The sequence below is a fragment of the Methanocalculus pumilus genome (genome assembly GCF_055382585.1).
Map to the genome: position 1 here is coordinate 678,558 of NZ_AP042393.1, position 112,071 is coordinate 790,628.

Consider the following 112,071-nt stretch of genomic DNA (forward strand, 5'->3'; position numbering starts at 1 on the left):
AAGATGGAAAGAGTACCTTTGCATTCATGGATGAGACGGATCTCACCACGTTTACACGGGAGAACAGGCAGCTCGGCATGAAGACTGCACTTGCAGGATCGATTGCATTTGAGGATCTCTCATCCCTGAAGCGGATCGACCCCGATATCATCGGTGTCAGGGGCATGGTCTGTGGCGGCGATCGCTCCTGCACGATCCAGCCTGAGCTTGTAGAGAAGGCACTGGCCATGATCAGGAGTTGATTGAAGTGTTTGTAGAGAAGTTGAATGTCCCCATATCGCTCACCTTTGATGATGTGCTGCTTGAGCCCGCGGAATCCTATGTTGAGCCGAGCCAGGCCGATGTCCGGTCGCGATTCTCGAAGAATATCCCCCTGACGATCCCGATCTGCAGTTCTGCAATGGATACGGTCACCGAGCATGAGATGGCGATCACGCTTGCCCGTGAAGGGGGAATCGGCGTCATCCACAGAAACCTCTGTGCTGAAGACGAGGCAGAGATGGTCAGGACTGTCAAGCGTGCAGACGATCTCATCGAACGGCAGGTCCTCTATGTCGATCCAAAAGCAACGATCATCTCTGTCGAGCGCCTGATGAATGAGCATGGGATCGGCGGAGCCCCGGTTGTCGAGGATGGCCAGTTGATCGGAATCGTCAGCAGGCGTGATATCCGGGCAATCGTCGGGAAGCGTGGTGAGGATCCTGTCGAACAGGTGATGACCCGCGATCCCTTTACGGTGGGTGAGGATGTCACCCCGGAACAGGCACTTGAGCTGATGTACATGAAGAAGGTTGAGCGGCTGCCGGTTTTGAGCAAAACGGGCTCCCTTCTTGGGATCATCACCATGCAGGATATCCTTCAGAAACGGCAGTTTCCACGGGCAAACCGGGATGAACATGGGAAACTGAGGGTGGCAGCAGCAGTCGGCCCCTTTGATTTTGAACGTGCAATGCTCCTTGACGAGGCAGGTGCGGATGCGCTTGTGATCGACTGTGCCCATGGCCATAATATGAATGTCGTCAAATCTGTCCGGGATATCAAGGAGAGCGCAAAAGCCGACTGTGTGGCAGGCAACATTGCCACCGGGAAGGCGGCATCAGAATTTGTTGATGTTGTGGACGGGATCAAGGTCGGAATCGGGCCCGGCTCCATCTGTACCACCCGCGTTGTGGCAGGCGTTGGTGTTCCCCAGATCTCTGCCATCGCCTCGGTTGCGGATGTGATGCACGAGGCAGATGTACCGATCATTGCAGATGGCGGTATCCGGTTCTCAGGCGATGTCGCAAAGGCGATTGCGGCTGGTGCCGACTGTATCATGGTCGGGAGCATGCTCGCAGGAACCGATGAGTCTCCCGGCAGAATCATTGTCATCAAAGGCAGGCGGTACAAACAGTACCGCGGCATGGGATCGCTTGGTGTCATGACCGGCGGCCAGTCAAGCGACCGGTATTTCCAGGCAAAAGGGATCGGCGCAACGAAGTTTGTTCCTGAGGGAGTTGAAGGAGCAATCCCCTATGTCGGCGAGGTCTCGGATGTGTTGTACCAGCTCGTTGGCGGCCTGAAGTCCGCAATGGGCTATACCGGTGCAAGGACACTCGAGGATCTGAAGAAGCGGTCACGCTTTGTCAGGATCACCGCAGCCGGGATGAAAGAGAGCCATCCACATGATATTGTCATTACAGATGAGGCCCCGAACTACCGGCTCTCATAATAACTATTTTATATCTAAAATCCTAACATTATGTTAGTATGCTTGATCAGATCGAGGTCTCCCGCCTCCTTGATATCCTCGGAAACCGCAACCGAAGGCGTATCATCGAACTGCTTCGCCAGAAGCCGTGCTTTGTAACCGAGATATCCGATCGGCTGATCCTCTCCCCGAAGGCGGTGATCGAGCACCTGAATATGATGGAGCGGGAAGCGCTCATCGGCTTTTTCCAGGATGAGAGGAGGAGGAAATACTACTATCTCCAGACAGAATTTGATATCGTCGTCTCGCTCAGGAATACAAAAGGAGAAAAGCGTACCGCAAGCCTGCCATCTGCCGATCTCCGGCTGATCGAATCCCTCTCGATGCTCAGGCGGATGGCATATGCACGGGAGCGTATCCTCGATACATTAGAGAACCTTGAGCGGGATATCGAGGCGACGATGAATGATATCATGAGGATGAATCAGGGTGAGAAAGGCCATGATATCGATCTCGATATTATTATCACCCTCTCTCACCAGGATCTCACCTTTGACGAGCTGGTTGAAGTGATGGGAACAGATGCATCTGCGGTACAGGCATCGCTTGCCGCCCTTGTCACGAGGGGTATTGTCACCCTGGATGGTGAACGGTACCGTATCGAGGGGATCTATGAAGCACCACAGTCCTGAAGGTGACGGCTCATACCGGAGGGGAAGCCTCCGTATCATCGGCTGTATACTCCGTCCCGAAGGAGGTTTTGGCGGTTACCTCCTCGTTCCGGTGGAGCATCAGCCTCCTGATCTCCCCTATGAGATGATCGAGACTGAGAACCGGATTTATATTACCGCAGATCTGCCTCCGGAGACGATGCTCACCTCGGCACCCTATGCACGGATTGAGCCGGAGCGGGTGGCGATTGTCGTGAACGAACACGAGACCTGGATTCCCCTGCCTTCCCGGATCAATGTCTTCCACTCAACCTATACCATCAGGCACGGAGTGATCGATATCTTCTGCAGGAAGCCCGTCTTCTTCACCCTCTGAGCCGGGCGATGCTCCCGGCTGCCATCTTCCGGACATAAGGGTTCTCATCCTCAAGAAGCGGCTCAAGATCAGATACCGCTTCCGGTATCCCAAGTCTGCCAAGTCCCTTTGCTGCCATATATCTGACATGATCCCTCTCATCCGATACCGCAGCACGAAGGTATGGGTATACATCGGGCTTCTCCATCAGTCCAAGCGCCTCACAGGCACGGTACCGAACAACCCACCACTCATCTCCAAGGAGGGCGGAAAGAGGCAGAATCGCCTCTTCTCCAAGAGAGCCGAGTATCTCTGCTGCATCTTTCCTGATAGTCTTGTCTTCATTCCTGAGGGCTTCGATCAGCTCAGGGATCGGTGTTCTGGAATTGAGCAGGGTTTCTGTGTTATTTTTTTCTCTCATCATCATACATATCTCGTCATTGGATCGTATCTGGTTTTTGGCAACCAACCTCTCTATTGGGAAAAACTATCTGTATCAAGCCCAATGGTACGAGTGATCTCCATGGAGACGGATCGCACTACACAACAGGGTGTTTCAGACTCTGTACTGCTCTATACTCCGAAAGTATTCTATAACCGCGAGCTCTCGTGGATACAGTTCAACCGGCGGGTCCTTGAAGAAGCACTGGATAAAAACCACCCTCTCCTTGAGCGGGTCAAATTCCTCTCGATATTTTCAAATAACCTGGACGAATTTGTGATGATCCGGTTATCAGGCCTCTGGCGGCAGGCAGCAGCCGGAGCACTCGAGCGCCCCCCTGACGGCCTCTCGGCAAAGGAGCAGATTGCCGGAATCCGATCCGAACTCCTTCCTCTTCTCAAAGAGGCGACCACCTGCTGGAAGGATCATCTCCTTCCCGAACTGAAAAGTGAAGGGATACGGATCCAGAGGATGGACGAACTCTCCCCGGAACTGAGGAGAGCGGCACGCGAGATCTTCATCAGGGAGATCTTCCCGATCATAACGCCGATGGCTTTTGACGTATCCCATCCCTTCCCCTTCATATCGAGCCTCTCATTGAACCTTGCGGTCATCATCAATGACGCAAAACGCGGCCGCCTCTTCTCACGGGTGAAGGTGCCCCGCACCCTCGGTAAGCGGTTTGTGAGGCTTCCCGGATCAGGCGATTGCGGCGGGCAGGAACACCAGTATGTTCTGCTGGAAGAATTAATCGCTGACAATCTTGATCTCCTCTATCCGGGCATGGATGTCGTTGCCTCCTACCCATTCAGGGTGACAAGGGATGCGGACTTTGAGATCGAGGAGGATGAAGCATCGGATCTCCTCAGCACCATTGAGGAGAGCGTGGAGCACCGGCGAATCGGGAGGCCTGTCCGGCTTGAGGTGGATAGCTCAATTCCGGAGTGGATCCGGGAGATGCTCGCATCCAAACTCAGGCTCAACCCCGAGCAGGTCGATACCAGCACCGGCCCGCTCGGCATGGCCGATCTGATGGAGCTTGCCGGAATCAACCTTCCCGAACTGAAAGATGCCCCGTTCCTCCCTTCGGTTCCGGAGGGGCTCAATTCCGAGAAGACGATCTTCCGCTCTATCAGGAAGCGTGACTATCTCCTCTATCACCCCTATGACAGCTTCATCCCGGTGGTGAGCTTCATCAGGCAGGCGGCACGCGACCCCGATGTCCTTGCGATCAAACAGACACTCTACCGTGTCGGGCAGAACTCTCCTATCGTAGAGGCACTGATGGAGGCACGCGAGCAGGGCAAGCAGGTGACGGTCTTAGTCGAGCTGAAGGCACGCTTTGATGAGGAGAATAATATCATCTGGGCACGGGCACTTGAACGGGCCGGTGTGCATGTGGTCTATGGGTTGATCGGCCTGAAGGTGCATGCCAAACTCTGCATGGTCGTCCGCCGGGAGTCGACCGGTCTTGTCACCTATACCCATCTTGGAACCGGCAACTACAATGCCCAGACAGCACGGGTCTATACCGATCTCGGCCTCTTCACTGCTGATCCGGAAGTTGCTGCGGATGCAGCCGATCTCTTCAATGCCCTCACAGGCTATTCCGCAAAGACGGAATACCGGACTCTGCTCGTCTCTCATGGGAAGATGGGTCGGATGCGCGAAGATCTCATCTCCCGGATAGAACGGGAGATTCATGCTCACCGGGCATATGGGAATGGCTACATTGCCTTCAAATGCAATTCACTCGTGGATCCGGATCTCATCGCTGCCCTCTACCGTGCATCGAGGGAAGGGGTCGTCATCCACCTCCAGGTGCGTGGCATCTGCTGCCTCCGGCCGGGTATTCCCGGTTTTTCAGACACTATCACCGTCTCCTCTATTGTCGGCCGGTTCCTTGAACATACCAGGATCTATTATTTCAGAAACGGGGGTGAAGAGGAGGTGCTGATCGGATCGGCCGACCTGATGCCCCGGAACCTCAATGGCAGGGTTGAGATCCTCTACCCGATACGTGATCCTGCGATCAGGGATGCAGTGATCAAAACGATCCTTCAGATCCACCTGAAGGATACAGTAAAGCTCCGTCTTATGAACAATGATGGCAGCTATTCCCGGGTGGAGCCGGGTGCAGAACCGATCGACTCACAGGCATGGATGATCCAGCACAGGGGGATATGGCATGGCAACTGAAGGGACATTCAATCCGGAAAAACCGGAGTACTATATCAACCGGGAACTCTCATGGCTCTCCTTTAACAGGAGGGTGCTGGCAGAGGCAAATGACACAACCCATCCGCTCCTTGAACAGGTGAAGTTCCTTGCGATCTGCGGTGCCAATCTCGATGAATTCTTTATGGTCCGGGTCTCCGGGCTCCGCCACCAGGTGAAAGACGGCATCTGGAAACTGCCCCCGGATGGTATTCCTCCGGCTGACCTCCTCTGGAAGATCCAGCTGGAGGTGGATGAACTCTACCGCCTCTATGAGGAGACATGGAGCGGCTCTCTCCTTCCTGCTCTCTCTGCAGCGGGTGTCTCAATCGTTTTGTTCTCTCAATTAACAGATGATGAAAAAGAGGCGATGCATAACTATTTTACCTCGACGATCTATCCGATCCTCACCCCGATGGCAATCGATGCAGCCCGCTCCTTCCCCTTCATCTCGAACCTCTCCCTGAATCTGGCTGTCGTCCTCGGCTCAGCCGACGGGCGGCGGTACCTCGCACGGATAAAGATCCCATCCCTCACCTTCGGCAGGTTCATCCCGGTCCGCCCCCACGGCGGGGGATCACCATCCCGCTTCATCCTCCTTGAAGATCTGATCGCCGAGCATCTCGGCTCCCTCTTCCCGGGAATGAGTGTGGAGGGTGCATACCGGTTCAGGGTGACGAGGGATGCAGAGATCAAAGTGGTCATTGACGATGCATCCGATCTCCTGACTGCGGTTGAGGATAGTATCGAATGCAGGCGAACCGGGGTCCCGGTCCGGCTTGAAGTTGACCCGGCCACCCCCCCGCGGCTGATCCTCCTCCTCTCGGAGCAGCTCGGGCTGAAAGAGAGCGATGTCTATGGTATCAGTGGTTTTATCGGCCATAATGATCTCTGGCAGCTGCATGATCTCTCCCGCCCCGATCTCCTCGATGAACCATTTGTCCCCTATATCATCGATGCGCTGGCGCATGAAGAGGATATCTTCGATCTGGTACGATCCCGTGATATCTTCTTCTACCACCCCTACGACAGCTTCATCCCGATCGTCCGGCTCTTCAGGCAGGCGGCAATCGATCCGGATGTCCTTGCGATCAAGATCACATTGTACCGGATCGACAAGAGATCCCCGATCGTCGATGCCCTGATGAAAGCCCGCCAGCATGGGAAACAGGTGACGGTGGTTCTGGAACTAAAGGCAAAATTCGATGAGCTGAACAATATCACCTGGGCGCGGGCTCTCGAACAGGAAGGGGTGCATGTCGTGTATGGGCATGAGCGGCTGAAGGTGCATGCGAAGGTGGCGATGATCGTCAGGCGTGAAGCAGATGGTATCTACCGCTATGTGCACTTAAGTTCAGGAAACTACAACACCGTCACCACCCGCATCTACGGGGATATCGGCTATCTCACAGCAGACCCGGATATCGGGGCTGATGCAACCGAGCTCTTCAACCACCTGACCGGCTATGTGGAGCAACAGGAGTACCGGAAGCTTCTCGTTGCCCCGATCAACCTCAGGCAGGGGATACTGGACCGGATTGAACGTGAGATCGAGTGCCAGAGAGCGAACCAGAATGGGTATATCGCACTGAAGCTGAACGGGCTCCTTGACCCTGAGATCATATCGGCGCTGTACCGTGCATCACATGAAGGTGTGAGAATGGATCTGAATGTCCGCGGGCTCTGTGCGCTTCGCCCCGGTATTGCAGGTGTATCCGAGACGATCAAAGTCACCTCAATAGTCGGGCGTTTCCTTGAACATGCCCGCATCTACCACTTCCATAACGGTGGTGATGACGAGGTGCTCCTTGGATCATCAGATATGATGCAGCGGAACCTCAGGCGGAGGGTTGAGGTGCTCTTTCCTGTGCGGGATGCCGCGATTCGATCCGCTCTCATCAGGATCATGAAGGTGCATCTGGCGGACAACGTAAAATCATGGCGGTTGAATACGGATGGCAGTTATGAGAAGCTTCATCCGGAGAGTCCAGAGAAATCCTGCAGTTCGCAGGACTGGCTGATTCAACACCGGGGTGACTGGCATGGGTGGAAAGAAAGAGAAGACTGACGAGGGGTTCTGTCTCTTTGGAGCAGAGATTCTCAGAAAGCTCACCGAGGATCTTCAGGCCGAGGCAGATGGTGTCCGGCATTCGGATGATATCGAGTATATCCATAGGATGCGGGTGGCATCGCGGCGTATCCGGGCAGCGCTCCCCCTCTTTGCACCCTGCTTCTCCAAAAAGATGTACAAAAAGATGTACAGGGGTGTCCGCTCCATCACCCGCTCGCTAGGGGCGGCGCGGGATCTCGATGTCCAGATCGATCTTCTCCAGTCTTACCTTGCTTCTCTCCCAAATGAGCGCCCTCCCGTTTGGTATGCAGGCTTCCTGCCACCGGCAGAGGATCGGACTGTCCTTGTGAGAACCGATGCTCCTTTAGCCGGGGTTCCTGCCCTGCCCCCGTCACCGGGCATCCGTATGAGGATGCGGGAGCTCCTCTGGAAGATACGGGTCTATATCGCCGGCAGGGTTGCTCTCCCTGCTCCGCGTGAAGATACGGCCTTCCAGCCGCTCATCAGGCCCGGTATCGAATGCCTGCTTCTCAGGTGGACCGGAAAGCGGGCCGCGCTTCACCCGGAGGTAATCTCATCTTTGGATGCCTTTGAATCGTCCGGTGTTGCAGACGATCTCCTGGACTGGTGCCGGGATCAGATCGTCTCAGGACGGCTTCATGAAACCGATATCCACAGCAGGTTTACCTATGAGGCTGCATACCGTGCGATCAGCAGGCGGATTGAGGAACTGATCTCATTTGAGCGATATATTCCTGATCCATCCAGGATCGCAGAGCATCATGAGATGCGGATCGCAGCAAAACGGCTTCGGTATACGATGGAGATCTTCTCTGATCTCTACCAGGACGGCCTGAAAAAACCGATTCAGGTTGTTAAAAAGCTCCAGGATCTCCTCGGGGATATGCATGACTGTGATGTCTGGCTGGATCTCCTTCCCGGCTTTATGGAAGAGGAGGAGGCACGTGTTGCGTCGTTCTTCGGACACACCGGATTTATGAGGTTCATCAGGCCCGGCCTGCTGCATCTCGCAGAGGATCGGAGGTCCCGGCGGAACGAGTTGTACGGACTCTTCTCCCTCCACTGGAAGGGGATGAAGGAGGATAACCTGATTGAGGATATCAGGCAGACGATCATTGAGCCCCTTGTCATGGGGGGAACAGGGATGACCCGGATGCCTGGTGGAACCCCGGTCCGGGTTGCATTGATTGGGGATATCCATGCAAATCTGCCGGCGCTCGAAGCGGTTATTGCTGATGCTGAACAGAGGGGTGCAACGCATATCCTGCATCTTGGGGATCTAATCGGTTTTGGACCGTATCCGGAAGAGACGATCAAATTGATTGAAAAAAAGAAGATCACCGGGATTACCGGCAATATCGATTCTGAGATCCTTTCACTGACAAAGAAGGACTGCAAAAAGAAGGCTCTCCGTGGTGATGAGAAGATGCAGTCGCTCTGCTGGACAAAAAAACAGCTCTCAAAAAAGAGCCGGAGCTATCTTCTCTCACTCCCACGGGAGATCAGAACACGTATCGGCGATATGACCGTTCTTCTCACTCATGGAACTCCGGGTTCCATGACAGGGCGGATCGACCCCCATACGCCTGATACAGAGCTTCTGGAGTATGCAAAGGCAACGGGTGTGGATGCAATCATCTCTGCCCACACGCATATCCCCTTCACCCGGACGGTTTCGGACTGCCTCTTCATCAATTGCGGATCGGTCGGCCGTCCTGCTGACGGAGATCCGAGGGCATGCTACTGCCTCCTTGAAGCAGATCCCTTCTCGGTCTGCCATATCAGGATCCCCTATGATATCGAGCTGGTGGCAGGTGCAATCCAAAAGGCCTGCCTTCCACCGATCTTCTGCACCATGCTCCGGCATGGGATCACGATCGAGGAAGCCAGGCTGATCGGCCCCGGTGGCGATGGCGGCATATCTGCTCAATGTACCGTTGATCGAACGCAGACATCTTTTGAGCCGAAATGACGGAACCGATGATTGAATCCGAAGAGATTGTCGCATTCATTGATATCGGCACAAACTCGATCCGCCTTTTGGTTGTCAGGCTGAACCAGAATGGATCGATGAGCATTCTGACGGAACAGAAGGAGGTTGCCCGTCTCGGCGAGGGATGTTTTGCCCGTGAAGAACTCTCTGAAGAGGCGATTGGCCGCGGGGTCACCATCTGCAAACTCTTCGTTGATCTCGGCCTTGCCTATGGCGTGAAGGAATTTGTTGCCGTTGCCACCTCAGCCACACGGGAGGCAGGGAATGCCGATCAGTTCCTTGAGATGCTCCTCCGGGAGGCGAATCTTGATGTCCGGGTCGTCTCGGGGAAGGAGGAGGCACGGCTGATCTACCGGGGTGTTGTATCCGGGATTGATATCGGCACAGATCGGGCCATCTTTATCGATATCGGGGGAGGCTCAACCGAGGTGATCATCGGCAGCCAGCATGACTACCTCACTCTCGAATCATTGAAGCTTGGGTCAATCCGGATGACAAATCAGTTCTTCCGCCCCGGCGAAGAGGGTCCGGTCTCATTAAAGAAATATGCCCGGATGCAGCAGTTTGTCAGAAATGTCATCGCCCAGCCATTGACCCGGATTCGGAAAGCTCCCTATTCAAGGGCGTTTGGGAGTTCAGGCACCATACAAAATCTTGCAGAGATCGCATCCCGCCTGTTCCCGGGAACCTCCACCTCACACATCCTCAGGTATGAGGATCTCAGGCAGACGATCGAGCGGCTCTGTTCCCTCTCACTTGAAGAGCGGCGGAAGGTGCCTGGGATCAATCCTGAGCGGGCGGATATCATCATCGGTGGTGCGGTGATCCTCGAAACAATGATGGAAGAGCTTGGGATTGTCGAGATCGAGGTATCGCCCCATGGGCTGCGTGAGGGTCTTCTCATGGAATATCTCTCCCGGATACCCGGTTTTCCTCATGCAGAGAAGATATCGTCCAGAAAGCGGAGTGTTGTCCAGTTGGGGCGATCCTGCCGGATTGATGAGGCTCACGCACTTACAATCGTCGGACTCTCTGCCAGTCTCTTCGACTCGGCAAAAAAAGCCGGTCTCCATTCTTATGGTTATTCTGAACGAACACTCCTCCTATATGCCGCATATCTCCATGATATCGGCAATTTCATCTCATTTGTGGATCACCATCTCCATTCGGCCTACATCATCAGAAACGCGGATCTGGTTGGCTTTGATGAGCATGAGGTTGGGATCATGGCAGAGATCGCCCGGTATCACCGGAAGAAAGCACCACGGAAGAAGGATCATCACTTCAGCCTCCTCGATCCGGTGGTGCAGGATCAGATCCGTATCCTCTCCCTCTTCCTCAGAATGGCCGAGCACCTTGATCGCACTCATGCCGGCCGCATCCGCGATGCCCGTCTGTCAAGGGATATTAACGGGCAGATCCTCCTTCATCTTGAGGCGAGGGGTGACTGCATGCTTGAAGTATGGGGTGTTCGATCTGAAAGCCAGACCCTCAGGAAGGTCTTTGGGGCGGGTCTTGAAGTGAACGTCAACGAAGGGGGAGGCGACCCCCTGCGCGGAGAGCTTCCGGATTGATGAAGTGGTCTTCATCCCACCCTCCCTGAAAAACCATTGTGCTTCAGATATCTGCTCATTATTGATTTTATCTCTTCATTATCTGTATTCGCTCATTCCTCTTTCAATCGGCGCGTATTTGCTGATTCGACATGTTTATATGTCATCTTAGCCTTTTTATTTAGTGCAGTTACCCGCCTTAACTCAGACTGGTAGAGTGCGCGGCTGTAGTAAGATCATCGCCTGCGGGCGAACTGCGCGGCTACCGCGATGTCCCCGGTTCGACTCCGGGAGGCGGGATCAACCCACAAAGTGCCCAGATAGTGTAGTGGCCTATCATGATGCCCTGTCACGGCATCGACTCGGATTCGAATTCCGATCTGGGCGTTCACTTTTTTTTAGACAATTCTGCAATAGAACTCTTTATCTTTTTATACCTCCAATATATGCGTATGCCTACGGCAAAAGCTTCTGTGGGGAATTGCTTTCTTTGTTGAAAGCAGGTCGCCCAAGAGAGTAACTGTTTTTGACACCACCCTGAGGGATGGTGAACAGACACCGGGTGTATCATTCACCCTTGAACAGAAACTGGATATCGCACGCATCCTCTCGGAGGTTGGTGTACACGCGATCGAAGCCGGTTTTCCCGCATCTTCAGAGCAGGAGAAGGAGACCGTATCCAGAATTGCAGCTGAAGGACATTCAGCGGCAATCTGCGGGCTCTCACGGTCACGGGTCGATGATGTCAACACCTGCCTTGACTGCGATGTCGATATGGTGCATGTCTTTATTCCGACATCGGATATCCAGCGTGAGAATACCATCAAAAAGACCCGTGAAGAGGTTCTGGCAATCACAGGAGAGATTGTGGGGTATGTCCGCGATCACCTCGGCCAGTGCATGTTCTCGGCGATGGATGCAACCCGGACTGATCTCCCGTACTTAATCGAGGTCTTCAAGGTGGCTGCCGATGCAGGAGCGACTGTTGTGAATGTCCCTGATACCGTTGGTGTCTATACGCCGACGAAGATGCGTGCACTGATATCGGCACTTGCAGAGGAGATAAAAATCCCAATCGATATTCACTGCCACAACGATTTTGGCCTCGCCGTTGCCAACACCACCACCGCAGTCGAGGCAGGCGCCTCCCAGGTGCAGGTGACGGTCAATGGGATCGGCGAGCGGGCAGGCAATGCGGACATCGCCCAGACGGTGATGATTCTGGAATCAATCAACGGGATTTCGACCGGGATCGAGACGACCCGTCTCGTCGAGATGTCGCGGCTCGTATCAAGGTACTCGGGTATCCCGATTCTGCCGGTCCAGCCGGTGGTCGGGGATAATGCATTTGCCCATGAATCCGGGATCCATTCCCATGGGATTATGGCAAACAGCCAGACCTTCGAGCCGGGGATCATGACCCCCGAGATGGTCGGCCACCGCCGCCGCCTCGCCCTCGGCAAGCATGTCGGCAGGCACGCGGTACGGCAGATGCTCTCGCTTGTCCATATCAACCCATCAGACACCGAGCTGGATCTGATCGTCGATCGGATCAAGACGATATCCGCACGCGGAAGAAGAGTTACCGATCACGATCTCTATGTGATCGCAGAAGATGTGATGGGAATCCAGGCGGTTGCAAAGACTGTCGAGCTCCGTGATATCGCTGTCATGAGCGGGAACCACTGTATACCGACTGCCAGTGTCCGTGCCTGTGTCCTCGGAACTGAGAAGGCCGGGAGTGCTATTGGGAACGGTCCGGTGGATGCTGCGGTGAAAGCAGTCCTGAGCGTGATGCCGATTGGTATCCAGATGAAAGACTTCAGGATCGAGGCGATCAGTGGCGGAACCGATGCGATCGGCCATGTGACGATCACAGTCGAGGATGCTGAGGGCAGAACCTATGATGCAAGCTCATCAGGTGACGATATCGTCCTGGCATCAGCTGAGGCGATGGTGAACGCAATCAACCTCATCCGGTACACGCAGACGTCACCCTGATCTTTTTATTCTCTCCCCCCTTCTTCTTCACATGGATGATCCACGACCATTCTGTGTAGGCGGAAGGTGGAAGAGCAGCCCTCTGATCTCAGATGTCATCTCTCCTTATACCGGTACAACGGTAGCGTCTGTCTGTCTCGGATCAGCAGATGATCTCCGGGACGGTGCACAGGCAGCAGCAAGAGCATTTGAGACGACCCGGAGTCTCCCCCTCTATACCCGGCGGCAGATTCTGCTATCCATTGCCGGTCTTCTTGAAGAGCAAAGGGAAGAGCTTGTGGCAACCCTGATCGCAGAAGGCGGCAAGGTGCGGAAGGTGGCAGATGGCGAGGTCACCCGGGCGATTGAGACGATCACGATCTCTGCCGAGGAGGCAGGACGGGTCGATGGCACAATCCTCCCCCTTGACCGCACCCCGGCAGGTGCCGGCCATACCGGGTATCTCACAAGGGTGCCGGCAGGCCCGGTACTCGCGATCACCCCCTTCAACTATCCACTCAATCTCGCCTGTCATAAGATCGGCCCGGCGATTGCGATCGGCGCCCCGTTCCTCCTGAAACCGGCAACTGCCACACCGCTCTCATCTTTGATCCTGGCTGAGATTATCCTTGCAGCAGGCTATCCCTCAGAAGCGGTCTCGGTGATCCCGGCACCCGGAGCGGTTGCTGATGAGATCATCGCAGACGACTCTTTTGGCTACCTCTCCTTCACCGGGAGTCCGGATGTCGGCTGGGCGATCAAGAACCGGGCCGGGAGAAAAGCAGTCGATCTTGAACTCGGGGGAAATGCAGCTGTGATCGTCTGCCAAGACTCTGATCCTGATTATGCCGCAATGCGGATCGTTGCCGGCGGGTTTGCAAATGCCGGACAGAACTGTGTCTCGGTACAGCGTGTTCTCATCCATCGGTCTATCTATTCCGGAATGGAAGAGAGGATCCTTTCGCATATCCGCCTGCTGAAGGTGGGAGATCCTGCCGATCCCACGACTGATATCGGCCCGATGATCTCCGCAGAGGCAGCATCACGGGCAGAGGCGCTGATTAGGTCGGCTGTTGATTCCGGCGCCCGCCTCGTCTGCGGAGGAAGGCGTGAGGGGGCGCTCCTCTACCCGACTATGCTTGCCGATCTCGGGCCATCCCAGGATCTCTCCTGCCGGGAACTCTTTGCCCCGGTCATCCTCCTGCATCCTTTTGATGAGGTCGATGAAGCAATCAAAATTGCAGACACCTCTGACTATGGGCTCCAGGCAGGCATCTTCACCGACTCCCTTGAGACTGTCAGGAAAGCCTTTGGGAGAATCGATGTCGGGGCGCTCCTTGTGAATGACATCCCGACATTCAGGGTCGATGAGATGCCCTATGGCGGTGTGAAGGGATCCGGTATCGGACGCGAAGGTCCTGCCTCTGCTATACGCGAGATGACAGTAGAAAAGATGTTGATTATAAATGAAAGGTGATTATGCCGCTTCCGGCATACGCCCTTCGAGTGAGCTTCTGACCTGCTGCTGGAGCTGCTCGAATTTTGCGGCGATCGCTTTTTCCTGTTTTTCAAGGGATTTGATCCGTAGCTCAAGGGTGTCGATCTTATCGGCGAGGGTTTTTGCGACATACTCTTTTGTCTGCTGCACCATCACTGAACCGATTGTCATGAAGACCTCGGCATCGTCAGCGGTCTCTTTCAGCTCTTCTTCCGCACGTTTTGCCTCACGCAGACTCATTTCGTACTGTGACTTCTGCTGAAGAATTGTCTGCATCTGCTGCTGCATCTGCTGAAGCTGTGCGATCTGCTGCTGGACTTTCTGGGGGATATTAGGGTTTTCCATGGTTTTCTATCTCCTGCATCTCTTCTGCGATGGTTATCAGGCGGAGCCACATATTCAACGCGGCCCGCAATGCCGGGATATCGCCGGCGGTGACTTTCAGGGTGAGACGATCGTTCTCAAGGCTGATGGTGGCACTTGATCGATCCCCGGTTTCGTCTGATGCTTCGGGGGCAAGTGCCTGGTAGAGTATGGGTGCATGAGGGGTGACAAAGGTGAACTCCGTATCATGCATCATGACGCTCTCGATCACACCTATATTCTCGTCTCTGCCTGCCGTCGAAGGTGATTGCCCCGTCCTGGTTCTGAACCATTGTGACAGGTACATATCGGTTCAGGAGATCATAAACCGATTGGTCGCTTGTGAAGATGCCTCTTCGCATCTCTCTCTCACGGATGCCGACTGACCAGCCGGATAGCATGATCTCCCCTTTCATCTCGCCCTCCACTTCGAGGCGGATAGCGATCTTCTGCTGTTGCTTCTCAATAAAAAGTATGACGGGATCCTGGGGGGAGAGATCACGAAGGCCGGTTTTTCCCCTGTTCATATGATCGCACCCGAGTGCAAAAGCGAGATCACGGGCAAAAGCCCGGATCTCAGGGGTCGGGCGGCGTGATGTCGTCAGGATCGTCATCTGGCCTTGAGGTCTTTTATAACTGCCCCACGCTCTTTGAAGAGGATACGGTGTCCGCAGTATGGGCAGCGGACATTCACGTCTATCTCAACCTTCCTCTTGCAGTGGGCACATTTGTATGACCCGGTCACGCCAGTCTACGCCTCCTTCTTGATGGATGCGTCGATGTTCCTGAGTGCAACCTTCAGACCGGGTGTCTGTGGCGCATATGCACCGCCTGCGAACTTGAAATTGCATTTTCTGCAGGTCCAGATACCTGTTCCTTCACGCTTCACAGAGATCGTATCACATCTGGGACAGAGGTGCTTTGCTCTCTGGATCTTTTCGATCTGATTGACGCTCTTCCTGATAAATCGACCGTAGCGCGGTCCAAAGCGTCCTGCACTTCCCGAAATACGTCCCTTTGCCTTGTGTTTTCCTTTTGCCATGATTCGAATCTCCGATAGATGTCTTATTGTATTTGCTATTGATTGCTATTAAGCTACTCTATGACCCTGACCTCGGCATCCCCTTTTGAGACCCGGTTGACGAGGGAGAAGAACTCCTCCTGCATGCCTGCCGGGATCTTTGCGATACAGATCCAGGATCCATCTGCCTGCCACTCCTCCCGCTCCATTGTGACCATTGCAGCACCGGCAATCTCGCCATATCCGCGTGCTGCATAGTCAGGCGGGATCTTCACGGCGAACCTCTTCTCGGCGAACTTGATCGGGAGAATCGGCCTGAGCGCCTTCACCGTCTCTTTCACCAGGGCATCAACAGATTTGAAGGGATCAAAATTGATCCTGACCTCTTCGAGTGCGAGTTCTATCCGCTGTGGGGGGTGCGGCAGATCTGTCTGGGGATTGATGGCATTTCTGGCGATATAGGTGATCACCTGCCGCTTCTTCTCCTCAGATCGCGCCTTCCTCTGTTCCGAGGTGAGATGGATCTCTCCTTTCCCGATAATTGCCCGCGCAATTGTCTCAAAGTCGGTGGTCCCGAATACTTTTGTCAGGGCTTCGTCTGAGACTCTCTCTGCATGGGCTGCATTCTCGTAGATATACTCTGTAGCAACAACGTTTTCAATCTCGATCTCCTCCCCTTCCCGGATCTTCTGGGCAAGGTCGGGATCGACAAGGATCTCAAACCGTTCGCCATGGGATTCAAGGCGCGCAACAACTGCGTTATCGAGGGAGATCATAGTACCATCTACTGCTCGAACTCCTCGACACAGACTGCAACTTCTTCAGGTTCCATCTTCCTGAATGTGCCCGCCTGAAGTGAGGCGATGCCGATCTCAACGGTGTTCACATCAAACTTGCCTTCGGTTGCTGCATGGAGTGCTCTGAGCCCTAGCAGAATCGCCTCTTTGCAGGAATGTTCGGGATTGTACTCCTCTTCAAAGACCTTCATCACTGCCGGCCTGCCGATCCCGATACCGGTTGCCTTGTACTCAAGCAGGGTGCCTGAGGGGTCGGTCTCAAAGAGGTGGCATCTGCCATCTGCAATACCTGCGATCAGGAGTGCTGTTCCATAGGGGCGGGCGCCGCCGAACTGTGTGTAGGTCTGCATATGGTCACAGAGCTTCTTTGCGAGCGTCTCGACATCGATCGCCTCGTCATAGGAGACGCGGTTGATCTGCGACTCGATTCTGGCGCGGTCCACGAGGGCGCGGGCATCGCCGACAAGGCCGGAGGATGCAACCCCGATATGTGCGTCAATCTGGAATATCTTCTCGATTGATGAGGGTTCGAGCAGCTTTGAGCTGACCCGCTTGTCGACGATCAGGATGACTCCCTCTTTGCATTTGATCCCAACAGCAGTTGTTCCCCGCTTCACTGCTTCACGTGCATACTCGACCTGGTAGAGGCGGCCGTCCGGACTGAAGACGGTGATCGCCCGGTCATATCCCATCTGGTTTGGTTGTGGTTGCATGAAACTTCTCCATATCGTCTTTCGTGAGATATACTAATTCCTGACCTTTCATATCTCTTCTGATAAGGTCAATCTTTCCATCGGCATACATGATGCCGCTCTGTTCCCCGGAATTGATGGTGCAGGTGATCAAATCGCCCTGCTTTTCCGGCCGTATCCTCTTTCTGAGAGCCGCAATTGTTCCCGATGTGGCGATGGTGGTGAGGCGGATCTGCGTTTTGTTGATGGATCTGATCGCGGCGATTGCGCAGCAGAGCTCCTTCTCCCGCCCCCTCCTGCATCTCACAATCAGGTACTCTCCCTCCCGCAGGATCGTGGCGGCATGCACCTCTGCGGCGATACAATCGCCATAGAGGGAGGTGACACTCTCTGAGATAGCATAATAGAGTTCCCGGATCTCGAGATTGGGATCAGATGGCATGATCCTGGTTAGGACATATCTCCGGTTTTCCCGGAGGGTGGGGGAGAGATGCTTCATGAAACCACCCGTGGACGGGATGTATCCTCAAATAGATCGGGGATTGTTCCAAGAGCAGTAACCGTCTCCTCCTCTGTCATCCCAAAGAGTGAGGTCAGGAGGATCATCTCCCCGACAGTCCGCTGGCCGAGGATTGATTTTGCCCCGCTCCCGATTGCAAAGGAGAATCCAAACTTCCTCTGGAGGAGAAGGAGCTCGGCGTACCTCGCAAGCACCTTCTGCCTGGAATGCCCGCGGCAGGAGATGATCTGGCTGATGTCGAGGTGCACCGCGATCCGTTTCTCTGCGGCAAGCTTTGCTGTCACCTGATCAAATGCATTCCTCTGTGTCCGGTGGAGTTCGGTGATCAGATGAACGCCGCGGGTCTTCAAAACGCTCCGGTTAAAGGTGGCGTCACCTGCGGCAACCCCGATGATCGCCTGCTTCTTCTGCCGGATTGTGTTTGTGACCGCCTTCATTGTGCCTTCGAATACGATCACTCCCTGCAGAATCCGGACACCATGATATTCGCATGGGTGGTGGTTGACTGCAATGAGCGTGTCAAAACCGCATTCGCGTGCGGTCATTGCCATGCGTTGAAGTGTCGAGTCACCCTCGGGAAAGGGATGGATGAAAGCATCCGTGACCGTCATAAAAGAAAAGTGGGGTTATTTCCCCTGGTTTTTGTGTGAGCGGATACTTGGTCGTGTCTTTTCGGTACCGGTACCCCTGCGGCGCATGCCACGGCCTTTCATTCCGGCCGAGGTCTTGCCACGGAATACACGGTTCTTCTGGTCGCAGATCCAGTTCAGCGTCTTGTCGCTTCTGATGCCGGGGTGGCTCCGATCGACCAGGATCACTTCATAGAATTTCCTGACCCCGTCTTCTCCAACCCAGTATGAGTTCAGAACTTCCATGTTCGGGTAGCGCCGTGCAGAACGCTCTTCTGCCATCCGCTGGATGCTCTTTCCGGCGGTGGTGCGGGCCATGCCCATCCGTGCGGTTCTTCGCCCGCGGACATATCTTGACTTTCTCCGGCCACCACGGCGTACCTGGGCGCGGACAACGATGATACCCTGCTTTGCCTTGTATCCAAGGGTGCGGGCGCGGTCAATCCGCGTGGGGTGTTCGATCCGGACAACGGATCCTTCACGCCGCCATTTCTGCATGCGGTGCCAGAGGAGTTTCTTTACCTCGGTCTCGTCAGGCTTTTTCCAGGCCTCACGGACATACGAATACATTGATCGTGACATTTGTCTACTCCAGGTTCGGCTTAACTCAGTTGAAGCCACATTCCTTGACGGGAGATATCCCGTGATCTTTATACTTCAACTCCTGCGAACATAAAGGATGCTGGTTATGCAGCACTCTTCTCTTTGGAGAGGACCCTGATCCCCTCGATCCGGGTTCCCGGATACTGCCCGGACTCATCCTTCTCAGCGGACTTTACCATATCCCAGATGGTTAGGAGTGCAACCGAGACACCGGTCAACGCCTCCATCTCGATGCCGGTCTTTCCATAGGTCTTTACGGTGACGGTTGCCTCGATATACTCCTCAGTCTCCAGAAAATCGACAGATACTCCGCCTATGGAGAGGGGATGACACATCGGAATGATCCGGAATGTATCCTTTATGGCAAGAATTGCGGCAATCTCGGCGGTTGCAAGGACGTTTCCTTTCCGTGTCGTCTTTTCAGAAATCGCCTTCAATGTCTCCCTGCTGAGATAGATCCTCCCCTGTGCGGTTGCTTTTCTGTGCACGTCGGGTTTCTCCGTGACATCGATCATCCGGACATGGTCGCCGTCGATATGAGTGAATTCAACCATACAATTTCAGTCTCCATAGAGTATCTGTGCAATGAACAGAAGAAGATCGCTTGCGATCAGCCCGTCACCAACTGACTGCGCCGCCTCCTCCCCGGCACGGCCGGTTGCATATGCGGCGACTGTTGCTGCCTCGAATGCCGGCATCCGGCAGAAGAGGGCGGCTGCCACTCCTGCCAGGATATCGCCTGTACCGCCGACCGTCATCGCCGCCACCCCTGTCCTGTTGAACCGGACCTGTCTGCCATCACTGATGATATCGGTCTCTCCTTTCAGGAGTATCGAAGCCGATTCCGGGCAGGTATCCCGGACAACTACCGCATCCTTTTTTGGATCTCCCGCAGGCTCTCCCTCAAACGCGCGGGCAAACTCGCCAGGATGCGGGGTATAGATCGTCTCCCCGCCCTTTGGCAGGGGGAGGCGGAGCGCATCGGCATCGATGACTGCGCGCCGGGATGCCGCTGCCACCCTGAGGATGACATCATGGCTTTCAGCCCCAAGCCCGGGGCCGATCACCACTACATCCGCATCCCGTGCAGTACGGATCAACTGCCCGCTCTCCTCTTCTCCGATGACTCTGCCTGAGAGGGGGATATGAATCAGGTCCGGGCAGTCAAGGGCGTTTGGGCTTGCCACAAAGACGATATCTGCCCCGGCACGGAGTGCGGCAAGTCCTGTGAGGTACGGCGCACCCTGGTACGGGCCGCCGCCCACCACGAGCACCTTCCCGCCATATCCCTTATGGGCATTCTCCGGCTTCTTTGGGATGGTGAGGAGATCTCCCGGTCCCGTGAAACACTCGGCTTCGATTGGGATTCCGATATCGGCGATGGCTGTGGCGATGCCTTTGCTTTTGTGGAATGCCAGGATCGCGTCTGCGGAGATACCGGGTGTCGGGAGATCTGCTGCAAGGATATATGCGGGGGATTTTGTTGCCAGCGCAACGCAGGATGCAATCGGTTCGCGAAGGCTCCCGCCCGCACCGGTGCCAAGCAGGCAGTCAAGGATCAGATCCGCAGATGCGAAGAGATGGGAGAGGGCATACACGTCCTCTCTGCAGGACACCTCATGGAGGGGGATGCCGCATGCACGAAGTGCCCGGAGATTTGCCATGGAATCGCCCTTCCGCTCACCCGATACATAGATACAGGAGCAGTCCGTATGGCGGGCGAGATACCGTGCCGCAACAAACCCGTCACCTCCGTTATTCCCCTTTCCGCAGAGGATGAGCACCTTTTGTGGCAATTGCTCAAGAACATGCTCCAAAAGCGCTCTTCCTGCACTCTCCATCATCTGAGCGGTGGAGACGCCGAGTGCTTCTGCATTCTTCTCGATCGCCTGCATCCGGAGGATGCTGATCGGTTCTTCTTCAGCCTCTGTGGTTATCCATGATGGCATGACACACCATTCTTCTATTGGGAGATCCAAAACATTAGTGTATGGCTTTTACTGACGATCTCCTGGAGGCTTCGGAGATCATCAGATCTGCTGATTCCGTCACGATCATCTCGCATATCGATGCTGACGGCATCGCAAGCGAGGCAATTTTAAAAGAGGCGATCGAGCGGGAGAAAACCCCCTGTGAATCCGTCTTCCTCAGGCAGCTTGAACCATTGATGATGAAATGGGTGCCAAAGGACGACTCATTAAAACTCTTTGTCGATCTGGGTGCCGGACAGCAGAACCTGATCGAAGAGCATGGGCTCTCCTATGATGAGGTGCTCATCCTCGATCACCATATCGGCCAGCCTGCAAAGATAGCATACCGTCAGGTGAACTGCCTTCCGTACGGGATCACAAAACTCTCAGCCGCAGGGATTGCATACCTTGTGGCACGGGAGATGAATGATGCCAACTGTGATCTCGCAAAGCTCGCGGTTGTCGGAAACGTCGGCGACATGATGGCGCGTGAGGGGTGCGGGCTCATCGGCCCTGCCCGTGAGATCGCGCTTGACGGTGTGGAGGCAGGCAATGTCATGGCAATCTCCCACGATCTCAACTGTTATGGCCTCTCCACGCGCCCGGTTCATATCTGTCTCAGTTACAGTGATGATCCCGTTCTGCCGGGGATCAGCAATAACCCCAATGGGGCGCAGATCTTCCTGGAACGGCTCGGTATCCGGCTCCGTGATCCCGAAGGGCAGTGGCGGGTCTGGGAGGATCTCTCACCTGATGAGAGGAGAACGATCGCATCCGCACTCGTCGAACAGCTGGTTGCCCATGGCGAGTCGGTCGACCGGCTCTTTGGTGAATCCTATATCTTCCCGGATGAAGCCCGGAAATCACCCCTCAGGAATGCATCTGAATATGCGACGCTCCTGAATGCCTGCGGCAGATGGGCCCGCCCTGCGATCGGGAGCGCGGTCTGCCGGGGTGACCGCGGCCTGATATACCAGCAGGCAGAGGAGATGCTCCGCCATCACCGGAGCGTGATCCGGGAGCTCTTCCAGTATATCATCAGGACCGGGGTCACCAGAACAGAGAATTTCCAGTGGATCCATACACAGGATCAGTTCCCCGATACCATAGTCGGGATAGGAGCTGGGATGGCACTCTCAAAACTGGATCGGCGGCTTCCGATCATGGTCTTCTGCACCCTGCCCGATGATCCGGATGTGGTGAAGGTCTCGATGAGAACAGTCGACCGGGTTGTCCGATCGGGAATCGATCTCCAGGCAGCACTCTGTGAAGCGTCCGCGCTTGTGGGTGGTGCCGGTGGAGGTCATGCAATAGCAGCAGGGGCATATATCCCTGCAGGAACGGAGGAGACATTTGTCAGAAGAATTGACGAGATCCTCGCATGCCAGTCTGCGCAGGGTACGAAAAATAGCTGAATTTCAGTTTGGGCGCGGTGCAGGAGATGCACTCTTCCCCGATGAATGTAATTTCCAGTACTCGACATCATCGAGGATACGGTATGTGATGCTGGGGAAGGTCAGGCTCGCGACGGTGCGGGCACAGGACGGCCGCCTCACCCTCAGTTATGACGGGGCGGCCCGCCTCCATGCATTCCTCGCGCCCCCGGCGGGCCGGGTTGTGGTGCATGAAGAGGCAGTCCCCTTTGTCTCAGCCGGAAAAACAGCGATGGCAAAACACGTGATCAGCGCAGATCCGAATATCCGCGCAGAGGATGAGGTGTTTGTTGTTTCTGAAGACGACTTGCTCCTTGCAACAGGAATGGCAAACCTCTCCGGATCGGAGATGCTGGAATTTAAGTACGGCGGTGCCGTAAAAGTACGACAGGGAAGGGATAAGAGATGATGCCCGGCGGAATGAATCCACGAAAGATGAAACAGATGATGAACAAACTCGGCATGTCGATGGATCCGATCGAGGGGGTCACCCGCGTCACAATCGAAGCAGCAGATGGCACCTACATCTTCGAAGATGCCGAGGTGGTCGCAATGACGATGCAGGGGCAGACCACCTACCAGCTGACCGGCACCCCGAGGTTTGAGGCTGCCGGGGTGATCGATTCTGCACCGGTTCCGGCCGAGATCACAGATGCTGATATCGAGCTCGTTGCCATGCAGGCGAATGTCTCTCCTGATGCCGCAAAAGCTGCCCTTGTCGAGACGAACGGGGATATTGCAGAAGCGATCATGAAACTTGGCGGCCAATGATCGAAGAGGGCGATCGCGTCATCCTGGTTGGGCAGAAGCGGGAGTATTACCTCAGGGCGGGTCCGGGGAAATTCGGATCCGATGCCGGTGAGATACAGCTTGCCGATCTTGTCGGGAAGATGCCCGGCGACCGGATAGAGACCCATCTTGGGAAGGCCTTCACAATCAGGGTGCCCCGCCCACCTGATCTCTTCACACATGGAAAGCGGAGCGGCGCCCCGATGCTCCCAAAGGATATTGGGATGGTGATCGCCTATACCGGCATGAACAGAAACGATTCTGTGCTGGATGCAGGCACAGGAAGCGGTGTTGCCGCCATCTACTTCGGCGGTATTGCAAGAAAGGTCGATTCCTATGAGGTACGGTCCGAGTTTGCCCGCCTTGCAGAGAAGAATATCGCAGATGCGCATCTTGAGAATGTCAACGTTCATGCAGCGGACGTCCTCATGGCAGAGGGATCCTATGATATCGTCCACCTGGATATGATGATCCAGAAGGAGCATGTCGCCCATGCCCATTCGCTCCTGGTTCCGGGTGGTTTCTTTGTGACGTATACCCCCTTCTTTGAACAGACATTCTCGGTGATAGATGCCTGCAATGAGCTCTTCTCAGGCGGTGTCAACTGTTATGAGTGTATGGAGCGGGAACTGACAAGGACTGCCCGTGGCACCCGTCCGTCAACCCGTGTGGCTCACAGCGGTTTCCTGACCATTGCCCGGAAGTGATCCCCTCGTTTTATCTGGATGGCGCATCAACAGACAGGTACAGGTCCCTTGCGGCGGAATCATTATGCGTCATATCATCTCGATAAACGAGGTTTCAACAGGGGAGATCGATGATATCCTTGATCGCGCATCTGCGATCGAAGAGGGTGATTTTGATCCCGATCTCCTCAATGGAAAGATACTCGCCAATCTCTTTTTTGAACCAAGCACCCGGACACAGATGTCTTTTGTATCGGCAATGCTCCGGCTTGGCGGAAAGGTGATCAATCTCGGATCCATTGAGGCGAGTTCAATTGCAAAAGGCGAAACTCTCGCAGATACGATCCGGGTTGTCTCGGGATATACCGATGCTATCGTCCTCAGGCATCCAAAGGAAGGCGCGGCACGCCTCGCATCGGAATTTTCCGATGTCCCGGTGATCAATGCCGGTGACGGTGCCGGACAGCATCCTTCACAGACCCTCCTTGATCTCTTTACCATCAGACAGTCGATGCCGCTTGATGGGATCAATGTCGGGTTCCTCGGCGATCTCCGGTACGGGCGGACTGCACATTCACTTGCAACGGCCCTCTCCAGATATGGTGTCACCATCCATACCATCACTCCGCAAGGCCTTGAGCTCCCTCCAAGCCTCGTTCATGATCTCATGGAAACCGGAACAAAGATCGTTGTCCATGAGCATCTGGAAGATATCATTGCTGACCTCGATGTCCTCTATGTGACCCGGATACAGAGGGAGAGGTTCCCTGATCCGGGATCCTATGCATCAGTTGCCTCGGGATACCGGGTGACACCCGAGATGCTTGCTGATGTGCCTGAGCGTTTTATCCTGATGCATCCGCTGCCACGCGTGGATGAGATTGACCCGGCAGTTGACAGAATGCCCTGCGCACAGTATTTCAGGCAGGCACGAAATGGGGTTCCTGTCCGGATGGCGATGCTCCAGAAGGTGTTGTTATGAAGAGAAAGCCGGAAGAGGGGCTTCTGATCAGCCCTATCCGGAATGGGACTGTGATCGATCATATCGATGGAGGCGAGGGTCTCTCTGTCCTCAGGATCCTCGGGATCACCGGGAGGACGACCGAAGAACTCTCTGTGGCAACCAATGTCGAAAGCCGTCAGATGGGGAAGAAAGATATCGTCAAGATCGAGAACCGGGAACTCTTAAAGGAAGAGGTCGACCGGATCTCCCTGATTGCGCCCAGGGCGAGTATCAATATCATCAGGGAGTATCAGGTCAAGGAGAAGATCGGCGTTGAGATCCCATCTGAGGTGATCGGGGTGATCAGATGCCCAAATCCCGGCTGCATCTCAAATGCGAATGAACCGATTCAGAGCTCTTTTGCCTGCCAGAAGAGGGGATACCGGTGCCGGTACTGCGACACCCTCATCACGCGTGATATTGCGTCATATATCATCTGAGAAGGTGGCCTTCCGGATCGATCTCTTTTCGGTAGATCCTGGTGCTTGAGACGATCTTCCCGTCATCTGCCATGATACAGCGGATCTTGTAGATATCCACCTTTTCTCTTCCCATCTCCTGCCGGAGGGAATTGATCTCCTCTGCAACAGGGAATGTCTCTTCAGAGACAACAAGCGCCTCAAAGTCCTCATTCAATGCCGATCCAAAGCGGTCGGCGAGGCACTCGACATGGTAGCCGGCAGGAAATGACATCGACTCAATCCATGCGATCAGCTCATCCTTTCTGATGCTGTATGGTCGGATCGGATGGCTCTTGCGTGATGCAAATTCGTCAGAAGTGAGTCCTATTGTCACAAAGCCTCCTTTTCCGGCGATCTCAAACGATCTTCTGAGAAGGACCTTGTGACCGATGTGGAGGGGATCAAAGGTGCCTCCTACCATAACGTTCATGCAACTATCCTTCTACATATATACTCTTATGTGTAATGGTGGGTCCACCGGCAGGTGCGCATTCATCGCCGATAACGCAACGGTTGTTGGTGATGCGGTGCTCGGCGAGGATGTGAGCGTCTGGTTTTCAGCGGTGATCCGGGCTGATCGTGTCCGTATCGTAGTGGGGGATCGATCAAATGTCCAGGATAATGCCGTCCTCCATGGCAGCCCCGGCAGCCCGACAATAATCGGTTCAGGGGTCTCGATCGGGCATGGCGCGATAATCCATGGCTGCACCATCGCAGATGATGTGCTGATTGGGATGGGTGCTATCGTGATGAATGGTGCGGTGATCGGCTCAGGCAGTATCATTGGCGCGGGTGCTGTTGTCACCGAAGGAAAAGTGATCCCGGAAAATTCCGTTGTCCTCGGGGTGCCGGGGAAGGTGGTCTCGGAGACGACTGACGAGCAGCGTGCATCCATTCAGAAGAATGCAATCGTTTATGTTGATCTTGCACGGGGGTATTTGGATGCGTAGAGTTGTTGTTATCGGAGGTGGTGTTGCCGGTATCCAGGCGGCGCTGGATGTTGCCAACCACGGAATACCTGTCACCCTCATCGAGCGCGAGCCGAGTATCGGCGGCCATATGGCACAGCTCGACAAGACATTCCCCACAAACGACTGTTCGATGTGCATCCTCTCTCCGAAGATGGTGGATGTTGAGCGGCACCCGCTCATCACCATCCGCACCCTTGCTGAAGTACAGGAGATCGAGGGGGATGTCGGTGCGTTCAGGGTGACGGTACTCCAGCATCCCCGGTATGTTGATTCGAGTCTCTGCAATGGGTGCGGAGACTGTGTCGATATCTGCCCGGTTGAGGTCTATAACCGGTTCGATGCCGGAATAGGTGTCAGAAAGGCGATCTACAAATCGCATCCCCAGGTGGTTCCAAATCTCGTTGTCCGTGATGCCGAACACTGCATCGAATGCGGACTCTGCTATGATATCTGCGGGAGAGAGGCGGTGCTCCACCAGGATAGCGAGAGGACTGAGGTTATAGAGGCGGCAAGTATCATCATCGCCACCGGCTACCAGCTCTTTGATCCCGAGAAGAAGAGGATATTTGGATATAACCGCTACCCTGATGTGATCACGAGCCTCGAATTCGAGCGGATGATCAATGCGAGCGGGCCGACAGGAGGGGAAGTCCGCCGCCTCTCTGATGGGAAGACCCCACAATCCGTTGTCTTTGTTCAGTGTGTCGGGTCCCGCGATATCCAGCTGAAACGGACCTACTGCTCTTCGGTCTGTTGTATGTATGCATTGAAGAATGCGATGCTGATCCTTGAGCATTATCCTGATATCGAGGTCTCGATCCTCTACAATGATATCCGCGCCTATGGGAAAGGGTATGAAGAGTATTGTGTCCGTGCCGAAGCAGCAGGCGTCCGCCTGATTCGTGGTTTCCCTGGTGAGGTGATCGAGGGGAAGGGCGATCTGATCCTGCCGCTTGAGAATACCGAGACCGGAGAGTTTGTGAACCTCCACGCCGATCTCGTCGTCCTCTCGGTCGGGTTTGAGCCGGTGCCGGATACGCAGGTGATTGCAGAGCGGCTCGGGATACCAATGGATCAGAATGGTTTCCTGAATACCTCTGATCTGAAGCTCGACCCGGTGGGAACGATCAGGCCGGGGATCTACTGTGCGGGAACGGTAACTGCCCCCCGCGATATCCCTGACTCGGTGATGACGGCGGGTGCTGCTGCGATGCGGGCGACCCGTGATCTCCTCCTTGCCGGTGAATGATGCGGGGCCGGACGATCTGGTGGGAAGAAGGCGGGGTCGGGCTGATCGAGCAGACCCTCCTTCCTGAAGAGTATCGTGAAGTGGTCTGCTCCGATGTTCCAAGGCTCGTGCAGGCAATCAAGCGGCTTGAGGTCAGGGGGGCGCCTGCGCTTGGTGTTGCCGGTGCATACGGGGTTGCCCTTGCCTGTAAAAATGCGCTTGGGGGTTTGGAATCTGCCTTCTCTGCCTCAGTGAACGAGGAGGCGGCAATGCTCCGCTCTGCGCGTCCGACTGCTGTAAACCTCGCCTGGGGCGTTGACCGGGTCCTCTCTGCTATCCGACCGGTGAGCGATCCGGCGGATGCAGCAGAACGAGCGCTCATCTGTGCAGAGCAGATAGCCGATGAGGATGAAGCGACCTGCCGGAGGATCGGATCCCATGGTGCGCCCCTCCTCCCCGATGACTGCACGGTGCTGACACACTGTAATGCAGGTGCACTTGCCTGTGCTGCATGGGGAACGGCGCTTGGAGTGATCCGATCTGCATCAGAAGAGGGGAAGAATATCCGTGTCATCTCCTGCGAGACCCGCCCCCTCCTCCAGGGCTCGCGGCTGACGGCATGGGAGCTCTCACGGGATGGGATTCCGGTGACAACGATCATCGATTCAGAGGCGGCATACCTGATGCAGAGAAAAGAGATCGACTGTGTGATCGTCGGCGCGGATCGGATCTGCACTGACGGCGTCTTCAACAAAATTGGAACCTACATGCATGCGGTCTCTGCCTCTTATCACCAGATCCCCTTCTATGTGGCAGCGCCACGGTCAACCTTTGATCCAGAGCACCGGATGGCGGATATCATTGTTGAAGAGCGTGGACGCGGGGAGGTTGCCTCTCTCTTCGGCAGGACGACGGTGCCGGATGCTGTGCCGGTTCTAAACTATGCCTTTGACAAAACACCATTCTCCCTGATAACAGCACTCATAACAGAAGAGGGTCTGATCCGGCATCCTTTTGATCACCCCTGGCTCATGCCATAAAGCAAGGTGCTAAGGTCTCCTGTGTCATATATAAATCTGCATATGTTCTTTGAGGATGAGATCTGGAACCGGCTGATGATCCTGCTTGGGGAGGTCACCCTCTTTGTCGCAGTCTTTCTGATTTTCATCTCTATTGTGATGGCGATCCTGATCGGAACCTCGATCCGTTCAGGACGTCTCTTCTTCCCTGCCCTTCTCCGCCCGTTTCTTGTCCTGATGGAAGGGTTTGTGAAGAGTATCTGTACCCTAATCGGGATCGAACCCGGAGAGCTTCTCAGGTTCTTAATACGCCTTGATAACCGGATGAATACCCAGGCGTTTGCTGCAATCCCTCCAGACGAGAGGGTGGTATTTCTGCCACAGTGCCTGAGGTCTGCGCAGTGCCCCGCCCATCTGACACCGGAAGGGCTTCGTTGTGTCGGGTGCGGAAGATGCGAACTTGGTGGCGGTATCCCGAAGATGAAGGCGCTTGGGTACCATGTCTTCATCATACCGGGATCGACTTTTATCAAGCGGATGGTGCAGAAGTATCATCCAAAGGGGATCATCGGTGTCGGCTGCCTGATGGAGGTCAAAGAGGGGCTTGATATGTGCAACCGGATCGGGCTTGTTGCAATGGGGGTTGTGACGGCAAAGGATGGATGTGTCGAGACGATCGTTGACTGGCACGATCTCTTTGATGTTGCGACGATTGGGATTGATCCCTCTTCAGTCGCCGATTATCCTGACGTTTCGCCCCACAAGAGTGCCTGATGTGATCTTTCCATAGATCAGGACTGAATTCTCAGCTTTCACATCTCCTACCGTCACACCGGGCCTGATGACCAAATCGCCGCCGGTTTCGATCGAATGGAGATGTGCCCGATCGCAGATTGTTGCATTCTCGTCCACGAGAAGTGGCCCTTTAATCCTGCTGTCTCTCCCGATGATGGCATTTTTACAGACGACTGCCCCTTTGACCGAACATTCAGGCCCCATCTCAAGGGTGCCGTTTACAACAAGCCTGCCCCAGAAATGCGTCCGTTGTGGCACAATAAAATCACCATGTATCTGGACATTCCCTTCAAAGAAGGATCCCGGTTCTGCGAGGTAGGTTGTCTTATCTTTGTATATCTTCATATCTCCCCTCCTTCCTTAACCAACTATTTCATTGGCATAAAGATATCAATTGCGCTTGCAATCAGAAAGATCAGGAGGGCGATATACATCATGTACTTCAGCTGTGTGGTGATTCCAAGCTCCCGGATACAGGCAGGTGTTCTGCACCTGACCGTCGGCCAGACCAATCTGAGGATGGCAAGATCCACAACTGCTATCCCGACAAGGTAGGGAAGCCCCCACCAGAGAAACGGGATGAAACTGATGATAACGGCGATAATAGCAGATCCAAAGGCGATCGTCCCGGATCTGCTGATCCCGATTGCCATCGGGAGGGTGGTTGTTCCGCCTGCTGCATCCCCGTCCACATCCTCTGCATCTTTTAAGATCTCACGTGCGAGTGTTCCAAAGAGGGTGATTCCGGCAAGCGGTAACGTGATTATCAGTCCGTCGACTCCGGCAAGCGCCCCGCCGAAGAGGAAGATGCTCCCCGAGAGATACGCAACAGAGATATTCCCAAAGAGAACGGTGCCTTTGAGGATACGGGCATAGAGGATAAGCAGAATACTGTTGATGATGGCGATTGCAAGGCAGATTGGGTTTGTAAAGAGAGCGGCTGAGAGCCCCAGCATGAAGAGGAGGGCGGCATAGAGGTATGCCGTCTTCTCACTCAGCTCGCCTGATGGGATTGGGCGGTCCGGCCGGTTGATCGCATCGATTACCGCATCACAGGCATCATTGATCGTATTTCCGGCGGCAGTTATGAGGAGTGCTGCTGCTGCTGCGAGGAGCACTTCGGGGATCAGTGTTCCGGTGGCGATAAAATATGCAAGGATTGCGGTTGCCCCTGAGATGGTGGCGTTTGCCGGCCGTATGATCCTGATTATGCCCGGAAGATGCATCTGGAAATGTATTGTTCCTCGATCTATTTCGTCATTGCTCTCTCTGAGAGGCGGGTATGGATCATCTTCACAAAGGGGTATCTGACATGTACTGTTCCTCAAGAAGAGAGACGCCTGATCAGCGGTGATCCACATTCCGGGCACGCCCCGGTATCTGACATGTACTGTTCCTCAAGAAGAGAGACGGGCATGGAGGGATTTGAACCCCCGACCATTAGCTTAGGAGGCTAACGCCCTATCCTGACTAGGCCACATGCCCACTGACCTATATACTTCGGGTGACGAAGGTATAAGTTTTCCGAAAAACCAGAATTATTGATGAATTATGTGCAGGTCGTCGAGGGTACAACGCAGTTTCTGATACCATGGCAGGATGATGCTGCGCAGTTCCCCCCCGGCTCAGCACCGGTCTTCTTTAACCGGCGGATGGAGCTGAACCGCGATGCCACCATCCTCCTGTTACAGGAGCTTCGTCCCGATCAATACCTTGATCTGATGGCGGCAACCGGGGTCAGGGCGGTCCGGGTGGCAAACGAGTGCGGAATCCCGGTGGTGGCAAATGACCGCGATTTTGATTCAATTCTACTTCTGAGAAAAAATGCACTCCGGCTCGGTTCTCCGATCAGGGTGGTGAACCGGGATGCAAACGCCCTCTTATCCACGGAGCGGTTCGATACGGTGGATCTCGATCCCTTCGGGAGCCCGGCACCGTTCCTTGATTCGGCGATCAGGTCTGCCCGGAAGTATCTCTTTGTGACGGCAACGGATACCGCCCCGCTCTGCGGCGCCCATCTGAAGGCGGGGATGCGGCGGTATGCAGCTCATCCGATGAATACCGATTATCATCCCGAGGTCGGGCTCAGGATCCTGATTGGGCATGTGGCGCGGGAGACGATGAAATATGACCGGGGTATTGAGCCGCTCCTCTCCTTCTCATTTGAACATTTTCACCGGACACATCTTCGAATGGTGCCGGGGGTCCGGGCAGCGGATCGGACGCTCGCATCGCTTGGGTTTATTCACCAGTGCCCGAAGTGTTCGTTCCGCTCGGTGGAAGCGGGTCTTCTGCCTTCCGGCCGCACCTGCTCCAGGTGTTCTGTTGCACTCCTGCCGATTGGACCGCTCTGGATCGGGGATATCGCCGACCGTGCGCTTGCCCTGCGGTTGCTTGAGAGGATGGATGGAATGGTCTTTGGGTCAAAGGCACGCCTCTCCCGGTTATTGAGGATACTTGCCGGAGAGCTTCCGAATCTTCCGCACTATGATTACCATAAAGAGGCGAAACGGCTTGGGGTGTCGCCCCCTGCAATGGAGACCCTGCTTGAGCGGCTTCTTCAGAAAGGATATGGGGCAAGCCGGGCGCACTACTCCGGCACCGCCGTCTTAACCGATGCCCCGCTTGAAGTGCTGGAAGCGGTTCTCTCTCTTTAAAAAAGGATTTAGAGTTTTGTTACAATTGTCAGGATATCGCCATCGGCGAGGACATGCGGAAGGCTGACCCGCTGGGCATCGTGTTTTACCGAGTTGCCCCAGACTTTTGCATACCTGAACCGCTCGACAAAGTCGCGGTGGAGGCGGTTGCAGACATCCTCAACGGTGCTCCCCTTCCTGACGATCAGCGGTTCTTCCATATCTGCCGGTTCTCCGAGCGGTTTCATGAATATCTGGATGAAGCCGAGATGTTCATAGATGGCATCTTTTAATGCATCTATATTATAACCGGAATGTGCCGAGATCATGATCGGAGCCTGTCCGAACTGATCTGTGAGGTGCTTTACAATCTCCTTCTTTGTCTGGTCATCGACAAGATCGACCTTGTTGATTGCAATGAAGGCAGGGATGTAGCGGCGGTTGCCGATCATCGCATCGATGAAGTCTTCCTGGGTGACATTGCCCCTGATCAGGACATCGGCGTTCATGATCTTGTTCTCGGCAAGAATTGACCGGATCTCTTCGAGATTAAGATCGACACTGCCAACAGTGTTCAGCCGGACACCACCCATGCCGGATTTCTTGATGGTGATATCCGGCTTTGGGGTGTTGATTCTGATCCCGGCATCGTACAGCTCTTTCACCAGCACATCGATATGCCGGTCATTGAAGACATCGCCTAAGATGATGATCAGGTCAGCCGTCCTGACAACGGCAATAACCTCCTTCCCGCGCCCTTTTCCCATCGCGGCACCGGCGATCAAACCGGGAATGTCCAGGATCTGGATCTTGGCTCCCCTGTGCTCCATCAGTCCGGGGACAACAGTAAGGGTTGTGAATGCATATTCGGCTGTCTCGCTCTTTGTGCCGGTCAGCTGGTTTAATAAGGTCGATTTACCAACAGACGGAAATCCTACAAGGACAACGGTTCCATCGCCGGATTTCTTGACCGAATAGCCTTCTCCTGTCCCGGACGATTTCATTGCACGGGAAACCGCCTCGTCCTTCAGCTTTGCTATCTTTGCTTTCAGCCGGCCGATATGGAGGGAGGTTGCCTTATTGTATTTTGTATTCCGGAGCTCATCCTCAATCTCACGGATCTGCTCTTCGAGGCTACTCATCCGTAATTAATGGCATCTCCGTGAACATGAATCTATGGAAGGTATGGGAGATGTGGGGAGGGCACGGGGTGTATAGAGGAGAGATGGTTGAGGTGTGGAGGATATGGGGATATGGGGGATGCGGAAGGCAGGGTGGACGGATGATATGATAATGGTTAAATATTCTTGTGTCTTACAGAATAGAGCACAAATTCTTGCTGATATAGTGTAGTCGGCCAATCATGTAGGACTCTCACTCCTACGACTGGGGTTCAAATCCCCATATCAGCATTCTATCTTTTGTATAGTCTTTTCTGCTCACTATCAGATCTTTTGAATAATAATATAGGGATGCTCCATCCTTCTCACTGCTTCGCTTCCCCCCTTCTCACCCTCAATTTCGGTATCACCCTCTCCTTCCTCTTCCTCCGGTAGATCGCTCCGCCAAAGAGCATCATGAAGATGATCCCGAAGATTGCGATCACGAGCACCATGAACATGATCTGGGGATCCTGGAAATTGGCGGTGACGACGACGAGTGCGGCTGAAACATTCCGGAACCCGGTGCCAAAGGAGAGGACTTCGCGCCTCTTCCGGTCTGCACCGCCCATCAGGTGGCCGATTGCAAATGATCCGAGGATGAAGAGAATGGCGACAAACACTCCCTGGAGCCCGAGGATGGCACCGGCGGCAACAGCGAAGTCGCTTGTGAAGAGGATGACGGTGTAGATGAGGAGAACGAGGATGATCGAGAGATCAGAACTCCGGCTGACGATTGGGTGGAGCCGTTTTGCCACCTCCGGCAGCCGTGCCCGCAGTGCCATCGTGAGGATAAGCGGGATGAGCATGAAGACGATGAGATAGAGTATCGTGTTGGTCTTGTCGATTGCAACGTCCCCGATCAGGAACGGCAGAACGAGCGGCATATAGAGGATGGTTGCCAGGATCAGAATCATCGTCAGCCCGACTGCATATGCGACATCCCCCTTCACAATCGAGATCGCCTTTGGGAGCGACGGTGCTCCGGCTGCAGCGGCGACGATTAAAAGGCCGGTTGCAAGGCCGGAATCAAGCGGGATGAGCTTCAGGATCAAAAAAGCAAAGAGCGGAACCGCGAGGAAATTTGCAACAAGGGAGATGGTGAGGAGCCCTTTCTTCTTCCAGGGGCTAAGGATCTCTCCTACCGTCAGGTTGAGCCCCATGGCGGCGATGCTGGTGACGACAAAGAACCAGATCGCATAATTGCCGATATCGGATACGAGCGGGTTTACAACCATCTTTCTCCCTCCTCCGGGTTCATAGATTCGTCCACGAAGTTAAAAAATGGTCGCAATTGTCCGTATTGTATCCTGATGGATGAGATGAGAGATCCACATTGAATACGGATATCCATCTTCTCGTGGTTCCTTGTGCAGGAGATACGAAACGATTATTGGCCGTCCTTCCTCTTTTTGTACTACCGCAAGGAAAAAGGGCGTCGTGATAGAACGAGAGTGTACGGGGAACTGTGCAATGGCACTATCGGTTGATTGGGCGCACATTTGCCTCTTCATCTCTACCCCCCTCATCTCCCCATGCATATTGATCAGATGTGTTGCACTCCCTGATGGGGGCATTCTTCTGATGGGAGGAAGGGCTGATGATGTGAGGTTTAATGATCTCTGGCATTCATCAGATTCCGGTGCCACCTGGACCGAGATCACTCCTGAGGCGGGGTGGCATGCACGTGATCGGCATGCCAGTGTGATCCTTCCTGATGGGAGCGTTCTTGTAACGGGTGGCTGGTCATATGAGGGGGATGACGAATTTATACCGACGCCTTCCTGAAGAGAAATGCCCCGATAACAATCATCACCACCGTGCTCAGGCCAAGTGCCGCCAGGCATACAAGCGGATGGATTGCCGAGGTGCCGAGGAGCCCATACCGGATCCCCTCGACGCCATGGGTGAGCGGGTTTAGGAGTGTCAGGGGTATCACCCATCCGGGCAGGCTTTCAATCGGGAAGAGTGCGCCTGAGAGGCCGAAGATCGGGAAGATCACAAAATTCATGATCAGCTGGAACCCGTGCATATCCTCCATCCTTGATGCAATGGCGATGCCGAGTGCTGCAAAGCAGATGCCGATCAGCGTCATAAAGAGGAAGGCGATGAGAAAACCCGGAAGGGAGGGAATGCTGATCCCGATAAAGAGCGATAAAACAAGGATGAACGCCCCCTGGATGACGGCTGTCGTAGCACCCCCGACGGTCTGGCCGAGCATAATCTCAAGCCGTGAGACCGGTGCAACCAGCGTCTCTTTCAGGAACCCAAACTGCTTGTCCCAGATGATCGTGATCCCCGAGAAGATCGAGGTGAAGAGTACTGCCATTGAGATGATCCCCGGAACCAGGAACTGGATGTAATTCTCTCCTGTTGTTCCCGGTACCTGCACCACCTCATTCAGCCCAAATCCAAGTGCCAGCAGGAAGAAGACCGGCATCCCGAGGCTTCCGATGATCCGGCTCTTTGAACGGATATAACGCTTCACACTCCGCAGCCAGAGTGTATAGATGATATCCATCGCTAGTTCCTCCTCGACATCTTCATCCGCATCCGATCTGCTGCACCTGCCTCTTCATGCCGCATCTCCCTGCCTGTGTAGTGGAGGAAGACATCCTCGAGGGTGGGTTTCCTGATCGAGATGGATGCAATCGTATAGCCGTCCCCACCGATCAACCCGATGAGTTCGAGGAGGTGATCTTCTGCTGAGTGGAGCCGGATGATCGCCTGCCCGTCATACTGTTCTGCACCGACAATCCATGGAGCCTTGATCTCGCCTGCAATCCTGCCGGCATCTGGGGATGTGATGTAGACGACATCCTCGCCAACTCTTGCTTTCAGGTTTGCAGGTGTATCCATCGCAACGATTCTGCCATGGTCGATGATCCCCACCCGGTCGCAGAGCCGGTCTGCCTCATCCATGTAGTGGGTGGTGAGGATGATGGTGATCCCTTTTGTCTGGTTTAAGTTCTGGATATACTCCCAGAGATGGTTTCTGGTCTGGGGATCAAGACCGAGTGTCGGCTCATCAAGAAAGAGAACCGAAGGCTCGTGCAGAAGGCCCCGTGCAATCTCAAGCCGCCGCCGCATGCCGCCTGAATACGTCTTTATAAGGCTGTCTTTCCTGTCTTCCAGTTCGACGAGCCGAAGCATCTCATCAATCCTTTTTTCCCTGATCGCCTTTGGGATGCGGTAGAGCCTGCCATGGAAATCCATATTCTCCCATGCCGTCAGCTCCTCATCCAGACTCTGATCCTGGAAGACGATCCCTATTGCCTTCCGGACGCCATCCTGATCCTTTTCGATATCGATCCCATTGAGAAATGCCCTGCCCGATGTCGGTTCAAGGAGTGTGGAGAGCATGGAGATGGAGGTTGTCTTCCCGGCACCATTTGGGCCGAGGAGGCCGAAGATCTCCCCTTGCGGTATCTCAAAGGAGATGGCATCAACTGCGGTAAAGTCTCCGAACCGTTTGGTGAGTGAATCCACGAGAATCGCAGTCATTTGGATCTCCCCTTCCCGCTGAGCTCCCCAAGTCTCTTTTTGCATGATCTGAGGATCTCCAGTGCTTCATCATGCTTCTCTGCTGGCAGGGTATGGATACACTCCCGTATCTCCCACATCATCTCCCTGAGAGACGCACGTTCCTCTCCAAAGATCCTGGTATGCAGGGTTTTGAGGAGGAGTAACTGTTCCCTGGATTGATCTCTGCATGCTTTGGTTGCTGCCAGAACCTCCTCTCCGGCATCGGTAAGGGTATAAATGGTCTTTGCACGTAATCCTGTATCTTCTTCTATAATGAGCCCTTCATCGGCGAGGCTGTGGAGTAATGGATAGAGCGTTCCCTTGCTTGGAACCCACAATCCGCCAGTCACTTCTTCTATCTCTTTCAGGAGATCATAACCGGTTTTTGGTTTACAGTGAAGAGAATGGAGGACATACAAGGAGATCAATGACCTTGTATGGCCTTCATCAGTGGTGTATTGCAGTATGCCTCTCATTGTATAATTCGACCTTTTGATGATAATAGTTCTATTTCGAACCGTATTGCAATGAACAGTTCGTAATCATACTATATCAGCATATTGAATGAGGCGGCAGTGCCTGATTCCATATGTCTGATGGATGGCCTGGTTCTGCTCATGATACCAGAGCCTATTTACCTTCCCCGGACAATTTTTCATCCAGAGGATTCTGGTATGCCCGATGAGTGGAAGGTAACAGTCACCGTGACCCTGAAGGTGGGTGGCGCATCAACGAGGAGAGAGGCGGAAGCTGCTGCGCTCGAACGACTGCTCGGCCTTATAAGGAGCGGTGGCGAGATCCCCTGGGAGACGGATGTCGTCCCGCTCAGGGCGCCGGGGGAACCGCGAAGCGATGAGCCGCTCTTTGGGGTGAAATGGGAATAGCCTGCCTGAATCTATCTCCCGAAACTGCTCTTCATCCACCTCCTGCATACAGACAGACACTCCTCTCTTATCTCTTCCAGAGATACATAAATCTGGTAACAAATGTATGATATCGTCGTCGTCGGGGGAGGGCCTGTCGGGGCAACTGCCGCGCGTCTGTCTGCCGAATCAGGCCTCTCGACACTCCTCATTGAAGAGCATGCCGCAGCCGGGCATCCGGTCCAGTGTGCCGGCCTCCTCAGCTCGTCTGCCTTTGCGGAATGCGAAGTGACAGATCGTTCTGTTCTGAATGCCGTACAGGGCGCCCGGATCGTCTCGGGAAAGGGGAGTGAACTCCTCTTTGATGCAGGGAAGACGAAGGCGTATGTTGTTGACCGTGCCGCACTTGACCGCGAGATGGTGCAGGCGGCAGCCGCAGCCGGTGCCGATATCCGGATGAAATGCTATGCGGATTGGAAAAAACCCGGTCTTATCATGACACGGGGTGTGGATGGACGTGAAGAGGTCCCGCACAGGATCTGCATTGCAGCAGACGGCCCCAGAAGCGGGATTGCCCGATCGGCCGGCCTGCCCCGGCCAAAACATCTCCTCACCGGCATCCAGGCAGATATCCTTCTTGACTGCGATCCCCGGTTCGTCGAACTCCACCCGGACGCCTCTCCTGACTTCTTCGGCTGGGTGATCCCGATATCTGGGACGAGAGCGCGGGTCGGCCTCTGCGGGATGAAGGATATCCCTGCACGGTTCTCGGCTTTCATCAGGAACCACTCTGACACATCCGTTCATTGCGTCACGGGCGCAATCCCCCTTGGCCCTCCTGAAAAGACCTATTCCGACCGCCTCATGGTCTGCGGGGATGCAGCCGGCCTTCCAAAGCCCACCTCGGGCGGTGGCGTCTATACCGGGATCCGATCGGCCCGGCATGCGGTAGCAACTGCCGTGCGGGCCTTTGAGGTGGAGAATACCGCTGCCGAGGCACTCTATACCTATCAAAGGCTCTGGAAGGCAGATATCGGGCGGGAGCTTGCCCTCGGACTGAAGCTCTTTGAGATGCGGGGGCGGTTGAGTTCAGATGATGTCGATGTAGCAATCAAAGCCCTCTCAGACCCTGAGATCGTAAAGATCATCGTGGAGGATGGGGATATGGATCGGCCGGGAAAGCTGATTCGCCGGCTCCTCTTCAAGCCCGAACTCCTCTCCCTCTTCGGACGGCTTGGATTGATGCAGCTGTTCAGGAGTGTTACGTGATTTCATATGTAGTTCAATTCGTAATACTTAAACCATATTAGGTGTTACAGTCATCTGGTGAACTATGCACATACCTGATGCATTCATGCCAATCTGGCAGGGCGGGATCTACTGGGTCATCGCCCTTATCTTTATTATTCTGGCCCTGAAGTGGGCAAGGAACGAGCTGACAGAAGATAAAATCCCGATGGTAGCGGTCCTCTCCGCCGGAATCTTCGCGATCCAGGCCTTCAACCTCCCGGTGGGTTTTGGGACGAGCGGACATCTGGTCGGAGGCGCACTGGTTGCCATCCTGCTCGGTTCCCCCTATGCCGCCGTCTTCGTCCTCACACTTGTCCTGATCATACAGGGCATCATCTTCGGTGATGGCGGGCTCACCACGATGGGTGCGAATATCCTCACTATGGGAGTGATCGGCGGTTTCATCGGATACTACTCTTACCAGGGGCTACACCGGGCAACGAAGACCGTCTATATATCCGCTGCCATTGCCGCCTGGCTTGCCTGTTTCATCGCAGCACTTGCCTGTGCCGTGATGATGTGGCTTGCCGGTACCTTCCCGCTTGTGCCGGGGCTTGCAGCAATGGGGCTCTACCATGCGATCATCGGTATTGTCGAAGGGGCAATCACAGCAGGTGCAATCTATCTGCTCCTTCAGGCACGCCCTGAATTCTCTGAGACGGTGACGGGGGTGAGCGGTGCATGAAGAATCAGCAGTTTATCATCATCGGCCTGGTTTTTGCAATCCTGATCGGAATCGTCGCCGTCTTTGTCGCGTCCGGCGATCCTGACGGTCTTGAGAGCAGCGCGCTTGTTGTGCAGGGTCAGAAGGTTCTCTTTGGCGATACACCTGAAGATGCAGAAATCCATGAAGAAGAGGAGGGGCGTTTCTCCTATGAGTCTCCATTCCCGGATTATACGATGGGAGAAGAGGGTGGTGCTGCCGGTGAGGCACTTGTGATAGTTCTTGGGACGATCATCGCCCTCATCCTCGCCCTTGCTATTGGAAAACTTGCAATGGCGAAGAAATCATAAACTTTATCTACTTATTTTTACTATTTTATCGTATTCCCCATGCATTTAATCGAAACGCGAAACCTCTGTTATCTGTATAGAAACAATGTCCGGGCACTTGACGGGATTGACTTTGTGGCACCCCGGAAAACGAGCATCGCTCTCCTCGGACCAAATGGGGCGGGAAAAAGCACCCTCTTCAAGCACTTCAACGGCATTTTAAAACCGACATCAGGCGAAGTGCTGATACGTGGCGAACCGATTACAAAGAAGAATATTGCGGATATCAGGAAGTTTGTCGGGATCGTCTTCCAGAACCCTGATGACCAGATCTTCTCCCCCACCGTCGAACAGGATATTGCATTTGGGCCGGTGAACCTCGGGCTCGATCCCGAGACGGTCGCGCACCGGGTGGACGGCGCTGTAGCAATGCTGGGGCTTGAGGATCTCCGCACCCGCGTTCCCCACCACCTCTCAGGTGGCGAGAAGAAGCGGGTCGCCATCGCAGGCGTAGTGGCGATGGAGCCACAGGTGCTGGTGCTCGATGAGCCGACAGCCGGTCTTGATCCCGGCGGAGTCGAAGATCTGCTTGCCTTTTTAAAGACCCTCCCTGACAAGTACGGGATGACTATCATCTTCTCGACTCACCAGGTCGATCTTGTGCCTGAGATCGCCGATCTCGTCTATGTGATGGATCGGGGCAGGATCACAGGCTCTGGAACAGTTGACGAGATCTTCTCCCATGAGGAACTTTTGAACTCAACACGTCTCCATGTTCCGCCACTGCCACGACTCATCCGGAGCCTCAGAAGAGACGGTGTCCAGATCGATATGGCATACCGGTACACCGATGCGGAAGCAGCATTCTTCAGGGCATTTGGCAGGCAACCATGATTGAGGAGCTCTATGCAATTGAGCAGGAGTCATACCGGGACAGCATTGTTCACCGGCTTGATGCACGGGTAAAGCTGATCATCACGATTGCAGCGATCATTGCCGTTGTATCATATCCATTTGAAGAGAATCTTTATCTTGTATCCTGTGGATTCCTCTTCCTCCTGCTCATCCTCTTTGCACTCTCACAGACATCTCTTAGGACCTACCTCATCCGTCTTGCCATGATTCTCCCGTTTGGATTCTTCATCATCGTTGCACAGATATTCTTTAAAAATCCCCGCTATACAGAATTCACCGTCCTCCTTGATCTCCCGTTTGGGATTGCCGTATATGAGGAATCACTCATGTTTGCCCTGATGCTCACTGCAAAATTCATCGTCTGCGTCTCCTTCATCATCCTCCTTTCAGGAACAACACCGATGCACGATCTCCTTGAGGGGGCGGCACGTCTTGGGCTGCCAGCAGAGTTTACCCTGGTCCTTGGAATGACGATCCGATATCTCTTCGTCTTTGCGGTAATGTATGGGTGTATCCAGGACGCCCTTGCCACCCGCTGCTTCAATGCCTATGATCGGGCGCTCTCCTACCGGTACCGGCTCTCGACGATAGCCTATACCATCGGCACCCTCTTCCTCCGCTCCTTCGAGCAGGGGGAGCGGACCTATATGAGCATGCTCTGCCGGGGATATGGTCGCTCCTCTCATATCTATATCACAAAGAAACCTCTCCCTGCTCCTGACAGGATTGCACTTGGGATAATCATGCCATTCATCATCATCTTCCCCCTCTCTGTCTACCTCCTATGACCGCATCATTCATCAGATCTCGCGGCAAGATGATCTTCTATGGAAAGTAAATTTGGCAGAGGATTTGTTGTGAACCTCGTCCTTCTGAGCAGGCATTTCGCCCTCCCCCCCGAACAGGCATTCTATGGAGCATCCGATCATGTCACGGAGATGACCGTGCCCCCGTCCCTGAAAGGGACAGAAGTCTCTGAACTGACCGAGCGGCTGAAGAAACTTATTCTCTGGCATAAGATCGGGACCGATGACAAATCGGATGCTGAGACGGCAAAAAAGATCATCGGGAAAATTATCCTTGCGGTTGACCGGGAACTGGGAATTGAGGATCCCGATCTGGGTTCATTCGACTGATTTTACTGCGACCTCCGGCAATAATCTGTCTGATAGGGAGAGCTATATCATCTTTAACAACCAATATATACTGGTAAAGCGGCTGGTATCCATCCAGTCTGCAAAAATATGGCAAGGAATTGTATCCGGGCATTTCCCTTTCATTTTGCCATAATCGGAGTCATATATGAGTACTACATATAACGCAGAACAGATCACCGTCCTTGAAGGTCTCAGTCCGGTCCGCGAGCGGCCGGCGATGTATATCGGGAGCACAGACGGCCGGGGTTTGCACCATCTCATCTATGAGGTGGTGGACAACTCAATCGATGAGGCTCTGGCAGGATATTGCAGCCATATCGATATCTCAATCAACGCAGACGGCTCCTGTACCATCGAGGATGACGGGCGTGGAATCCCGATCGATATCATGCCCAAGTATGGGAAGAGCGCCCTTGAAGTGGTCATGACGATCCTGCATGCCGGTGGGAAGTTCGATAAGAACTCCTACCAGGTATCGGGAGGACTTCATGGTGTGGGTGTTTCGGTTGTAAACGCCCTCTCCGAGTGGATGGTTGTGGAGGTCTTCCGTGGCAAAGTCATCTACTCGATGCGGTTTGAACGGGGTGTTGTAGTATCGCCCCTATCATCTGTGCCGGAATCGCCTGATGAGCTGAGGCAGCGGCTGAGAAAGCGGTTTGGATCCGGATATGAACCAAAGGATACTGATGATCTCTCCTCCTATACCGGAACACGGATCACCTTCAAGCCTGATTCAACCATCTTCGAAACCACACACTTCGACTTTGATATCATCAGCTCACGCCTCCGTGAACTCGCGTTCCTAAACAGCAGCGTGAGAATACGGGTTCTTGATAAACGGAGCGGGGATGGAGAGACTTTCTACTATGAAGGCGGGATCAGCGAATTTGTCAAATACTTAAATGAAGGCAAAGAGACGCTCTTTCCCGACGTTATCTCGATTTCAAGAAAGGATGAAGAGAATAAGATGGAGGTGGATGTTGCCATCCAGTACAACAGCGGGTACGGTGAAACTCTCTTCACCTTCGTCAACAGCGTCAATACCCGGGAAGGCGGCACCCATCTCGAAGGATTCCGCTCAGCCCTGACACGGGCGATCAACACGTCTGCAAAGAAGAACAACCTCCTGAAAGGCGACTTCTCCTTTAAAGGTGATGATGTCCGTGAGGGGCTCTGCGCCGTCATCAGCGTCAAGATCGCAAACCCCCAGTTCGAAGGGCAGACCAAGATGCGGCTTGGCAACTCCAATGTCCGTGGCATTGTTGACTCCCTCGTCTACAGCTGCCTCTCCGAATTCTTCGAAGAGAACCCGAAGATCATCGGGATTATTGCCGAGAAGGCAACCTCAGCGGCACGTGCCCGGGAAGCGGCACGCAATGCACGGGAACTTGCCCGGAGAAAGAGCACTCTTGAGTCATCCACCCTTCCCGGCAAGCTTGCCGACTGCTCAGAACGCGATCCCTCAAAGAGCGAACTGTATATCGTCGAGGGAGATTCGGCAGGTGGATCGGCAAAGCAGGGGAGAAACCGCAGATTCCAGGCGATCCTTCCCCTAAGAGGAAAGATCCTCAATGTCGAGAAGGCAACCGAACATAAAATCTTAAAGAATCTCGAGATCAACACGCTAATATCTGCGATAGGAACCGGTATCGGGACACATTTCAATCCCGATCGTGCCCGGTACCACTCAATCATCATCATGACCGATGCAGATGTCGATGGTGCTCATATCAGCACACTCCTCCTCACCTTCTTCTACCGGTACATGAAGGAGCTGATCGATCTCGGCTATATCTACCTCGCCCAACCTCCTCTCTACCGGATTGCACGGGGAAAGAAGGAAGTCTATGTCTTCCGTGAAGAAGAGATGCATAAGGCGGTCAGTGAGATGGGTGAGACCGGTGTCCATGTCCAGCGGTACAAGGGTCTTGGTGAGATGAATGCATCCCAGCTCTGGGAGACGACGATGGATCCCGAACGCAGGGTGTTAAAACAGGTCAGGATCGAGGATGCGATTCATGCAAATGATATCTTCGAGAAACTTATGGGCGAGAACGTCTCAGCCAGGAAAGATTTCATCAAACGCCATGCAGGGGAGGTGAAGAACCTTGACATCTGAAGAACCGGCAATGCCAGCGGCACGGGTCATCTCGGTTCCAATCGAAGAGGAGATGAAGAAGAGCTACATCGATTACGCGATGAGCGTCATCATCGGCCGTGCGATCCCCGATGTCCGCGACGGGCTGAAACCGGTTCACAGGCGTACCCTCTATGCGATGTGGGGATCAGGGAACACCTCTGATAAACCCTTCAGAAAGTCCGTAAAGGCGGTTGCCGCAACGATGGAGAACTACCATCCTCACGGTGATTCTGCCATCTACGATACGCTTGTCAAGATGGCCCAGCCCTTCAGCTACCGATACATGCTTGTTGAAGGGCAGGGAAACTTCGGCTCGATTGATGGCGATTCTGCTGCGGCGATGAGGTACACCGAAGCCCGGCTTACAAAAGCGGCTGAAGCGCTCCTGATCGATATCGAGAAGGAGACGGTCGATTTTATCCCGAACTTCGATGGTTCGACACAGGAGCCGACAGTTCTTCCTGCCCGCATCCCAAACCTTCTTGTCAACGGAACAAGCGGGATTGCTGTTGGAATGGCAACAAACATGCCGCCCCACAACCTGGGCGAGGTCTGCACTCTTCTTGAGCAGTTCATTGAGAATCCGGAGATCTCTCCTCAGGAGATCCTCTCCATCATGCCGGGTCCGGATTTCCCGACCGGTGGTATGATTATGGGATCTGCCGGCATCCTGAACGCCTATACCACCGGATACGGACGGATCATCGTCCGTGGCGTCTCAGAGATCGAGACCGGCAAGCGGGGTCTGGAACGGATCATCATCACCGAGATCCCCTACCAGGTGAATAAGGCACGGATGATCGAGAATATCGCCGAGCTCGTACGTGAGAAGAAGATCGAAGGGATCAGCGATCTCCGTGACGAATCTGATAAGGATGGTATTCGGATCGTCATTGAGCTGAAGAAAGGGATCAATGCCCAGGTGGTGTTGAATCTCCTGTATAAGCATACCCAGCTCCAGACGACTTTTGGCGTGATAAACCTCTCTATCGTCAACGGACAGCCGAAGGTGCTGCCGCTCACAGAGATCCTCAGGTACTTCCTTGCCCACCGGGTGGAGGTTGTCAGGCGGAGATCGGAATTTGAGCTCAGAAAGGCTCGTGACAGATTCCATATCCTCGTTGGCCTCTTAATTGCCCTCGACAGAATTGATGAGGTGATCGCAACCATCAGGGCATCCGCATCGGTGGAAGAGGCGGGTGTCGCCTTGATCTCCCGGTTCGGACTGGACGAGATCCAGGCAGATGCGATCCTGAAGATGCAGCTCCGGAGGCTTGCAGCACTTGAACGCCAGAAGATTGAGGATGAGAAGAATACCCTTGAAGCAGAGATTGCACGGCTCATGGAACTTCTTTCAAGTGAGGCAGCAATCCTCTCGGTTGTAAAGGAAGAGACACGGGAGATCCGTGAGAAGTTCAGCGATCCACGAAGGACCAGGATTGCACATTCGGCCGAGTTCCTTGATAAAGAGGCACTCATCGAAGAGAAGAAGGTCTTTGTCGCCCTCACCGAACACAACTACATCAAGCGGATGCCGCTTGATACCTACCGGCAGCAGCGGAGAGGAGGGCGTGGGATCATCGGTATGTCCACCAAGGAGGAGGACTGCATCAGCTCGGTCTTTGTTGCATCCACCCATGATTACCTCCTCTGCATCTCTGATCTGGGACGGGCATACTGGCTGAAGGTCTATGATATACCGGAAGGGACACGCACCTCCCGTGGCAAGGCAATTGTGAATCTTCTGAATATCAATAACGAGACGATACAGGCAGTTATTCCGGTTACCGAGTTCAGGGACGATCGGTTCCTCTTCTTTGCAACAAGGAATGGAACGGTTGTGAAGATCGCACTCGATCAGTTCTCCCACCCAAGGCAGACCGGCATCAATGCGATCAAACTCAGGGAAGGCGATCGTCTCGTCGATGTGAAATGGACTGACGGGGATCGCGAACTGATCCTCACAACCCGTCATGGGCAGAGCCTGAGATTCCATGAGGAGGCGGTCAGGCCGGTCGGCCGGGGTGCGATGGGTGTCCGTGGCATCTCGCTCCGTAATGGCGATCATCTCCAGGCGGTAACGGTCATCCATAACGATCATCTGCTGACCATAACCGAGAACGGCTATGGCAAACGGACCGATTTCGATGAGTTCCGCGGCCATGGCAGGGGAACGCTCGGTGTCCGGAACATCGTCACCGATATCAGGTCAGGGATGGTTGTCGCTTCCCGTTCTGTCTCGGATACCGATGAGATCATCGTCATGACGGCATCGGGGATTGTTATCAGGACCTGTGTGAACGAGGTAGCAATCCAGAAACGAAGCACCCGAGGGGTCCGGATCATCCGGCTCGATGATGGCGACCGGGTCACCGGGTTTGCGATCGTCACCCAGGAGATGCTCACTTCACAGGAAGAGGGCGGCTCTGAAGAAGAAGACCACAACGAATAGATACCGGGGGGGAAATAACCCCTCTCTATGTTTCAGACTACCATTCACCTGAAGACCTCAGGGGAAGGGGATGTCATCGATATCACCCCTTTTGTCTCGGATGCTGTTGTTAAGAGTGGAGCGGATACAGGGATTGTCCACCTCTTTGTGGTGGGATCAACCGCTGCCCTGACAACCATTGAATATGAGCCCGGTGCGATGAGCGATCTTCGGACTGCATTATCACGGATCGCTCCTGCTGATGCAACCTATGCACATGATGACCGGTGGGGGGATGGAAATGGCCGATCCCATGTACGGGCGGCGATAATCGGCCCCTCCCTCTCAATTCCGTTTGCTGAAAAGAGACTCCTCAATGGAACATGGCAGCAGATCGTGCTCTGCGAGCTGGATATCCGCCATGCCAGAGAAAGGAGCGTTCTGCTGACGATTCTTCCCTGAATCTCAGTCAAGTGGAATTGATTCGAGTTGTGAGACGAGTTCCCAGATCCGTGTGCGTGCGTGAACCGGCATATTCGGATCGGTGCTGACCTCGTCAATCTTTGAGATCGCCGTTGCCGCACGGAGACCGGGCTGCATCTTCTCATCAATGAGGATGCTCATGGTCTCGTCAGCCACTCGCCGGATATTCCTTGGAATTGTGTTATCATCCTTCATCATCTGTAAAATCTGTACACAACTTCGTATTGTATTGTTTGTTTCTGCCAATTGGAACCCTCCATCTTGCTCTTTAGTATTCCCCCTGTGGACTTATATAGTTTCATGGATGAAGGAGTATCTTTCATCATCATGTGCCGCCTATACAGATCTGGTGTTTATGGCAGAAATTGATGAGATAATGGCTGAATATCTTCTGAAGGGTGCGAAGATGCTGGCAAAGACCTGTCCGGTCTGCCACGCACCGCTCTTCGAATATAAGGGTGAGCGGTTCTGTGTGGTCTGTGACCAGGCTGGTGTTTCAGCTACTAACCAAACATCCGGGTTGCCGGTGGATACGCTCCCGGAACAGAATGAATCTCTGGAAGTTCCCGTTCAGACTCCTCCTCCCCCCCGGGTGGATGAAGTGCAGGAGATGCAGAGAGGACCCCTCTCCTCCCTGGAAGATTCTATATCAGATGCGATGGTACTGCTCTGTGGCAGGATTGCAAACGAGCCCGACCCTTCCCGCTGCCTCCTCTATATGCAGGCGATCAGGGAAGGGGCTCTTTCGATTGCGACTCTCCGGGGCAATGAGCCCCATCATCCTCGGAGAGAGTGATATAGTTCCCGATACTCGACTGTATCTCCTCTTTTATCTCTTCTTTTTCACTTCTCTCCTGAAGGCGCCTCACTCCGGTTGCCATCGCCTTCTCGCGCCGTGTTGAAACCCACCTGAATGTCTCATCACTTGTTCCCTTTGTGACGAGGACGATGATCCTGCCTGCTGCACTCCTGCCGGTCCGCCCTTTCCGCTGGATGCTCCGGATCTCAGATGGCACCGCCTCATAGAAGACGACGAGATCGGTGGATGGGATGTCAAGCCCCTCTTCTCCGACTGAAGTGGCGACGAGGACATGATACTCCCCTCCCCGGAATCTCTGGATCGCCTCGATCTGTTTCTTCTGTGAGAGCCCTTTCTCTTTCTGTTTTGATGCCTGACCGACGAACCGGCAGGCGGAAATACCCTCTTCTGTCAGGTAGTCGACCAGCATCGAAACCGTGTCCCGGTAGCTTGCAAAGACGATGATTCTGCTGTTAGGATCGTCGATCAGCTGATTCCTGATGATATCTGCGGTGATACCGGCTTTCGGATGGATCTCTCCTGATATGCCGGTGATGATCCGTATCATCTCGGTGAAGCGGTGATCTGCGACCATCCGCTGGCTTGCCCTGCTCCCCTTCTTCGAATGCCCTTCGGTGTTGAGTTTTTCGAGATAGAGGGAGAGGGCACGGGATCCCTGTGACTCTGCAAGGATCACGGCATGCCGGAGTTTCATGATCTCGCCATAGAGTGAGGCAGCCTGGTAGGCGCGTGCATCCCCTGCTGCGATCCGTTCCTGGATCGTCGCATAGAGTTGTGAGAGTGTCTTCATCGAGAGCCCCTCACGTTTTGGGAGCGAGTACTGGAGTGATGCAAGTGTACCGAGGCGGCTATCTATCATCGCTTCAGTAAGCTGTACGATCCGTTTCAGCGGCAGCGGCAACTCAACCGGGATCACTTCCAGTGTCCGCTCGTGGATATAGGGGATCACATCGGGATCGGTCTCATCCCGTGTCTCGACATGGGTGATCCCAAGATGAGTACAGACCTCGTCAACCCTGGCCTGATCGCTCCCGGGAGAGGCAGTCATCCCGAGGATCAGGGGTTTTTTTGCCTGTTCGAGATACTGTTCTGCAAGATGGGTATAGGCATAATTTCCGACGGCACGGTGGCATTCATCCACGATCAGAAGAGAGACATCTGAGAGGGTGTAGCGGCCGCATTCAACATCGTTCTGGATCACCTGCGGGGTGGCGCAGCAGACCCGGCACCCTTCCCAGAGCTGTGTCCTCTTTGGAGGCGGGGTATCGCCGGTGAAGCTGATGCAGTCCAAATCCTGTGGATTTGGCAGGTTCAGTGTGCTCTGAAAAAACCTGAGATGCTGATCGACGAGGGGTTTTGTGGGGGCGAGGATCAGAATCCTGCCCCCCTCATTCAGGAGCCGGGAGGCGGCAACAAGGAGTGCGATCACCGTCTTGCCAAGCCCGGTCGGGAGGACGACGAGTGTGTTCTCCTCAAGCGCCCTCATCGCGACTGCGAGCTGGTACTGGCGTTTTTCTACCGTATCTGGTCTGATGAAGGGGTGCTGGATCGTCTCCATCATCTAATCCCGTGAAAACGGTATCCCGCCCCTGATGAGCTTGCGGATGGTGGATGGGATCTCATCAATTCTGATCCTGATCTGCTGCATGCTGTCACGTTCCCTGAGCGTTACCGCATCATCGTCCTTTGATTCATAGTCGACGGTGATCGCATACGGTGTTCCGATCTCATCCTGCCTCCGGTAACGCCTTCCGATTGCACCGGAATCATCATATTCGGCCAGGATCCCCTCAGCCTTGATCGCGTCTGTGATCTGGTGTGCGATCTCATCGAGACCGTCACGGTTCATCAGAGGGAAGACTGCCACCTGCACCGGGGCAATTGCCGGGGGTAGGCGGAGCACGGTCCGAACCTCGCCATCGACCTCGTCCTGATAGAAGGAGTGTTCGAGGACGGCGTAACAGAGCCGGTCTATTCCATAACTGGGTTCGATGACATGAGGCATGATCTCTTCTCCACGCACCAGCACCTCTTCGTCCCTGATCTCAAAGAGGTCTGCTTCAATGAAGATTTTCTCCCCATCAAATTCGATTGTTGTACCGTCATCCTGCGGAACTGATGCTGCAATCTTCTCCCCGACCTCTTTTGCCCGGTTTTTGAACCGGGGACCGAGTTTGCCCATCTTCGGAACAATGGCATATCTTCTTTCGAGACGGGGTTCCTGGTACTGGATGAAGACGGTCATCTTCTCTCCCGAGACTGCTGCATGAGCCCGGAGATCATAGTCTGTCCGGTCGGCGATTCCAACCGCTTCCACCCAGCCAAACCGGGCTGAATGGTACTCTGCATCCCAGCAGTCTGCTGCATAATGTGCCCGCTCGTCTGGCAGGTGCTGGCGGAACCGGATCTTTGTGGGATCAACGCCGATTTTGATCATGAAGTCATGGGTAACAGCAAGGTAGTATGCGACATATTCGCTTGCGACAAGGCCTTTGTCAACTGCCTCACGCATGGTGAGGGTGATCGCCTCTGTATCTTCCTGTTGCTGCTCGATTCCAAAGAGCGGCATCCTGTACTCTGCATACCGGGAGAAGTTCGGGTGATCTTTTTCGTCCGGGTGGACGAAGATCTCGGCTTCTGCCTGGGTGAATTCACGGAGCCGGATCATGCCCTGCCGGGGCGAGATCTCGTTCCTGTAGGATCTCCCTATCTGGACTGTTCCAAAGGGGAGGGAGTCGCGATAGAACCTGAGCAGGCGTCCGAAGTCGGTGAAGATCCCCTGTGCGGTCTCAGGGCGGAGGTATCCTTTCCGCTGCCCTCCCGGCCCGATTGATGTCCCAAACATCAGGTTGAAATCAAAGACAGAGACATCCCCGAGAGGCTTGTTGCAGGAGGTGCAGGTCTTGCCTTTCAACTCTTCCGCAAGCCGCTCTTTTGAGAGTGCCTGGGCATTCTGGATCTCGTATTCTTCTGCGACATGATCTGCCCGGAAGAACTCATGGCAGTGCGGGCATTCAAACATCTTGTCAGAGAACCCTTTCAGGTGCCCGGAGGCGAGATAGATCGGCTCAATCCCGATTGTTGGGCATTCAATCTCGTAGTATCCCTCACGGATGACATAGAACTCCCGCCAGGTATCTTCGATCCGGCGTTTCATCATCGCGCCGAGGGGCCCATAATCAATAAAACCGGCTACAGACCCATAAATCTCTCCGGATGGCCAGACATAGCCACGGCGTCGGGAGAGATCGATCACTTTTTCATATATATCCACCATTGAGCAACACAACTCTTCCTTACTCTTTGGATGAGGCGGTATTTGATATGATTGCCATCTCGCGCCATTCCTCTTCCGGATAGGTAAATTGTTTATGGTATGAGCCCGATGAGATGTGAAGATCATAAGAGTAGGTCGATATACACATGGCTACCACCAATAAACAAAAAGATCTTCTCAAGCTCTTCGCCGATATCACCAGTAAGACAAAGATCGTCGAGCCGATGAAGAAGATCCACGGGACATTACGCGACCAGGATGCAGTTGAACGTGAAATAGCGCTTATCATGCGCGAAATCCTCGATGCAGGTCATTTCAAGACCAAACTCGAGCCGATACAGCTTGCGCGGCTGATCACCCTTTATCATGATGGAAAAAACGACACCGAGATCGCACGGAGCCTTGGCGATGAGAAACTCTCAAAAACAGTGGCCAGAGCACGGGTTCGGTTGAAGCTCTTCCGGGATCTCGACTTCAAGATGCCGTTTGATCCGGCAGTTCTTGATGATCTGCTTGCACAGAATCTCACCATGAAGGAGATCTCAGAGCATCTTGGGATCAGCCCTTCCACCCTCAGGGAGTATCGCCATGTCCTTGATGAGCAGAGGGATACCACCCTTGATCCCTACCTTGAACGCATCCGGGATGTGATGGAGGATCGTGATCTCACTGAACAGATGACTCTTGCCGTCACGAGGGACAGCCTTGGTGATGCAATTGATATAACCGAAGCTGAGATGATTGATCTCAGCTAACTTTTTTAACTCTCTCACCTGATCTTCTTCCTATGTATCTGTCATATTACGGACATTCCTGTATCCTTATCGAGGGATCGAAACGTGTCTTAATTGATCCCTTCATCCCGTCCGGCGATACTCCTCCGAATTGTGATATCGTCTGCGTAACGCATGGCCATGCCGATCACCTGGGAGAGACGGTTTCACTGAAACATAAGACGGTTGCCCCGAATGAACTGGCGAAGTACCTTGCCGACCTGGGAGTTCCCGCTGAAGCACTGAATATCGGGGGTGGGGTTACAATTGACGGTGTCAGGATTATCATGACGCAGGCCATTCATTCCTCCTGGATTGAGGATGCCGATGGCGGCTACTATGGGGGACCGGCTGCCGGGTATATCATCAAGATGGATGGTGTGACGTTCTATCATGCCGGGGATACCGCACTGTTTTCGGATATGAAGCTGATCCGGGATCTCTACCATCCCGATGTAGCACTGCTCCCGATCGGGGATCGGTTCACGATGGGGCCGGATGAGGCGATGATTGCAGCCCATTATATCGGGGCGCCTCTCGTCATCCCGATCCACTATAATACCTGGGAGAAGATCGCCCAGGATCCAGAGTCATTTAAGCATGCAATTGAGAAGACGACCGATATGCGGGTTGCCATCCCTGCTCCCGGAGAGAGGATGGAGATTTTGGATGCAAACGCCCATAAGTAATTGTGAGAAAGGTTATCTGATGAAACGATATCTGATCTGTATCTTGCTCCTCCTCCTCCTGACGGCAGGCTGTGTCAGTGAGGCGGAGCCGGTAGCATCGGGCAGTCCCCTTGCCGGGGTCTGGGTGCATGATTCCGGTCATCCGGTCTTCCTCTTCCAGTTCGATTCGAACGGAGATGCGAATATCGTCTTTCTGTCAATTGAAGATCCGGACCGGCCCGGCTATGCGGATGTTGTCGCCGGAAGATGGGAAGAGTCTCCCGATTCCCTTGCGATCACCTATTTAGCTCCGCTCTCCGGAAACGTGGTGACCCTCCACCTGGAGAAGTCCGGTACATTCCTTGTACTGACTGGTGCTACGACTGCGGATGGTTCGGTTCTGGATATACAGGAACTCGAAGGAATCAGGTTCATCAGGGGTGAGTCATATTCTGCCTCCCTGATGAGCAATTATCGCGTTGATATTCTTTAGACTGACCGGTGGTACTCTTCAAGGAGCGCCTCCAGGTATGCCTCTCTCTTTTTTGTTGGGATGTAATTGAACTGGGCAACCCTGAGCATGATCTCATCAGCAATCGCCTGCGTACTTGTGAGTTTCAGTTTCTTCACCTCTTCGATGATCCAGTCAAGCTTGTCGATGCCTGTCTCCTTGCCGTCAATGAGGATCTTTTTGATCAGTATCTTGTCCGGGGGGGTTCCCCCGCAGACTGTGCAGTAATCGCCTTCATCTGCCATGTGTGTTACTCCTTGATCATGGTGAGCGACATCTTGAACTTCGTTGTTGCCGAGAGGGCATGCGGGGCGTTTGCCGGGAAGATGATCGAGTCCCCCGTCTTCATCTCAAACGTCTTCCCTTCAAGCCAGATCTCGCATTCGCCATCCAGGATGGTGACAAGGGCATCAAAGGGTGCGGTATGCTCCGAGAGCCCCTCGTCTTCATCAAAAGAGAAGATGGTGATGTTGCCATGCTTCTGCTTGATCACCATCCTGCTTGCAACCGTTCCATCCTGATACTCAACGAGTTCATCCAGCCGGATCACTTTTCCCTTGATATCATCACTCATATTCCAAGCTCCTTTCTCTTTGCCTCGATATGTGCGGCGATCCCATCGACCGCTTTTACCGGGTCCGGCTCAGCCGGGAGGACTCCGCCATTTAATCCTTTGAGGTCTTCTGTTAAGAGCTTTACCAGATTGGGCGCTCCGGTTATGGTTGGGATCGGGTTTCCCCGATAATCCCGAAAATGTATTGGTCGCTAATAATGCTTTGCCATGTCCTGTGAGTGAATGGCGGAAGACCGGGATATACCCTGACCATTTATTTGATAGCATCTCAGGATGAAGGAATCACTATGGATAAGATCATTAACTGGAATGAACTCTGGAAGGCTATTCATGCCAGTTCACGCCATCGTGTCGATAAGGAGAATGATCCCGGCAAGGTCTGGGATAAGAAAGCGGGCGCATATAACCGTATTACAAAGGATGAGAAGGAATCGACGAAACAGGAGCTCTCGATGCTCGATCTTTCGCCGACCGACACCGTCCTCGATATGGGGGCAGGGAATGGACGGCTTTCTGTTCCGATTGCAGGCATGGTATCCCATGTCACCGCCCTGGATGCGTCTGCCGGGATGTTAACGCATCTGAAGGAGCGGATGGCAGCAGCAGGGAGAACAAATTATTCGGTTGTGGTGAAACGTTGGGAGGATGTTGTGATCGGCAGCGACATCCCGGTACATGATGTGGTGATCGCTGCCTTCTCTCTCGGCATCTATGATGTCGGGGCGGCTCTTCAAAAGCTGGATTCCGCTGCCCGCCGCTCCGTCCATCTCTTCTGGCATATGGGTGAATGGCGGGAGCCTGAGGAGATGGCGCTCTACATTGCTGTTCATGGCGAAGAGTCCACACGCCACAAAGGATACCCGGATGCCCTCTTTCTGGTGAATATCCTCCACGCCCTTGGCATCTATGCGGATATCAGGATCTACCGTGCCCTCTGGGAGACGGTGTATGATTCGCCTGAGGAGGCGGCAGAGCAGTGGATCACGATGCATGCACCGGATTTTGAGGACGTCGATCTTGTTACCCGGCACTTCCGTGAGCGGCTCCGGAAAGATGATGAAGGGAAGTTCCATGAACGGTCTGTCAGGACGACGGCGATGGTCTCGTGGAGAAAGGGGGAGTGAGGGGAAGGGGAGAAAGAACTGTATGGGTGTTCCCCTCGAAAAAGTGTTCCCTGAGTACACTTTTTGGATGATATGCTTATTTTGTATTCCCTAAAATCGGGATTAATCTCCGCATTATCTCCTCGGAAAGCTGTCTTCCCGGAAGAATGGACTCGTAGATTTCAATTTACACGATTAAATGATACTCAATCGGGTATGTGATTCCTTCATCATGGTAATGGCGAGGGGGAGTTTATTATGCCAGCAGATCAAATACAGGATCACCTGAGGAAGCTATGGCTGAGAGAAGTGCAGACTGGATGGAACAGGCAGATCGCGATCTCAAGATGGCACACCTGGCACGTGCCGAAGGGTTCTTCGAATGGGCTTGTTTCATCTCTCAGCAGGCTTCAGAAAAAGCGATTAAAGCCGTTTATCAGAAGGAAGGGGCTATTGCATGGGGTCATTCCAATACAGATCTTCTTCGTGGGCTTGAACAGAAACATCCTGTTCCAAAGGAAATCCTGATATCAGCAAGGAAACTGGATCGCTTTTATATCCCATCACGATATCCGGATGGATTTGGAGAGGGAAAACCGGCGGATTTCTTTGATGGAGGTGATGCAGATGATGCAATCAGCAGTGCGGGAAGAATCATTCAATTCTGTGCGGGTCTTCTGGCTTGACTATGATCTGATATGGGAACGATTACAGGCCAGGATAGGTGTCCTGGAATCACACCCTGAGATCAGGAAAGTGATCATATTCGGCTCATTCCCGGAGAAACGGGCGGTACCGGGGAGCGATCTTGATCTTCTGATCATCGTTGATCCAACAGATCTCCCAATACTGGACCGTATTGAATATTATCAGCCTTTTTTTGAGGGGATTGGTATCGGGGTCGATATCTTTCCGCTGACTGAAGACGAGCTCCATATACCGATTGCTCAAAAAGCACTCTCAGATGGGGCTCTTCTCTTTGAACGGTGATCGTTGGATCTGTTTCTGAAACAGTCTGAGTGATTAGTTTTGATATGAGTGAAAGATATATGATGGTATGAGGAGGATGGATATGTATGAGCGTTTCAATCCCTGTTTCACCGGAGATAAAAACCCGGTTGGATAAGATAAAGAGGTCAGGGGAGTCGTATGAGGAGGCTATTGAACTGTTGCTCGACGATCATGATGATCTGGATACGTCTCTCTGCTCAGGATGGGCAAAAAAGGGCAAAGGATGCTATTTCTGAATACCTAAGGGGTGAAACCCTGACTGAAGACGAGATTATAAAAAAATATGCCCTTAAATGACCTTTGAAATCCATTATTTTAAAGCAGCAGATTGAGGCTTTTTCTGGTCTGTTCGAGTGTATACACACGACCTGCTTTAATGTCCTCTTTTGCCTCAGCAATATCTTTCAAATCTTTTTTTGTTAGTACGCCATCGAGATTACATTTCCTCTTTGATCGCTTTGGCATATTCAATTATCAGATTTCCGGGATATAAAAATGAGACCCTGAGGATGAATGTTATCCCCTCTTCATCTCTTCCGGCAGCGGCTTGATCCGGGCCGGAGATCCAACTGCCATCATCCCCGCCGGTACATCATGCGTAACAACTGATCCCGCTGCAACGGCCGCCCCCGATCCGATCGTGACGCCGGGGAGGATGATGGCGGCCGCCCCGATTGCGGCATACTCCTCGATCACCGGCCCCTCGAGCCGGGGTTTGCCTGATGGCGGATAGCGGTCATTTGTGAGGGTTACATGGGGGCCGATGAAGACATGATCCCCGATTGTGGTGTGGGTTGGGATGAATGCCATGCTCTGGATGCTCACGTGGGATCCGATTGAACAGTTCCCCTCGATGATGGTGCCGGTGCCAACCGATGTCTCATCCCCGATTGTCGTCTTCTCTCGGATCAGGACATTGTGGCCGGTGTTGCAGCGATCCCCGAGGGTGACGTCGGCATAGAGGATGGTGCCGGATCTGAGCGTCACGCCTGTACCGATCACGGTGCCGGGATGGTCAGCTTTCCCGATATAGTCGCGGGATGGAAAGCCGATGGTGACCGGCTCAAAGACGGTGAGGGATTCGCCGATGGTATTGGTGCCGTATTCGATCATCTGAAAAAGAGATGGGCGGGGATGGGAGAAAAAGGGAGGGGGTAGAGTGGATGGATCCGCTCCTCTCAAATGGGCCTTTCTCATTACTGTGGGGTTGACATAAAGTATATATTACTAATATACAAAATAGATGTAAAATCAATATTGGTAATATGTATGTTAACCGATCGCACCCTTGAAGAGATCATCCTCGATCAACAGGAGGTATTCATCTAAAAGGGCGAGGAGACCCCGGCATTCATGCCGTGGAGGAATCGCCCATAATTGAACCATAACCCATATCCTGTAGTACAACCCATATGCATCAAATGGTAATTCGAACAGTGTCAAACTATCTGCGACTGTCACAACGACAGTATCATATTATTGACACACTCGCATACCATTCAAAGAATTTGTACAATGTTGCATTGTACAATACCCGGCAACATTACCAGGAGTATTGTGAAAACGCTGCGATCTTTCGAACGGTTCGACCGGATATTGCATCCAGCATCACTATCTGTATCGGTTCCTTTCTCCCCTATACCCGGAAGAAAGACTTTCCCTACAAAGATGTTTCAAATTATGTCCAATCACGCCAGAATGAGAACTATCCGCTGCTCCATAGTGATGTTGCGCAACAGACGATTAGGAGTGTTGAAGAAGCGTACACCTCGTATTTTGCACTCATACGGATGTACCACTGTGGCGAACTCAGCAGCCAACCACGACCTCCACGCTATTTGGAGAAGGATGGACGGTACAAACTGGCATTTCCTGCATCGCATATCACGATGCAAAACGGCTATGTCACTCTCGGCATGTCACGGATGTTTAAAAAAAAGCATGGATTAACCGGGAAAGAACTTACATTCAAAATTCCGCCACACATTCAACCAAACCAGATCCGTGAAGTGACTATTGTTCCACACCATAACGGGAAGGTATACACGATCGAATTTGCGTATATGGTTCCCCTTCAACCAACACGTCTTAATCCTGACCATTATCTTGCGATTGATCTCGGCGTTACCAATTTTGCAACAATCGTTGACACTGCTACCGGGACTGCCTCGATTATCGATGGTACGTATCTAAAATCAATCAACCGGTGGTACAACAAAGAAAACGCCCGATTACAATCGATTAAAGATAAACAGGGATTAACCGAGGAGTTTACGCACCGCCAGTCACGCCTCCTCATCAGACGAAATAACAAAATCGATGAGGCGATGAACCGGTTCGTCGCATATCTTATCAAATTTGCATGTGACCACAAAATCGGTACCATTATTGTGCCAACATGGGATGGGATCAAACAAGAGATCAATCATGGTGCGAGAAACAACCAGAATTTCGTCCAGATCCCCTATGCGAAATTTCGACGAAAATTACAGTCAAAATGCGAGCTGTTCGGGATACACTTTGACGATTCCCATGATGAACGGTACACATCTCAGGTTGATGCCCTGGCACTCGATCCGATCCAGAAACCATGGTATGGAAGATGCCGTCGTATCAGCCGGGGACTGTACCAGAGCAGTTCCGGTATCGTGATCAATGCGGATGTCAATGGTGCGTTAAACCATTTGAGAAATGTAGCTGGTGATTCGGTTATGACGCCGATAATCAGTAGCGGTCGCGTCAACCGACCGGTACGAATAAGGCTCAACTACGAGCAACCTTCGTGCAGATTAAATTGCAATGTCTGTGGTAACACCGCTATTGCAAGCCCCGCCGTTTAGGGCGGGGTAGTTGACCTACCGCGATATTGTCTCCCGGTTCGGTATACGGGAGGTGAGGGCATTCCAGCAGCTTGTGCAGTATGTATTTTCAAATGCGGGAAAGGAGGCCAGTTACAATTCACTCGCAAAAGCAGTTGAGATCAAGAGTCCTATGTCAGTTAGGGCATACATCGGTTATCTGGAAGAAGCATATCTTGTCTTTGAACTCTACAGATACAATGCTTCCCTGAAACGGCAGTATGCAGGGCAGAAGAAGCTGTACGTGATAGATAACGGGATGAGAAATGCCATTGCATTCCGCTTTTCACAGGATACCGGCCGCCTGTTGGAGAATCTGGTTTTCATTGAGCTGAGAAGGAGAGGTGCGGAGATATTCTTCTTCAAAGAATCTGGTGAATGTGATTTCATCATTCGTGAGAGAGATCACACAACAGCAGTGCTCCAGATCTCCTATGAACTGAATGCGATTGATCGTGACCGTGAGATTGCAGGGCTCTCCCAGGCTATGGCGGCTCATGCCCTCTCAGAGGGCACAATTCTCACCTATAACCAGGAGGAGGAGATTCTCACTCCCGATGGGATGAAGGTTCATGTCATGCCGGTCTGGCGGTGGCTGATAGAAGGATCGGAGGGTAGATCGGGCAATCGCAGCCTGTGATGATGCTTTCATCCACGGTGTCGTTGCACAATGCAGATGGTCCGGACTCGATCCTGTTTCTTTTCTTACAATGCAAAAAAATGGATGTATCATTTCTACCCAAAATCTGTTGGTTAAATGACTAATCCACATTTTATCGGCGATTTTCTCCAGTGCCCCTATGATCCATCTTCCCCAGAAGTTTTCCACTATCTCAATGCTTCTGACCCTCAATCAGGCGAGATCGAAGCGGTCAAGATTCATCACTTTTGCCCATGCCGCCACAAAGTCTAAGACAAACTTCTCTTTTCCATCTTCACTTGCATACACCTCGGCCAGTGCCCGGAGCTGGGCATTTGATCCGAAGATGAGATCGACCCTTGTGCCGGTCCATCTGAGTTCGCCGGTTCTGCGATCGCGGCCTTCAAAGACGTCTGCATCCTTTGAGATCGGTTTCCACCCGGTCTTCATATCAAGCAGATTGACAAAGAAATCATTTGTGAGCGCCTCTGGTTTGTTGGTGAAGACACCGTATTTGGTCTGTCCGTAGTTGGTGTTCAGCACACGCATACCGCCGATAAGCACCGTCATCTCAGGCGCAGTCAGGGTCAGCAGTTGCGCTTTGTCAACGAGCAGCTCCTCTGCGGATACAGAATAGCGGGTCTTCTGGTAGTTCCGGAAGCCATCTGCCTTCGGTTCAAGAACGCCAAAGGAGTCCACATCGGTCTGCTCCTGCGAGGCATCAGTTCGTCCCGGCGAGAAGGGGACTGTCACGGTATATCCGGCATTCTTCGCCGCTTTCTCGACACCGGCACATCCGGCAAGGACGATCAGATCTGCAAGTGATACTTTCTTCCCGCTCTTCTGTTCTTTGTTGAATGCTGCCTGTATCTCTGTTAACGTCTTCAGAACCTTTGCCAGACGGGCGGGCTGGTTGACTTCCCAGTCCTTCTGCGGCGAAAGGCGGATACGGGCACCATTGGCACCGCCCCGCTTATCAGAGCCGCGGAAGGTGGATGCAGATGCCCATGCGGTTGTAACCAGCTCTGAAACCGACAGGCCGGAAGAGAGGATCTTCTCCCTGAGGGAGGCGATATCCTTTGCATCAATCAGCTCATGATCGACAGCCGGGATCGGGTCCTGCCAGATCAGATCTTCCTTTGGTACCTCTGCGCCGAGATAACGTGAGCGGGGACCCATGTCCCTGTGTGTCAGCTTGAACCATGCACGGGAGAATGCCTCGGTGAGCTGATCGGGATTCTCCAGGAAGCGGCGTGAAATCTTCTCATACGCTGGATCGAAGCGGAGCGAGAGGTCTGTTGTCAGCATGGAGGGGGCATGCCGCTTCGATGGATCGTGGGCATCCGGCACGGTGCCGGCGCCTCCGTCGCCCTTTGGCTTCCACTGGTGAGCACCAGCCGGGCTCTTCGTCAGTTCCCATTCGTGAGTGAAGAGTATTCTGAGGAAGTTGTTGCTCCACTTCGTCGGTGTGTTCGTCCAGGTGACCTCAAGGCCGCTTGAGATGGTGTCCCCCCCTTTCCCGGTGCCGAAGCTGCTCTTCCAGCCAAGCCCCTGCTCCTCGATTGGGGCAGCTTCCGGCTCGGGTCCGACATGTGTTACAGGGCCGGCACCATGGCATTTTCCGAAGCTGTGTCCTCCGGCAATGAGGGCAACAGTCTCTTCATCATTCATCCCCATACGGGCGAAGGTCTCGCGGATATCCTTTGCAGCTGCAACCGGATCCGGGTTGCCGTTTGGGCCTTCCGGATTGACATAGATTAATCCCATCTGGACAGCTGCAAGCGGGTTTTCGAGGTTCCGGTCACCGGAATAGCGTTTGTCACCAAGCCATTCTTCTTCTGATCCCCAGTAGACCTCTTCTTCAGGCTCCCATACATCTTTTCGGCCGCCGCCAAAGCCGAATGTCTCAAAACCCATTGATTCCAGTGCAACGTTTCCGGCAAGGATCATGAGATCGGCCCATGAGATCTTCCTGCCGTACTTCTGTTTTATCGGCCAGAGGAGCCGGCGTGCCTTGTCAAGATTGACGTTGTCAGGCCAGCTGCTGAGGGGGGGAAACCGCTGCTGTGCTGAACCGGCGCCGCCCCGCCCATCCCCAATGCGGTAGGTGCCGGCACTGTGCCATGCCATGCGGATCATTAAGGGCCCGTAATGGCCAAAGTCCGCTGGCCACCACTCCTCTGAAGCGGTCATCAGTGACTTCAGATCTGCCTTGACAGCCTTTAAGTCGAGTGTTTTGAACTCTTCGGCGTAATTGAACTCTTCTCCCATCGGGTTTGCGAGGGGGGAGTGCTGGTGAAGAACCTTCAGGTTCAGCTGGTTTGGCCACCAGTCCTGTATCGTTCTTCCTTTCCCACTCACCATCGGATTTCCTTGGCCCATTGCCGGGCTCTTGTTTCTGTCTGTCATAGTGTTATCTCCTGAATATCTCTTGGATGGATACCCTTCAGAAAACGGCTTTTTTACATAATTGTTCATTTGGATTGTTCTCTTTGCGTTCGTCCGTTCTCAGTCTGTTACATTAAACTCTCATGTCATTAAATTGCCGGCGAATCCGGGTACCTGGCAGGAGAGAGAATGATTGCGTGAACCGATAGGGAATATGATTAGTGTCATCGTGACATGCTGTATCATACGCAGGATCCCGGTTAATCAGGATCCCAGCAGATTCAATCCATTTTAATTTACCTCTCTTGCCAGTTCCGATATCGTTTTTATCGTCGTATATCCCTTTTCAGTGATCATATAATCCCCCCGTTCGTGTCTCTGGAAGATCATGCCTGAATCGGTCAGCTTCTTGATATGGAAGAGAAGGTTTCCGCCACGAAGCCCGGTCATCTGGGATATCTCGGAGAATGTCCTCGTCTGTGTGATGAGTGATTTTAATATCTGGAATCTCTGAATATTTGCAAGCGGCTCGAGAATCTTCCTGACTGCTTTCTCTTCGTCGATCTCCTCTAAGGTGTCTTCGCCATCGATTTTATTGTAGATACCGAGGGACTCCATAAGGCTGACCTGCTTTTCGAAGAGCCGACTGACCTCGGAGAAGCATGTGTCGCATCTGTCGGAGGGACCTTTGCTCTGCATGCTCTTCAGATCTTCCCGATACGAGCGGATGATCTCATCGGAGACGTTCCCGTCCTGTATATGCCTCGCGGTATTCTGAAGGAACTCCATAAATAACGAAAAGCAGTTCTCCCGCATAGCGCAGTTTGCAACCATGTGTGAGGAAAGATCTCCCCGCGCTGATTCCACCTGCTGGTTCCTGAATAGATCTGCATAATTTTCTTTCAGCTCTTTGAGTACCACATTGATGTGCTGCTGGTTGGCATTCGCAATGAACCGTTTGAGTTCGTTCCTGAGTTCCAGAATCTCGGTTTTCAGCTCACCGATCTCGGTTTGATGATCCTGTTTCGCATCCACCATTATTCATCCTGTACGTATATCTCGTGTACTTTCTAATTACTCTTAAGGTTAGTATTCTGTACTGCTGCCTTCTTGTATATTTTAATGACGCTTAAGTATATAACTTTGCCCTTCCCAGATAGTATGGTGACAAAGATGTCGAAATGGAAGTACACAGGAAAAGAAGTAAACGCGGAAAAGATCGATGAATCCCTGAAGACAATCAAGAGTGCTTACTTTGGATGTGAGACTCATAGCTCCGACTGTTCTATCGCAAAAGCTGCCGGGGATGTTGCGGAGATGATCGACGAGAAGAGCATTCCGGTGAAGGATCAGATCCATGCACAGATCTCCGGTGCCCTTGCTGGTGCGGCATTTCCAATAGCAACTCCGGATGATCTTATAGCTGCATTTCCGGACGGAGCTAACACGACCTGTTGTGTCGGGGATCTGAAGATGACTGCAGGAGAGGCCGGAACACTGCTTAAGCCCTCTGATTTCCCATTCAAAAGTGCGAAGGATGTTGCTGACATCATCGTATCAAGAGCAGGGCTCTGAGTATCCACCCACTTTCCTTTTATATGAAAATGAATGGGAACACCCATCATTTTCATCTTGTATGCCTGTTGCCCTCGATGGCATCATGAATGTTTTTTTGAGCATAATCTTCGTCTGATCTCTTGCTTTTAGGGAATATGCATCAACAGGAACTGCCTCTCCAAAGACGATCACCGATTCTCCGGGAGAAAAAGAACTCCTTCACATATCCCCTATCCTTCACTGAAAGGGCGGGGAGGGCAGCCTCGCCTCACCGTCTTCACTTCAGTACCCGGCTTTCCCCAGGATCTCTTTAACCGAGAGATAGCCCGGCGTATCATCAGGGAGATCCAGAAGCGATCTGCCGGAGAGGACATACTCCTGCACCAGTGGGTCCTGCACCACCTTCCCGAGATACTCATGTGGGAGAGTTGTCTTTGCCCGTTCCTCCTCTGACTCCGGGAAGAGATATCCCCCTACTATCATGTCAATTCTAAAATGTCGTAACTTTATTATATGATGAACGTAGTATAATATGTAATGAGAAAATATGTTGTGACTCTCACCAAGGAAGAACGTGATACCCTTAAAGCCCTCTCCTCTAAAGGTAAACAATCATCTCAAGCAGTTCTGAATGCCCTCATCCTCCTTGCATGTGATGAGGGCGAGCACCAGACACAGCGTTCAACAAATGAAGAAATATCTCGCGTTCTGAATATCAGTATGAGAAAAATCGACCGTGTAAAAAGCAGATTTGTTCTGGAAGGTCTTGATGAGGCACTGACAAAGAAAAAACCTGATAGGATCTATGACAAAAAGACCGACGGTGATTTCGAAGCTCGATTAATTGCTTTGAGTTGCAGTGAACCGCCAGAGGGCTATTCCAGATGGTCACTTCGATTGCTGGCAGATAAAATGGTTGAACTTGAGTACGTTGACACAATATCTCATGAAGCCGTTCGTCAGGTTTTAAAAAAACGAACTCAAACCGTGGCGAAATCAGGCGTGGGTAATACCTCCTAACCAGAACGGTAATTTCGTTGCTCAAATGGAACGGGTTCTGGATGTGTATAAGCGACCCTTTGATTCACAACATCCAGTTGTTTGCATGGATGAATCCCCAAAACAACTCATTTCTGAAACTCGACAATCAATACCCTGTACACCAGGATATCCTGCCAGACATGATTATGAGTATCGCCGTTGTGGCACATGTAATATTTTCATCGCGTGTGAACCTCTTGCCGGGAAACGATTGGTAAAAATAACTCATCGAAGAACCAAGCAGGATTGGGCCGAATTCCTGCGGGATATTGCTGCCCAATATGAAGATGCAGATACAATTACCCTGGTTATGGATAATCTGAATACACATGGACCGGGATCACTCTATGAAACCTATCCTCCCGAAATAGCCAAGAGTCTCTGGGATCGGTTTGAGTTTGTCTATACGCCAAAACATGGAAGTTGGCTAAATATGGCAGAAATAGAGCTGAGCGTTCTCACCAGCCAGTGCCTTGATCGAAGGATAGACAGTATTGAGGTTGTCCAGAGAGAGGTTAAAGCATGGGAAGAATCCCGAAATAACAAAGATAGTCGGATAAATTGGCAGTTCACGACTGAGGATGCACGAGTGAAGCTATCTCGCCTTTACCCGACTTTTGAAGTTTGACATGACACTACGATGAAGAACCGGTTCATCCCGATCTTCACCTCCCTGATGATCCGGTGTGCCCTTTTCACATGCTCAAATGACTTATGCGAGGGGCCGATGATATCGAAGATATCGTCAACCTGGCTTGCCACCTTCCGGTTCAGGTGCTCTAGTCCCGCCGGTGAGTCGATCAGCACATACCGGTAGTTCTTCGTAATCGTTGCGAGTGCTCCCTTCAGTGCCGAGTCTGGCAGGCAGTAGCAGCCCTCCACCCACTTCGTCCCGACTGCGATGAGATCGAATGAACCGCCTTCATACAGGCCGTCCTCCCAGATCCGGCTCTCGATCCGTTCAGTGGGGGCAATCCCCGTCATGGTGCCGCCCCGCTTTATAAAAGTCTCTGAGATGAGATCTGCAATCGTCTTCACGCCCTCCTTCTCGAGATCGACCCCCACCATCTCGGCGAGGTTCTGGTCAGGATCGAGATCCACAAGAAGGATCGGTGTCTGATCCTTTGCAATGAAGTGCTTTGCCGCAAGTGCCGTAAAACTCGTCTTTCCTGTTCCTCCCCGTCCCATCGTCACCAGTGTCTTCATATCTGTTTCACCATCCTTTTCCATTCTGATTCATTCTGCTGTCTGCCCAAATTCTCTATTCTGCAACTCTGAAAGCTTCATCGGGAAAATATTCCTCCTTCCCCGGAATAAAGAGGGCGGCTGTATACTCCTCGATAAAGTCAACATCAACGAGGAGATCGATATAGACCATGGTACCGGCAATCTTCTCCGCCTCCCTCCGCTTGGTTTTCGATACCAGTGCCGCATATGCTCCTTTCAGTGAAGTGTTTCCGACCGGGTGCACCTCTGCATTGGGAAAGTATGGGATGATCCCAAATGTAACGGCATTGTGAATATCCACAAACGCCCCAAATGCTCCTGCAAGGAAGATATGCCTGATATCCGTTACTTTCATCCGGTACTTCTTCAGGAGCACACCGATCCCTCCGCAGAGGGCGGCTTTTGAGTCCATGAAATAGTCCATGTCCGCACTTGTGATGACAATATCTCCCTCGGTTGCAGCATCCTCTGCTTTTACAACCACGTATTCAGGGCCATTCTGCCCCTCCCTGACGAGAGGATGGGCGGTGAGGATGCCCTTGAAGTCGATGATACCTGCTCTAAACATCCCGGTGACACAATCGATCAGCCCTGAACCGCAGATGCCGCGTGGCTTCCCACCCCCGATCACCATGCAGTGTGCCTCGCCAGTCTCCGGATCGATCGCCACCTTCTCGATTGCACCGTGCATCGCCCGCATCCCGGAGCTGATCCCGGCCCCCTCGAATGCGGGGCCTGATGCACAGGAGATTGAGGCGATCCAGTCCTTGTTGCCCATCACGATCTCACCGTTTGTGCCGAGATCGATGAAGAGGGAGATCTCTGATCCGCAATGGAGTCCTGAGGAGAGCACCCCCGATACCGCATCGCCCCCCACAAAGCGGCTCACATTCGGGAGGCAGAAGCAGTAGGCTTCAGGATGGATATTGATCCCAAGTGATGCTGCCTTCCTGACAAACGGTTTCCGGGGAACATCGGCATCTGCCAGCTCGAGGTATCCCGGATCGGTGCCGGTGAGGAGGTGGTTCATCACGGTATTGCTCGAAACAGCAATCTCCATCAGATCGAGCGGGTCCACCTGGGCAGTCTCCACAACACGCTGAATAGCACTATTGATACTCTCAGCTGCCGCCTGCTGGAGGAGCCGGAGTCCGTCACCCTTCATGGCAAAGGCGATCCTGGTGATCACCTCTTCCCCATAGGTGATCTGTCTGTTCATGGTCGTCTCCTCAGCAATCACAAGCCCTGAATCCAGATCGACGAGTGCACAGGCGATCGTTGTCGTTCCAAGATCGAGGGCGATTCCGAGGGGCGGGCCTGCCTTCTCTTTCGGTATGGCATCGATCACCTCGGGATAGCCGTTTGTTTCGGTCAGAATGGCCACAAGCCCGGTATCCGATTCCTGTATCTTCCGGTACACAGAATCGCTGATGGCAGGTCTTTTCCCTGAATACTCTCTCAGGCGGATTGATGTCCCCGCGTGGGGAAGGAGTGGATTGGATCTGATATCAAGCGGATACATCCTGACAGACGGGTCCATCCCGCCGCAGTCGCATTCACCGGCGATCCCGCAGAGGATCTGCGGCCGCTCAATCCGGCTCTCAATTGGGATCGTCACCTCCATGTTCCCGGAGATGAAGATCTCACAGGCGAGGCGGTATCCCCGTTCCCGTTCTGCTACCGTCAGATGGTTCTTCTGGGTGAGCCTCTTCTCCCTGAAATCACCGGATTCGATGATCACCCTGCATTTTCCACACTCCCCTTTGCCACCGCAGATGCTCTCGATCTGGATGTGTGCATTCCTGAGTGCGGCAAGGAGGTTCGTCCCCTGAGGAACGGAGACGACCGTATTCAGGGGGTGGAAGATTACCCTGCACTCCTCTTTCATTCTTCGTCCTTCGGCGGCCAGTATTCCTCGATAAAACGTTTCAGGCCGGATGAGTCCTTCGGGCCAACCAGCACCCGCCATCCGCTCACCTCCTCAGTCTCGCCGGAGAGGCGTGCTGCGAGGCCGGGGATGATCAGGGTGTGGTGATCGACGATTCTATCAGCCTCGTTGATCTTCAGCGCCTCTGCCATTACGTCTGAGGTGAGGTACCTCCCGGCAACTGCACTCTCGACACTGATCCCGCTCGTATCAACGACAATCAAGTGGCAGTCAAGATGGGCGGACTTGATGTCAGCCTCCACTGTAAAGAAGGTAAGGGCATAGTTTGTGGTGATCAGGAGGGGAGAGTTTCTGTTCGGGTTCCCAAATGATCTGACCCCGGGTTCGACCGATACCGGTTTCCGGGGGTCGGTATAGATGTTGAACCGCCAGATCAGCTGGGGGAGGATGTTCCATGCCTCCATGCTGTGCATGATGAGGAGATCCGCATACCGGGAGATGAGCATCGCCGCCATGTACGTCTCCTTCCACTGCACCGCCTCCTTTGCGAGTTCTTCCCCCGCCCAGGCGGCAATCGGGGTGCCGAGGAGCGGGAAACCGGCGAGTTCGTCATGGGCGATTAATGCCGCCCTCCTGAGCTGCGTGAATGTGTAGATGGTCCCGGCAAACCCTTCATCTGGAAAGGTGCCGGGATCGAGGACAAGATCAGTAATGCCGCATGCTGTCAGGGTCTTGACAAGGCTCCTGAGAAGGGCGATATCGCCTGGTGCGGATGCAACAAGGGGGGCATCATACCGGAGGGCGAGGTCGGCCATCTCCTCCCAGTTCTCCTCAGTCGCCGCGTAAATGAGCGGTCGGCGATCACCCGCCACTGCAAGCCCCGCCTCCATCACCGCCGGATCGAGGGAGCAGAGGATCAAAGGATATGTGGTGGCACCAACCGCCGTATTCACCGCTTCCCTGAAGGCTTCAGGATCGCCGGATACAGACCGGATCGCGATCCCGTCCAGCCGGAGATCCCGCCCGATGTACTGGTAGCTGAACCCCTCGATTGCTTTGATGCGCTTCAGGATGTCTTCTTTCTGCATGCTGTCATCAATATCGATGATAACCGGGGTCGGGTTGTGGTAGGTGAAGTCATGCCGGTAGAGGACATGTTTTCCCCCGATGAGAATTGCATGATCGCCGGTTCCGATTGTTACCTCCTTTACGGGGGGAGCAAGAAGCCCGCCCAGATCATGCAGGAGGTCTGTATACTGTTCTGTTGTAAGCGGTGGGCAGTCCGGGATGGTATACTCGCCATTGACCAGTTTTGTTGCGAATGCCATGCAGTTTGCTTCGCCGCATTCGCCGCAGTTTGTCTTTGGAAGGAGCTTATAGACATCGATCGGGCTGATCTCCTTGATGCTCTTCTTTACATTTGTATTGGCCATATCTTTCACCTCCCTAGCACCTCGTTCTCACCCAGTCGGGTGCCTGCGGAACCGCGATATCCTGCTGCATCATCCATGATCTGACATCCTGCATCGTCCGGACGGCTGAGGGATGCATCATCATGAAGATATCCACTCCCGCAAGGAGGAGGGTGAGGGAATTGACTGTCTCCCATATCGGCCCCCGGATCTCTTTAGGGCTGTACTCCGGCTCCATCGTCATCCATGCCTCCCGTGCCGCCCAGGCATTGGTGGATGCTGAGATCGTCGGGTGCTGGAGTTCAGTATCCCCCATCAGTGCAGCATGGCGTGCACGTTCATGGATGGTGAAAGAGTACTCAAGCCCGTATCCGAGTGCAACAGTTGTCAGATCCATCACGATCTCTTCAGGAGGCAGGTATTCATAGAGCCGCCGGTTCAGTTCTTTCGCACTATTCAGCTCAAGTCCGGTGAAGGCAAGGAGCAGATGGCCGTTATCATGTGCGGCTTTTGCCACCCCTTCAAGGGTCTTTGCCTCGGCCATATCGAGGGTGACGGAGTTTAAGAGCAGCCGCTCGCCAGCGGTTCGTTCGGCAACCTCGGTGAAGACGACGGCATCCTTCTTCGGATCTCCGCATCCGCCAATAATAAGCGGAACATCCACTGCCTGGAGCACCTCTTCAACAGTGTTTGCCGCCTGCTGTGGCGATCGATCCTGGATGAGGGGATCGGTGCTCATCAGGTGCACCGTTACACAATCTGCACCGAAGGTGTTCACATTCATCCGTGCCCACTCTGCAGGATCGTCCATCACATCAAGAACAGCGGCCTTCAGGGTTTTCGGCAATGCGACATCCATGTCAAAGACATCCATTGAGATCGCAGTCCGGTTCTTCGGGGGAATAGAGGGATTTGAGAATGCGGGTGTAGTGGATCCGCCGATAGTGATGGTGCTCCCCCTGCTGCCCCCGTCTTTCTTCGTTGCACCGAGGGTCACCTCCCGGATCGAGCCGGGATAGCTCTCCGCCACCGGGCTGAAACCCTCCCGGAACAGTTCAGTCGGCCGCCTCGGATCTTCCGGTAGGGCGACTCCGGGGACCTCCCCGATACCAACCGGGATAAAGAGCTCAAGATCGCCTATCTCCATCTTGAAGTTCTCGAACTCGACCTGCTCCACCCCCGAGAGGAGCGAGAGCAGCCGCTCACCGAGCACGGAATCTGCATGAATCTGGTTCTTCTTCGTCATTGATTCTCCCCCCGTCCGGGTTTTTTGGGCTGCACAGGCTGGATGATCACCTTGTCGGCATAGATACGGGCATTCTTGAGGAGAATCCTGAACCCACCGGTGGTGATCGGGAGTTCGCCTGCGGTGACCACCGCCGCCTCTTCTCCCTCTTCGGCAACCTCAACCCATCGCGTGACAACCGGGTGATTCTGCCTACTCAGGAAGGCTTTCAGCTCATCAATGGTGGTGGCATCCTTCTCGGTTGCGATCGCACCAAAGACAGACTCGGGAATATACTCCTTCAACCGCTCCTTGATCTCTTCAGGTATCCAGACAACCGCCTCATATCCGCCATCTGCCTGGAGGAATTTCCGTGAACGCATGTATTCGATCGAGATTCCGTGGAAGCCGTCGATCTGACGCCCGCCAGCTGTTGAGTCTGCCATTGTCGAGAAGGGAAGGCCGTTTACGGCGAGATCGCGGAAGCCCCGGTGAACGATACCGTATCCTTCCACCTCAGGAATATAGAAGGCGATCGCCTCGAAGCATCCGCAGGAGGTATGGGGGTAGCCGAAACCCGAATAGAGCTGGATTCTCTCCACCTCGCCCATCGATCGCTTCTGGGCACTTTCATTTACTCCGGTGTACTCGCCTGCCTCAGGGTCGAGACACTCTCCTTTCTCGATCGGGAAGATCGGCCCCTTCGGATCGATCCTGGCAGCAGCCCGCCCATCGAACCAGCTGATCGCCCCGCAGTTTGCATACCGCTGTGGGGTGACGACACAGACATGGGTTGGTGCAAAGGACTGGCAGAGTGCACAGCCATAGAAGACATCCACATCCTCGTCAGAGAGTCCGCGTGCCCGTGCATCCCGTGCCTCATAGATGGCCAGTGCCTCGGTGTACAGAGCCCCTATCTTTTCGGGATCGGTGATGAAAGTGATCTGGATCTCCTGTATGATCGGCAGCTCGTTCCTGAAGAGCTCCTGCATCGCCATTCCGATGAACCGGAATGAATTGAGCCCTTTCTTAAAGGATTTTTTTGAGAGGCGGATCCAGATATCGTACCGCTGGTTGAGATGCATGAAGCCTTCGATATAGTTCGAGTATTCATGGATACGCCGCTCGATCACCCCTTCCAGGTTCTCCTCAAGCTCAGGTCCTGCGATCTCGATTAAGATCCCAAACGGATGGCTCTTCCCCTCTTCGAGGTCGGGGATATCAGGACCGATGATATGGATGGCCCCGGATTCGATCTCCTCTGCCGGTTTTAGCCTGACGAGCTCGAACTTCTCTGCGACTTTCGGGCCGCCGAGTTCAAACTGCATGTCGCTCTTTCTGATCCGCTCCCCCTCATGGACAAGCCCGACATCAACAGGAATATCTTCGAACATTGCTTAGTCCTCCCTGTTCCCGAGAATTGCCTCAAGGTTCATGATCCATGCTTTAATCGAGATATTCGAGAATGACCACCTGGCATTTGGCTGGTAGACATTGTCAAGGCTGATCGTCTTCAGGTTCGGGGCGAAATTCTTCAGCCCCGAGAGGATAGTCCAGCCCATCTGGTAGGGGAGGCCGACGAAGATGGCAAGGTCGTGCGGCCCTTTCCCATCAACCCCCTGCCATTCTGGATCGGTGAGCCGGTTTCCGATATCGACTGCGGGCATCACCGCATCCGGGGTGAAACCCCGTTTCAGGAACTCGTTGTTTGTATTGCCGGTTGCGACCACCTGAATTTCGTATCGTTTTGCCATTGCAATGACATAATCGATCAGCTTCTTCTCTTCAAGATCGATCTCAGCCGCAATGCTCCCAACGACGAATATCGGCCTTTTTGCCCGCCTGATCATCGCATCAGCAATCTCGGGCTTCGTGATCAGGGAGGCTTTCTTCGGGCCGGCCACCTCGGCGGTCAGCCATGCTTCCTGGCTCATTGGGCACCCTCCTTCGTTGGAATGAGGGTGGGATCGGGGATCACCGTCTCCTTCCACTCTTTCTCTTTGAGGATGGCGACGATATCCTCCTTCATGGTGATCGGGATATCCGCCTCCATCCTGACGAACCGATGGATGTCTGTTGGCATGGTTCCCAGGAGGCGGCGGTGGAGATCGATATAATGTGTCAGCTTCAGCGCCCGTCCGCGAGAGGTGTCATTTGGCCGCATCGAGAGCTTGGCGATCATCACCATCGCCTCCTCCTTCGTCTCAACCGAGATGAAGAGGTGTTCTGGAACCGGTCCCACATACACCTTCCCACCGGTCCGTGTATCATCGACATACCAGTCTTCATCATGATCTGCTCTTCCGAGGAGCATCCTCCGGTACTTCGTGCCATGGGGTCCGACGATCACCGGTATCCCGAGCCGCCAGAACCCGGCTGCAATCGATGCGGCCTTCTGTGACATCGCACCCCAGGCAACCCCGACGGCACCGACCCGGTTATAGACATAATCTGCGATCTCCTCGTAGTTGCCACGGAGGTTCCTGCGGGCGAAGATGCTCGCAATCTTGATTGCAGCACCGGCGATATGTGCATTCGCGACACAGGAGCCGACATTCACGATTGCCCCCGCCTCGAAGGTGCCCGGATACACTTCATATGGCGATCTCCCGTCCTCATCCCGGTGCATGCCGATCGTCATCGCGGCACAACCGGAGGTGCAGACGATGAAACGCCGGTTTGCAAATTCTATCGCCATCTCGGCAAGTTCATTACCGCCTTTTGGATAGTTCGCACACCCGACGAATGCGACGATCCCCGGGATCTCGCCGAGGACGATCGGCCCGCCGACCTGCCGGATCTCGATATCCTGGATCGCACCCCGCCCTGCCCGGAGCTTGAAGGATTCATTTCTGAGCGTATCTTCCCCTGCTGCTATGATTAGCGAGTGGATCGGGAGATCCTGGGGGCATGCCGATTCACACCTGATACACCCGACACATGATTCATAGATCCCGGTCAGCATTGCAGGTTCGCCGCGGCTGAAGGCCTTTATCGCATCGGGGATATGCATGTCATTTGGGCAGGCACGCCGGCATTCCCTGCACTGGGTGCATTCCTTTGCCATCTCCAGTGCTTCTCCTGGTGAGAGGAATATGCCTTTCTTGTTCTTCTTCCGCTTCGGTGCTATCTGCATCGCAGTCCTGACGGCAACAACCCCGACTTTTTCAGGGTTGAGGATTAAGGCGCCCTCGATCGTTCCGCTCACAAGGTCTTCGATGATCTCTTCAGGCGGATCTCCTGTTCTGTCAGCGAGTCCGAGGCAGTTCTTCTCGCTTGTTGCGATCACCGGGATCTTCAGGGCACGGGCCTCATCCAGTACATCGGTTCTGATACATTGCTCGTCAACGACGATGATATCGGGAATGCCACTCCTGATATACCGGATCTGCCAGGATATCGGGCCGATGATCTTTGCCTTCGGAGAGTACCGGGTCATATCGATCCCGGTGCAGCAGATCCCGGTCACCTCGATATCGCCTGTCAGATCGTTATCCTGCATATAGTCCATGATCTCAACAGATGGGGGGACATTATGGCCGATGACCAGGATCACCGGCTTTGTGGTGTCAACCGAGCCAAACCCAATGTCGACAAGGGGTGCATTCGGATCGGCTTTGGGGAGATTGTATGCGGAGACCTGGGCAATATCTGCAACCTCCATTGAGAGATGGTCGATCATGCCGGTGTGCATGACTTTTGATTCAAGGTCAAGGGGGTTGCCCTCCTGCCCGGTATGGGTGCAGGCGAGGAGCTGTGTGATCTGCTGCTCCGAGTAATCGAGCACCGTCTCCAGATCGCCAAGCGTCTCCGGCTTCATGCCGCAGACGAGGCGTGTGATCGGCGCCTCGACCTTGATGTTGAGGCCGCCGGGATCGAGGGGGGTATCTGCACCGAACTCCTCGATCAGGTGGGTGACCAGTTCACGCGCATGGCTTGTATGGGTTGCTGTTCCGATACATGCGGCAAGAAGGACGATTCTGGATTGCTGCCCCGGCATCGTGATGCCGCATGCACCTTTCTTGTCTCCGGTGAGGTCGCATTTGCCGAAGGTACAGAGGCAGCAGAGATCGCAGAATGGGAGGTAAAACGGTTTGTATCGATTCAGGAGGGTCAGATCCCAGTTCCTGAGGGTGGACATCGACGGAAACGGCGTCGGCCCCTGCGGTTCATCCCAGGTCTCCTGTGCGAGCCTGCCAACAGAAAACCTGAGATCTTTGATATTCCCTATCTCGGTTTCGATCTCCTTAATACTGATATTGATCTCTTTTGTGCCCATTGCTACCACCATCTGTTTCTATTGAACAGGGTTCATCCACCACAGTTCTGGTATATATTGTGTGAACCCTGTATATCAGTGATTCAATCCTTTATGGGGCTAAAATAGTTTCTATCGGAGTCAATGGGTGGAGCAGGGGAGAGTCCATATTTATACTGGCAGAAGAGCTGCCCTGAAGATGAGGTGAAAGGTGTCGGAATCGTGGTATCCGGTCACCTCATAAGCCGGATCAGTCGAGGAGGTTTGGGATCTCCTGCAGCTTCAGGTGTCCGGCGATCGTCCGGGTGACCAGGGGGCCGGGCGCCTGCCCCTGGAGGCTGAGGGTTGAGATGGTGCGATCGGTGATTGCTGCCGGATCAGTCGCTCCCTCAGCAACAGATGCGAGCACCGTCGCATGCACCCTCTGAATCACGGCAAGCCCGATATCCATTTTGAGATAGGCATCTGATCCCTCGGCAGGAAGGTCCCATGAAGAAAAGAGGATGTTCACTCCTTCGAGTTCGCGAAGCCTTTTGATGGATGCAACTGATGCTTTTGGATCGTCATAGATTGGGAATCCGCCCTGCACAGGTATGGAATCGCCAGAAAAGAGGATGCCGGTATCCTCCATGAAGAGCGAGATGGATCCCGGCGAGTGGCCCGGCGTATGGATCACTGTTAATTCCGTCATACCGTCTCCGGATGTATCCGGGGTGATTCTGTCGCCATCTTCAAGTTCCCGGTCAACAGAGATGGGGCCGCTGATCAGCGACTCGAAGCCGGGCACCTGCCGCTCCCTGTTCTGGAGATCAAGATCCTCTATCCAGGTACGATCCGCCGGGTGCGCCGCGATTCTGCAGCCGGTTGCACGCTGGATCGCCCATACCCCTCCCATATGGTCAGGGTGGGCATGGGTCAGGATGATCTCCCCGATCTCACGGGGATCGCGGCCGGCTGCCCTGATCGCCTCGAAGATCTCGGTTCCGCATCCGGCAACGCCTGAGTCGATCAGGGTGATCGTCTCTCCAAAGATCAGATAACAGTAGACGAACCGTTCAAGTGTCACGCCGGGGGCGATCGGGATCGTAAAATTCAGCTTCAGTGCCTGAACAGAAGGTGCGGTTGCCATAAGCTCTCCTTATGAAGGGTATAGGAAGGAAGGAGGTATAAAAAGTACTGGTAAACAGTACTGGAAAAGATTCTGGTCTGGTATTCACCCTTTTTCACGTTGTCTGCTCAAACCCTGCCAGCCCCAAACGATCAGCTCAGAAGGTTACCCGTGGTGCTTCTGCTTCCCGCATATTATATTCCATGGTCCAGAAGTACGCCTCGCCACGGGAGATCCTGAAGACGACAAGTTTTGGATCGGCTGGCCCGGTGATTCCGATATCAAGCAGCCAGGGGCGGTCGCTGAGCAGCTTTTTTCTGAGCGTGATATCGCTCACCGGCTCGATTGATCCCGCAACCCGCATCATCTTTCCGGCACCGTCACCAGGGGCAAAGAAGCAGAGTTCGACTTTGGAGTTCTTTGTGAGCTGTTTCCAGACGTTCTTTCCAATACTCGTATGGTAGTAGAATCCTGTCTCATCGGCAAACCACATCGCAAATGCCCGGACCCGTGGCTGGTCCCCGTCCATGGTGGCGATATAGGTCACCGGGTTCTCATTAGCGAATTTCACGCATTCGGAAAAGTCCATTTTGGTTCCTCATAACTCCATTCGGGAAGGAGAAGGATAAATATTGCGGGTGGAGTGAGAGTGTCAGGTGGTCATCTTCAGTTTTCTGAAGGCTTTTATAACGCCTGCGTATGGCTCCCTCTTCAGATAGCCTTCCTGAGACTGCTGTTGCTTCATCCCCTCGGAAATTGATCCGTGTTGATCGCAGTAGATTGCATGGAGTTTCTGAACAATTGCCCTGCTGTTACCTTCATCTGCCTCTGCGAGTGCATCCAGGTACGCAGAACGGTGCTCAGGCCCGAGGTAGAGTGTCGGATATCCGCCCCGCTCAAGGATGGCGTTTGCGAGTGCCCTGCCCACCCGTCCATTCCCCTCAACGAAGGGGTGAATCATCTCAAACTGTGCATGGAAGAGTATGGTGAGTTCAAATGGTGCGAGTGTTTTCCGGTTCTTCCTGTACCATGTGATGAGCCTCTTCATCTCATCAGGGACAAGAATTGCCGGAGGTGGTTCAAATGCCGCCTTCTCAATTCCCACCTGGATATTCCGGTACTCTCCGGGACTATGGAGAATTCCGCGGAGGAGCAGCTCATGGATTTTTTTAATAAGCATCTCCGTGATGTCGCCGGAATGGTCCTCAAGGTACCTTCTGAGTGCGATGAAGTTAAGGATCTCATATATCTCCTCCATCTTCTTTCCGGCGGGTGAGATGTCATGTTCCAGTAGCTCCTCTGCTTCCCTGAGGGTGATTGTGTTGCCTTCAATTGCAGTTGTGCCCTGAACGTACCGGATATACATCGCATCACGGTAACGCCCGCTCTCATCGGGATAGCGCTCTCTGAAGCGTTCGTAGTAATAGCGGATGATTTCAAGATCGGCGGCCTCGTGGGCGGTAAGAGCTTTCCGGCGGTATCCGCCGCCTCATATCGGCACGCAACGTCGCGCGTGAGAACCTTTTTTCCCCGATAGCATCAATACTTCACTATTCCGGCGGCTGACGGAGGAGCGGGAGATCGGCAATGGAAGAGTTCACAATAGAGGAGGTGATCGGCTATCAGATCGAGATCATCTTGGCAAGCGACCTCGAGGAGGATCGGGGGCTCGAAGGGCTGCTGCTCAACCCCGGGAACCTCGACTTTACCGTGACGTTCAGCAACAACTTCCCCGACCCGTTTGAGCGAGCCGCGTTCGTGCTGCACGGGCTTGCAACGGGGCATGCCTTCGTCCAGGGGAATAAACGGGTTGCGTTTCTGCTCGCCGCTCTCATCCTCCTCCGAACACCGGAGCGATATACCCTCACAAGCTCCGACGAGGAGAATGACCGTTTCGTGCGGGACGTTGCCGAAGGCAGAAAGACACGGGAAGATGCCAGAGTCTGGCTCTGTTCGGTTGCGAAAAAAAGTCCGTGATTTATTCTGCCAGGAGCTCGAGGGTCTTTTTGTGCCGATGCATGAGCATCCTGAAATCATCGTCCTTCGAGGGTTGCGGCATCTCTTCCCGCGCCTCTGGAACGGGGCACTGGATTAGAGGCGCGATGGTGAAGTTACCAATAAGGCCAAAAGTCCCTGAACTCTGCATTGAAGAGACTGAATTGCCCGAGGAGTGATAGCGATACGGGCCAACGGGTTTTAAGAGCCCCTTCTCATTATCTGAACTTGTTATCCGTGAATACATCTCTCGCACCTCCTCTATACGGCTATCGTTTTCCAACCAGGAGTCATTGGTGTTACGTTGATATTAATGTTCAGGTCAGGCATGCGGACGGCGCTGATCGCTCTCATTGACCGGTACTCACTCCGCAGGCGGGTGCTTTCGACAGTTGCCTGGAGGAGTTCGTAGTTAACGGATGGGAGCGTTAAGAGCTGGATCTGCTGGAAATGTTGCTGGAATATTTGGGGCAAAAATTGTGGAGGAGTATTTGCCGGTAGTTGCAGTTGTTGAACCGACCCAATGGCTTGAGAAAGACAAGGATCCATCATAACTATGTCAAACGGGTTAAATGTCTCCTTGCATTTCATTTCCTCCTCCATGTTCTCCCATACCCTCCACATTAGCTTTTCAAGGCTCGGAGGTGCATCGATGACATTGAGACCAATTTGTTTTGCTTCTTTTCTCCCTACTGGATAACCGTGATGGTAGAAGGATTTGTTGAGTGCTTCAGATATTGCCTTCACCTTGTTGTGGTCAGCCATATGGAGACCGAGAAGTTTCGTACCGAGCGAGAGAGCGAGATTCGAGCTTCGCTTGGCGGCTCCGATGGGGATCGCCCCTACTTCTTTTGCGACCAGTTCAAAAGCGCGCTCTTTCTGCTCCTGATCCGAGATGCCTACATCTGTACTGACAAAATCCAGAAAGTGTGCCAGGTCTTCTGCGGCAAATTCGAGTTTTTCCTGCTTTCCTTCTATATTTTTAACAATGTGCAATTGAGGATCGACAGGCCCAAGGTTGGAAAACGGGTGCATGACTATTTCGTTAGCACCGAGGGCTAGAAGCGTCGCTGCGCTGTACGCTTCATATGGTATCAGAACGCCAACTTCATCAAATCGTTCACGCAGCAGGCTAATAATTCGCCACGAAACAATTGGATCGCCTCCTCTACTGACGATAAGGAGATCGATCTTTCTCTCATCCTCCGGGATCTCGAGGATCTGCCGGCAGAATTCCGGTATTACATCAGAAGCAATAACTCCTTCGGCATTTGGCCTCGAGCTGGTAACGTATGTGATGAGTGGCCGCCCGCGATCCTCCTCGATCTGCCTATATAAGTCGACCCTCTTGGCGTAGGTCATATGAGAACCTTGGATTAATCAATATATTAAGATGATGGATTCCTGCGAAGGTCTGCTACGGGTTTTGGGTGGCCAAAAGCCGGTGCCACACGGCGCCGCTCGCTCTGTTCCGGTCCAATGTCCGTGAGGGAGGGGTCCCGGCAGCTCCACATGCTCGATGCCCTTCTATCGTTCACTTTCACCATGCGCGGGATCCTTTTCTAAATATGCGGAACGCGACGATCCTTGCATGGTAACGCAGTTCCTCCACTCCGATCAGCGTTCTTTCGGATATCAACGTCTTTGAGAACGATTACATTCCAGAACTCTTCAACTACCGCGAAACCCAGCTTAAGGAGCTTGCCTACCACATCTACCCAGCGCTGCGAGGGGATCGATGATGGAACAATTCGATCCGATATCGATCATTTCCTCATCTCGATGTACCTGATGATCTCGTTCACAGGAACCCTATCACTGGAGGATAAATGGAAAAAACATTCATGATGCCATCGAGGGCAACAGGCATACAAGATGAAAATGATGGGGTGTTCCCATGCATTTTCATATAAAAGTGATTGCAGCAGAGGGATTCAGCAATGAAAAGTTCACAAAAGAGTATTTCCGGTTTATTATGCCTGCGATTACAGGCGGACGAACCGGGGAGTAGCTTGTGATCTGATCCAGAAGGACGAAGAGGTTGAATCCTTCCTTTCTTTCGGAATTAAATACCCAATTAAGCATCCACTAAGGGTCTGTTGAGATATAAATCAATCATATGTCGAGTCAAATAAAATATCTTCAACACCAAATCAATTCAAAGGGAGTGAAATAGTATTATTGACCTATGCAAATAATTGAGTTAAATGTTTACGCTGCCTACGTGAAGTGGATCTGCAGGACGCTTGTGGAGATGAAGGAGCAGGCCGGTGATCACGAGAATCGTCTGCGAGCGATCGAGGGCTGGCGGCACACGAAGATCGGCGAGGAACAGCGGATGAAGCGGATCAGCGCCGGTGCAGGCGACCTCGTGGGCGGGGTCGTGGCGGTCATGGTGCGGGTGCTCGGCGGTGGGTGGTAGAAGATCAGCATTATACCGCACTCCTGTATCCGCACTTTATCCACACCGGGCAGATCCTCCGCACCGCTCAGGGGCATGAGCGTCGCCCGTTCCGCCGAAAACCCGTGATACTATCCACACCCATCATCATGGCCGGTTTTCGCGCAGAACGTACTGCGTCTTCTTCCTCGACGGTGCCTTCCGCTCCAGAATACCGAGGTCGACCAGAGCCTTGAGCTCTTTGAGGGCGGTCGTTGCCGAAACGCCGGTGAGAGATTGATATCCGCTGTTGGTGATACTCCCGGGCGGATTCGAACCGCCGTCGCCGGATCCAAAGTCCTGCATGATTGACCACTACACTACGGGAGTGAGAAGATTCTCCATATATTAACAGTAAAAAGATATAGCGGTTTCTAGGGGTTGCGGGCCGATTGGCATCTGGTCAATCTGCGTCCAAACGCAATTCATTCTTAAAATCATTGTTAAAATCATTTTTTTTAGAAATGAGTGGTTTATCTCTTTCTGGTATCCTCAGTTCCGGGCATTCCATTCACTTTCAGCTTCAGCTCTCCGAGGAGTGCATCACGTTCTGCCTGTATCTCCCGCTCTTTCTGGATATTTTTCACCATCATGGCGAAGACGAACATTCCGGCGGCATTGGCAAGGACCATCGGCAGATACACTCTGCTGACAATGGCAACCGCCTCATCAAAGGGCTTCACCATCATGAGCGTGAGTGCCATGTGGAAGACCTCCATCAGAACCGCAAATGCAACGGCTACCGTCGTTCCGGGAAATCTCTTCTTATAATAGATCCATATGAGTCCACCAAAGAGTCCGGCGAAGATGGCGGAGAGTGCACAGGAGTACATGGTGATTCCGCCCATACTCAGGCGGTAGGCGGCACCGATCAGTCCTGCCCCCATTCCAACCCAGGGCCCGGCCAGCAGTCCGGCAACCATTGGCCCGAGATCACGGACGTTCACGACTGATCCGAGGAACTCGATCCCGGAGATCGATCCATAGACCGAAAGACCTCCGAAGAAGAGGATGAGGATGATACGGGTTTTTAAGGTCGGGTTGCCATCGAGGATCTCGGGGAATATCCGGCTCTGCGTGAGGAGATATGCAGCAACAATGATGACGCATATGAGCTGCAAAAGCACATTGAACTGTGTTAAGAACGATCCATCCATGGTGACAATCCAGAACAAGTTGCTTATGATTCACTATAAACCATATGGGTTAACGATCTCAGGTTCATGGAGAGAAGAACCAGAGGATCAGGCGATAGAGGCCCTGCCATGAATGTTTTTACTGAATCCTTCTGGGTAATGGCTTTTTTTCGATAAAAAGGAGTACGTATTTAGATCGTATCCAAATCCCCTGCATAAAGAGAAAGTGAAGATTCTCAGGTAGAGTTTTTTGAGAATGTGAAAGATTCCGGGAGGGAGAATAGTCCCGGAATGTTTTACCGTCTCCTGTGCCGTCGGAATCCCATATATATTCCCCCGGCAACGATCAGAAGGAGGAGCACGCCAAGAATGGCGGTAAATGATCCTTCTTTTACCGCGACCCTGAAGTCGTCTTCGATCATTGCCTGATCAGAGGCGACCTTCATTGTAAACTTGTACTCGCTTGCCACCACGTTCGATGGCGGGATCAGTGTCATATCAAAGACTTTCCGCTCTCCGGGAGCTATTTTGGCAATAGTCTCCGGGAAAATCTCGGCTTTCCATCCTGTTGGTGCTGAGATCTCAGGAATGACGGCTGTAAGATCGCCGGATGTCCCGGAATTTCGAACGGTCATCCGGAAGGAGAGTGGTTCTGATCCTGTCGTTTCCAGAACATAGCGGTCAAGGGATACTTCCATTCCATGCGATCCACTCACTGATGCTTCGATTTCAGTTGTATATCTATCGCCGTTTGGTGCCAGGATAACTGATGTAAAGGTATATTTTCCGGTCTCTTCCCTGTATCTGGGGGTGATGATCATCTCTAGATCGCGGGAGTCTCCTGGAGCAAGATAGAGGGCCATGACTCCTTCTCCCCCCTGTTTTATCCGGTACCGTAGTGACCAGTCACGTGGAATCTCCTCCCCGGTCAACTGGAATGTCGCTCCGGCACGACCAATATTTTTCAGTTTGATGGGTATCGATGTTGAGGTTCCTGGTGTCACCGTTATTGCCTGTGTCTCCCATGTTACTTCAAGAGCAGTATTACGTGTCTGGAGAACGAGATCCCCAAGCTCCTCGGTAAGGCCTGCACGAACCCTGGTTGTGATCGATGATGGTGCGTCAAACCCCTCTTTTTCCAGGAGTACGCTATACTCACCCGGTTTGGCAACGGTTCTGAGCGTTCCATCAGAGGCACTGGTCAGATGGATCGGCTCCAGTCCGCCTCGGAGGGGTTTAAGCACAACTGCAACCCCACCCACCGGCTGTCCGATCTCATCAACTGTTTTTAGGGCAAGCACACCCTTTTCCCCTTTATGTGTTTTATCTACCTGGATGGTCAGCCAGAGCGTGCCATCACCGACATATACTTTTACCCGGTACTCTCCAATCGGTGTCTCTGAATCGACATCAACCTCAAGGGTGACTGTCTCCTTGCTTCCCCGGGGCAGGGTTATCTGCGTCACCTCCTCGCCATCTTTTGTAAACGTAAAATCCCAGTCTGTTGTGCCGGCAAACTTTTGCACCCAGAGCTTTCCTCTCTCTCCTGTTCCCGTACTCTCAACAGTGATCTGGAACGAAGATACCGTTCCTGCCTCTACAACACGGCCGGGAAACGATGTTGAGATGGTATATTGCTGGGAAACTGCATTGGCTACTGCTCCGGATGGAATTATGAGCAGGACAATGAACATCACTGGTATCAGGTATCTGGATGCTTTTGCTATCATCTTAGATCCATCCTCATAAACCGTATATAGGCAATCCCAAAGAAAACTGCAGGGAATGCGAGGAGAGCGATAATCTGTGCAATAATCCCATCGTCTGAGCCAAAGACAGATACTGACGAATACGCTGCGCTTATTGATCTGGTAGACCCAAAGGTTGATTTAAGCATGAGATTTGTTGATATCTTCTCAAAACTCATTGTTGGTGAGAATAATGAGGCAGTATCGATTACTGCCTGTCGCCTGGACCACCATGCTTCCATATCTTCCCGGTATTTTGTAAACTCCTCGTCATCAAAACGGATTGGCTGCATTTTTGGTTCTCCCTCTCCCTCTCCATATACCACAACTTCCATGTCTGAATAGAAGGTCTGCGGCATTTTTGGTTGTTCTCCGGCAATTGCATCTGCTGCCCCGTGCTGAATAAGAACCGGGATGAGACTTGAGAGAATGATGAAGATGATGAGGGTATAGATCAATGCTGCTCCACTCGTCTCTGATAGTGCGGACATACAAAGAGCAATGGCAAAATATGCGATGATCATCAGAAATGCCGAGATTGCAAAGATAAGAATTGAGGACCACTCATCACCTGCCGGAACGATACCGGCAATTAAGAGGAGAGCAACGGATATTCCTATTGTCGCTGCAAAAACAGCTGCAAGCGCTCCTCCTGCACCGATTGCCTTTCCGTTGATCACTTCATCCCGGAAGACCGGATGTGATAGAAGAATCTTGAGCGATTGTGCCTCACGTTCACGGGTGATGAGATCGAATCCCGCCGTGATTCCAAGGAGTGCTCCCATCGTCACAAGGAGGGATCCAACTGAAGAGAAGATGATCATCGTTGATGGACGGTAATCCATGAACCCCTCCATGAGATCCCGCTCCTCTGGTCCGATAATTGCAAGGTGTTCATTATAGGAGTCAATAATCTCCTGGTATTGTGAAATGCCTCCGATCATCCCGATAATTGTGATGGCAAAGAATATTGCAAATATTGCCAGTATTGTCCTGTTCCTGAATGAATCTGCAAATTCCTTTCCTGCAATTACAAAGAGTGCGTTACTCATGCTGCTGCTCCCTCCCTGAACCGTGCAAGAAGTGCTTCTTCTGAGGATTCTGCATCAATCTGGAGAGTGCGGATTAATACTCCTGAATCTGCAAGGATATCGGATATCTCATCCCGTATATCATGTGATGCCCGGATAATTGCTGTCTGCCGGTTCTGTGTATAAGTGACTGACTGTATGGCTGGGTCTGAAAACTCCGGTAGGGTTGTTCTGCCCTCCACCTTAATCGTGACCTCTCCACCACAGCGGGCGATATCTTCCCATGTTCCATCAGCCACGAGTTTTCCGCGCGAAAGAAGTGCGATTCGTGAACAAAGGACATTCATCTCTGAAAGAATATGAGAGGAGACCAGAATGGCAGCACCTTCGGAAGCTGCCTGCCTGATGATCCTCCGGTAATCTGCAACACCTATTGGATCGAGATTTGCAGTTGGTTCATCCAGAATGATTACTGGTGGGTTGTTGAGGAGTGCTTTTGCAAGGCCAAGCCGCTGCCGCATCCCTTTTGAATATCCACCTATAAGGGTTTCCACGCTACCAAGGCCGACGATTGCGAGGAGCTCCTCGATCCTCTCATGCCGCATGTTCTCTTTCATCTCATAGAGGCGGCCGAAAAAGTCAAGATTCTCCCTTGCAGTGAGTTGGGGATAGAATCCCACATCTTCGGGCATGTATCCGATCTCTTTCTTTGCTTGTTTTGGCTCATGTGCCATATCATGCCCGGAAATCCTGATGATTCCTTCATCCGGCTCAATGAGACCTGTTGCCATCAGGATGGTCGTGCTTTTTCCGGCACCATTTGGACCGAGAAGACCGACGATCTCCCCTGCTTCAACGGAAAGGGAGAGAGCATCGACTGCTGGTACCCCATGATACCGTTTTGTCAGATTACTGATCTCAATCATTGTCATGTGTACTATTTTCCTTGTGTTTTCTGTTTTGGAACGATACAGAAAGAATCTGTTCCATTTGAATGTTCATGAGAAACTACCTCTGATTCCAGCTTGATTCAATGAGGTGGCTGGAAAAAAAGGTCAAAAGAGCGAGAGGATCGATCTGTATTCCGAATATTATCAATCCTGCAAGAAAAATGTAGTGAATAATACTTCAGATTATTATGGGCGTGGGAAAAAAACCTCATTGTATTCTTATGTACCATTGTATCACTTCTATCATGTTTGATCGCCGGGAGCCTTTTGATTCTCTACCCGGTTATCCATTGATAAAGGATTTCTGTTCCCGTAGGAACCTTCATCAGGATAGTGTAATTTACCATTCGTCTGGTATATTGTTATACTTTATGTCCCAATCTTCGAAAAGTAAAATAATATTGTTTTCCATCCTCTCAATCAGATCATTCTCTCTAGGATCGCCGCAGCACCCCTCACATACTCCGGGCATCTCGTCGCAAAGAGGTTCTCTGCCCGTGCCTTATCGAAATTCTCCTGGTTGCTCAGGTCATATCTGAGGAGCCCTGTGCAGTTGATTGATCTGTTCTTTTCGGTGAACTCATCGATGAACTGCCGCACAAGTGCCCGCGTCTTCTCGTTTGCGGCGGAATCGCCTGCTTCGGATTTCCCGTATTTCAGGCCGATTGCAAGGATGGCACCCGAGACGGCGCCGCAGGTATTGCCTGTCAGTGAGACTCCGGCGCCAAACCCGCAACTGATCTTCTTTGCCAGATCCCCGGAGAGCCCGAGATCGTCTGCGAATGCCGAGAAGACTGCGGAAGAGCGGGTGAAGCCGTTATTGAATGCCGTGAGTGCGTCGTCTGGTTTTGCCATGATGGTTTCCTTTTAAATGATTGTTGGGATTCCTGCGTGGATATCTTTATCCCGGATTGTACGAAAGGGAGAATGAATGCAGGCGAATTACCTCCCTGCATTTAGAATACCTCTGAGAGAGAGCCTCTGACTGAGAATCCCTGACAGAGTATCCCTGACAGTAACCCCCTGGCATGATACCATGACAACCATCATCTATTCCTTCACCGGCACCGGCAACACCCTCGCGGTTGCCCGGCAGCTTGCTGACGCTCTTGGCGATACGACCATCATCCCGATCACACGGGCGATGAAAGACGGCCCCCTCCCGCCGGAGGCAGAGACAGCAGATGCAATCGGGTTCGCATTCCCGATTTATTATGTTGATATGCCCGCTATTGTGCAGGAGTTTGTACATGGGCTTCAGATACACGGCAACCCCTATCTCTTTGGGGTTGCCACCTGCGGAGGAAGCCCCGGAGGCGCCCTCTATAATCTCGATGCTCTCCTCAAAACAAAAGGCGCCCATCTCTCCCTTGGCGCAGCCATTACGATGCCCGAGAACTTCATCGGGCCGATGAACCTGATGGAGCCAATCGAGAAGGTCGAAGGAATACTCGCAACTGCACGGGATCGGATCCCGGAGATTGCGGACGCAATCCGCAGCAGGAGGGAGTGCCCACTCGAAGGATCGGACTCAACACCCTACCGGGTTGTGGCATCCTTCTTCAGATTCCTCGTCACATCCGTCTACGGCACTCCCCGGCGTCTCCATGCAACCGATCGCTGCAACCGGTGCGGGATCTGCGGCCGGATATGCCCGACAGGGAATATCACCGTCACCGACAGTGCTGTCATCTGGGGCAGCGCCTGCACCTGGTGCTATGCCTGTATCCACTGGTGCCCACAGGAGGCAGTCGAGATCGGAGGACGGACAAAAGGCAGGCGTCGGTACCATCACCCGGATGTGACAGTGAAAGATATGGTGGAGCAGAGGGGGGAGTAGCCCACCTATACCATTTCTGAATGTCCGCCGGGGTTCAGAAATCAGGGGTTGCCATGATGCCATCTTTATCAGCACCATTGAAATGGTGTGATCGATTCATCTGTATGATGCGCACCGTCGCATCAAACCTAAGTTTGCCACTTTGGCTTCAGCCACCCAATGAGAGCATCCACTATCGTGATCTAATTTTTACAGAATTTCATCGGGAAACTGTATTTGACAGTTGAAGATTTTCCAATCAAAAATTCATGTTGCCGTCCAATTATGCCGTAAAATCATCGTGTTGATGGCATCAAAATTGGAGTGAATGAACCTTTTTGTCTTCCTCATCCACGAATCAACCGTAACTGTCAAATTCGATAGCGCCTTTTTGATGAATTTCGTTGACGTATGCTTTAGTTCCGGGATCTCAAATCGGATCAAAGAGATAAACAACTGTGCAAGAAACCCAATGATTAAAGCACCGTAAATGCTGTTATCAGTCCATACACGCAATGGTTTGATCTCGATCTCATTCTTGAGAGAGTTGAATATCTTCTCGATCGAGTCCTTTTTTCGATAGGTCAGAAGGGCTTCGATAAGTGTCAAATTCTTACTCGATTTCAGGCAAAAAAATCCCTCTCTGCCGGTGATGAACTTATCTTCAAGCAGCCTGACGGCATCATCTTCGGAGAGTTCAATCAGCTTTGTCTGGATCGAGTAATCCACATCAACAAGAAGATTGTTTATCCGGAATCGTTTCGGAAGGGCCTTCTTCTTGTCAATACTTTCCTGAATGGCCTTTGCTTCTTTTATCTCCCGAACGACTTTTCTGGCTCTGGATTCCAGCTGCTCTTTCTGCAGTTTTTCTGAGAAGTAGAGATAATTGATACTGTTCGGTTTCTCGATTTTAATCCCGCGAATCCCTGACTCCTCATCAATAACCTGAGGATTATAGGTCTCAAATTTGGCGATTATCTTGTCATCGCTCTTGTTGAGCTTCTTTCCGGTGATGTACTGCATATTATCTGCCCGGATCATCTGGGTATTGGCGACACTGTTCGCTCCTTTATCAAATATTACCAGAGAACCCTCTCTGAGACTGCCGCTTGATTGCTGATAGGTCTTCTTGAAGTGGATCTGATCATTGAGATTGCCGGGTTCGATTGTCAGTCCAATTGGGACATTGATCGGGTCGGCAAGTTCTGTGATACCAACGGTGATCTGTTTTTTATCTGGCCGATGATCACGACTGTAGCCATACTTTCCAAGCGGTGCCTTACCCCCATGAAGAACAATGCTGGTCCAGTCCATGTTGATGTTTGTATGCTCAAATTCATATCTCTCAAACAGGATGTCCTGGATGTCGGATATGATTTCTTCCCGGTTGGCACCAAGGGTTTCAAGGACACGGTAGAGTGTTCTTTCGCTGAATGCAGGGAGAGAGAATTCGGTAAGAACTTCAGGCCGGTTGATCCATTCGTGAGACCGCTTTATGCTGAAGTTATCCGTCATTTTGTAGCTGACAAGAGCTTGAAGCAAATTATTGATGTCGATACCTCTCGTCTTGTGTTTCCCGAAAACAGAGGGGAAATTCAGGGTTTCATACAGCCTTTCAATGAGGAGAAGGGTGCCGATAGGAAAGGATATATTCTCATTCGGCTCTATCTGATTAGTTCTTAGTTTTGTTTGCATTTTTGTCGATACAAACATCACTAAGAACACACTTATTTCTTGTTAATGGCAAAGTTGGGATCAAAATGAATTGGTGTATGAACAAACCTCATAATAGTGTGAAACGAACATGCCCTCCTTCCTCTCCCTGAAACAGAATCCCGCCCTCAGGCTGATCCTCCTTCTCGGCATCGTCAGCCTGTTTGGGGATATGGTCTATGAAGCGGCAAGGAGTATCACGGGCCTTTACCTCTTCTATCTCGGTGCCACTGCCTTTGCTGTTGCATTCATTGCGGGATTTGGGGAGTTTATCGGGTATGCCGTGCGCCTTCTCTCCGGGTATATCGCCGATCGGACCGGCTCCTACTGGAGTTTTGCCATTGTCGGCTATCTGATGATCGGGGCAATTCCCCTCCTTGTCTTTGCCCAGGCATGGGAGATTGCGGCAATTCTCATCATTCTTGAGCGCCTCGGAAAGGCGATCCGATCACCTGCAAAAGATGCCATCCTCTCCCATGCTGCGCACAGGGTTGGCCGGGGAACCGGCTTTGGCATCCATGAGGCGATGGATCAGATCGGGGCTGTTGCCGGGCCTCTTGTATTTGCACTCTCGATTGCAGTTTCGGGAGGATATGAAACAGGCTTTGCCCTCCTCTCGATTCCGTTTATCCTGCTCATCATCTCGCTCTTCATCGCATACAGGACGGTTCCCGATCCGGTATCCCTTGAGGAAGATACCGTAAAGCGCGATCTCCGGCATATCGGGAAGCTGCCACAGCTGATGCTCCCCTATGGCATGTTCACCGTCCTGACGATGGCAGGCTTTGCAGTCTTCCCACTGATCGCATTCCACTTCTCTTCCGCCTCCGTCGTCCCTGAGGCGCAGATCCCCGTATTCTACGCGATAGCAATGGCAGCCGATGCCTTCTTTGCACTCATTATCGGTGTCCTCTATGATCGGATCGGGCTTGGCGTTTTAATTGTCATCCCGCTTATCAACATCCCGATCGCACTCCTGGTATTCTCCTCAAGCTACCTGTTTGCCCTTCTCGCCGTCATCCTCTGGGGGCTCTCGATGGGATCGCAGGAGACTGTTCTCAGGGCGGCTCTGGCTGACCTCACCTCCATCTCAAAACGGGGAACCGCATATGGGATCTTCAACACACTCTATGGAGGCGGCTGGTTCATCGGGAGCATCATCATCGGCATACTCTACGAGTTTGATATCGGTATTCTGATCGGATACCTCATCCTGATGCAGATCGCGGCACTGGGGGCATTTGCCTGGCTTGCCAGATCGATCCGCCCGAAAGCCGGGGAGATTGGAGTATAGGTGAAAAAAGGTCTCATGCGGGAATTGGAGCAGGATAAAAGCTCTTACTGCTCTATCCCCTTAATCGCGTCTTCTGTCTTCTTCGCGAGCTCATGCTGCCCCTCGAGCTCGGCGACCCTCCGGATCGCCTCGAGCCGGTGGACGGCGTCTTCGAGGAACGAGAGGATATCGGCGGGGAAGAGGTCGATCCCGTATTCATCGAGGAGATGGGCATGGATCTCGCGGTGGTCGAGCCCCAGCGTCCGGAGCTCGATGAGCATGAGGACGAACTTCTGCTCAGGGCATCCGCAGAGCGGCCTTCCTTTGCACTTGCAGTCAAGGAAGTCCTTCTGGAACCGGAGGAGCTGTTCCCTGAGCGTGGAATCGAGCTGTTCGTAGTTGATCCCGCCATCAATCATCTCCAGGTTCGCACCATGGAAGGCGAAATCAGGCAGGCGGTACCCGGCGATCCGCTGGATCTTGCGGACTGCACGGAGCCTTGCTTTACTTGCGATCACTCAGGCTTCTCCGGGAACCTCATCGAACTTCTTTAAGGACTTCATCGCCTCGCCCATCTTCTCGATAGCCGCAAGCCACTCATCAAAGATCGTCGGGTCATCCGTATCCTTCACGTACCGTGCACAGCAGGCAGCACCGCCGATGACGGCAGATCCAATCTCCGCTGCAATCCTGAGGGTCTCTTCGGGATCCTTGTCTGCTGCCTTCTTCCCTTCCTTCACGAGCGCCTTGATATCTGCATCCGTTTTGCCTGCAAGGAAGTTCCTGCATGAGGCGAAGACGACCATCATCGCGATCTGAACCGATCCGATGATCTCCCCGAGCTCATCCTCAGGAACCGGCCCCATCACAATCGCCTCTACTTCAGCGAGCTTCTTTTCCGCATCTTCAAGGCTGATCCGCTCGTTCTGCCAGAGCTTGATGATCTTCAGGATAGCGAGCGTGATATCCTCGCTGAAGTTCTCAAGCATCCGGAAACCTTCAGGCATCTCCTCGCCATCACCCTCGAAGTCTGCATCAGCAAGCGTTGTCAGCCAGTTATCCCATCGTTCCTGATTATAGAAGATATAGAAGAGCTTCATCGGCTCTTCTTTCTTTGCTTCACTCTTCTTCCGCGCCATTTCATGTACCATCTCACCTTAATCTTAAAGAGGTTACCGCTCCCCTCATCTGCTATTGAGTCCAATGAGGTACCTATGCAGCAGCAGGTGATGGTGCGGTACGGCGAGCTCTTTTTGAAGAGCGAATCGGTCATGCACCACTATATCAGGATACTCACCCGCAACATCGGACGGGCGCTTGAAGCGGCAGGGCTTTCCCATACGATGGAGGAGCACCGGGGGCGGCTCTATATCAACTGCGATGATCCGGTTCGCGCAGCAGAAGCCGCCCGTGTCTTTGGTGTCGTGGATACATCTGTCGTCATCCGGACAGAACCGACGATGGAGGCGATTGCAGCTGCCGCTGTCGAGCAGGTGATCAGATCAGGCAGGACAAAGGGCTCATTTGCGGTCCGGGCACGGCGGGAGGCGGTGAAGGGCTTCACCAGCCAGGAGCTCGGGGCATTCGTCGGATCAGAGATCCTTGACCGGTACCCGGACTTTACCGTCGATCTCACGAACCCGGAGTACGAGGTCTTTGTCGAGGCCCGCCACTACGGGGGATTTGTCACCGACTCCTTCTCTCCCGGCCCAGGGGGCCTCCCGCTCGGCACGCAGGGACGGGCAGTCTGCCTCATCTCAGCAGGAATCGACTCGCCGGTTGCCGCGTGGCTGATGATGCGCAGGGGTACCGAGCTCATCCTCCTCCATATGAGTGGCGGGAGATATGCAGGCGCCGCCACGCGGGATGATGCATTTCACCATGCCGAGACGCTCTCGACACACTGCATGGGAACGCAGATCCCCACAATCGAGATCGATATGGAGCCGTTCTTCTCGGCACTGCTCACATTGAAGGAACCGCGGTTTCGCTGTATCCTCTGCAAACGGTTCATGCACCGGGTGGCAAGCCGGATCGGGGAAGAACACAAATGCTCTGCCATTGTGAACGGGGATAACCTCGGGCAGGTCGCATCACAGACACTCGAGAATCTGGCGACCGTGACCCCGGCTGCCACGCTGCCTGTACTCCGCCCTCTCATCACCTATGATAAGGAGGAGATCGTGAATCTCGGAAAGAAGATCGGGACCTTCATCGCCCGCCCAGGCGATCATGCCTGCCGGATGGTGCCGAAGAAACCTGCCACCGCCGCGACGATCCCCCAGATCGAAGAGGAGGAGGCGAAGCTCCCGATGGATGATCTGATACAAAAAGCAGTGGAAAGCGCAGTCAAAAGAACCGCGCTCTCTGGTTTAGTCATTGACGGCTAAGCCGTTCTCACGTGCGATATCGAGGAAGACGGATGCTGTGTACTCTGCCTGTGCCTTTGTCATCCCATAGGTATTGAACTTCCAGACCTTTGTGGCTCCGGGAATCACCCCGGCAATACCTCTCTTTCCAAGCGCACTCGTGAGGAAGAAGCCTCGTTTCTTATGGGTCTCCGCCACACGATCAAATGACTCGCGTGTGTCGATCCTGGTCAGGGTATGCTCCCGCGGCATATCCGAGAGTATTTTTGTTCCTTCGATTGCGAGGAGCGCATCAATGATCACCCTGCTCTTTGCAAGCTCATCATCCCAGGCAAGCACCCGCTCCTTTACATGGGGAAACGATGCCATCATCCCCATCATGGTGACGCCCATTAAGGTGCAGCCCATCATCGCCACCTCCTTGATCCCAAATGTCCTGCCGGTCTGATCCCCCTTCACCGCAGTGGTGGCAAAGATCCTCTCGGCATATTCAGCAGTTGTCGCAACGAGCCCGGAGGGTGCCGGTGCCGCCATCGATTTGTGGCCGGATCCGATCACAAAATCCACCCCGAGATCTCTTCCGGATACCGGGAGAATTCCGACAGTGTACGCACCATTATAGAGGACCGGTATATCATAGCTGTGGGCTACTTTTGCGATCCCCCTGATGTCATGGTGGTTGCCAAACTGGTAATCCACTCCTTCGACAAAGAGGAGTGCAGGTGTCTTCCCCTCTGTTTTTATTATCCGCTCGATCGTCTCTGCGGCGGCATCCGGGGTGATATGGTTCTTCTCATCCTTTGGGATCTCACGCGGCACTGCCCCCACCGACTCGACTGCCATAAACTCGGTATAGTGGGAGAGAGCGGTCAGGATCACCGGATCGCCCTTCTGCACCATCCCCTGGCAGACCGCCTGAAACCCCCGCCGTGCACCCGGAACAACCCGGCATGTATCCATCTCAAGCCAGGAGGCGAGATCGGCATGGAAGTCCGCAATTGGCGGTTTTTTGATATAGTCGAGACGGAATGGCTTGCGGCAGTTGTCACAGACCGAGTAGCCGTCGCCGTATGCGATCACTGCCTTCATCGCTTCAGCCGTGAGCCGCCCGCCCACCTGGATCGGATCGATGTTGATTGCGGTCTCATCCACCTGCCGGGCTTCGATATCGCCTGCACACCGCATCTCAGATCAGCTCCTCTTCAAGTATATCGACCTGGCGCCTTACGGTTTTCAGCAGTTTCCCGGCTGTTTCCTTCTCTTCAGCACTCAGCTGATGGAGGGGTGCTGTCTCCCGGAGCATCACCCTGATATCGGTCAGGAGAAAGAGTGACTGAAAGAGTGCATCAGTTGCACGTTGTGACATGGTACAGGATCATTATGCCCCCTTCCCTTTTACTTTCACCCTCCACTCCCAGCACTTAATTCTCTTGAGGTAGAAGATACGATCAATGAAGATCATCCACATCGCCGATACCCACCTCGGTGTCGCCGCCTTCTCCCGTGTTGATCCCGAGACCGGCATGAATCTCCGTGAAACGCAGGTTTACCAGAATTTTCTTGCATCAATCGAGGAGATCTGCAAAAAGCGGCCGGATGCGCTCCTCCACGCAGGAGATCTCTTCGACTCGGTGAAGCCGCGGACGCAAGCCTATGTCACCGCATTTGAGGCGCTGGAACTCCTCTCTGATGCCGAAATCCCCCTGATCATGATCGCAGGCAACCACAGTATCCCAAAGACACGGTATACCCGCGCGCCATTCTCCCTCTTCGAATACCACCCCGGCACCGTCCATATGGCATACGGGTTTCGGTATGAGTCCGTCGAGGCAGGTGACACAGTCTTCCACCTGATCCCAAACATGCTCAACCCCGATCAGTACCGGGAGGCATATAACGAGGTTGAACGCTCCCCCTCCCACAATAATGTGCTGGTCACCCACGGGCTTGCGAGCAGTATCGCCGACAAAAGGCTGGCAACGGTCGCAGAACACGAGATTGACTCTGCCATGACAACCGCCGACTTCGATTACATCGCCCTTGGCCATTACCATAACCAGAGCCAGGTGGGACCCCATGCCTGGTACTCGGGCTCAATAGAGCACCTCACCTATGGCGAGATATATGAGAAGAAAGGCGGGCTCTCTGTTGATACCTCGCGGAGGACAGTTGAGCCCATCTCCCTCCCAAAGACCCCGATGATCGATCTCGGTTCCCTGCTGGCAGAGGATATGGCTGCCGGTGAGATCATCGGAGAGATTGAGGCGCGTATAGAAGTGATCTCCTCCCACACCCCCCCGATGGCACAGATCACCCTGGAGGGGATCAGAAAGGAAACAGCCCGCGCCCTCTCCGGACGGGAGATGGCACGCATACGGGAACAGGTGCTTGATCTCAGGATCAAAACCCTCTCCCCCGGCGAGATCGTCTTGGAACGGAGGCAGAGCGATTCAGCTTTTAATATCCAGGAAGAGTTCATCGCCTTTGTGAAAGGCCGGGGGCTCCCGGAGAAGACCGAGTCATATATCCTCGGAAAGGGATCAGGCATCCTAAATTCGATTGTGGAGGAGGCAGATACCGAATGATCCTTGACAGGCTGACGCTGAAGAACTTCAAGCGGTACCGGGATCAGGAGTTCACCTTCAAAGACGGGATCACCGCCATCGTCGGGAGTAATGGTGCCGGGAAGAGTACGATCATGGAGGCGATCGTCTTTGCCCTGTATGGGATCTCCGGCTCCGGGATCGATGCGGAGTATGTGGTTTCTGCCGGAGCAGGGCCAAAAGAGAAATGCGAGGTCCGGCTCTCGTTCCAGACAGGCGGAGAAGGCTACACAATTGTCCGGTCTTTCAGGAAAGGTAAGACAACCCACCATGATGCACAGCTCAATTTCGGGGACGGGCGGCTGATTGCAACCGGCGTCAGCCCTGTGCGGGACGCGGTACAGCAGATTTTGAGGATGGGCCCCTCAGACTTCAGGACCACCATTTATGCGCCGCAGCGGGACCTGCTCGCGCTTCTGGATAAGAATCCGGTCGAGCGGAAACGCTGGTTCATGCGGGCACTTGGGATCGAGCGGATCCGTGATGCATCATGGGAGGCGATCCGGACCGAGATCCGGGGGCTTGAAGATCGGATCGCAACCCTCTCGGGGAGGCTTGAGGAGATCGATTCCGACCGCCTGAAGGTAGCCGATGGCGAGGAGGAGGAGAAGGAGAAGGACTATACCGCTGCCCTCGCCAGAGCAACAGCCGCACTCGAGGCGCTCCAGCTCAAAGAGACTGAGAACACTGTGAAGAAAGAGGCGCTCCAGCAGAAGATGCAGGAGCTCTCAGCACTTACTTCTGATCGATCCGGGAGGCAGGAGGCGCTTCTGAAACTCACCCGCCAGCTTGAGGGGGCAGAAAAAGAACTCTCTTCGCTCAGGGATGATCTCGTCTGCTTCAAAGCAGCAGAGGAGCAGGAGGCCCGCTATGACGAGATCAAAACCCGGACCCTCGCGCTTCGGAAGGCACGGGAGTCGCACCGGGATGCGATAACCCGTCTCAATGAAGCCAAAACACGGCTTCTTGAGCTCTCGCGTTCACAGGCACGGCTTGAAGAGCAACTTGCCCGTGCACGGGATGCAGAAGCCGTTCTCCAACGCCTTGCCGATATCCCGGCAGAGCGGGATCAGCTGCTTGCCCGTCGCCGGTCACTTGAAGAGGCACAGGCAGCATATCACAGAACCGGAAAGGAGCTTGCCTCGCTTGAATCTGAGATCCGGGTGCTGAAGGAGCAGGTGCAGGCGCTGAAGATTGAGCGTGAGAAGCTCGCAGCACTCGAAGCCGAATGTACCCGGATAAGCGATGAGATCAGCACCAAAAACGGAGTCCTGGCGCTATCAGAGCGTTTCCACGAGGGGGAACGGCTGAAGAAGGAGTGCCTGCTCCTGAAGGATCAGATCTCGGGAATCGATACGGATCTCAGGGATTTACGCGAAAAGGCCGCCCCGCTCGCGTCTCAGGTGGAGATGAAGGAGGCAGCAGCCCGGGATCTGGCAGCAGCCCGGAAGATGGCTGAAGTAATCCGGGGGGATAGTGCCACCCTCAGATCCGGGATTGCACATGCAGAGACTGCCCGAAGTGAGGCAGAGCGGCATCTTGCGGAACTTGACGCTGCCGGAGAGGAGAGCAGCTGCCCGACCTGCGGTCAGCCCCTGAAGGAACGGTATGGCGATGCCCGCACCCTCCTCCTTGATCAGATCGCGGAATTTGCATCTGATATCGAATCAAAGAGAGAGAAGCTCGCCTCCTGCGAACTCAGGATCAGGGAGACGGAGCAGGTGATCCGGGAGAAGGACGATCAGATCGCCGCCTGCATGGAAGCGGAAAGAACCCTCGCCGGGATCGAGGCGCAGATACTGGAACGGACAAAAGAGATGGAGCGGCTCACCTCACTCGTCCTCGCAAAACAGGAGGCAATTGCCGCACTGGCGCTTCCGGATATCAGTTGCGATGAGCTCGAATCGCAGGTTGAGGAGTTTCGGTCACTTACCCGGAAGAGGGATGAGATCGCAGGCGCACTCAGGCGCATACCCGAAATTGAGGCGGAACAGAAGGCGCTTGCAGGCCGTGCCGAGTCCCTCTTCCAACGGATGGATGAGGTCTTGCTACTCCGCGAAGAATCAGGATATTCAGAAGATGCTCTCCGTGAGATCGACTCTCTTCAGAAGGCGCTCGAACCACTCTATGAAGAGTTCCGGGAAGCCTCGGTTGTTGCCCGTGGAAGAGAGGCTCTCGAAGAGAATCTCAGGGCTGAAACAGAAGAGATCAAGAAGATCAAACGGGAGTCTGCCCTGGTTGAAGAAGAGATCAGAACGATCGGCTTTGATGAGGCGCAGTACCAGAAAGCCGAGGAAGAGCTGGCAACAGCAATGGATAACCATGACCGCTACCTCTCCCTGAAAGGGAGGATCGAGCGGATACCCTTCATTGAGGCTGATATCAGGCGGCTCTCCGAAGAGAAGTCGCTTCAGGAGACCGCGATCGCGACGATCGAAGAGAAGATCGCAGGATATGCATCAGTCCCGCAGGAGCTTGAGGCGATCCGGCAGAAAGAGGCATCGCTTCAGGAAGAGAAGAAGGGCTGCGATGCCCGGATACGTGAGATCACCGGTCTTCTGGGCGGTGTCCGTGTAAAAAGGGAGAGGATTTTGGAATCTCTCGCAAAAGCAGCAGCATATGAGAAGGAACAGGCAACCCTCCTCTCTGAGAAAGCCCTCCTGGAAACAACCGGCACAATCATGAAACAGTTTGCCGACCACTTAATCGGCTCTGTCCGGGGCAGGATCGAGGGTGAGGTTGGGGAGATACTCTCCCTCATCACCGATGGGCGGTATGAGTATGTCACCCTCGATGACGACTTCTCGATCAGGGTGCATGAGGCAGGCGATGATTATCCGGCATCCCGCTTCTCAGGCGGAGAACAGGATGATATCGCCGTTGCACTCAGGATTGCCCTATCCCGCCATATTGCGGCAACCCACCGTATCCGGGATGCGACTGTTCTGATCTTTGACGAGATCTTCGGGAGCCAGGATGAGGAGCGAAGGAGGAACCTGGTGACTGCACTCAGAAAGCAGGAGCCATACTTCCCACAGATCCTGTTGATCTCCCATATTGAAGGGGTGCAGGAGGAGTGCCAGACAGTTATCAGGGTGGAGGAGCAGCCCGATCTCACCAGTCTTGCAGTGGAGGTGGAGCAGTGAACGGCACCTATATCCAGGATCTGGTCAGGGTGGTTGCAGAGATCAGGCGGCGGAGAGGAGATGTGGGTGGCGCGTCATTCCTCTCTGCAAAGAATATCCTGAGAACCGACTTCGTCCCGATCGAACCCGCAGCAGATCGGCCGGTCACCGCAATTGACGGGAGCAATGCCACCGTCTATTCAACCCCTTTCTTCAACCTGATCGTCTGCCGGGGTGCGATGCCCGCCTATGAAGACCAGGAGAGGAGCACTCTCAGGCTCTCGTCATGGCGGATCTTCAGGATAGGCGAGGGGCAGGATGAGGATTATACCGAGCTCTATTCGGAGTATTTAGGACGGGAACCCGATGTGGGTCTTGAAACAGGGAATACGCTTGCAGCAGAGGCAGCCTTCCGCGATACCATCGAGTACGGTCTCGCCACAATTGCAGCCCGTGAATCAAAACCCGGCACCCTCCTCCTCCTTGACGGCGCACTCTATGCGGAACATCCCTCCCACACCGCGATCCTCGCGGAGCTTCAAAGCATCTGCCGGGAACGCGGCCTCCTCCTCGCCGCCGTCACCAAGAACGCAGGCGCCACCTGGGATGGGGTACACCCGGTTGTCCCGGCGGCGATGAAAGCCGCAGGAGAGCTCAGGCTGTCACCACCCTGGTATCTGAAGGTGGAGGAGGGATATGTTGCCTGCCTCCACCCACGTGCAAAGCGGGCGTTCCTGATCACGATGCCGGAAGGTTATCTGGGGGAAGAGGTTGCCGCCGTCTTTTCGGCACTCTCCTCCTATGCCGGGGATGGCCGGGTGGTCGGGTATCCGTACCCCCTGATGGATGCTCATAGGCAGGCGGTGATCAGATCTGATCAGGTACAGCGGATAAGGCATGATATTATCGCCGGATGTTCGACCCAGTCGATCAATTACGAGGGATATGAAGAGATTCTTGGAGATTACCATGACGAACTTAATCGATATTGATACCAATGATGCAGCAAAATTCCGCCTGATAGGCCAGACGGTCTCAAACTACCGGTGTGCGGTCCCCTATACAAGCGAGATCTTTTTGGGCGATCTGCTGGCAATCCATGATCACCAGAAGCAGTTCACCTTCTATGCAAAAGTGACAGGCATACAGCATGCGAGCAATTTTTCAGATGCTAACTGGGATACCCGCCCCCATACCTCCAATTTCTATAATCTCGGCGAGGATGTCTTCCTCCTCCTTGAAGCAACCCCGCTTGGATATCTCGATCAGAATAAAAATTTCCGCCGCCCAAAGACCGTTCCCACCAAGTTTTCCGGTGTCAGGATCGCAGAAGAGGAGGATTTTGCCTTTCTGGAGGATTACATGGGGAAGATCGAGGTCGGGCTTGTCAGGAACGGAACCGGCACCATTAAAACCGCAAAAGTCGGGCTCCACCCCCATGACTTAAACCAGCATATGGGTGTCTTTGCCACAACCGGGATGGGGAAGAGCAACTTCATGAAGGTCTTCTCGGCATCCTGCATGAAAGAGCAGCCATTTGGACTCCTTATGGTCGATCCGCATGGCGAATACCTTAAAGGTAGGGCAGCACCCGGAGGCGGGGAGAATCCCGGTCTCATCCATTACAGGGAAGGAAGAGGTGGCCTTGTGATCTTCTCGACACGGGATGAACAGTCGATCAAGCGGTACGGCGCATCCACCCTGAGCATCGCTTATGATGATTTCAGGCCCTCTGATCTCTATCCGATATTCGAGTTCTCGGAGGCACAGAGTGAGATTTTAGAGACGGTAAGTGACATCTCAGGGTCTGTCCTGATCGACTTCTTCGGTTCAACCGACTTTACCGAGGACTGGTATGACGGCTATGCCGGCACAAACCCACCGCTTGCCCGCCGCTTAAAGGAGTTCCATGAGGCATCCCTCAGATCAATCAAGCGGAAGCTTGAGATCCTGACCCGCCACAATCCCTTCTTCAGGAGATCCGGCTCCTCCCTCAATGGCATCAGGAGAGCCCTCGAAGAGCAGAAGGTGGTCTTAATTGACATCCCTGGCATGCGTGAACAGTCCGAACTCTTCATCCTCTCCCTCCTCACACGGACATTCTTAAATGAGCGAAGGAATGACGGGTTTGGTGCAGATGAAACCGAGCCGGCAGGCCAGGTCTTAATTGCAATCGAGGAGGCGCAGCGGGTGCTTGGGCCCGGCAGGGGAACCGCCGTCTTCCGTGAATGTGCGATGGAAGGCAGGAAGTTTGGGATCGGCCTCTGTGTGATCACCCAGCAGCCGAAGAATATCGATCCCCGGATCCTCGCCCAGATCAACACCTATGTCGTCCTCGGCCTCTCGGACAAGACCGATCGGCAGATGATCGCATCGAGCGCAAAACAGGATTTAACCCCGCTGGATGGCGAGATCCAGACACTGGAACGGGGAGAAGCGGTGATCAGCACCCTCTCGGTTCCGTTCCCGATAAGCTGCCGGATCCATGCGTTTGATCGATATATCAAACAGGATGATATGAAGAAGACCAACCCGATCAGGGATGGCCTGAAGAATAGTTTTTCGTAGATTATCTCTTCTTTTTGTAAGTGGTCAGTCACCTGAAGCACTGTCCACACCATTCTTTTATTGACCTTCATTTTATCACCATATTCCTCAGATCACCTCATACTCCATGAATCGGTAGTTTTAAATACTATAGATATCTAATAGATATCTCATATGAGGAAAGTCCCAATGAAAGTAACTACAGAGCTGAATGTCAAGAACATCGAAGGGTTCTATGTCAGAACTGTAAAGCCATTTGGAACGAGTGCAAAAGTAGACTGCCCAAAAGAGCATCTCGGAAAAACGGTGTTTCTGGTAATAATCGGTGACGAGAAGAATGACAACAGCTCTTGAAGAGTGCAGGTGCATTAATGCATCTCTCATACGTGAAAATGCCTGTCTTCGAGAGCAGATCGCAACGCTTGAAATGAAAAACAGAGAGCTCAGTGCTGCTTATGACCACTTACAGGAGCAATTCTTAGAATACAAGCATCGCCACCCAAAACAGGTAGGGGTGAAACATGGAAAATCATACGTCATACAACCAGATGACTCATCGCATGCAGCTGATCCTCTTGTAGATACACCTCAACAGATCAAACGAAAACCTGGTGGTCAACCCGGTCATAAAGGACGGTTTAGAGAGAAAGCGACCAATATCACAAAGACAGTTACTGTAGATGTTACCTGTTGCCCAAACTGTGGCAACGATACATTGAGCCGTATTCAGGAAAAAAGAACCCGAGTTATTGAGGATATCCCAGTGCCCGTGGCTGATGTGATCGAATACACACTATGCAGACGATATTGTTCATGTTGTAAGAAGCTTGTCGAGGAACCGATCACGACGGCATTGCCAAAGGCAAGGCTGGGGCTGAAGGTCATGCTTGTTGTGGTCTGGTTGAAAATTGGATTGAGATTGACTGAAGAGGCAATCCCACAAATTCTTGACGAGTTATGCGGGATTCGAATAAGTGAAGGAGAAGTATCCAATATCTGTTCAATGATCGCCAAAGAGTTTGGCGAGTATTATGCTCAATTAGAAGAGGAGATCCGGAGCGCACCTGTTCGGTATATCGATGAAACTTCATGGAGAGAAAACGGTAACAGACAATGGATGTGGGCCTTTGTCACGAAAGGAATGGCATTGTATCGGATCGCGAAAGGTAGAGGACATGAGGTGCCATGCGAGGTGCTTGGAGAACAGCCAAGTGGTGTTGATGTCCACGATAGATTTCGAGCATACGATGTGGTCGAGCGACTTACGGGAAACCGACCTCAACAACTCTGCTGGTTCCATATTCTCGGAGATTCAAAGGAGTTGGTTCAATTATGTGGTGAAGAGGGGAGGACAATCCATAAGGGTATGAAAGAACTTTTTGCCAGTGCAAGTGCATTCGACCACAAAGGGACAGATGAGGATGTCAAGCGTCTGATTGAACGCCTTCATACTGTATTGGGTCAGAATTTCACAAAGTTGAGATGTAAAAAGTTTGCACAATCAATCCTGAAGAGACCGGATCAGCTCTTTGTGTTTGTGACAAACCCAGATGTCGAAGGGACGAATAATCGTGCAGAGCGAGCCATCAGACCACATGTTGTCTACCGAAAAATATCAGGAGGGACACGATCACCGATAGGAACAAAGAGATACGAAGTATTGGCTTCAGTTATCCAAACATTCAAGTTAAAAGAGAAAAATTTTGTGAAAGCGGGATTAGAGATCATTCAAACTTCACATGGCTGACCACTTACTTCTTTTTCTCTTTCTTCTCCGGTTCAGCCTGTGTTTCTTTTACCTTCTTTCTGATGGAAACACAGTTAATGACCGGATCTCCGGTGATGATGTACCGGCGCATAATTGAGCCAAGCACTTCAACAATATCCCCCTTCCCAACATCTTCCTCAGGTGATGTAAACATCTTCACTGCCACTTCTCCGGTCCGATCAGCAATGACGAACTGTGGTCTGTTGAGGAACTTGAAGTGAACCTGTTCAATGAGCCCTTCATACCGAACGACCTTCCCAAGACTTCCATCGGTGATCTGGTTTGCCCGGATCGGTTTTGCCTCAGCCTCGTACATCGGCTTTAAACTCCTGTAATGGCTCTGGCTCATGTAGTTCATAGCCATTGGAATGGTGAGAATGAGTATCAGTGTCGGGATGCCCCAGAGGAGCATCCGATAGTCACCTGATGAAAAAAATGAGAAGAGGAAAATAGCGGTGAAGAAGATGAAGACACCCAGATGGATGATCGTCACTCTCACCGTTATATTTCCGATCTTCATGTGATAACACTACCAGTAACTTTACTTCAGTGCAGCAATCTCTTTGCGGAATGCTACCCAGTAGATGACACCAACAAAGAACAGACCGCCGATGATGTTGCCGATGGTAACCAGTATGACGTTGTTCGTCCACATGGTAACCCAGCTCAGGTTAGCGACATATGATGCATGTTCCGGACCGAGGAATCCGTTTACGAAGATACCTGCGGGAATGAAGTACATGTTCGCGATACTGTGTTCGAGTCCGCTGGAAACGAAAGCCATGATCGGGAACCAGATGCCGAAGAACTTGCCGATGAGGTCATCTGCACATATACCCAGCAGAACAGCCAGGTTTACGAGCCAGTTACAACCGATGGCCTTTAGTAAGAGAGACCACATGGCGGCTCCACCGACATAGGATACCTTACCTTTTGCAATTCCTAACGCCGTCATACCGAAGGCATTAACGGTGACTGCTCCTGCTGCATCCCAGCTTGAGAGAGGGCCATAGGCCATCAGGTATGCATAGACAATCGATCCGATAAAGTTACCAACATAGACCCAGACCCAGAGATTGAGGACCTGCATCCAGCTGATCTTATGGATAAAAGCAGCCATTGGGGCGAGCATTGCGTCGCCTGTAAACAGCTCAGCGCCTGTCAGGATTGTGATAATAAGTCCGACAGGGAAGACAGCACCACGAACGAGTGCTGCAAATCCGGGGCCAAGGAAATCTGCAACGCCTGTGCTACAGACTGTAGCAAGACCTGCTCCCATGGCGATATATGCCCCGGACATGAATCCACGCATGATCATGTTCCAGGCGGGCAGGCCTACCTTATACTTGCCTGCATCTCCCGCCTTTGCAACAATCTGCACTGGAGGATGGAATACCATATTTCTACACACCTCTTTTGAAATGTCCCACCTATCCCTCGAAATGAACTGATCATTTCGGAATAGGCATAGTTGATGATTTTAAGGTAAGATATTAAAACATTTCTAAATAGTTTCTGGTAGAGCATATTTTCAGAATAACAAAAAAACGGTTTTTTAGATACTTATAAATAGTCAATCCAGTTGCATTGAAAACCTTAACCATTTTGTTTATATTCAACTCAACTTATCTCCCTTTGTTTCGGATACATTCTTCATTTTTTCTGATTTTCTCTGGTTGCGCGCAGAATACCTCCCCTGCAGAGGACAGATTAACTACCTACGTGCCCAATGATTTTGTACGTGAGCTGCTGATGGTTCGAAAACAGATGATCCCCCCTTTCCTCTCGGAGATGATCAGATCATCGATCACCCTCTTTGATGAAGTTGAATTCACGGAGATCCCCTCACAGTGCAGTATCTGTTCCTCCTCTCTTCGAAGACACGATCTCAAAAAGAAACGGTTCGCAACCCTTTCTGTTGATGAGATTATAAGACCGGTATTCGTGAAGGTGGCACGGTACCGGTGCAGTGGTTGCGGGAAGCTCTGGTATGCAGATGAGCCATTCTATCCTGATACCCGCCACGGGGTTATACTGGTCGATCTCGCAACTTCGATCGCAAACAAACATCCATTCCACAGAACAGCACGCATTATGGAGGCGCTGGGAATCAGGATCGACCGGGGCACGGTCAGGAACTATGCGCCCCGTTTCTCCGTCCATTCGACTGATATGTACGGTATCCCGGTTCCTGATCGGATCATCTGGTTATCAGGGCTCATCGCAGAGGGGCGTGCCGTCAAAGGGGCAGAACTGCTCGCTGCCCTTCGCCTCCCACCCACAGACCGGGCACTTCCTCGTTCCCCGCCGCCTGAGAAAGAAGAGCGGGAAGAAGAATAAAAGGAAGAAGAACGGGTACCCGAAGAGAAATGAGAGTGCCGTGATCGCAACCGATCCGGCAAGGAGGAGGAGCGGGATCAGATACCGTTTCGTTCTGCCACCTCTCGTACTGCATATGCCGGAAGTGCGTCTGCAAAGTGCCCGAGCTCATCGAAGAGATCGACTCCTCCGAAGGTACTTTCGAGGAGACGAGATCCGATCCCGCCACAAAGGAGTGGCCGACTCCCGATCCTCTTCAACGACTTCTCGATAAGGCTCCGCTCAGCCTTCCAGAATGCTTCGGCAATTGCAACCGCTCCCGCCTCGCCGATCTCCTCCAGATCGGCGCAGACGGATCGTGCAAGCCGTGCAAGGCTCAGATCCCATGTCACCTCCTTTCCATCCGGTGTCGGAGTCGTATACTCTTCAGGAGTGATATTACCAAGGACAAGGTGTGCATCCCCGGCAGATGCAAAGTACTCGGTTGAAAGTGGCGTCTCTTCTCCATCAATAATCACAGAACGGAGGAGCGAGGCAACCGGTGTCCTGAGCATCCCGCAGTAGATGAGGTAGCCCTTTCTGAGACGGGAGAGATCTGTCTCTCCCAACAGTGCGTCAAAGGGAAAGAGCGGTATGATGTCGGTGGTGGTGCTCCCAAAGTCAACAAGCACCGATTCAGGATGCCGCTCCCTCAGGAGATCAGCAGATGCGAGCCAGTTTGCCGCTGCAAGTTCAGGCACCGGTCTGGTATGGAACCGCCCGTCTGTTCCATAGAACCTGGCTTTTGGAAGCACCTCGAGCACCGCGTTGACGATGAATGAAATCCCCTCAGCCTTTGAATAGAAACAGTCTGCAAGCTCCCCGCTCATCACAACAGCGGCTTCGTCGTCAAACTCCGAGAGGATCTCTGTGATCGGCGCCTCCTTCCAGAGCGGGCAGTACCGGATGATCACCTCGTCCCCATCGACGACCTTGGTATTTGCCCCTCCGATATCGATCCCAATCATTGCCTTATAATCCCACCATGTGTATCAAAATGCACTGTTCCATTCAGGTGAACCGGCTCTGGCTCAATCCCTTTGGATGCCTTGATCAGGAGGTCTGCTATCTCCTCTTCCATCACGCTTGCGATTCCAATCAGGCTTGTTGTGATCCGGGGGTTCACATCGATGACGGTGATCCGGTCTCCGACAATCATATCAATCCCGATGTACCCCTGGCAGCCGAGGATGGTGACAACCTTCCGTGCAATCTCCCTGATCTCATCTGCACGGGGATGATCCACCGGCGTCTCCCCGCCGAGGTAGATGATCTTCCCCTCATCCATCATAATCTTCTGCCGGTTGATAGCAAGAACAAACGGCGGTGCCCCGCTATAGAAACTGCATACATCACCGACGACGCGGGATCCGATCACTGAGACAGAGATCTGATCTCCTGTCAGGATCTCCTGGCCAAACTCGCCATCTCCCGGTTCTTCATCCCCGATCCGGGCATTGACCGAGCCCGATCCCCTGATCGGCTTGATCACCCGCATTCCGGCTGATACTTCCTGCGGTACATCTATGCCATGCTCAGCGAGAAGACGTGCGGTCAGCCGTTTGTTGGCGCAGACTGCTGCATTGGTACTGTCTGTTCCGACATTGTGGGTAATTCCTTCCATTCTGCTTGTGAAACCTGCGAGGAGGTGATCGGGTGCGATGACAAGCCCATATGCGCAATCGGGTGCAAGCCTTTCGATCTCTTCCCCAAAATCCCCTTCGCCGGGAGAAACTACCGTGTATCCGAGATCTTCAAAACTCTGCTTCAGGGTATTCAGCATCGCTTCGCCTTCAGGTGCGAGCCTGGGATCATGGTGCAGCGTATACTCTGCGAGGAGCACGTTCATACAGGGATTATTGATCTCATGCGAAGAAGAGGTTTGCCGATACAAGGGTATTTCTCTGCATGGCGACGACTCATAATCATGAAACCGACGGTCCTGCTGACAAACGATGATGGCGTTTCATCAGGTGGTATCTGGGCTGCATATACTGCCCTCTCTGAGATCGCCGATGTAACCGTCGTCGCCCCATCCACGCAGCAGAGCGCGGTGGGGAGATCGATCTCTATCTTTGAGCCGATCCGGGTGCATAAGCTGAATATCAATGGTTCTCCCGCTTATGCTGTCGATGGAAAACCGACTGATGCGGTGATCATCGGCCTCTATGCCCTCAAACTGAAGCCAGATCTGGTCGTTTCGGGGATCAATATCGGGGAGAACCTCAGTTTCGAGTCCATCATGACTTCCGGCACCGTTGGTGCTGCTCTTGAGGCTGCAAACCAGGGAACACCTGCTGTTGCCTTCTCCCTTCAGGTGAGTGATCAGGGGCGGAAATTCGATGATCCGCGATCAGCTCTTCTCGAAGATGAATCGATTGGGCATATCATAACGGATGTCTGTTCACGCATCTTCGAACAGGGATTCCCGGAACATTGCAATGTCCTGAATGTGAATATCCCATCCGAGATCCGGGGGGGGTACGAGGTGACCCGGCTTGCACCCAAGCTCTTCCATACGGGTGTTGAGGAGCGGTTCGATCCAAGAGGAAGACCATACTACTGGATAGACGGCCCCTTCGTTGAGGATGCCGAAGAGGGAACCGATGTTCATGCAGTACGGGCGGGAAGGATCTCGCTTACCCCCGTGACACTGGACTGCACTGCCCCTGCTGCATTTGATGATGTCAAAAGACAGTTCTCAGCATAGGATTCTGGTGCATACAAAGCTACATACCCATTTCAATCATACCAGATCATATGGATAGCGCCAAACAGGAGGCCGGATACAGGGCAGCAGAACGTGTCCGTGACGGTGATGTAATCGGGATCGGCACCGGCTCAACAGTGCTGTATGCAATGGAGCGGTTGCAGCAGAGGATGTATGAGGAGAAGCTGACAATTCTCGGGGTTCCAACCTCCTACCAGACAGCCTACAGGGCTGTTGAGATGGAGATTCCACTCACCACCCTTGATGCACACCCACGCCTCGATCTGGCAATCGATGGTGCGGATCAGGTCGATCCACAGCTGCGGATGATCAAAGGCCGTGGCGGTGCCCATCTCCGGGAGAAGTGCGTTGTGGATGCCGCGGAGACGTTTCTTGTCATTGTTGACGAGTCGAAGTGTGTTCCACACCTCAGCGGCAAAGTCCCGGTCGAGGTGCTCTCATTTGCATGTACGCCGGTACTCAGGAGGATCACTGATCTCGGGGGATCGGGGGAGATCAGATCAGGCTCGGGAAAGGATGGTCCCGTCATCTCAGATAATGGGAACCTGATCATCGACTGCACATTCACGGAGATCCCCTCGCCGGAGGATCTTGAGATGAAGCTTGCCGCTATCCCGGGAATTATCGAATCGGGGCTGTTCACTCGATATACGGATAAGACAGAGCTGATTGTTGGAAAAAAGTAATATCAGGATTCGATGCACTCACGCATCCGGTTGATCATTGATATCTGGCTCTCGGCTTCCTGGCGTTTCTTCTCTTCCAGGATATTGGTTATCTCAGCCAGTCCAAGGGCAATAGAGTAGATCTTAACCGGGCGCCCTTTATTTTCAGTCTTGCTCTCCCGGCAGGTGACCCATTCATGCTCTTTTAGGTCCCGCATAGCGATACTCACTTCAGGCTGACGGAGATCGGTGCCTCGTTCGATCTCACGGGAGCTGGCTTCGGGCAGCTCGGAGAGAAAGACAAGTACTTTTGCGACATTTCTCTTCATCCCGATCCCATTCAACAGACTGACGAGTTCTTCCTGTTTTGGTGTTAACGTTCCGAAGTTTCCGTTATCCATGTTATATGCTCCTCTCACTATTATTTATTATCTATAATATAAAAGGGCTTCCATTCAGATTACTGAATGTTCTCTGGTGAGGAGAAAAGAAAAGGTATCCGCTCTACTCAGAGCATCCCAAGATTCGAGAGGTCGGCAACGATCTTCTTCACTGCACCCCGTGCATCCTCAGGTACTTTTCCGCCGGTGATGATCAGTTTCCCCGATCCAAAGAGGAGGACAACGACCTTTGGCTCTTCAAGCCGGTAGACGAGGCCCGGAAACTGTTCAGGTTCATACTCTATACGGTCAAGATTGAAGCCGACTGCTATCTTGTTTAAGTTGATTGGTGTCCCGAGATCGGCGGAGGTGACAATATTCTGGATCTTGTAGGTCAGTTCGTCCGGGATATCGATCTTGAGATCCCGGAGAAGCCCCCCGAGGATCTCAAGGCCACGGTTTAAACTCTCGATACTTTTTGCACCCGTCAGCACGACTTTCCCTGATCCAAAGACCAGAGCGGCAATTTTCGGATCCTGCATCCTCAGAACAACACCGGGGAACCGTTTTTTGTTGTATTCGGCACCCTTTATTTCGGCAGCGAGTGAGGGGAGATCGAGTGATTCAGTAACCTTGGCTGATGCTACGATATTTTCAATCTTGAGCGAATCCTCGGGATTGAATGTCATGTTTATAACTATTACTATTCACTATATAAACTATTCTGAAAAAATAGAAGTGATCTTGTTACTCTTCGATGGTTGAGAGATCACCTGGATCTTCACCAAGTTCCTGTGCACGGAGGACCCGTCTCATGATCTTCCCGCTCCTTGTCTTTGGGAGCGAGTCGACAACCCTGATCTCGGAGGGGATTGCAATCGGGCCGAGGGTGATTCTCACGTGGTAGAGGAGATCCTGTTTCAGTTTCGGGGTCTCGATGAACCCTTCCCTCAGAAGAACAAACGCCAGTATCCGGTTGCCTTTCATCTCATCAGGTATCCCGACGACCGCCGCTTCTCCAACGGCCTTGTGTGCAACCAGCGCGCTCTCGACCTCCGCTGTTCCGATGTTATGGCCGGAGACGATGATCAGGTCGTCTGATCTGCCCAGGATCATAATATACCCCTCTTCATCCCGGACAGCAAGATCGCTTGCAGTGAAGGTATCCTCAGGTCCGCTCCAGTACATCCGGTACCGCTCTTCATTCTGGTGTACCATCCGCGCCATCGACGGCCAGGGTTCCTTGATGATCAGCTGCCCGGAGATACCCGGCGGAACCGGATTTCCTTCCTTGTCGACGATATCAACGAGAACACCGGGGATCGGCTTTCCTGCAAATCCGGGCTTCATCGGCTCTCCGATCATCGTGGTGATCATATGCATCCCGGTCTCGGTCTGCCACCAGGTATCGACAATCGGGAGTTTGCCCTTTCCGATTGTGTGGTAGAACCACTCGAATGCTTCGGGATTCAATGGCTCTCCGACTGACCCGAGGAGGCGGAGGCTGGAGAGGTCGTATCTGTTTGGATACTCCTCGCCAAACCGCATGAACATCCGGATTGCGGTCGGTGCGGTATACATGATAGAGATCCCGAACTTCTCGATATATTTCCACCAGATCCCGGCATCCGGGTAGTCGGGGGTGCCTTCGGTGATGAAGATGGTCGCACCAACAAGGAGGGGGCCATAGACGATATAGGAATGGCCGGTGATCCAGCCGGGGTCTGCAGTACACCAGTAAACATCGGAGTCCTTGATATCAAGGACGTACTTGCTTGTATAGTATGTCCCGACCATATACCCGCCGGTTGTATGCACGATACCTTTTGGCTGGCCGGTTGTTCCGGAGGTATAGAGGATGAAGAGGGGATCTTCTGCATCCATAGATTCGGGTGCGCAGTTCTTTTCGCTCTCCTCCATCAGCTCATAGAAATCTCTCTCAAAGTCTGACAGGAGGGTGATTTTGGGGCTCTGTGTCCTGAGCACAACAACATGGTCAACCGTTGTCGCATTGATCAGCGCCTCCTCAAGGATCGGCTTGAGGGGAATCGTCTTTCCGCGCCTGATGCTTGCATCGGCGGTGATCACGACCCTGGCACCGGCACCGGTGATACGTGCATGCAGGGCATCAGACCCAAATCCGGCAAAGACAACGGAATGGATTGCACCGATACGTGCACAGGCGAGCATGGCGATGATCTGCTCGGGGACATTCGGCATATAGATACAGACGGTATCCCCCTTCCCGACACCGAGGCTCTTTAAGCCGTTTGCAAACCGCTCAACCTCGCGGAGAAGCTGCCAGTATGTCAGGGTACGGGTCGATCCGTCGTCTCCCTGCCAGAAGACTGCGACCTTGTTCCTCCGGTGGCCGGCGATATGCCGGTCCAGACAGTTATAGCTTATATTGGTCTTTCCATTGATGAACCACCGGGCAAAGGGATGCTTCCATTCCTTCACCGTCTCCCAGGGCTGGAACCATTCAAGCTCATGGCTTATTCTTGCCCAGAATCCATCCGGATCAGTTATATATCCCTGGTAGGCGTGCTCGGCATCCTTGCACCATGCCTCTTTCCTGTATTTAGGATCAGGCATGTACTTCTTTGTGCTCAATGTCACCTGCTTCTCGGACATGGTTCCTCCAAATTGACATGATTAATTGTGTAGAATTATAGATCCGGTTCTCCGGCATCATATAAAAACATGGTATTTTGGGATTTTGTCCCGGGAATCCCGGGGAGGGTTTTTATTTATCTCCCCGATTGTGCTGAAGTAATGGAATTCCGCTCTATTCTAATCGTATTGTCTCCAGGTATGGGAACAGGAGACACACCGGAAGAACCGGACCTCACTTTCATCCGCGGACCGGAGCTGCCTGAGCCACCAGTACGCGACGTTATGGTCACACTGCGGGCACCGTATAGCACAGGTTGGGAGTGTTGGGATGGCATCATCTTCGTCAACGATCACGATCTCTTTCTCCACTCTGGTTTTTGTCATCCTGAGAGATTCGGAATCGGTGATCTCTTCAGAATAGTCACATCTCCGGCAATGCATCTTTCCGGATCTGGCGATCATCAGGCTCTTACATTCTGGGCAGAAACGCATGACTATAGTATATGTTCTGGATCTTTAAAGACTCCGCCATCCGGGACCCGTGAATGGCTTCTTCCTCATCCTTTTTCTGATCAACTGACAAATACAATATAATGAATGAATACCTGGTTCTTCTCTCCTGTATTGGCTTTTTCATTTTTCTCCTGCCACACAGGTATAACTGGTATGCAGGGATAGTCGGTTGGGCATCAATATCCCTTCTCCTCCTTCTTGAATTGCCGGGTTTTCTTCAGATCAATAATTTCCTCTATCCGATCCTTGGAATCCTCTCGGTACCGTTTGTATATCTCACGGCCCGGCGGCTTCTGATGAAGGATCCAGTTGTAGGAAGCCTGACGAGGGCGGCTGCCTTTTCCTTTTTGATCTATGCGCCATTTGGATTTTATGAGCCATTGAAGAACTGGCTGATCGCAGTCGTCGTCCACCAGACGGTCTGGGTACTGGATCTTCTCAGGTATCCGGTGACCCTCTATGAATGGAACACGATCATGGCAGGATCGATACCTGGTTTTGATATCGGGTTCCGTGTCGAGATCATCCTCGGATGCACCGGACTCACCAGCATTGCGATCATGCTCGCGGTTGCAAATATGGTGCCGACGACAACCCGCCAGAAGATCCTCTCATTCCTCCTGATTGCACCGACAATTTACCTGTTGAATCTCTTCAGGAATGCCTATGTGATCATGGCATATACCGGCCAGTGGTACCCCTGGCTGCCTGATCTTGTTGGAAATGGAAATTACGGGTATGAAAGCTTCTTCTGGGCACACAATGTCTTCTGCGAGCTTCTTGCACTTGTCGTCCTGATAGCAATCGCCTATGGCCTCTTCCGTTTAATCCCCGATCTTGGGGTATTGGCAGAGAAGCTGGTCTCCCAGTATATCCGGGATATCAGGC

121 protein-coding genes and 5 tRNA genes (3 of these 126 only partly in view) are annotated in these 112,071 nt (G+C 53.1%); 62 read left to right on the plus strand and 64 right to left on the minus strand.

The window, feature by feature from the left end; all coding sequences use genetic code 11:
* The 4 genes in view from ACZ44I_RS03625 to ACZ44I_RS03640 are tightly spaced (at most 38 nt apart) and all read left to right on the plus strand, a layout consistent with a single transcriptional unit that may run on beyond the window.
* Positions 1-242 carry the final stretch of a (5-formylfuran-3-yl)methyl phosphate synthase gene (locus ACZ44I_RS03625; RefSeq protein WP_464548675.1) on the plus strand. It extends 451 nt beyond the left edge of the window, so the window shows 242 of its 693 coding nt (coding positions 452-693); its start codon lies off the left edge, out of view; it ends in the stop codon at positions 240-242.
* Between the two features lie 5 nt (positions 243-247).
* The gene (gene guaB, locus ACZ44I_RS03630; RefSeq protein ID WP_464548673.1) at positions 248-1,711 is read left to right on the plus strand and encodes an IMP dehydrogenase; all 1,464 of its coding nucleotides are present in this window, start codon (positions 248-250) and stop codon (positions 1,709-1,711) included.
* 38 nt (positions 1,712-1,749) lie between these two features.
* The gene (locus ACZ44I_RS03635) at positions 1,750-2,382 is read left to right on the plus strand and encodes an ArsR family transcriptional regulator (protein WP_464548671.1); all 633 of its coding nucleotides are present in this window, start codon (positions 1,750-1,752) and stop codon (positions 2,380-2,382) included.
* Positions 2,363-2,737 (plus strand): hypothetical protein, encoded by a 375-nt coding sequence (locus ACZ44I_RS03640; RefSeq protein ID WP_464548669.1) that lies wholly within the window; start codon positions 2,363-2,365, stop codon positions 2,735-2,737. Before ACZ44I_RS03635 ends, ACZ44I_RS03640 begins: the two co-directional genes overlap by 20 nt.
* On the opposite strand, the gene ACZ44I_RS03645 is transcribed toward ACZ44I_RS03640, so the two are convergent.
* Positions 2,727-3,143, minus strand: a complete 417-nt coding sequence (locus tag ACZ44I_RS03645; protein WP_464548667.1) for a HEAT repeat domain-containing protein — start codon at positions 3,141-3,143, stop codon at positions 2,727-2,729. The two genes, ACZ44I_RS03640 and ACZ44I_RS03645, sit on opposite strands and share 11 nt — an antisense overlap.
* 78 nt (positions 3,144-3,221) lie before the next feature.
* Between ACZ44I_RS03645 and ppk1 (ACZ44I_RS03650) the strand changes: the two genes are divergently transcribed.
* From ppk1 (ACZ44I_RS03650) to ACZ44I_RS03685, 8 genes are all read left to right on the plus strand, one after another.
* Positions 3,222-5,357 (plus strand): polyphosphate kinase 1, encoded by a 2,136-nt coding sequence (gene ppk1, locus ACZ44I_RS03650; RefSeq protein ID WP_464548665.1) that lies wholly within the window; start codon positions 3,222-3,224, stop codon positions 5,355-5,357.
* Complete coding sequence (gene ppk1 / locus ACZ44I_RS03655) at positions 5,347-7,443, plus strand: polyphosphate kinase 1 (protein WP_464548663.1); 2,097 nt, start codon at positions 5,347-5,349, stop codon at positions 7,441-7,443. The genes ppk1 (ACZ44I_RS03650) and ppk1 (ACZ44I_RS03655) overlap by 11 nt, the downstream gene beginning before the upstream one ends.
* On the plus strand, positions 7,418-9,439 hold the full coding sequence (locus ACZ44I_RS03660) for a CHAD domain-containing protein (protein ID WP_464548661.1): 2,022 nt from the start codon (positions 7,418-7,420) through the stop codon (positions 9,437-9,439). Before ppk1 (ACZ44I_RS03655) ends, ACZ44I_RS03660 begins: the two co-directional genes overlap by 26 nt.
* Positions 9,436-11,034 (plus strand): Ppx/GppA phosphatase family protein, encoded by a 1,599-nt coding sequence (locus ACZ44I_RS03665; RefSeq protein ID WP_464548659.1) that lies wholly within the window; start codon positions 9,436-9,438, stop codon positions 11,032-11,034. Before ACZ44I_RS03660 ends, ACZ44I_RS03665 begins: the two co-directional genes overlap by 4 nt.
* 172 nt (positions 11,035-11,206) lie before the next feature.
* Positions 11,207-11,313: transfer RNA gene (locus ACZ44I_RS03670), tRNA-Tyr, on the plus strand.
* Between the two features lie 14 nt (positions 11,314-11,327).
* Positions 11,328-11,400, plus strand: a tRNA-Asp gene (locus tag ACZ44I_RS03675).
* 150 nt (positions 11,401-11,550) lie between these two features.
* On the plus strand, positions 11,551-13,014 hold the full coding sequence (locus ACZ44I_RS03680; protein WP_464576618.1) for a 2-isopropylmalate synthase: 1,464 nt from the start codon (positions 11,551-11,553) through the stop codon (positions 13,012-13,014).
* A gap of 31 nt (positions 13,015-13,045) precedes the next feature.
* The gene (locus tag ACZ44I_RS03685) at positions 13,046-14,470 is read left to right on the plus strand and encodes an aldehyde dehydrogenase family protein (protein WP_464548657.1); all 1,425 of its coding nucleotides are present in this window, start codon (positions 13,046-13,048) and stop codon (positions 14,468-14,470) included.
* On the opposite strand, the gene ACZ44I_RS03690 is transcribed toward ACZ44I_RS03685, so the two are convergent.
* From ACZ44I_RS03690 to ACZ44I_RS03745, 12 genes are all read right to left on the minus strand, one after another.
* On the minus strand, positions 14,471-14,836 hold the full coding sequence (locus ACZ44I_RS03690) for a prefoldin subunit beta (protein ID WP_464548655.1): 366 nt from the start codon (positions 14,834-14,836) through the stop codon (positions 14,471-14,473).
* Positions 14,823-15,071, minus strand: coding sequence for a KEOPS complex subunit Pcc1 (locus ACZ44I_RS03695; RefSeq protein WP_464548653.1), 249 nt, complete (start codon positions 15,069-15,071; stop codon positions 14,823-14,825). Before ACZ44I_RS03695 ends, ACZ44I_RS03690 begins: the two co-directional genes overlap by 14 nt.
* Complete coding sequence (locus ACZ44I_RS03700; RefSeq protein WP_464548652.1) at positions 15,061-15,468, minus strand: hypothetical protein; 408 nt, start codon at positions 15,466-15,468, stop codon at positions 15,061-15,063. The genes ACZ44I_RS03695 and ACZ44I_RS03700 overlap by 11 nt, the downstream gene beginning before the upstream one ends.
* Entirely contained in the window at positions 15,465-15,599 is a 135-nt protein-coding gene (locus ACZ44I_RS03705) for a DNA-directed RNA polymerase subunit P (RefSeq protein WP_292733310.1), read from the minus strand. Before ACZ44I_RS03705 ends, ACZ44I_RS03700 begins: the two co-directional genes overlap by 4 nt.
* Positions 15,600-15,605: 6 nt before the next feature.
* A complete protein-coding gene (locus ACZ44I_RS03710) occupies positions 15,606-15,896 on the minus strand; it encodes a 50S ribosomal protein L37ae (protein ID WP_460373518.1) in 291 nt (96 codons plus the stop codon).
* 53 nt (positions 15,897-15,949) lie between these two features.
* Positions 15,950-16,651 (minus strand): ribosome assembly factor SBDS, encoded by a 702-nt coding sequence (locus tag ACZ44I_RS03715; RefSeq protein WP_464548650.1) that lies wholly within the window; start codon positions 16,649-16,651, stop codon positions 15,950-15,952.
* 8 nt (positions 16,652-16,659) lie between these two features.
* Positions 16,660-17,385, minus strand: a complete 726-nt coding sequence (gene psmA, locus ACZ44I_RS03720; RefSeq protein ID WP_464548648.1) for an archaeal proteasome endopeptidase complex subunit alpha — start codon at positions 17,383-17,385, stop codon at positions 16,660-16,662.
* A complete protein-coding gene (locus ACZ44I_RS03725) occupies positions 17,354-17,863 on the minus strand; it encodes an Rpp14/Pop5 family protein (RefSeq protein ID WP_464548646.1) in 510 nt (169 codons plus the stop codon). Before ACZ44I_RS03725 ends, psmA begins: the two co-directional genes overlap by 32 nt.
* Complete coding sequence (locus ACZ44I_RS03730; RefSeq protein ID WP_464548644.1) at positions 17,860-18,495, minus strand: RNase P subunit p30 family protein; 636 nt, start codon at positions 18,493-18,495, stop codon at positions 17,860-17,862. Before ACZ44I_RS03730 ends, ACZ44I_RS03725 begins: the two co-directional genes overlap by 4 nt.
* A 15-nt stretch (positions 18,496-18,510) precedes the next feature.
* Entirely contained in the window at positions 18,511-19,095 is a 585-nt protein-coding gene (locus tag ACZ44I_RS03735; protein WP_464548642.1) for a 50S ribosomal protein L15e, read from the minus strand.
* Positions 19,096-19,199: 104 nt separating this feature from the next.
* Positions 19,200-19,670, minus strand: a complete 471-nt coding sequence (gene moaC / locus ACZ44I_RS03740) for a cyclic pyranopterin monophosphate synthase MoaC (protein WP_464548641.1) — start codon at positions 19,668-19,670, stop codon at positions 19,200-19,202.
* Positions 19,671-19,676: 6 nt separating this feature from the next.
* Entirely contained in the window at positions 19,677-21,065 is a 1,389-nt protein-coding gene (locus ACZ44I_RS03745) for an NAD(P)H-hydrate dehydratase (protein ID WP_464548639.1), read from the minus strand.
* Between the two features lie 41 nt (positions 21,066-21,106).
* On the opposite strand from ACZ44I_RS03745, the gene ACZ44I_RS03750 reads away from it, so the two are divergent.
* The 6 genes from ACZ44I_RS03750 (at position 21,107) to pyrI (ending at position 25,437) form a co-directional block, all read left to right on the plus strand.
* Entirely contained in the window at positions 21,107-22,501 is a 1,395-nt protein-coding gene (locus ACZ44I_RS03750; RefSeq protein WP_464548637.1) for a DHHA1 domain-containing protein, read from the plus strand.
* Entirely contained in the window at positions 22,440-22,928 is a 489-nt protein-coding gene (locus ACZ44I_RS03755; protein WP_464548636.1) for a PUA domain-containing protein, read from the plus strand. Before ACZ44I_RS03750 ends, ACZ44I_RS03755 begins: the two co-directional genes overlap by 62 nt.
* The gene (locus ACZ44I_RS03760; RefSeq protein ID WP_464548634.1) at positions 22,925-23,290 is read left to right on the plus strand and encodes a nascent polypeptide-associated complex protein; all 366 of its coding nucleotides are present in this window, start codon (positions 22,925-22,927) and stop codon (positions 23,288-23,290) included. Before ACZ44I_RS03755 ends, ACZ44I_RS03760 begins: the two co-directional genes overlap by 4 nt.
* Positions 23,287-24,015, plus strand: coding sequence for a protein-L-isoaspartate carboxylmethyltransferase (locus ACZ44I_RS03765; protein ID WP_464548633.1), 729 nt, complete (start codon positions 23,287-23,289; stop codon positions 24,013-24,015). The genes ACZ44I_RS03760 and ACZ44I_RS03765 overlap by 4 nt, the downstream gene beginning before the upstream one ends.
* Before the next feature lie 64 nt (positions 24,016-24,079).
* Positions 24,080-24,976, plus strand: a complete 897-nt coding sequence (pyrB, locus tag ACZ44I_RS03770; RefSeq protein ID WP_464548631.1) for an aspartate carbamoyltransferase — start codon at positions 24,080-24,082, stop codon at positions 24,974-24,976.
* Positions 24,973-25,437, plus strand: a complete 465-nt coding sequence (gene pyrI, locus ACZ44I_RS03775) for an aspartate carbamoyltransferase regulatory subunit (protein ID WP_464548629.1) — start codon at positions 24,973-24,975, stop codon at positions 25,435-25,437. The genes pyrB and pyrI overlap by 4 nt, the downstream gene beginning before the upstream one ends.
* Here the strand turns inward: pyrI and ACZ44I_RS03780 are convergent.
* The gene (locus ACZ44I_RS03780) at positions 25,430-25,888 is read right to left on the minus strand and encodes a phosphopantetheine adenylyltransferase (protein ID WP_464548627.1); all 459 of its coding nucleotides are present in this window, start codon (positions 25,886-25,888) and stop codon (positions 25,430-25,432) included. The genes pyrI and ACZ44I_RS03780 overlap by 8 nt on opposite strands.
* Positions 25,889-25,916: 28 nt before the next feature.
* Here ACZ44I_RS03780 and ACZ44I_RS03785 point away from each other — a divergent pair, with 28 nt between their 5' ends.
* The 4 genes from ACZ44I_RS03785 to ACZ44I_RS03800 are packed head-to-tail and all read left to right on the plus strand — an operon-like array spanning position 25,917 to position 29,450.
* The gene (locus ACZ44I_RS03785; RefSeq protein ID WP_464548625.1) at positions 25,917-26,408 is read left to right on the plus strand and encodes a gamma carbonic anhydrase family protein; all 492 of its coding nucleotides are present in this window, start codon (positions 25,917-25,919) and stop codon (positions 26,406-26,408) included.
* Positions 26,401-27,678, plus strand: a complete 1,278-nt coding sequence (locus tag ACZ44I_RS03790) for an FAD-dependent oxidoreductase (protein ID WP_464548623.1) — start codon at positions 26,401-26,403, stop codon at positions 27,676-27,678. The genes ACZ44I_RS03785 and ACZ44I_RS03790 overlap by 8 nt, the downstream gene beginning before the upstream one ends.
* Entirely contained in the window at positions 27,675-28,697 is a 1,023-nt protein-coding gene (gene mtnA, locus ACZ44I_RS03795; RefSeq protein WP_464548621.1) for an S-methyl-5-thioribose-1-phosphate isomerase, read from the plus strand. The genes ACZ44I_RS03790 and mtnA overlap by 4 nt, the downstream gene beginning before the upstream one ends.
* Before the next feature lie 21 nt (positions 28,698-28,718).
* Positions 28,719-29,450 (plus strand): DUF116 domain-containing protein, encoded by a 732-nt coding sequence (locus ACZ44I_RS03800; RefSeq protein WP_464548619.1) that lies wholly within the window; start codon positions 28,719-28,721, stop codon positions 29,448-29,450.
* Here the strand turns inward: ACZ44I_RS03800 and ACZ44I_RS03805 are convergent.
* The 3 genes from ACZ44I_RS03805 to ACZ44I_RS03815 all read right to left on the minus strand — a co-directional run bounded on the left by ACZ44I_RS03805 (position 29,406) and on the right by ACZ44I_RS03815 (position 30,956).
* Positions 29,406-29,816 carry a bactofilin family protein gene (locus ACZ44I_RS03805; protein WP_464548617.1) on the minus strand — a complete coding sequence of 137 codons (411 nt, stop codon included), beginning with the start codon at positions 29,814-29,816 and terminating at the stop codon, positions 29,406-29,408. The two genes, ACZ44I_RS03800 and ACZ44I_RS03805, sit on opposite strands and share 45 nt — an antisense overlap.
* A gap of 23 nt (positions 29,817-29,839) precedes the next feature.
* Complete coding sequence (locus ACZ44I_RS03810; protein WP_464548616.1) at positions 29,840-30,697, minus strand: geranylgeranylglycerol-phosphate geranylgeranyltransferase; 858 nt, start codon at positions 30,695-30,697, stop codon at positions 29,840-29,842.
* A 184-nt stretch (positions 30,698-30,881) separates the two neighbouring features.
* Positions 30,882-30,956: transfer RNA gene (locus ACZ44I_RS03815), tRNA-Arg, on the minus strand.
* 59 nt (positions 30,957-31,015) lie between these two features.
* Here ACZ44I_RS03815 and ACZ44I_RS03820 point away from each other — a divergent pair.
* Positions 31,016-32,128, plus strand: a complete 1,113-nt coding sequence (locus tag ACZ44I_RS03820; RefSeq protein WP_464548614.1) for a tRNA (guanine(10)-N(2))-dimethyltransferase — start codon at positions 31,016-31,018, stop codon at positions 32,126-32,128.
* 8 nt (positions 32,129-32,136) lie between these two features.
* On the opposite strand, the gene ACZ44I_RS03825 is transcribed toward ACZ44I_RS03820, so the two are convergent.
* On the minus strand, positions 32,137-33,249 hold the full coding sequence (locus tag ACZ44I_RS03825) for an OBG GTPase family GTP-binding protein (RefSeq protein WP_464548612.1): 1,113 nt from the start codon (positions 33,247-33,249) through the stop codon (positions 32,137-32,139).
* A 196-nt stretch (positions 33,250-33,445) separates the two neighbouring features.
* On the opposite strand from ACZ44I_RS03825, the gene ACZ44I_RS03830 reads away from it, so the two are divergent.
* Positions 33,446-33,519: transfer RNA gene (locus ACZ44I_RS03830), tRNA-Glu, on the plus strand.
* A gap of 74 nt (positions 33,520-33,593) precedes the next feature.
* Here ACZ44I_RS03830 and ACZ44I_RS03835 read toward each other — a convergent pair.
* Positions 33,594-34,505: a bile acid:sodium symporter family protein gene (locus ACZ44I_RS03835; RefSeq protein ID WP_464548610.1), complete on the minus strand. Its 912-nt coding sequence runs from the start codon at positions 34,503-34,505 to the stop codon at positions 33,594-33,596.
* A 346-nt stretch (positions 34,506-34,851) separates the two neighbouring features.
* On the opposite strand from ACZ44I_RS03835, the gene ACZ44I_RS03840 reads away from it, so the two are divergent.
* Positions 34,852-35,055 (plus strand): hypothetical protein, encoded by a 204-nt coding sequence (locus ACZ44I_RS03840; RefSeq protein WP_464576580.1) that lies wholly within the window; start codon positions 34,852-34,854, stop codon positions 35,053-35,055.
* Here ACZ44I_RS03840 and ACZ44I_RS03845 read toward each other — a convergent pair.
* From ACZ44I_RS03845 to ACZ44I_RS03855, 3 genes are read right to left on the minus strand one after another with little or no spacing between them, the layout of a single operon-like run.
* Positions 35,036-35,788 (minus strand): ABC transporter permease, encoded by a 753-nt coding sequence (locus ACZ44I_RS03845; protein ID WP_464548607.1) that lies wholly within the window; start codon positions 35,786-35,788, stop codon positions 35,036-35,038. The genes ACZ44I_RS03840 and ACZ44I_RS03845 overlap by 20 nt on opposite strands.
* A gap of 2 nt (positions 35,789-35,790) precedes the next feature.
* Positions 35,791-36,771: an ATP-binding cassette domain-containing protein gene (locus ACZ44I_RS03850; RefSeq protein ID WP_464548605.1), complete on the minus strand. Its 981-nt coding sequence runs from the start codon at positions 36,769-36,771 to the stop codon at positions 35,791-35,793.
* Positions 36,768-37,268, minus strand: coding sequence for a PadR family transcriptional regulator (locus ACZ44I_RS03855; RefSeq protein WP_464548603.1), 501 nt, complete (start codon positions 37,266-37,268; stop codon positions 36,768-36,770). Before ACZ44I_RS03855 ends, ACZ44I_RS03850 begins: the two co-directional genes overlap by 4 nt.
* A gap of 141 nt (positions 37,269-37,409) precedes the next feature.
* Here ACZ44I_RS03855 and ACZ44I_RS03860 point away from each other — a divergent pair, with 141 nt between their 5' ends.
* From ACZ44I_RS03860 to ACZ44I_RS03905, 10 genes are all read left to right on the plus strand, one after another.
* Positions 37,410-37,676, plus strand: a complete 267-nt coding sequence (locus ACZ44I_RS03860; RefSeq protein ID WP_464548601.1) for a hypothetical protein — start codon at positions 37,410-37,412, stop codon at positions 37,674-37,676.
* Between the two features lie 102 nt (positions 37,677-37,778).
* The gene (locus tag ACZ44I_RS03865; RefSeq protein WP_464548599.1) at positions 37,779-38,924 is read left to right on the plus strand and encodes an NAD(P)/FAD-dependent oxidoreductase; all 1,146 of its coding nucleotides are present in this window, start codon (positions 37,779-37,781) and stop codon (positions 38,922-38,924) included.
* A gap of 64 nt (positions 38,925-38,988) precedes the next feature.
* Entirely contained in the window at positions 38,989-39,630 is a 642-nt protein-coding gene (cbiM, locus tag ACZ44I_RS03870; protein WP_464548597.1) for a cobalt transporter CbiM, read from the plus strand.
* On the plus strand, positions 39,627-39,959 hold the full coding sequence (locus ACZ44I_RS03875) for a PDGLE domain-containing protein (RefSeq protein ID WP_464548595.1): 333 nt from the start codon (positions 39,627-39,629) through the stop codon (positions 39,957-39,959). The genes cbiM and ACZ44I_RS03875 overlap by 4 nt, the downstream gene beginning before the upstream one ends.
* Positions 39,960-39,998: 39 nt before the next feature.
* The gene (locus ACZ44I_RS03880; protein ID WP_464548593.1) at positions 39,999-40,832 is read left to right on the plus strand and encodes an ATP-binding cassette domain-containing protein; all 834 of its coding nucleotides are present in this window, start codon (positions 39,999-40,001) and stop codon (positions 40,830-40,832) included.
* Positions 40,829-41,641 (plus strand): cobalt ECF transporter T component CbiQ, encoded by an 813-nt coding sequence (cbiQ, locus tag ACZ44I_RS03885; RefSeq protein WP_464548591.1) that lies wholly within the window; start codon positions 40,829-40,831, stop codon positions 41,639-41,641. Before ACZ44I_RS03880 ends, cbiQ begins: the two co-directional genes overlap by 4 nt.
* A 39-nt stretch (positions 41,642-41,680) precedes the next feature.
* Positions 41,681-41,989: a hypothetical protein gene (locus ACZ44I_RS03890; protein ID WP_464548589.1), complete on the plus strand. Its 309-nt coding sequence runs from the start codon at positions 41,681-41,683 to the stop codon at positions 41,987-41,989.
* Between the two features lie 166 nt (positions 41,990-42,155).
* The gene (gene gyrB, locus ACZ44I_RS03895; protein WP_464548587.1) at positions 42,156-44,129 is read left to right on the plus strand and encodes a DNA topoisomerase (ATP-hydrolyzing) subunit B; all 1,974 of its coding nucleotides are present in this window, start codon (positions 42,156-42,158) and stop codon (positions 44,127-44,129) included.
* Positions 44,119-46,602: a DNA gyrase subunit A gene (gyrA, locus tag ACZ44I_RS03900; protein ID WP_464576582.1), complete on the plus strand. Its 2,484-nt coding sequence runs from the start codon at positions 44,119-44,121 to the stop codon at positions 46,600-46,602. The genes gyrB and gyrA overlap by 11 nt, the downstream gene beginning before the upstream one ends.
* Before the next feature lie 27 nt (positions 46,603-46,629).
* Positions 46,630-47,043: a secondary thiamine-phosphate synthase enzyme YjbQ gene (locus ACZ44I_RS03905; protein ID WP_464548583.1), complete on the plus strand. Its 414-nt coding sequence runs from the start codon at positions 46,630-46,632 to the stop codon at positions 47,041-47,043.
* 3 nt (positions 47,044-47,046) lie between these two features.
* On the opposite strand, the gene ACZ44I_RS03910 is transcribed toward ACZ44I_RS03905, so the two are convergent.
* The gene (locus tag ACZ44I_RS03910) at positions 47,047-47,262 is read right to left on the minus strand and encodes a UPF0147 family protein (RefSeq protein WP_464576584.1); all 216 of its coding nucleotides are present in this window, start codon (positions 47,260-47,262) and stop codon (positions 47,047-47,049) included.
* Between the two features lie 157 nt (positions 47,263-47,419).
* Here ACZ44I_RS03910 and ACZ44I_RS03915 point away from each other — a divergent pair, with 157 nt between their 5' ends.
* Positions 47,420-47,860 (plus strand): Sjogren's syndrome/scleroderma autoantigen 1 family protein, encoded by a 441-nt coding sequence (locus tag ACZ44I_RS03915; protein ID WP_464551655.1) that lies wholly within the window; start codon positions 47,420-47,422, stop codon positions 47,858-47,860.
* Here ACZ44I_RS03915 and ACZ44I_RS03920 read toward each other — a convergent pair.
* A complete protein-coding gene (locus tag ACZ44I_RS03920) occupies positions 47,793-49,445 on the minus strand; it encodes a DEAD/DEAH box helicase (protein WP_464548579.1) in 1,653 nt (550 codons plus the stop codon). The genes ACZ44I_RS03915 and ACZ44I_RS03920 overlap by 68 nt on opposite strands.
* Positions 49,446-51,161 (minus strand): glycine--tRNA ligase, encoded by a 1,716-nt coding sequence (glyS, locus tag ACZ44I_RS03925; RefSeq protein WP_464548577.1) that lies wholly within the window; start codon positions 51,159-51,161, stop codon positions 49,446-49,448.
* 146 nt (positions 51,162-51,307) lie between these two features.
* Between glyS and ACZ44I_RS03930 the strand changes: the two genes are divergently transcribed.
* Genes ACZ44I_RS03930 through ACZ44I_RS03940 form a run of 3 tightly spaced genes read left to right on the plus strand, consistent with a single transcriptional unit; the run spans position 51,308 to position 53,095 of the window.
* Positions 51,308-51,916 (plus strand): response regulator receiver protein, encoded by a 609-nt coding sequence (locus ACZ44I_RS03930; RefSeq protein ID WP_464548575.1) that lies wholly within the window; start codon positions 51,308-51,310, stop codon positions 51,914-51,916.
* A gap of 32 nt (positions 51,917-51,948) precedes the next feature.
* Positions 51,949-52,623 (plus strand): metal-dependent hydrolase, encoded by a 675-nt coding sequence (locus ACZ44I_RS03935; RefSeq protein ID WP_464548573.1) that lies wholly within the window; start codon positions 51,949-51,951, stop codon positions 52,621-52,623.
* Between the two features lie 19 nt (positions 52,624-52,642).
* On the plus strand, positions 52,643-53,095 hold the full coding sequence (locus ACZ44I_RS03940) for a hypothetical protein (RefSeq protein ID WP_464548571.1): 453 nt from the start codon (positions 52,643-52,645) through the stop codon (positions 53,093-53,095).
* Here ACZ44I_RS03940 and ACZ44I_RS03945 read toward each other — a convergent pair.
* Both ACZ44I_RS03945 and ACZ44I_RS03950 read right to left on the minus strand, forming a co-directional pair.
* Positions 53,092-53,358, minus strand: coding sequence for an NAC family transcription factor (locus ACZ44I_RS03945; RefSeq protein WP_464548569.1), 267 nt, complete (start codon positions 53,356-53,358; stop codon positions 53,092-53,094). The genes ACZ44I_RS03940 and ACZ44I_RS03945 overlap by 4 nt on opposite strands.
* 5 nt (positions 53,359-53,363) lie before the next feature.
* Positions 53,364-53,687, minus strand: coding sequence for a cupin domain-containing protein (locus tag ACZ44I_RS03950; RefSeq protein ID WP_464548567.1), 324 nt, complete (start codon positions 53,685-53,687; stop codon positions 53,364-53,366).
* A gap of 287 nt (positions 53,688-53,974) precedes the next feature.
* Here ACZ44I_RS03950 and ACZ44I_RS03955 point away from each other — a divergent pair, with 287 nt between their 5' ends.
* From ACZ44I_RS03955 to ACZ44I_RS03970, 4 genes are all read left to right on the plus strand, one after another.
* The gene (locus ACZ44I_RS03955) at positions 53,975-54,811 is read left to right on the plus strand and encodes a class I SAM-dependent methyltransferase (RefSeq protein WP_464548565.1); all 837 of its coding nucleotides are present in this window, start codon (positions 53,975-53,977) and stop codon (positions 54,809-54,811) included.
* A 275-nt stretch (positions 54,812-55,086) separates the two neighbouring features.
* Positions 55,087-55,476, plus strand: coding sequence for a HEPN domain-containing protein (locus ACZ44I_RS03960; RefSeq protein WP_464548563.1), 390 nt, complete (start codon positions 55,087-55,089; stop codon positions 55,474-55,476).
* Positions 55,418-55,780 carry a nucleotidyltransferase domain-containing protein gene (locus ACZ44I_RS03965; protein WP_464548561.1) on the plus strand — a complete coding sequence of 121 codons (363 nt, stop codon included), beginning with the start codon at positions 55,418-55,420 and terminating at the stop codon, positions 55,778-55,780. The genes ACZ44I_RS03960 and ACZ44I_RS03965 overlap by 59 nt, the downstream gene beginning before the upstream one ends.
* A gap of 86 nt (positions 55,781-55,866) precedes the next feature.
* Complete coding sequence (locus tag ACZ44I_RS03970) at positions 55,867-56,037, plus strand: hypothetical protein (protein WP_464548559.1); 171 nt, start codon at positions 55,867-55,869, stop codon at positions 56,035-56,037.
* Between the two features lie 280 nt (positions 56,038-56,317).
* On the opposite strand, the gene ACZ44I_RS03975 is transcribed toward ACZ44I_RS03970, so the two are convergent.
* The gene (locus ACZ44I_RS03975; RefSeq protein WP_464548557.1) at positions 56,318-56,914 is read right to left on the minus strand and encodes an acyltransferase; all 597 of its coding nucleotides are present in this window, start codon (positions 56,912-56,914) and stop codon (positions 56,318-56,320) included.
* A gap of 308 nt (positions 56,915-57,222) precedes the next feature.
* On the opposite strand from ACZ44I_RS03975, the gene ACZ44I_RS03980 reads away from it, so the two are divergent.
* A complete protein-coding gene (locus ACZ44I_RS03980) occupies positions 57,223-58,641 on the plus strand; it encodes an RNA-guided endonuclease InsQ/TnpB family protein (RefSeq protein ID WP_464576586.1) in 1,419 nt (472 codons plus the stop codon).
* A 10-nt stretch (positions 58,642-58,651) separates the two neighbouring features.
* Positions 58,652-59,299 (plus strand): ATP-binding protein, encoded by a 648-nt coding sequence (locus ACZ44I_RS03985; protein ID WP_464548553.1) that lies wholly within the window; start codon positions 58,652-58,654, stop codon positions 59,297-59,299.
* 213 nt (positions 59,300-59,512) lie between these two features.
* Here the strand turns inward: ACZ44I_RS03985 and katG are convergent, their stop codons facing one another.
* Together katG and ACZ44I_RS03995 are read right to left on the minus strand one after the other, a co-directional pair.
* Positions 59,513-61,708 carry a catalase/peroxidase HPI gene (katG, locus tag ACZ44I_RS03990; protein ID WP_464548551.1) on the minus strand — a complete coding sequence of 732 codons (2,196 nt, stop codon included), beginning with the start codon at positions 61,706-61,708 and terminating at the stop codon, positions 59,513-59,515.
* A 270-nt stretch (positions 61,709-61,978) separates the two neighbouring features.
* Positions 61,979-62,725: a winged helix-turn-helix domain-containing protein gene (locus ACZ44I_RS03995; protein ID WP_464548549.1), complete on the minus strand. Its 747-nt coding sequence runs from the start codon at positions 62,723-62,725 to the stop codon at positions 61,979-61,981.
* Positions 62,726-62,860: 135 nt separating this feature from the next.
* Between ACZ44I_RS03995 and ACZ44I_RS04000 the strand changes: the two genes are divergently transcribed.
* Complete coding sequence (locus ACZ44I_RS04000) at positions 62,861-63,262, plus strand: MTH865 family protein (RefSeq protein WP_464548547.1); 402 nt, start codon at positions 62,861-62,863, stop codon at positions 63,260-63,262.
* Here ACZ44I_RS04000 and ACZ44I_RS04005 read toward each other — a convergent pair.
* Together ACZ44I_RS04005 and ACZ44I_RS04010 are read right to left on the minus strand one after the other, a co-directional pair.
* Positions 63,245-63,436 (minus strand): hypothetical protein, encoded by a 192-nt coding sequence (locus ACZ44I_RS04005; protein WP_464548545.1) that lies wholly within the window; start codon positions 63,434-63,436, stop codon positions 63,245-63,247. The two genes, ACZ44I_RS04000 and ACZ44I_RS04005, sit on opposite strands and share 18 nt — an antisense overlap.
* Before the next feature lie 90 nt (positions 63,437-63,526).
* Positions 63,527-63,727: a hypothetical protein gene (locus ACZ44I_RS04010; protein ID WP_464548543.1), complete on the minus strand. Its 201-nt coding sequence runs from the start codon at positions 63,725-63,727 to the stop codon at positions 63,527-63,529.
* 54 nt (positions 63,728-63,781) lie between these two features.
* Here ACZ44I_RS04010 and ACZ44I_RS04015 point away from each other — a divergent pair.
* Positions 63,782-64,913 (plus strand): IS630 family transposase gene (locus ACZ44I_RS04015; RefSeq protein ID WP_464548541.1). Its coding sequence is split into 2 segments (ribosomal slippage): positions 63,782-64,215 and positions 64,214-64,913, totalling 1,134 coding nucleotides; the frame shifts between segments, so codons are not numbered across the junction.
* Here the strand turns inward: ACZ44I_RS04015 and ACZ44I_RS04020 are convergent.
* From ACZ44I_RS04020 to ACZ44I_RS04065, 10 genes are all read right to left on the minus strand, one after another.
* Positions 64,892-65,491, minus strand: a complete 600-nt coding sequence (locus ACZ44I_RS04020) for an AAA family ATPase (protein ID WP_464548539.1) — start codon at positions 65,489-65,491, stop codon at positions 64,892-64,894. The genes ACZ44I_RS04015 and ACZ44I_RS04020 overlap by 22 nt on opposite strands.
* 55 nt (positions 65,492-65,546) lie before the next feature.
* Positions 65,547-67,400 carry an ASKHA domain-containing protein gene (locus ACZ44I_RS04025; protein WP_464548537.1) on the minus strand — a complete coding sequence of 618 codons (1,854 nt, stop codon included), beginning with the start codon at positions 67,398-67,400 and terminating at the stop codon, positions 65,547-65,549.
* Positions 67,397-68,833, minus strand: coding sequence for an acetyl-CoA decarbonylase/synthase complex subunit gamma (gene acsC / locus ACZ44I_RS04030; RefSeq protein WP_464548535.1), 1,437 nt, complete (start codon positions 68,831-68,833; stop codon positions 67,397-67,399). The genes ACZ44I_RS04025 and acsC overlap by 4 nt, the downstream gene beginning before the upstream one ends.
* A 13-nt stretch (positions 68,834-68,846) precedes the next feature.
* Positions 68,847-70,058, minus strand: a complete 1,212-nt coding sequence (cdhD, locus tag ACZ44I_RS04035; protein ID WP_464548534.1) for a CO dehydrogenase/acetyl-CoA synthase subunit delta — start codon at positions 70,056-70,058, stop codon at positions 68,847-68,849.
* On the minus strand, positions 70,055-71,431 hold the full coding sequence (gene cdhC, locus ACZ44I_RS04040; protein WP_464548532.1) for a CO dehydrogenase/CO-methylating acetyl-CoA synthase complex subunit beta: 1,377 nt from the start codon (positions 71,429-71,431) through the stop codon (positions 70,055-70,057). Before cdhC ends, cdhD begins: the two co-directional genes overlap by 4 nt.
* Before the next feature lie 3 nt (positions 71,432-71,434).
* Positions 71,435-71,971 (minus strand): CO dehydrogenase/acetyl-CoA synthase complex subunit epsilon, encoded by a 537-nt coding sequence (gene cdhB, locus ACZ44I_RS04045; RefSeq protein ID WP_464548530.1) that lies wholly within the window; start codon positions 71,969-71,971, stop codon positions 71,435-71,437.
* Positions 71,968-74,316: a CO dehydrogenase/acetyl-CoA synthase complex subunit alpha gene (gene cdhA, locus ACZ44I_RS04050; RefSeq protein WP_464576588.1), complete on the minus strand. Its 2,349-nt coding sequence runs from the start codon at positions 74,314-74,316 to the stop codon at positions 71,968-71,970. Before cdhA ends, cdhB begins: the two co-directional genes overlap by 4 nt.
* Positions 74,317-74,545: 229 nt before the next feature.
* Positions 74,546-75,424, minus strand: coding sequence for an MBL fold metallo-hydrolase (locus tag ACZ44I_RS04055; protein WP_464548527.1), 879 nt, complete (start codon positions 75,422-75,424; stop codon positions 74,546-74,548).
* 136 nt (positions 75,425-75,560) lie between these two features.
* On the minus strand, positions 75,561-75,974 hold the full coding sequence (locus ACZ44I_RS04060; RefSeq protein ID WP_464548525.1) for a pyridoxamine 5'-phosphate oxidase family protein: 414 nt from the start codon (positions 75,972-75,974) through the stop codon (positions 75,561-75,563).
* 81 nt (positions 75,975-76,055) lie between these two features.
* Positions 76,056-76,769, minus strand: coding sequence for a Fic family protein (locus tag ACZ44I_RS04065; protein ID WP_464548523.1), 714 nt, complete (start codon positions 76,767-76,769; stop codon positions 76,056-76,058).
* A 221-nt stretch (positions 76,770-76,990) separates the two neighbouring features.
* On the opposite strand from ACZ44I_RS04065, the gene ACZ44I_RS04070 reads away from it, so the two are divergent.
* Positions 76,991-77,380: a type II toxin-antitoxin system death-on-curing family toxin gene (locus ACZ44I_RS04070; RefSeq protein ID WP_464548521.1), complete on the plus strand. Its 390-nt coding sequence runs from the start codon at positions 76,991-76,993 to the stop codon at positions 77,378-77,380.
* Between the two features lies 1 nt (position 77,381).
* Here ACZ44I_RS04070 and ACZ44I_RS04075 read toward each other — a convergent pair whose 3' ends face one another.
* Together ACZ44I_RS04075 and ACZ44I_RS04080 are read right to left on the minus strand one after the other, a co-directional pair.
* Positions 77,382-77,645, minus strand: coding sequence for a hypothetical protein (locus ACZ44I_RS04075; RefSeq protein WP_464548519.1), 264 nt, complete (start codon positions 77,643-77,645; stop codon positions 77,382-77,384).
* A 14-nt stretch (positions 77,646-77,659) separates the two neighbouring features.
* The gene (locus ACZ44I_RS04080) at positions 77,660-78,760 is read right to left on the minus strand and encodes an SDH family Clp fold serine proteinase (RefSeq protein WP_464548517.1); all 1,101 of its coding nucleotides are present in this window, start codon (positions 78,758-78,760) and stop codon (positions 77,660-77,662) included.
* An 826-nt stretch (positions 78,761-79,586) separates the two neighbouring features.
* On the opposite strand from ACZ44I_RS04080, the gene ACZ44I_RS04085 reads away from it, so the two are divergent.
* Entirely contained in the window at positions 79,587-79,820 is a 234-nt protein-coding gene (locus tag ACZ44I_RS04085) for a hypothetical protein (protein ID WP_464548513.1), read from the plus strand.
* 275 nt (positions 79,821-80,095) lie between these two features.
* Here ACZ44I_RS04085 and ACZ44I_RS04090 read toward each other — a convergent pair.
* The 6 genes from ACZ44I_RS04090 to ACZ44I_RS04115 form a co-directional block, all read right to left on the minus strand.
* Positions 80,096-80,168 (minus strand) — tRNA-Gln (locus ACZ44I_RS04090).
* Between the two features lie 143 nt (positions 80,169-80,311).
* Positions 80,312-81,013: a LytS/YhcK type 5TM receptor domain-containing protein gene (locus tag ACZ44I_RS04095; protein ID WP_464548511.1), complete on the minus strand. Its 702-nt coding sequence runs from the start codon at positions 81,011-81,013 to the stop codon at positions 80,312-80,314.
* A gap of 257 nt (positions 81,014-81,270) precedes the next feature.
* Positions 81,271-82,704 (minus strand): COG1470 family protein, encoded by a 1,434-nt coding sequence (locus tag ACZ44I_RS04100; protein WP_464548509.1) that lies wholly within the window; start codon positions 82,702-82,704, stop codon positions 81,271-81,273.
* The gene (locus tag ACZ44I_RS04105; RefSeq protein WP_464548507.1) at positions 82,701-83,774 is read right to left on the minus strand and encodes an ABC transporter permease; all 1,074 of its coding nucleotides are present in this window, start codon (positions 83,772-83,774) and stop codon (positions 82,701-82,703) included. The genes ACZ44I_RS04100 and ACZ44I_RS04105 overlap by 4 nt, the downstream gene beginning before the upstream one ends.
* Positions 83,771-84,679 (minus strand): ABC transporter ATP-binding protein, encoded by a 909-nt coding sequence (locus ACZ44I_RS04110; RefSeq protein WP_464548505.1) that lies wholly within the window; start codon positions 84,677-84,679, stop codon positions 83,771-83,773. The genes ACZ44I_RS04105 and ACZ44I_RS04110 overlap by 4 nt, the downstream gene beginning before the upstream one ends.
* A 444-nt stretch (positions 84,680-85,123) precedes the next feature.
* Positions 85,124-85,558: a C-GCAxxG-C-C family protein gene (locus ACZ44I_RS04115; RefSeq protein WP_464548503.1), complete on the minus strand. Its 435-nt coding sequence runs from the start codon at positions 85,556-85,558 to the stop codon at positions 85,124-85,126.
* Between the two features lie 181 nt (positions 85,559-85,739).
* On the opposite strand from ACZ44I_RS04115, the gene ACZ44I_RS04120 reads away from it, so the two are divergent.
* A complete protein-coding gene (locus ACZ44I_RS04120) occupies positions 85,740-86,543 on the plus strand; it encodes an EFR1 family ferrodoxin (protein WP_464548501.1) in 804 nt (267 codons plus the stop codon).
* A gap of 246 nt (positions 86,544-86,789) precedes the next feature.
* Here the strand turns inward: ACZ44I_RS04120 and ACZ44I_RS04125 are convergent, their stop codons facing one another.
* Positions 86,790-88,217: an IS1634 family transposase gene (locus tag ACZ44I_RS04125; protein ID WP_464548499.1), complete on the minus strand. Its 1,428-nt coding sequence runs from the start codon at positions 88,215-88,217 to the stop codon at positions 86,790-86,792.
* A gap of 109 nt (positions 88,218-88,326) precedes the next feature.
* Between ACZ44I_RS04125 and ACZ44I_RS04130 the strand changes: the two genes are divergently transcribed.
* Entirely contained in the window at positions 88,327-89,529 is a 1,203-nt protein-coding gene (locus tag ACZ44I_RS04130; RefSeq protein WP_464548497.1) for an MFS transporter, read from the plus strand.
* Positions 89,530-89,573: 44 nt separating this feature from the next.
* Here ACZ44I_RS04130 and ACZ44I_RS04135 read toward each other — a convergent pair whose 3' ends face one another.
* The gene (locus ACZ44I_RS04135; protein ID WP_464548495.1) at positions 89,574-90,026 is read right to left on the minus strand and encodes a DUF5814 domain-containing protein; all 453 of its coding nucleotides are present in this window, start codon (positions 90,024-90,026) and stop codon (positions 89,574-89,576) included.
* A complete protein-coding gene (locus ACZ44I_RS04140; RefSeq protein WP_464548493.1) occupies positions 90,027-90,659 on the minus strand; it encodes a DUF2150 family protein in 633 nt (210 codons plus the stop codon).
* A 63-nt stretch (positions 90,660-90,722) separates the two neighbouring features.
* Between ACZ44I_RS04140 and thiI the strand changes: the two genes are divergently transcribed.
* Entirely contained in the window at positions 90,723-91,898 is a 1,176-nt protein-coding gene (gene thiI, locus ACZ44I_RS04145; protein ID WP_464548491.1) for a tRNA uracil 4-sulfurtransferase ThiI, read from the plus strand.
* Here the strand turns inward: thiI and pscS are convergent.
* Positions 91,881-93,062, minus strand: coding sequence for an O-phospho-L-seryl-tRNA:Cys-tRNA synthase (gene pscS / locus ACZ44I_RS04150; RefSeq protein WP_464548489.1), 1,182 nt, complete (start codon positions 93,060-93,062; stop codon positions 91,881-91,883). The two genes, thiI and pscS, sit on opposite strands and share 18 nt — an antisense overlap.
* A 1-nt stretch (position 93,063) precedes the next feature.
* Positions 93,064-93,243, minus strand: coding sequence for a hypothetical protein (locus ACZ44I_RS04155; RefSeq protein WP_464548487.1), 180 nt, complete (start codon positions 93,241-93,243; stop codon positions 93,064-93,066).
* A gap of 85 nt (positions 93,244-93,328) precedes the next feature.
* On the opposite strand from ACZ44I_RS04155, the gene ACZ44I_RS04160 reads away from it, so the two are divergent.
* The 6 genes from ACZ44I_RS04160 to tnpC all read left to right on the plus strand — a co-directional run bounded on the left by ACZ44I_RS04160 (position 93,329) and on the right by tnpC (position 101,899).
* Positions 93,329-94,462, plus strand: coding sequence for a metallophosphoesterase family protein (locus ACZ44I_RS04160; protein ID WP_464548485.1), 1,134 nt, complete (start codon positions 93,329-93,331; stop codon positions 94,460-94,462).
* A complete protein-coding gene (locus ACZ44I_RS04165) occupies positions 94,459-97,626 on the plus strand; it encodes an AAA family ATPase (protein WP_464548483.1) in 3,168 nt (1,055 codons plus the stop codon). The genes ACZ44I_RS04160 and ACZ44I_RS04165 overlap by 4 nt, the downstream gene beginning before the upstream one ends.
* Positions 97,623-98,597: a DNA double-strand break repair nuclease NurA gene (locus tag ACZ44I_RS04170; RefSeq protein WP_464548481.1), complete on the plus strand. Its 975-nt coding sequence runs from the start codon at positions 97,623-97,625 to the stop codon at positions 98,595-98,597. Before ACZ44I_RS04165 ends, ACZ44I_RS04170 begins: the two co-directional genes overlap by 4 nt.
* Positions 98,575-100,173 (plus strand): ATP-binding protein, encoded by a 1,599-nt coding sequence (locus ACZ44I_RS04175; protein WP_464548479.1) that lies wholly within the window; start codon positions 98,575-98,577, stop codon positions 100,171-100,173. The genes ACZ44I_RS04170 and ACZ44I_RS04175 overlap by 23 nt, the downstream gene beginning before the upstream one ends.
* 168 nt (positions 100,174-100,341) lie before the next feature.
* Positions 100,342-100,506: a DUF2080 family transposase-associated protein gene (locus ACZ44I_RS04180; protein WP_464548477.1), complete on the plus strand. Its 165-nt coding sequence runs from the start codon at positions 100,342-100,344 to the stop codon at positions 100,504-100,506.
* Complete coding sequence (gene tnpC / locus ACZ44I_RS04185; protein ID WP_464548475.1) at positions 100,490-101,899, plus strand: IS66 family transposase; 1,410 nt, start codon at positions 100,490-100,492, stop codon at positions 101,897-101,899. Before ACZ44I_RS04180 ends, tnpC begins: the two co-directional genes overlap by 17 nt.
* A gap of 4 nt (positions 101,900-101,903) precedes the next feature.
* Here tnpC and ACZ44I_RS04190 read toward each other — a convergent pair whose 3' ends face one another.
* Complete coding sequence (locus tag ACZ44I_RS04190) at positions 101,904-102,440, minus strand: nucleotide-binding protein (protein ID WP_464548473.1); 537 nt, start codon at positions 102,438-102,440, stop codon at positions 101,904-101,906.
* A gap of 21 nt (positions 102,441-102,461) precedes the next feature.
* Complete coding sequence (locus ACZ44I_RS04195; protein WP_464548471.1) at positions 102,462-103,319, minus strand: formate/nitrite transporter family protein; 858 nt, start codon at positions 103,317-103,319, stop codon at positions 102,462-102,464.
* Positions 103,320-103,672: 353 nt separating this feature from the next.
* On the opposite strand from ACZ44I_RS04195, the gene ACZ44I_RS04200 reads away from it, so the two are divergent.
* Complete coding sequence (locus ACZ44I_RS04200) at positions 103,673-104,260, plus strand: hypothetical protein (RefSeq protein WP_464548469.1); 588 nt, start codon at positions 103,673-103,675, stop codon at positions 104,258-104,260.
* A 77-nt stretch (positions 104,261-104,337) separates the two neighbouring features.
* Here ACZ44I_RS04200 and ACZ44I_RS04205 read toward each other — a convergent pair whose 3' ends face one another.
* Both ACZ44I_RS04205 and ACZ44I_RS04210 read right to left on the minus strand, forming a co-directional pair.
* Positions 104,338-105,246, minus strand: a complete 909-nt coding sequence (locus ACZ44I_RS04205; protein WP_464548468.1) for a hydantoinase/oxoprolinase family protein — start codon at positions 105,244-105,246, stop codon at positions 104,338-104,340.
* Positions 105,243-106,127, minus strand: coding sequence for an ATP-grasp domain-containing protein (locus ACZ44I_RS04210; protein WP_464548466.1), 885 nt, complete (start codon positions 106,125-106,127; stop codon positions 105,243-105,245). Before ACZ44I_RS04210 ends, ACZ44I_RS04205 begins: the two co-directional genes overlap by 4 nt.
* Before the next feature lie 78 nt (positions 106,128-106,205).
* Here ACZ44I_RS04210 and surE point away from each other — a divergent pair, with 78 nt between their 5' ends.
* The gene (gene surE, locus ACZ44I_RS04215; protein WP_464548464.1) at positions 106,206-106,988 is read left to right on the plus strand and encodes a 5'/3'-nucleotidase SurE; all 783 of its coding nucleotides are present in this window, start codon (positions 106,206-106,208) and stop codon (positions 106,986-106,988) included.
* Between the two features lie 50 nt (positions 106,989-107,038).
* A complete protein-coding gene (gene rpiA, locus ACZ44I_RS04220; RefSeq protein WP_464548462.1) occupies positions 107,039-107,695 on the plus strand; it encodes a ribose 5-phosphate isomerase A in 657 nt (218 codons plus the stop codon).
* 2 nt (positions 107,696-107,697) lie between these two features.
* Here rpiA and ACZ44I_RS04225 read toward each other — a convergent pair whose 3' ends face one another.
* From ACZ44I_RS04225 to ACZ44I_RS04240, 4 genes are all read right to left on the minus strand, one after another.
* Positions 107,698-108,075 (minus strand): ArsR family transcriptional regulator, encoded by a 378-nt coding sequence (locus ACZ44I_RS04225; RefSeq protein WP_460373403.1) that lies wholly within the window; start codon positions 108,073-108,075, stop codon positions 107,698-107,700.
* A gap of 107 nt (positions 108,076-108,182) precedes the next feature.
* Positions 108,183-108,743, minus strand: a complete 561-nt coding sequence (locus ACZ44I_RS04230) for a TATA-box-binding protein (RefSeq protein WP_464548460.1) — start codon at positions 108,741-108,743, stop codon at positions 108,183-108,185.
* 58 nt (positions 108,744-108,801) lie between these two features.
* Positions 108,802-110,688, minus strand: coding sequence for an acetate--CoA ligase (acs, locus tag ACZ44I_RS04235; protein ID WP_464548458.1), 1,887 nt, complete (start codon positions 110,686-110,688; stop codon positions 108,802-108,804).
* A 159-nt stretch (positions 110,689-110,847) separates the two neighbouring features.
* The gene (locus ACZ44I_RS04240; protein WP_464548456.1) at positions 110,848-111,162 is read right to left on the minus strand and encodes a transcription factor S; all 315 of its coding nucleotides are present in this window, start codon (positions 111,160-111,162) and stop codon (positions 110,848-110,850) included.
* Between the two features lie 101 nt (positions 111,163-111,263).
* Between ACZ44I_RS04240 and artA the strand changes: the two genes are divergently transcribed.
* On the plus strand, positions 111,264-112,071 hold the 5' portion of the coding sequence (gene artA / locus ACZ44I_RS04245; protein WP_464548454.1) for an archaeosortase A. It continues 23 nt past the right edge of the window; the window shows 808 of its 831 coding nt (coding positions 1-808); its start codon is at positions 111,264-111,266; the stop codon falls past the right edge of the window.
* A protein-coding gene (locus ACZ44I_RS04250; protein WP_464548452.1) for a CDP-alcohol phosphatidyltransferase family protein crosses the window boundary here: on the minus strand, positions 112,066-112,071 show its 3' end. 627 nt of this gene lie beyond the right edge of the window; only the last 6 of its 633 coding nucleotides appear in the window; its start codon lies beyond the right edge, outside the window — the gene reads right to left on this strand; the stop codon is at positions 112,066-112,068. The two genes, artA and ACZ44I_RS04250, sit on opposite strands and share 29 nt — an antisense overlap.

Bases quoted from the DNA above. Each gene is read 5' to 3' on its own strand.
- ACZ44I_RS03635 (WP_464548671.1), top strand. From the start codon at position 1,750: ATGCTTGATCAGATCGAGGTCTCCCGCCTCCTTGATATCCTCGGAAAC.
- ACZ44I_RS03640 (WP_464548669.1), top strand. From the start codon at position 2,363: ATGAAGCACCACAGTCCTGAAGGTGACGGCTCATACCGGAGGGGAAGC.
- ACZ44I_RS03645 (WP_464548667.1), bottom strand. From the start codon at position 3,143: ATGATGATGAGAGAAAAAAATAACACAGAAACCCTGCTCAATTCCAGA.
- ppk1 (WP_464548665.1), top strand. From the start codon at position 3,222: ATGGTACGAGTGATCTCCATGGAGACGGATCGCACTACACAACAGGGT.
- ppk1 (WP_464548663.1), top strand. From the start codon at position 5,347: ATGGCAACTGAAGGGACATTCAATCCGGAAAAACCGGAGTACTATATC.
- ACZ44I_RS03660 (WP_464548661.1), top strand. From the start codon at position 7,418: ATGGGTGGAAAGAAAGAGAAGACTGACGAGGGGTTCTGTCTCTTTGGA.
- ACZ44I_RS03665 (WP_464548659.1), top strand. From the start codon at position 9,436: ATGACGGAACCGATGATTGAATCCGAAGAGATTGTCGCATTCATTGAT.
- ACZ44I_RS03685 (WP_464548657.1), top strand. From the start codon at position 13,046: ATGGATGATCCACGACCATTCTGTGTAGGCGGAAGGTGGAAGAGCAGC.
- ACZ44I_RS03690 (WP_464548655.1), bottom strand. From the start codon at position 14,836: ATGGAAAACCCTAATATCCCCCAGAAAGTCCAGCAGCAGATCGCACAG.
- ACZ44I_RS03695 (WP_464548653.1), bottom strand. From the start codon at position 15,071: ATGATGCATGATACGGAGTTCACCTTTGTCACCCCTCATGCACCCATA.
- ACZ44I_RS03700 (WP_464548652.1), bottom strand. From the start codon at position 15,468: ATGACGATCCTGACGACATCACGCCGCCCGACCCCTGAGATCCGGGCT.
- ACZ44I_RS03710 (WP_460373518.1), bottom strand. From the start codon at position 15,896: ATGGCAAAAGGAAAACACAAGGCAAAGGGACGTATTTCGGGAAGTGCA.
- ACZ44I_RS03715 (WP_464548650.1), bottom strand. From the start codon at position 16,651: ATGATCTCCCTCGATAACGCAGTTGTTGCGCGCCTTGAATCCCATGGC.
- psmA (WP_464548648.1), bottom strand. From the start codon at position 17,385: ATGCAACCACAACCAAACCAGATGGGATATGACCGGGCGATCACCGTC.
- ACZ44I_RS03725 (WP_464548646.1), bottom strand. From the start codon at position 17,863: ATGAAGCATCTCTCCCCCACCCTCCGGGAAAACCGGAGATATGTCCTA.
- ACZ44I_RS03730 (WP_464548644.1), bottom strand. From the start codon at position 18,495: ATGACGGTCACGGATGCTTTCATCCATCCCTTTCCCGAGGGTGACTCG.
- ACZ44I_RS03735 (WP_464548642.1), bottom strand. From the start codon at position 19,095: ATGTCACGATCAATGTATTCGTATGTCCGTGAGGCCTGGAAAAAGCCT.
- moaC (WP_464548641.1), bottom strand. From the start codon at position 19,670: ATGGTTGAATTCACTCATATCGACGGCGACCATGTCCGGATGATCGAT.
- ACZ44I_RS03745 (WP_464548639.1), bottom strand. From the start codon at position 21,065: ATGCCATCATGGATAACCACAGAGGCTGAAGAAGAACCGATCAGCATC.
- ACZ44I_RS03750 (WP_464548637.1), top strand. From the start codon at position 21,107: ATGGCTTTTACTGACGATCTCCTGGAGGCTTCGGAGATCATCAGATCT.
- ACZ44I_RS03760 (WP_464548634.1), top strand. From the start codon at position 22,925: ATGATGCCCGGCGGAATGAATCCACGAAAGATGAAACAGATGATGAAC.
- ACZ44I_RS03765 (WP_464548633.1), top strand. From the start codon at position 23,287: ATGATCGAAGAGGGCGATCGCGTCATCCTGGTTGGGCAGAAGCGGGAG.
- pyrB (WP_464548631.1), top strand. From the start codon at position 24,080: ATGCGTCATATCATCTCGATAAACGAGGTTTCAACAGGGGAGATCGAT.
- pyrI (WP_464548629.1), top strand. From the start codon at position 24,973: ATGAAGAGAAAGCCGGAAGAGGGGCTTCTGATCAGCCCTATCCGGAAT.
- ACZ44I_RS03780 (WP_464548627.1), bottom strand. From the start codon at position 25,888: ATGAACGTTATGGTAGGAGGCACCTTTGATCCCCTCCACATCGGTCAC.
- ACZ44I_RS03785 (WP_464548625.1), top strand. From the start codon at position 25,917: ATGTGTAATGGTGGGTCCACCGGCAGGTGCGCATTCATCGCCGATAAC.
- ACZ44I_RS03790 (WP_464548623.1), top strand. From the start codon at position 26,401: ATGCGTAGAGTTGTTGTTATCGGAGGTGGTGTTGCCGGTATCCAGGCG.
- mtnA (WP_464548621.1), top strand. From the start codon at position 27,675: ATGATGCGGGGCCGGACGATCTGGTGGGAAGAAGGCGGGGTCGGGCTG.
- ACZ44I_RS03805 (WP_464548617.1), bottom strand. From the start codon at position 29,816: ATGAAGATATACAAAGATAAGACAACCTACCTCGCAGAACCGGGATCC.
- ACZ44I_RS03810 (WP_464548616.1), bottom strand. From the start codon at position 30,697: ATGCATCTTCCGGGCATAATCAGGATCATACGGCCGGCAAACGCCACC.
- ACZ44I_RS03820 (WP_464548614.1), top strand. From the start codon at position 31,016: ATGAATTATGTGCAGGTCGTCGAGGGTACAACGCAGTTTCTGATACCA.
- ACZ44I_RS03825 (WP_464548612.1), bottom strand. From the start codon at position 33,249: ATGAGTAGCCTCGAAGAGCAGATCCGTGAGATTGAGGATGAGCTCCGG.
- ACZ44I_RS03835 (WP_464548610.1), bottom strand. From the start codon at position 34,505: ATGGTTGTAAACCCGCTCGTATCCGATATCGGCAATTATGCGATCTGG.
- ACZ44I_RS03840 (WP_464576580.1), top strand. From the start codon at position 34,852: ATGGGAGGAAGGGCTGATGATGTGAGGTTTAATGATCTCTGGCATTCA.
- ACZ44I_RS03845 (WP_464548607.1), bottom strand. From the start codon at position 35,788: ATGGATATCATCTATACACTCTGGCTGCGGAGTGTGAAGCGTTATATC.
- ACZ44I_RS03850 (WP_464548605.1), bottom strand. From the start codon at position 36,771: ATGACTGCGATTCTCGTGGATTCACTCACCAAACGGTTCGGAGACTTT.
- ACZ44I_RS03855 (WP_464548603.1), bottom strand. From the start codon at position 37,268: ATGAGAGGCATACTGCAATACACCACTGATGAAGGCCATACAAGGTCA.
- ACZ44I_RS03860 (WP_464548601.1), top strand. From the start codon at position 37,410: ATGATACCAGAGCCTATTTACCTTCCCCGGACAATTTTTCATCCAGAG.
- ACZ44I_RS03865 (WP_464548599.1), top strand. From the start codon at position 37,779: ATGTATGATATCGTCGTCGTCGGGGGAGGGCCTGTCGGGGCAACTGCC.
- cbiM (WP_464548597.1), top strand. From the start codon at position 38,989: ATGCACATACCTGATGCATTCATGCCAATCTGGCAGGGCGGGATCTAC.
- ACZ44I_RS03875 (WP_464548595.1), top strand. From the start codon at position 39,627: ATGAAGAATCAGCAGTTTATCATCATCGGCCTGGTTTTTGCAATCCTG.
- ACZ44I_RS03880 (WP_464548593.1), top strand. From the start codon at position 39,999: ATGCATTTAATCGAAACGCGAAACCTCTGTTATCTGTATAGAAACAAT.
- cbiQ (WP_464548591.1), top strand. From the start codon at position 40,829: ATGATTGAGGAGCTCTATGCAATTGAGCAGGAGTCATACCGGGACAGC.
- ACZ44I_RS03890 (WP_464548589.1), top strand. From the start codon at position 41,681: ATGGAAAGTAAATTTGGCAGAGGATTTGTTGTGAACCTCGTCCTTCTG.
- gyrB (WP_464548587.1), top strand. From the start codon at position 42,156: ATGAGTACTACATATAACGCAGAACAGATCACCGTCCTTGAAGGTCTC.
- ACZ44I_RS03905 (WP_464548583.1), top strand. From the start codon at position 46,630: ATGTTTCAGACTACCATTCACCTGAAGACCTCAGGGGAAGGGGATGTC.
- ACZ44I_RS03910 (WP_464576584.1), bottom strand. From the start codon at position 47,262: ATGATGAAGGATGATAACACAATTCCAAGGAATATCCGGCGAGTGGCT.
- ACZ44I_RS03915 (WP_464551655.1), top strand. From the start codon at position 47,420: ATGGCAGAAATTGATGAGATAATGGCTGAATATCTTCTGAAGGGTGCG.
- ACZ44I_RS03920 (WP_464548579.1), bottom strand. From the start codon at position 49,445: ATGATGGAGACGATCCAGCACCCCTTCATCAGACCAGATACGGTAGAA.
- glyS (WP_464548577.1), bottom strand. From the start codon at position 51,161: ATGGTGGATATATATGAAAAAGTGATCGATCTCTCCCGACGCCGTGGC.
- ACZ44I_RS03930 (WP_464548575.1), top strand. From the start codon at position 51,308: ATGGCTACCACCAATAAACAAAAAGATCTTCTCAAGCTCTTCGCCGAT.
- ACZ44I_RS03935 (WP_464548573.1), top strand. From the start codon at position 51,949: ATGTATCTGTCATATTACGGACATTCCTGTATCCTTATCGAGGGATCG.
- ACZ44I_RS03940 (WP_464548571.1), top strand. From the start codon at position 52,643: ATGAAACGATATCTGATCTGTATCTTGCTCCTCCTCCTCCTGACGGCA.
- ACZ44I_RS03945 (WP_464548569.1), bottom strand. From the start codon at position 53,358: ATGGCAGATGAAGGCGATTACTGCACAGTCTGCGGGGGAACCCCCCCG.
- ACZ44I_RS03950 (WP_464548567.1), bottom strand. From the start codon at position 53,687: ATGAGTGATGATATCAAGGGAAAAGTGATCCGGCTGGATGAACTCGTT.
- ACZ44I_RS03955 (WP_464548565.1), top strand. From the start codon at position 53,975: ATGGATAAGATCATTAACTGGAATGAACTCTGGAAGGCTATTCATGCC.
- ACZ44I_RS03960 (WP_464548563.1), top strand. From the start codon at position 55,087: ATGGCTGAGAGAAGTGCAGACTGGATGGAACAGGCAGATCGCGATCTC.
- ACZ44I_RS03965 (WP_464548561.1), top strand. From the start codon at position 55,418: ATGATGCAATCAGCAGTGCGGGAAGAATCATTCAATTCTGTGCGGGTC.
- ACZ44I_RS03970 (WP_464548559.1), top strand. From the start codon at position 55,867: ATGAGCGTTTCAATCCCTGTTTCACCGGAGATAAAAACCCGGTTGGAT.
- ACZ44I_RS03975 (WP_464548557.1), bottom strand. From the start codon at position 56,914: ATGATCGAATACGGCACCAATACCATCGGCGAATCCCTCACCGTCTTT.
- ACZ44I_RS03980 (WP_464576586.1), top strand. From the start codon at position 57,223: ATGGTAATTCGAACAGTGTCAAACTATCTGCGACTGTCACAACGACAG.
- katG (WP_464548551.1), bottom strand. From the start codon at position 61,708: ATGACAGACAGAAACAAGAGCCCGGCAATGGGCCAAGGAAATCCGATG.
- ACZ44I_RS03995 (WP_464548549.1), bottom strand. From the start codon at position 62,725: ATGGTGGATGCGAAACAGGATCATCAAACCGAGATCGGTGAGCTGAAA.
- ACZ44I_RS04000 (WP_464548547.1), top strand. From the start codon at position 62,861: ATGTCGAAATGGAAGTACACAGGAAAAGAAGTAAACGCGGAAAAGATC.
- ACZ44I_RS04010 (WP_464548543.1), bottom strand. From the start codon at position 63,727: ATGATAGTAGGGGGATATCTCTTCCCGGAGTCAGAGGAGGAACGGGCA.
- ACZ44I_RS04020 (WP_464548539.1), bottom strand. From the start codon at position 65,491: ATGAAGACACTGGTGACGATGGGACGGGGAGGAACAGGAAAGACGAGT.
- ACZ44I_RS04025 (WP_464548537.1), bottom strand. From the start codon at position 67,400: ATGAAAGAGGAGTGCAGGGTAATCTTCCACCCCCTGAATACGGTCGTC.
- acsC (WP_464548535.1), bottom strand. From the start codon at position 68,833: ATGGCCAATACAAATGTAAAGAAGAGCATCAAGGAGATCAGCCCGATC.
- cdhD (WP_464548534.1), bottom strand. From the start codon at position 70,058: ATGACGAAGAAGAACCAGATTCATGCAGATTCCGTGCTCGGTGAGCGG.
- cdhC (WP_464548532.1), bottom strand. From the start codon at position 71,431: ATGTTCGAAGATATTCCTGTTGATGTCGGGCTTGTCCATGAGGGGGAG.
- cdhB (WP_464548530.1), bottom strand. From the start codon at position 71,971: ATGAGCCAGGAAGCATGGCTGACCGCCGAGGTGGCCGGCCCGAAGAAA.
- cdhA (WP_464576588.1), bottom strand. From the start codon at position 74,316: ATGGGCACAAAAGAGATCAATATCAGTATTAAGGAGATCGAAACCGAG.
- ACZ44I_RS04055 (WP_464548527.1), bottom strand. From the start codon at position 75,424: ATGGCAACCGCACCTTCTGTTCAGGCACTGAAGCTGAATTTTACGATC.
- ACZ44I_RS04065 (WP_464548523.1), bottom strand. From the start codon at position 76,769: ATGTATATCCGGTACGTTCAGGGCACAACTGCAATTGAAGGCAACACA.
- ACZ44I_RS04070 (WP_464548521.1), top strand. From the start codon at position 76,991: ATGGAAGAGTTCACAATAGAGGAGGTGATCGGCTATCAGATCGAGATC.
- ACZ44I_RS04075 (WP_464548519.1), bottom strand. From the start codon at position 77,645: ATGTATTCACGGATAACAAGTTCAGATAATGAGAAGGGGCTCTTAAAA.
- ACZ44I_RS04080 (WP_464548517.1), bottom strand. From the start codon at position 78,760: ATGACCTACGCCAAGAGGGTCGACTTATATAGGCAGATCGAGGAGGAT.
- ACZ44I_RS04085 (WP_464548513.1), top strand. From the start codon at position 79,587: ATGCAAATAATTGAGTTAAATGTTTACGCTGCCTACGTGAAGTGGATC.
- ACZ44I_RS04100 (WP_464548509.1), bottom strand. From the start codon at position 82,704: ATGATAGCAAAAGCATCCAGATACCTGATACCAGTGATGTTCATTGTC.
- ACZ44I_RS04105 (WP_464548507.1), bottom strand. From the start codon at position 83,774: ATGAGTAACGCACTCTTTGTAATTGCAGGAAAGGAATTTGCAGATTCA.
- ACZ44I_RS04110 (WP_464548505.1), bottom strand. From the start codon at position 84,679: ATGATTGAGATCAGTAATCTGACAAAACGGTATCATGGGGTACCAGCA.
- ACZ44I_RS04115 (WP_464548503.1), bottom strand. From the start codon at position 85,558: ATGGCAAAACCAGACGACGCACTCACGGCATTCAATAACGGCTTCACC.
- ACZ44I_RS04120 (WP_464548501.1), top strand. From the start codon at position 85,740: ATGACAACCATCATCTATTCCTTCACCGGCACCGGCAACACCCTCGCG.
- ACZ44I_RS04125 (WP_464548499.1), bottom strand. From the start codon at position 88,217: ATGCAAACAAAACTAAGAACTAATCAGATAGAGCCGAATGAGAATATA.
- ACZ44I_RS04130 (WP_464548497.1), top strand. From the start codon at position 88,327: ATGCCCTCCTTCCTCTCCCTGAAACAGAATCCCGCCCTCAGGCTGATC.
- ACZ44I_RS04140 (WP_464548493.1), bottom strand. From the start codon at position 90,659: ATGGTACATGAAATGGCGCGGAAGAAGAGTGAAGCAAAGAAAGAAGAG.
- thiI (WP_464548491.1), top strand. From the start codon at position 90,723: ATGCAGCAGCAGGTGATGGTGCGGTACGGCGAGCTCTTTTTGAAGAGC.
- pscS (WP_464548489.1), bottom strand. From the start codon at position 93,062: ATGCGGTGTGCAGGCGATATCGAAGCCCGGCAGGTGGATGAGACCGCA.
- ACZ44I_RS04155 (WP_464548487.1), bottom strand. From the start codon at position 93,243: ATGTCACAACGTGCAACTGATGCACTCTTTCAGTCACTCTTTCTCCTG.
- ACZ44I_RS04160 (WP_464548485.1), top strand. From the start codon at position 93,329: ATGAAGATCATCCACATCGCCGATACCCACCTCGGTGTCGCCGCCTTC.
- ACZ44I_RS04165 (WP_464548483.1), top strand. From the start codon at position 94,459: ATGATCCTTGACAGGCTGACGCTGAAGAACTTCAAGCGGTACCGGGAT.
- ACZ44I_RS04175 (WP_464548479.1), top strand. From the start codon at position 98,575: ATGACGAACTTAATCGATATTGATACCAATGATGCAGCAAAATTCCGC.
- ACZ44I_RS04180 (WP_464548477.1), top strand. From the start codon at position 100,342: ATGAAAGTAACTACAGAGCTGAATGTCAAGAACATCGAAGGGTTCTAT.
- tnpC (WP_464548475.1), top strand. From the start codon at position 100,490: ATGACAACAGCTCTTGAAGAGTGCAGGTGCATTAATGCATCTCTCATA.
- ACZ44I_RS04190 (WP_464548473.1), bottom strand. From the start codon at position 102,440: ATGAAGATCGGAAATATAACGGTGAGAGTGACGATCATCCATCTGGGT.
- ACZ44I_RS04195 (WP_464548471.1), bottom strand. From the start codon at position 103,319: ATGGTATTCCATCCTCCAGTGCAGATTGTTGCAAAGGCGGGAGATGCA.
- ACZ44I_RS04200 (WP_464548469.1), top strand. From the start codon at position 103,673: ATGGTTCGAAAACAGATGATCCCCCCTTTCCTCTCGGAGATGATCAGA.
- ACZ44I_RS04205 (WP_464548468.1), bottom strand. From the start codon at position 105,246: ATGATTGGGATCGATATCGGAGGGGCAAATACCAAGGTCGTCGATGGG.
- ACZ44I_RS04210 (WP_464548466.1), bottom strand. From the start codon at position 106,127: ATGAACGTGCTCCTCGCAGAGTATACGCTGCACCATGATCCCAGGCTC.
- surE (WP_464548464.1), top strand. From the start codon at position 106,206: ATGAAACCGACGGTCCTGCTGACAAACGATGATGGCGTTTCATCAGGT.
- rpiA (WP_464548462.1), top strand. From the start codon at position 107,039: ATGGATAGCGCCAAACAGGAGGCCGGATACAGGGCAGCAGAACGTGTC.
- ACZ44I_RS04225 (WP_460373403.1), bottom strand. From the start codon at position 108,075: ATGGATAACGGAAACTTCGGAACGTTAACACCAAAACAGGAAGAACTC.
- ACZ44I_RS04230 (WP_464548460.1), bottom strand. From the start codon at position 108,743: ATGACATTCAATCCCGAGGATTCGCTCAAGATTGAAAATATCGTAGCA.
- acs (WP_464548458.1), bottom strand. From the start codon at position 110,688: ATGTCCGAGAAGCAGGTGACATTGAGCACAAAGAAGTACATGCCTGAT.
- ACZ44I_RS04240 (WP_464548456.1), bottom strand. From the start codon at position 111,162: ATGCGTTTCTGCCCAGAATGTAAGAGCCTGATGATCGCCAGATCCGGA.